The organism is Nitrobacter vulgaris, assembly GCF_031453995.1.
Classification (GTDB): Bacteria; Pseudomonadota; Alphaproteobacteria; order Rhizobiales; family Xanthobacteraceae; genus Nitrobacter; species Nitrobacter vulgaris.
In genome coordinates this window covers 1-113,733 of the sequence record NZ_JAVDPZ010000012.1, presented here as the reverse complement: position 1 = coordinate 113,733, position 113,733 = coordinate 1, and the positions used below count along the sequence as shown (strand labels likewise).

Annotated in this window: 107 protein-coding genes, 2 pseudogenes and 2 riboswitches (1 of these 111 only partly in view); of the genes and pseudogenes, 47 read left to right on the top strand and 62 right to left on the bottom strand. The window is 59.7% G+C overall.

Annotated features, from left to right (window positions below; translation table 11 throughout):
- The 6 genes from GGQ85_RS09845 to cysG all read right to left on the bottom strand — a co-directional run.
- Positions 1-269, bottom strand: the 5' portion of a protein-coding gene (locus GGQ85_RS09845) for a sulfate/molybdate ABC transporter ATP-binding protein (RefSeq protein ID WP_309774326.1). The gene continues 781 nt to the left of window position 1, outside the view; 269 of the gene's 1,050 nt are visible here — the first part of the coding sequence; its start codon is at positions 267-269; the stop codon falls past the left edge of the window.
- Positions 259-1,128 carry a sulfate ABC transporter permease subunit CysW gene (cysW, locus tag GGQ85_RS09840; RefSeq protein ID WP_079448130.1) on the bottom strand — a complete coding sequence of 290 codons (870 nt, stop codon included), beginning with the start codon at positions 1,126-1,128 and terminating at the stop codon, positions 259-261. The genes GGQ85_RS09845 and cysW overlap by 11 nt, the downstream gene beginning before the upstream one ends.
- Positions 1,129-1,139: 11 nt before the next feature.
- The gene (gene cysT / locus GGQ85_RS09835; RefSeq protein WP_079448030.1) at positions 1,140-1,976 is read right to left on the bottom strand and encodes a sulfate ABC transporter permease subunit CysT; all 837 of its coding nucleotides are present in this window, start codon (positions 1,974-1,976) and stop codon (positions 1,140-1,142) included.
- A gap of 24 nt (positions 1,977-2,000) precedes the next feature.
- On the bottom strand, positions 2,001-2,990 hold the full coding sequence (locus tag GGQ85_RS09830; protein ID WP_079448131.1) for a sulfate ABC transporter substrate-binding protein: 990 nt from the start codon (positions 2,988-2,990) through the stop codon (positions 2,001-2,003).
- Positions 2,991-3,118: 128 nt separating this feature from the next.
- The gene (locus tag GGQ85_RS09825) at positions 3,119-3,883 is read right to left on the bottom strand and encodes a phosphoadenylyl-sulfate reductase (RefSeq protein WP_079448031.1); all 765 of its coding nucleotides are present in this window, start codon (positions 3,881-3,883) and stop codon (positions 3,119-3,121) included.
- Positions 3,880-5,316, bottom strand: coding sequence for a siroheme synthase CysG (gene cysG, locus GGQ85_RS09820; RefSeq protein WP_309774323.1), 1,437 nt, complete (start codon positions 5,314-5,316; stop codon positions 3,880-3,882). The genes GGQ85_RS09825 and cysG overlap by 4 nt, the downstream gene beginning before the upstream one ends.
- Positions 5,317-5,569: 253 nt before the next feature.
- Between cysG and cysD the strand changes: the two genes are divergently transcribed.
- The 5 genes from cysD (at position 5,570) to GGQ85_RS09795 (ending at position 11,959) form a co-directional block, all read left to right on the top strand.
- On the top strand, positions 5,570-6,376 hold the full coding sequence (cysD, locus tag GGQ85_RS09815) for a sulfate adenylyltransferase subunit CysD (RefSeq protein WP_079448033.1): 807 nt from the start codon (positions 5,570-5,572) through the stop codon (positions 6,374-6,376).
- A 26-nt stretch (positions 6,377-6,402) separates the two neighbouring features.
- A complete protein-coding gene (gene cysC / locus GGQ85_RS09810) occupies positions 6,403-8,328 on the top strand; it encodes an adenylyl-sulfate kinase (RefSeq protein ID WP_309774322.1) in 1,926 nt (641 codons plus the stop codon).
- Positions 8,329-8,620: 292 nt separating this feature from the next.
- Positions 8,621-10,807, top strand: coding sequence for a malate synthase G (locus GGQ85_RS09805; RefSeq protein WP_309774321.1), 2,187 nt, complete (start codon positions 8,621-8,623; stop codon positions 10,805-10,807).
- A gap of 250 nt (positions 10,808-11,057) precedes the next feature.
- Complete coding sequence (locus GGQ85_RS09800) at positions 11,058-11,423, top strand: ElaB/YgaM/YqjD family protein (protein WP_079448036.1); 366 nt, start codon at positions 11,058-11,060, stop codon at positions 11,421-11,423.
- Positions 11,424-11,521: 98 nt separating this feature from the next.
- The gene (locus GGQ85_RS09795) at positions 11,522-11,959 is read left to right on the top strand and encodes a hypothetical protein (RefSeq protein WP_309774319.1); all 438 of its coding nucleotides are present in this window, start codon (positions 11,522-11,524) and stop codon (positions 11,957-11,959) included.
- Positions 11,960-11,996: 37 nt separating this feature from the next.
- Here the strand turns inward: GGQ85_RS09795 and GGQ85_RS09790 are convergent, their stop codons facing one another.
- Positions 11,997-12,383: a hypothetical protein gene (locus tag GGQ85_RS09790; RefSeq protein WP_079448132.1), complete on the bottom strand. Its 387-nt coding sequence runs from the start codon at positions 12,381-12,383 to the stop codon at positions 11,997-11,999.
- A 213-nt stretch (positions 12,384-12,596) separates the two neighbouring features.
- The gene (locus GGQ85_RS09785) at positions 12,597-13,403 is read right to left on the bottom strand and encodes a response regulator (RefSeq protein WP_309774318.1); all 807 of its coding nucleotides are present in this window, start codon (positions 13,401-13,403) and stop codon (positions 12,597-12,599) included.
- Positions 13,404-13,641: 238 nt separating this feature from the next.
- Here GGQ85_RS09785 and GGQ85_RS09780 point away from each other — a divergent pair, with 238 nt between their 5' ends.
- Both GGQ85_RS09780 and GGQ85_RS09775 read left to right on the top strand, forming a co-directional pair.
- Complete coding sequence (locus GGQ85_RS09780; protein ID WP_079448133.1) at positions 13,642-13,860, top strand: NepR family anti-sigma factor; 219 nt, start codon at positions 13,642-13,644, stop codon at positions 13,858-13,860.
- A complete protein-coding gene (locus tag GGQ85_RS09775; RefSeq protein ID WP_079448039.1) occupies positions 13,860-14,405 on the top strand; it encodes a sigma-70 family RNA polymerase sigma factor in 546 nt (181 codons plus the stop codon). Before GGQ85_RS09780 ends, GGQ85_RS09775 begins: the two co-directional genes overlap by 1 nt.
- A gap of 51 nt (positions 14,406-14,456) precedes the next feature.
- Here GGQ85_RS09775 and GGQ85_RS09770 read toward each other — a convergent pair whose 3' ends face one another.
- The 3 genes from GGQ85_RS09770 to dapF all read right to left on the bottom strand — a co-directional run bounded on the left by GGQ85_RS09770 (position 14,457) and on the right by dapF (position 18,542).
- Positions 14,457-16,121, bottom strand: coding sequence for a CHASE domain-containing protein (locus tag GGQ85_RS09770; RefSeq protein ID WP_309774317.1), 1,665 nt, complete (start codon positions 16,119-16,121; stop codon positions 14,457-14,459).
- Positions 16,122-16,401: 280 nt separating this feature from the next.
- Positions 16,402-17,670, bottom strand: coding sequence for a tRNA (N(6)-L-threonylcarbamoyladenosine(37)-C(2))-methylthiotransferase MtaB (mtaB, locus tag GGQ85_RS09765; protein WP_309774316.1), 1,269 nt, complete (start codon positions 17,668-17,670; stop codon positions 16,402-16,404).
- The gene (gene dapF, locus GGQ85_RS09760) at positions 17,670-18,542 is read right to left on the bottom strand and encodes a diaminopimelate epimerase (protein ID WP_079448042.1); all 873 of its coding nucleotides are present in this window, start codon (positions 18,540-18,542) and stop codon (positions 17,670-17,672) included. The genes mtaB and dapF overlap by 1 nt, the downstream gene beginning before the upstream one ends.
- 282 nt (positions 18,543-18,824) lie before the next feature.
- Here dapF and GGQ85_RS09755 point away from each other — a divergent pair, with 282 nt between their 5' ends.
- The 9 genes from GGQ85_RS09755 to leuC all read left to right on the top strand — a co-directional run bounded on the left by GGQ85_RS09755 (position 18,825) and on the right by leuC (position 26,275).
- Positions 18,825-19,553, top strand: coding sequence for a GyrI-like domain-containing protein (locus GGQ85_RS09755; protein WP_309774315.1), 729 nt, complete (start codon positions 18,825-18,827; stop codon positions 19,551-19,553).
- A gap of 8 nt (positions 19,554-19,561) precedes the next feature.
- Complete coding sequence (locus GGQ85_RS09750) at positions 19,562-20,266, top strand: SIMPL domain-containing protein (protein WP_079448134.1); 705 nt, start codon at positions 19,562-19,564, stop codon at positions 20,264-20,266.
- 336 nt (positions 20,267-20,602) lie between these two features.
- Positions 20,603-22,138, top strand: a complete 1,536-nt coding sequence (gene ffh, locus GGQ85_RS09745) for a signal recognition particle protein (protein WP_309774313.1) — start codon at positions 20,603-20,605, stop codon at positions 22,136-22,138.
- Positions 22,139-22,216: 78 nt separating this feature from the next.
- On the top strand, positions 22,217-22,549 hold the full coding sequence (gene rpsP / locus GGQ85_RS09740) for a 30S ribosomal protein S16 (protein WP_011315978.1): 333 nt from the start codon (positions 22,217-22,219) through the stop codon (positions 22,547-22,549).
- A 12-nt stretch (positions 22,550-22,561) separates the two neighbouring features.
- Positions 22,562-23,083: a ribosome maturation factor RimM gene (gene rimM / locus GGQ85_RS09735; RefSeq protein ID WP_309774312.1), complete on the top strand. Its 522-nt coding sequence runs from the start codon at positions 22,562-22,564 to the stop codon at positions 23,081-23,083.
- Positions 23,084-23,210: 127 nt separating this feature from the next.
- Complete coding sequence (trmD, locus tag GGQ85_RS09730) at positions 23,211-23,927, top strand: tRNA (guanosine(37)-N1)-methyltransferase TrmD (RefSeq protein WP_309774311.1); 717 nt, start codon at positions 23,211-23,213, stop codon at positions 23,925-23,927.
- 224 nt (positions 23,928-24,151) lie between these two features.
- Positions 24,152-24,532, top strand: a complete 381-nt coding sequence (rplS, locus tag GGQ85_RS09725; RefSeq protein ID WP_079448048.1) for a 50S ribosomal protein L19 — start codon at positions 24,152-24,154, stop codon at positions 24,530-24,532.
- A 125-nt stretch (positions 24,533-24,657) separates the two neighbouring features.
- Positions 24,658-24,789, top strand: coding sequence for a hypothetical protein (locus GGQ85_RS09720; protein ID WP_309774309.1), 132 nt, complete (start codon positions 24,658-24,660; stop codon positions 24,787-24,789).
- A 79-nt stretch (positions 24,790-24,868) separates the two neighbouring features.
- Complete coding sequence (gene leuC, locus GGQ85_RS09715) at positions 24,869-26,275, top strand: 3-isopropylmalate dehydratase large subunit (protein WP_309774308.1); 1,407 nt, start codon at positions 24,869-24,871, stop codon at positions 26,273-26,275.
- 238 nt (positions 26,276-26,513) lie between these two features.
- Here leuC and GGQ85_RS09710 read toward each other — a convergent pair whose 3' ends face one another.
- Complete coding sequence (locus GGQ85_RS09710; RefSeq protein WP_309774307.1) at positions 26,514-26,891, bottom strand: hypothetical protein; 378 nt, start codon at positions 26,889-26,891, stop codon at positions 26,514-26,516.
- A 4-nt stretch (positions 26,892-26,895) separates the two neighbouring features.
- On the opposite strand from GGQ85_RS09710, the gene GGQ85_RS09705 reads away from it, so the two are divergent.
- Positions 26,896-27,123: a hypothetical protein gene (locus GGQ85_RS09705; RefSeq protein WP_309774306.1), complete on the top strand. Its 228-nt coding sequence runs from the start codon at positions 26,896-26,898 to the stop codon at positions 27,121-27,123.
- 111 nt (positions 27,124-27,234) lie between these two features.
- Here GGQ85_RS09705 and GGQ85_RS09700 read toward each other — a convergent pair whose 3' ends face one another.
- The 3 genes from GGQ85_RS09700 to GGQ85_RS09690 all read right to left on the bottom strand — a co-directional run bounded on the left by GGQ85_RS09700 (position 27,235) and on the right by GGQ85_RS09690 (position 28,566).
- Positions 27,235-27,546, bottom strand: coding sequence for a hypothetical protein (locus tag GGQ85_RS09700; protein ID WP_079448052.1), 312 nt, complete (start codon positions 27,544-27,546; stop codon positions 27,235-27,237).
- Positions 27,547-27,686: 140 nt separating this feature from the next.
- Complete coding sequence (locus GGQ85_RS09695) at positions 27,687-28,019, bottom strand: hypothetical protein (RefSeq protein WP_309774304.1); 333 nt, start codon at positions 28,017-28,019, stop codon at positions 27,687-27,689.
- Positions 28,020-28,233: 214 nt separating this feature from the next.
- Complete coding sequence (locus GGQ85_RS09690; RefSeq protein WP_079448054.1) at positions 28,234-28,566, bottom strand: hypothetical protein; 333 nt, start codon at positions 28,564-28,566, stop codon at positions 28,234-28,236.
- A 127-nt stretch (positions 28,567-28,693) separates the two neighbouring features.
- On the opposite strand from GGQ85_RS09690, the gene GGQ85_RS09685 reads away from it, so the two are divergent.
- Positions 28,694-29,095 (top strand): metallopeptidase family protein, encoded by a 402-nt coding sequence (locus GGQ85_RS09685; protein ID WP_079448055.1) that lies wholly within the window; start codon positions 28,694-28,696, stop codon positions 29,093-29,095.
- Positions 29,096-29,287: 192 nt separating this feature from the next.
- Complete coding sequence (gene leuD / locus GGQ85_RS09680) at positions 29,288-29,893, top strand: 3-isopropylmalate dehydratase small subunit (RefSeq protein ID WP_079448056.1); 606 nt, start codon at positions 29,288-29,290, stop codon at positions 29,891-29,893.
- 128 nt (positions 29,894-30,021) lie between these two features.
- Here the strand turns inward: leuD and GGQ85_RS09675 are convergent, their stop codons facing one another.
- On the bottom strand, positions 30,022-31,056 hold the full coding sequence (locus GGQ85_RS09675) for an aspartate-semialdehyde dehydrogenase (protein WP_079448057.1): 1,035 nt from the start codon (positions 31,054-31,056) through the stop codon (positions 30,022-30,024).
- A gap of 501 nt (positions 31,057-31,557) precedes the next feature.
- On the opposite strand from GGQ85_RS09675, the gene GGQ85_RS09670 reads away from it, so the two are divergent.
- The gene (locus GGQ85_RS09670) at positions 31,558-31,938 is read left to right on the top strand and encodes a hypothetical protein (protein ID WP_079448135.1); all 381 of its coding nucleotides are present in this window, start codon (positions 31,558-31,560) and stop codon (positions 31,936-31,938) included.
- Between the two features lie 99 nt (positions 31,939-32,037).
- Here GGQ85_RS09670 and leuB read toward each other — a convergent pair whose 3' ends face one another.
- The 4 genes from leuB to GGQ85_RS09650 all read right to left on the bottom strand — a co-directional run bounded on the left by leuB (position 32,038) and on the right by GGQ85_RS09650 (position 35,590).
- Positions 32,038-33,150, bottom strand: coding sequence for a 3-isopropylmalate dehydrogenase (gene leuB, locus GGQ85_RS09665; RefSeq protein WP_309774302.1), 1,113 nt, complete (start codon positions 33,148-33,150; stop codon positions 32,038-32,040).
- Positions 33,151-33,449: 299 nt separating this feature from the next.
- On the bottom strand, positions 33,450-33,959 hold the full coding sequence (locus GGQ85_RS09660) for a superoxide dismutase family protein (protein WP_309774301.1): 510 nt from the start codon (positions 33,957-33,959) through the stop codon (positions 33,450-33,452).
- 90 nt (positions 33,960-34,049) lie between these two features.
- Positions 34,050-34,835: a molybdopterin-dependent oxidoreductase gene (locus GGQ85_RS09655; protein ID WP_309774300.1), complete on the bottom strand. Its 786-nt coding sequence runs from the start codon at positions 34,833-34,835 to the stop codon at positions 34,050-34,052.
- Positions 34,836-34,960: 125 nt separating this feature from the next.
- Positions 34,961-35,590, bottom strand: a complete 630-nt coding sequence (locus GGQ85_RS09650) for a cytochrome b/b6 domain-containing protein (RefSeq protein ID WP_309774299.1) — start codon at positions 35,588-35,590, stop codon at positions 34,961-34,963.
- 239 nt (positions 35,591-35,829) lie between these two features.
- Between GGQ85_RS09650 and GGQ85_RS09645 the strand changes: the two genes are divergently transcribed.
- From GGQ85_RS09645 to GGQ85_RS09610, 7 genes are all read left to right on the top strand, one after another.
- Positions 35,830-37,347, top strand: a complete 1,518-nt coding sequence (locus tag GGQ85_RS09645) for a malonate--CoA ligase (protein ID WP_309774298.1) — start codon at positions 35,830-35,832, stop codon at positions 37,345-37,347.
- A gap of 203 nt (positions 37,348-37,550) precedes the next feature.
- Positions 37,551-37,952: a succinate dehydrogenase, cytochrome b556 subunit gene (sdhC, locus tag GGQ85_RS09640; protein ID WP_079448063.1), complete on the top strand. Its 402-nt coding sequence runs from the start codon at positions 37,551-37,553 to the stop codon at positions 37,950-37,952.
- Between the two features lie 29 nt (positions 37,953-37,981).
- Positions 37,982-38,356 (top strand): succinate dehydrogenase, hydrophobic membrane anchor protein, encoded by a 375-nt coding sequence (sdhD, locus tag GGQ85_RS09635; RefSeq protein WP_173816044.1) that lies wholly within the window; start codon positions 37,982-37,984, stop codon positions 38,354-38,356.
- Between the two features lie 3 nt (positions 38,357-38,359).
- Positions 38,360-40,183: a succinate dehydrogenase flavoprotein subunit gene (gene sdhA, locus GGQ85_RS09630; protein ID WP_309774297.1), complete on the top strand. Its 1,824-nt coding sequence runs from the start codon at positions 38,360-38,362 to the stop codon at positions 40,181-40,183.
- Between the two features lie 107 nt (positions 40,184-40,290).
- Positions 40,291-41,073: a succinate dehydrogenase iron-sulfur subunit gene (locus GGQ85_RS09625; protein WP_309774296.1), complete on the top strand. Its 783-nt coding sequence runs from the start codon at positions 40,291-40,293 to the stop codon at positions 41,071-41,073.
- Positions 41,074-41,837: 764 nt separating this feature from the next.
- The gene (locus tag GGQ85_RS09615) at positions 41,838-42,533 is read left to right on the top strand and encodes a hypothetical protein (protein ID WP_309774295.1); all 696 of its coding nucleotides are present in this window, start codon (positions 41,838-41,840) and stop codon (positions 42,531-42,533) included.
- Between the two features lie 169 nt (positions 42,534-42,702).
- Positions 42,703-43,872: an OmpA family protein gene (locus GGQ85_RS09610; RefSeq protein WP_309774294.1), complete on the top strand. Its 1,170-nt coding sequence runs from the start codon at positions 42,703-42,705 to the stop codon at positions 43,870-43,872.
- 295 nt (positions 43,873-44,167) lie between these two features.
- On the opposite strand, the gene GGQ85_RS09605 is transcribed toward GGQ85_RS09610, so the two are convergent.
- The 7 genes from GGQ85_RS09605 to GGQ85_RS09575 all read right to left on the bottom strand — a co-directional run bounded on the left by GGQ85_RS09605 (position 44,168) and on the right by GGQ85_RS09575 (position 49,798).
- The gene (locus GGQ85_RS09605; protein WP_309774293.1) at positions 44,168-45,397 is read right to left on the bottom strand and encodes an argininosuccinate synthase; all 1,230 of its coding nucleotides are present in this window, start codon (positions 45,395-45,397) and stop codon (positions 44,168-44,170) included.
- A gap of 79 nt (positions 45,398-45,476) precedes the next feature.
- A complete protein-coding gene (locus GGQ85_RS09600) occupies positions 45,477-46,265 on the bottom strand; it encodes a phosphatase PAP2 family protein (protein ID WP_309774292.1) in 789 nt (262 codons plus the stop codon).
- A 47-nt stretch (positions 46,266-46,312) separates the two neighbouring features.
- Entirely contained in the window at positions 46,313-46,789 is a 477-nt protein-coding gene (locus GGQ85_RS09595) for a hypothetical protein (RefSeq protein ID WP_309774291.1), read from the bottom strand.
- 68 nt (positions 46,790-46,857) lie between these two features.
- The gene (gene rlmN / locus GGQ85_RS09590; protein ID WP_244553567.1) at positions 46,858-48,129 is read right to left on the bottom strand and encodes a dual-specificity RNA methyltransferase RlmN; all 1,272 of its coding nucleotides are present in this window, start codon (positions 48,127-48,129) and stop codon (positions 46,858-46,860) included.
- 63 nt (positions 48,130-48,192) lie between these two features.
- Positions 48,193-48,741 (bottom strand): invasion associated locus B family protein, encoded by a 549-nt coding sequence (locus GGQ85_RS09585; RefSeq protein ID WP_079448071.1) that lies wholly within the window; start codon positions 48,739-48,741, stop codon positions 48,193-48,195.
- A 259-nt stretch (positions 48,742-49,000) separates the two neighbouring features.
- Positions 49,001-49,378: a YkvA family protein gene (locus GGQ85_RS09580; protein WP_079448138.1), complete on the bottom strand. Its 378-nt coding sequence runs from the start codon at positions 49,376-49,378 to the stop codon at positions 49,001-49,003.
- 96 nt (positions 49,379-49,474) lie between these two features.
- The gene (locus tag GGQ85_RS09575; RefSeq protein ID WP_309774331.1) at positions 49,475-49,798 is read right to left on the bottom strand and encodes a 4a-hydroxytetrahydrobiopterin dehydratase; all 324 of its coding nucleotides are present in this window, start codon (positions 49,796-49,798) and stop codon (positions 49,475-49,477) included.
- Positions 49,799-50,189: 391 nt separating this feature from the next.
- Here GGQ85_RS09575 and fdxA point away from each other — a divergent pair, with 391 nt between their 5' ends.
- Both fdxA and GGQ85_RS09565 read left to right on the top strand, forming a co-directional pair.
- The gene (gene fdxA / locus GGQ85_RS09570; protein WP_079448139.1) at positions 50,190-50,528 is read left to right on the top strand and encodes a ferredoxin FdxA; all 339 of its coding nucleotides are present in this window, start codon (positions 50,190-50,192) and stop codon (positions 50,526-50,528) included.
- Positions 50,529-50,534: 6 nt separating this feature from the next.
- Positions 50,535-50,915, top strand: coding sequence for a DUF488 domain-containing protein (locus GGQ85_RS09565; protein WP_309774289.1), 381 nt, complete (start codon positions 50,535-50,537; stop codon positions 50,913-50,915).
- 134 nt (positions 50,916-51,049) lie between these two features.
- Here GGQ85_RS09565 and htpG read toward each other — a convergent pair whose 3' ends face one another.
- Positions 51,050-52,963 (bottom strand): molecular chaperone HtpG, encoded by a 1,914-nt coding sequence (gene htpG, locus GGQ85_RS09560; RefSeq protein WP_309774288.1) that lies wholly within the window; start codon positions 52,961-52,963, stop codon positions 51,050-51,052.
- A gap of 494 nt (positions 52,964-53,457) precedes the next feature.
- On the opposite strand from htpG, the gene GGQ85_RS09555 reads away from it, so the two are divergent.
- From GGQ85_RS09555 to GGQ85_RS09540, 4 genes are all read left to right on the top strand, one after another.
- Positions 53,458-54,120, top strand: coding sequence for a PepSY-associated TM helix domain-containing protein (locus GGQ85_RS09555; protein ID WP_309774287.1), 663 nt, complete (start codon positions 53,458-53,460; stop codon positions 54,118-54,120).
- Positions 54,121-54,130: 10 nt separating this feature from the next.
- Entirely contained in the window at positions 54,131-54,643 is a 513-nt protein-coding gene (locus GGQ85_RS09550; RefSeq protein ID WP_309774285.1) for a DUF2271 domain-containing protein, read from the top strand.
- Between the two features lie 164 nt (positions 54,644-54,807).
- On the top strand, positions 54,808-55,617 hold the full coding sequence (locus tag GGQ85_RS09545) for a DUF4198 domain-containing protein (RefSeq protein ID WP_079448077.1): 810 nt from the start codon (positions 54,808-54,810) through the stop codon (positions 55,615-55,617).
- Between the two features lie 8 nt (positions 55,618-55,625).
- Positions 55,626-56,642, top strand: a complete 1,017-nt coding sequence (locus tag GGQ85_RS09540; protein WP_309774284.1) for an FAD:protein FMN transferase — start codon at positions 55,626-55,628, stop codon at positions 56,640-56,642.
- 118 nt (positions 56,643-56,760) lie between these two features.
- Here GGQ85_RS09540 and dusA read toward each other — a convergent pair whose 3' ends face one another.
- Entirely contained in the window at positions 56,761-57,846 is a 1,086-nt protein-coding gene (gene dusA / locus GGQ85_RS09535; protein WP_309774283.1) for a tRNA dihydrouridine(20/20a) synthase DusA, read from the bottom strand.
- A gap of 796 nt (positions 57,847-58,642) precedes the next feature.
- On the opposite strand from dusA, the gene GGQ85_RS09530 reads away from it, so the two are divergent.
- On the top strand, positions 58,643-58,882 hold the full coding sequence (locus tag GGQ85_RS09530) for a hypothetical protein (RefSeq protein ID WP_079448080.1): 240 nt from the start codon (positions 58,643-58,645) through the stop codon (positions 58,880-58,882).
- 448 nt (positions 58,883-59,330) lie between these two features.
- On the opposite strand, the gene GGQ85_RS09525 is transcribed toward GGQ85_RS09530, so the two are convergent.
- Positions 59,331-59,600: a hypothetical protein gene (locus GGQ85_RS09525; protein ID WP_079448081.1), complete on the bottom strand. Its 270-nt coding sequence runs from the start codon at positions 59,598-59,600 to the stop codon at positions 59,331-59,333.
- Between the two features lie 303 nt (positions 59,601-59,903).
- Between GGQ85_RS09525 and GGQ85_RS09520 the strand changes: the two genes are divergently transcribed.
- On the top strand, positions 59,904-60,146 hold the full coding sequence (locus GGQ85_RS09520) for a hypothetical protein (RefSeq protein WP_309774281.1): 243 nt from the start codon (positions 59,904-59,906) through the stop codon (positions 60,144-60,146).
- Between the two features lie 241 nt (positions 60,147-60,387).
- Here GGQ85_RS09520 and GGQ85_RS09515 read toward each other — a convergent pair whose 3' ends face one another.
- The 4 genes from GGQ85_RS09515 to GGQ85_RS09500 form a co-directional block, all read right to left on the bottom strand.
- Complete coding sequence (locus tag GGQ85_RS09515; protein ID WP_309774330.1) at positions 60,388-60,774, bottom strand: autotransporter outer membrane beta-barrel domain-containing protein; 387 nt, start codon at positions 60,772-60,774, stop codon at positions 60,388-60,390.
- Positions 60,684-62,108 (bottom strand): autotransporter family protein, encoded by a 1,425-nt coding sequence (locus GGQ85_RS09510; protein WP_309774280.1) that lies wholly within the window; start codon positions 62,106-62,108, stop codon positions 60,684-60,686. The genes GGQ85_RS09515 and GGQ85_RS09510 overlap by 91 nt, the downstream gene beginning before the upstream one ends.
- A 238-nt stretch (positions 62,109-62,346) precedes the next feature.
- Positions 62,347-64,683, bottom strand: a complete 2,337-nt coding sequence (metE, locus tag GGQ85_RS09505; protein WP_309774279.1) for a 5-methyltetrahydropteroyltriglutamate--homocysteine S-methyltransferase — start codon at positions 64,681-64,683, stop codon at positions 62,347-62,349.
- Between the two features lie 105 nt (positions 64,684-64,788).
- Positions 64,789-65,021, bottom strand: a riboswitch (cobalamin riboswitch).
- A 37-nt stretch (positions 65,022-65,058) separates the two neighbouring features.
- Complete coding sequence (locus tag GGQ85_RS09500) at positions 65,059-65,727, bottom strand: epoxyqueuosine reductase QueH (RefSeq protein ID WP_079448140.1); 669 nt, start codon at positions 65,725-65,727, stop codon at positions 65,059-65,061.
- 187 nt (positions 65,728-65,914) lie between these two features.
- Positions 65,915-66,115, top strand: a riboswitch (cobalamin riboswitch).
- Between the two features lie 117 nt (positions 66,116-66,232).
- Here GGQ85_RS09500 and GGQ85_RS09495 point away from each other — a divergent pair.
- Positions 66,233-69,142 (top strand): ribonucleoside-diphosphate reductase subunit alpha, encoded by a 2,910-nt coding sequence (locus tag GGQ85_RS09495; protein WP_309774278.1) that lies wholly within the window; start codon positions 66,233-66,235, stop codon positions 69,140-69,142.
- Positions 69,143-69,198: 56 nt separating this feature from the next.
- On the top strand, positions 69,199-70,374 hold the full coding sequence (locus GGQ85_RS09490; RefSeq protein WP_079448085.1) for a ribonucleotide-diphosphate reductase subunit beta: 1,176 nt from the start codon (positions 69,199-69,201) through the stop codon (positions 70,372-70,374).
- A gap of 48 nt (positions 70,375-70,422) precedes the next feature.
- On the opposite strand, the gene GGQ85_RS09485 is transcribed toward GGQ85_RS09490, so the two are convergent.
- Both GGQ85_RS09485 and GGQ85_RS09480 read right to left on the bottom strand, forming a co-directional pair.
- Entirely contained in the window at positions 70,423-71,631 is a 1,209-nt protein-coding gene (locus GGQ85_RS09485; RefSeq protein ID WP_309774277.1) for an MFS transporter, read from the bottom strand.
- Positions 71,632-71,871: 240 nt separating this feature from the next.
- Entirely contained in the window at positions 71,872-72,318 is a 447-nt protein-coding gene (locus tag GGQ85_RS09480; RefSeq protein WP_309774276.1) for a VOC family protein, read from the bottom strand.
- Positions 72,319-72,453: 135 nt separating this feature from the next.
- On the opposite strand from GGQ85_RS09480, the gene GGQ85_RS09475 reads away from it, so the two are divergent.
- Positions 72,454-72,924 (top strand): MarR family winged helix-turn-helix transcriptional regulator, encoded by a 471-nt coding sequence (locus GGQ85_RS09475; protein WP_309774275.1) that lies wholly within the window; start codon positions 72,454-72,456, stop codon positions 72,922-72,924.
- Between the two features lie 213 nt (positions 72,925-73,137).
- Entirely contained in the window at positions 73,138-73,734 is a 597-nt protein-coding gene (locus GGQ85_RS09470) for a hypothetical protein (RefSeq protein WP_309774274.1), read from the top strand.
- Between the two features lie 109 nt (positions 73,735-73,843).
- Here the strand turns inward: GGQ85_RS09470 and GGQ85_RS09465 are convergent, their stop codons facing one another.
- Together GGQ85_RS09465 and GGQ85_RS09460 are read right to left on the bottom strand one after the other, a co-directional pair.
- Positions 73,844-74,884 (bottom strand): MBL fold metallo-hydrolase, encoded by a 1,041-nt coding sequence (locus tag GGQ85_RS09465; RefSeq protein WP_309774273.1) that lies wholly within the window; start codon positions 74,882-74,884, stop codon positions 73,844-73,846.
- Positions 74,885-75,152: 268 nt separating this feature from the next.
- The gene (locus GGQ85_RS09460) at positions 75,153-75,611 is read right to left on the bottom strand and encodes a DsrE family protein (protein WP_079448091.1); all 459 of its coding nucleotides are present in this window, start codon (positions 75,609-75,611) and stop codon (positions 75,153-75,155) included.
- Between the two features lie 547 nt (positions 75,612-76,158).
- Between GGQ85_RS09460 and GGQ85_RS09455 the strand changes: the two genes are divergently transcribed.
- Positions 76,159-76,830, top strand: coding sequence for a DUF938 domain-containing protein (locus GGQ85_RS09455; RefSeq protein WP_079448092.1), 672 nt, complete (start codon positions 76,159-76,161; stop codon positions 76,828-76,830).
- A 29-nt stretch (positions 76,831-76,859) separates the two neighbouring features.
- Here the strand turns inward: GGQ85_RS09455 and GGQ85_RS09450 are convergent, their stop codons facing one another.
- The 5 genes from GGQ85_RS09450 to GGQ85_RS09430 form a co-directional block, all read right to left on the bottom strand.
- Positions 76,860-77,897: an amino acid ABC transporter substrate-binding protein gene (locus GGQ85_RS09450; RefSeq protein ID WP_309774272.1), complete on the bottom strand. Its 1,038-nt coding sequence runs from the start codon at positions 77,895-77,897 to the stop codon at positions 76,860-76,862.
- Positions 77,898-77,951: 54 nt separating this feature from the next.
- Complete coding sequence (locus tag GGQ85_RS09445; RefSeq protein WP_079448094.1) at positions 77,952-78,554, bottom strand: L,D-transpeptidase; 603 nt, start codon at positions 78,552-78,554, stop codon at positions 77,952-77,954.
- Positions 78,555-78,866: 312 nt separating this feature from the next.
- On the bottom strand, positions 78,867-80,315 hold the full coding sequence (locus GGQ85_RS09440; RefSeq protein WP_309774329.1) for an efflux transporter outer membrane subunit: 1,449 nt from the start codon (positions 80,313-80,315) through the stop codon (positions 78,867-78,869).
- Positions 80,316-80,460: 145 nt separating this feature from the next.
- The gene (locus GGQ85_RS09435; protein ID WP_309774271.1) at positions 80,461-83,613 is read right to left on the bottom strand and encodes an efflux RND transporter permease subunit; all 3,153 of its coding nucleotides are present in this window, start codon (positions 83,611-83,613) and stop codon (positions 80,461-80,463) included.
- An 18-nt stretch (positions 83,614-83,631) separates the two neighbouring features.
- Positions 83,632-84,888 carry an efflux RND transporter periplasmic adaptor subunit gene (locus GGQ85_RS09430; RefSeq protein ID WP_079448097.1) on the bottom strand — a complete coding sequence of 419 codons (1,257 nt, stop codon included), beginning with the start codon at positions 84,886-84,888 and terminating at the stop codon, positions 83,632-83,634.
- 300 nt (positions 84,889-85,188) lie between these two features.
- On the opposite strand from GGQ85_RS09430, the gene GGQ85_RS09425 reads away from it, so the two are divergent.
- Together GGQ85_RS09425 and GGQ85_RS09420 are read left to right on the top strand one after the other, a co-directional pair.
- Positions 85,189-85,863 carry a response regulator gene (locus tag GGQ85_RS09425; protein WP_309774269.1) on the top strand — a complete coding sequence of 225 codons (675 nt, stop codon included), beginning with the start codon at positions 85,189-85,191 and terminating at the stop codon, positions 85,861-85,863.
- Between the two features lie 162 nt (positions 85,864-86,025).
- The gene (locus GGQ85_RS09420; protein ID WP_309774268.1) at positions 86,026-87,396 is read left to right on the top strand and encodes a sensor histidine kinase; all 1,371 of its coding nucleotides are present in this window, start codon (positions 86,026-86,028) and stop codon (positions 87,394-87,396) included.
- A 743-nt stretch (positions 87,397-88,139) separates the two neighbouring features.
- Here GGQ85_RS09420 and GGQ85_RS09415 read toward each other — a convergent pair.
- From GGQ85_RS09415 to GGQ85_RS09380, 8 genes and pseudogenes are all read right to left on the bottom strand, one after another.
- Positions 88,140-89,762, bottom strand: coding sequence for an ABC-F family ATP-binding cassette domain-containing protein (locus GGQ85_RS09415; RefSeq protein WP_309774266.1), 1,623 nt, complete (start codon positions 89,760-89,762; stop codon positions 88,140-88,142).
- Positions 89,763-90,103: 341 nt separating this feature from the next.
- Positions 90,104-91,252 carry a PepSY-associated TM helix domain-containing protein gene (locus tag GGQ85_RS09410; RefSeq protein ID WP_309774265.1) on the bottom strand — a complete coding sequence of 383 codons (1,149 nt, stop codon included), beginning with the start codon at positions 91,250-91,252 and terminating at the stop codon, positions 90,104-90,106.
- 17 nt (positions 91,253-91,269) lie between these two features.
- Entirely contained in the window at positions 91,270-91,860 is a 591-nt protein-coding gene (locus GGQ85_RS09405) for a TonB-dependent siderophore receptor (RefSeq protein ID WP_309774264.1), read from the bottom strand.
- A 127-nt stretch (positions 91,861-91,987) separates the two neighbouring features.
- Positions 91,988-92,455: pseudogene (locus tag GGQ85_RS09400) on the bottom strand (TonB-dependent receptor domain-containing protein); the annotation flags it as partial.
- Between the two features lie 32 nt (positions 92,456-92,487).
- Positions 92,488-92,775, bottom strand: a complete 288-nt coding sequence (locus GGQ85_RS09395) for a hypothetical protein (RefSeq protein WP_309774263.1) — start codon at positions 92,773-92,775, stop codon at positions 92,488-92,490.
- A gap of 52 nt (positions 92,776-92,827) precedes the next feature.
- Entirely contained in the window at positions 92,828-93,739 is a 912-nt protein-coding gene (locus GGQ85_RS09390; protein ID WP_374708870.1) for a DUF2950 domain-containing protein, read from the bottom strand.
- Between the two features lie 14 nt (positions 93,740-93,753).
- Positions 93,754-95,394: a DUF3300 domain-containing protein gene (locus tag GGQ85_RS09385; protein ID WP_309774262.1), complete on the bottom strand. Its 1,641-nt coding sequence runs from the start codon at positions 95,392-95,394 to the stop codon at positions 93,754-93,756.
- 122 nt (positions 95,395-95,516) lie between these two features.
- The gene (locus GGQ85_RS09380) at positions 95,517-97,214 is read right to left on the bottom strand and encodes a sensor histidine kinase (RefSeq protein ID WP_309774261.1); all 1,698 of its coding nucleotides are present in this window, start codon (positions 97,212-97,214) and stop codon (positions 95,517-95,519) included.
- 705 nt (positions 97,215-97,919) lie between these two features.
- Between GGQ85_RS09380 and GGQ85_RS09375 the strand changes: the two genes are divergently transcribed.
- Complete coding sequence (locus tag GGQ85_RS09375) at positions 97,920-98,375, top strand: hypothetical protein (protein WP_079448107.1); 456 nt, start codon at positions 97,920-97,922, stop codon at positions 98,373-98,375.
- A 69-nt stretch (positions 98,376-98,444) separates the two neighbouring features.
- Positions 98,445-99,218 carry a polyphosphate kinase 2 gene (gene ppk2 / locus GGQ85_RS09370; RefSeq protein ID WP_374708869.1) on the top strand — a complete coding sequence of 258 codons (774 nt, stop codon included), beginning with the start codon at positions 98,445-98,447 and terminating at the stop codon, positions 99,216-99,218.
- Positions 99,219-99,232: 14 nt separating this feature from the next.
- Here the strand turns inward: ppk2 and GGQ85_RS09365 are convergent, their stop codons facing one another.
- From GGQ85_RS09365 to GGQ85_RS09350, 4 genes are all read right to left on the bottom strand, one after another.
- Entirely contained in the window at positions 99,233-99,694 is a 462-nt protein-coding gene (locus tag GGQ85_RS09365; protein WP_309774260.1) for a hypothetical protein, read from the bottom strand.
- Between the two features lie 310 nt (positions 99,695-100,004).
- The gene (locus tag GGQ85_RS09360; protein ID WP_309774259.1) at positions 100,005-101,732 is read right to left on the bottom strand and encodes a SulP family inorganic anion transporter; all 1,728 of its coding nucleotides are present in this window, start codon (positions 101,730-101,732) and stop codon (positions 100,005-100,007) included.
- 348 nt (positions 101,733-102,080) lie between these two features.
- Complete coding sequence (locus GGQ85_RS09355; protein ID WP_309774258.1) at positions 102,081-102,458, bottom strand: response regulator; 378 nt, start codon at positions 102,456-102,458, stop codon at positions 102,081-102,083.
- A gap of 119 nt (positions 102,459-102,577) precedes the next feature.
- On the bottom strand, positions 102,578-103,210 hold the full coding sequence (locus GGQ85_RS09350; RefSeq protein ID WP_079448111.1) for a response regulator transcription factor: 633 nt from the start codon (positions 103,208-103,210) through the stop codon (positions 102,578-102,580).
- A 257-nt stretch (positions 103,211-103,467) separates the two neighbouring features.
- Here GGQ85_RS09350 and GGQ85_RS09345 point away from each other — a divergent pair, with 257 nt between their 5' ends.
- Positions 103,468-104,151 carry a helix-turn-helix domain-containing protein gene (locus GGQ85_RS09345; protein WP_309774257.1) on the top strand — a complete coding sequence of 228 codons (684 nt, stop codon included), beginning with the start codon at positions 103,468-103,470 and terminating at the stop codon, positions 104,149-104,151.
- Positions 104,152-104,414: 263 nt separating this feature from the next.
- On the opposite strand, the gene GGQ85_RS09340 is transcribed toward GGQ85_RS09345, so the two are convergent.
- The 4 genes from GGQ85_RS09340 to GGQ85_RS09325 form a co-directional block, all read right to left on the bottom strand.
- Positions 104,415-105,629, bottom strand: coding sequence for an acetate/propionate family kinase (locus GGQ85_RS09340; RefSeq protein ID WP_309774256.1), 1,215 nt, complete (start codon positions 105,627-105,629; stop codon positions 104,415-104,417).
- Between the two features lie 36 nt (positions 105,630-105,665).
- Positions 105,666-105,887: a DUF3141 domain-containing protein gene (locus tag GGQ85_RS09335; protein WP_374708871.1), complete on the bottom strand. Its 222-nt coding sequence runs from the start codon at positions 105,885-105,887 to the stop codon at positions 105,666-105,668.
- Positions 105,888-105,964: 77 nt separating this feature from the next.
- The gene (locus tag GGQ85_RS09330; protein ID WP_374708868.1) at positions 105,965-107,074 is read right to left on the bottom strand and encodes an AI-2E family transporter; all 1,110 of its coding nucleotides are present in this window, start codon (positions 107,072-107,074) and stop codon (positions 105,965-105,967) included.
- Between the two features lie 186 nt (positions 107,075-107,260).
- A complete protein-coding gene (locus GGQ85_RS09325; protein ID WP_309774255.1) occupies positions 107,261-107,857 on the bottom strand; it encodes a glycogen/starch/alpha-glucan phosphorylase in 597 nt (198 codons plus the stop codon).
- 260 nt (positions 107,858-108,117) lie between these two features.
- Between GGQ85_RS09325 and GGQ85_RS09320 the strand changes: the two genes are divergently transcribed.
- Positions 108,118-109,230: an efflux RND transporter periplasmic adaptor subunit gene (locus GGQ85_RS09320; protein ID WP_309774254.1), complete on the top strand. Its 1,113-nt coding sequence runs from the start codon at positions 108,118-108,120 to the stop codon at positions 109,228-109,230.
- A gap of 2 nt (positions 109,231-109,232) precedes the next feature.
- The gene (locus tag GGQ85_RS09315; protein ID WP_309774253.1) at positions 109,233-112,385 is read left to right on the top strand and encodes an efflux RND transporter permease subunit; all 3,153 of its coding nucleotides are present in this window, start codon (positions 109,233-109,235) and stop codon (positions 112,383-112,385) included.
- A 57-nt stretch (positions 112,386-112,442) separates the two neighbouring features.
- Here GGQ85_RS09315 and GGQ85_RS09310 read toward each other — a convergent pair whose 3' ends face one another.
- The 3 genes and pseudogenes from GGQ85_RS09310 to GGQ85_RS09300 form a co-directional block, all read right to left on the bottom strand.
- Complete coding sequence (locus GGQ85_RS09310; protein ID WP_158081555.1) at positions 112,443-112,613, bottom strand: hypothetical protein; 171 nt, start codon at positions 112,611-112,613, stop codon at positions 112,443-112,445.
- Positions 112,614-112,741: 128 nt separating this feature from the next.
- Entirely contained in the window at positions 112,742-113,536 is a 795-nt protein-coding gene (locus GGQ85_RS09305; RefSeq protein WP_079446309.1) for a TonB family protein, read from the bottom strand.
- A 2-nt stretch (positions 113,537-113,538) separates the two neighbouring features.
- Positions 113,539-113,733 (bottom strand): annotated as a pseudogene (locus GGQ85_RS09300) (biopolymer transporter ExbD); the annotation flags it as partial.

Below are 113,733 nucleotides of genomic sequence, written 5' to 3'. Positions count from 1 at the left end.
GTCATATGGCGGAACAAAGCGTAGTGTTGAAATACGAAGCCCACCTGCCGCTCACCCGCCCCGCGCGCCAGGGCGTTCTCGCCGTCGAATGACACCGAGCCACCGTCCGGCCAGTCGAGCCCGGCGATAATTCGCAGCAGCGTCGTCTTGCCCGAACCCGACGGGCCAAGCAGCGCCAGTAATTCCCCATCCGCGATCGTCAGGTCGACACCACCAAGCGCGGAAAATGCGCCAAATCTCTTGACGATATTTTTTAGCTCAATGCTCACGCGCCTGCCGTCCCTCGTCGAGTTGCCCTTCGAGAATCGTTTTGGCAACCAGCGTGATCAATGCGAGCAACGCCAATAACGATGCTACCGCGAACGCCGCCACGAATTGATACTCGTTATACAGGATTTCAACCAGCAGCGGCATCGTATTGGTTTCACCCCGGATGTGACCGGAAACCACCGAGACCGCACCGAACTCGCCCATGGCGCGCGCGTTGCAGAGCAACACGCCATAGAGCAAGCCCCATTTGATATTCGGAAGCGTAACGCGAAAGAAAGTCTGCAGTCCGGAGGCGCCGAGCGATAGCGCGGCTTCTTCTTCCGCCGTTCCCTGCTCCTGCATCAACGGAATTAGCGCCCGCGACACGAACGGAAAAGTCACGAACGTTGTCGCCAATGCGATGCCAGGCAACGAAAACAGAATCTCGATGTTGTTATCTTGTAGCCAAGGTCCGAGAAAACCCTGTCCGCCGAACAACAGCACGAACACCAGACCGGAAACGACCGGGCTGACCGAGAACGGCAGATCGATCAAAGTGATGAGCAGCGTCTTTCCGGGAAACTCGAACTTGGCGACGGCCCATGCGGCAATCAATCCGAACACCAGATTGAGACCCACCGAGATCGCCGCAACCGTCAACGTCAACCTGATCGCCGATAACGCTTCAGGCTCGACAAGCGCCGCGAGATACACCCGCCCGCCCCTGGATAACGCTTCGACGAACACGATCGTCAGCGGCAACACGATGAACAGCGTGAGAAACAGGATACAAAGGCCGATCAACAGTCCACGCACCCAGCGCGGCTCGGAGCGGGCATCGGTCTGGTCAAGCGGAATCGCGATCGCGGCTTCAGACATCAACGCCACCTCTAGTACGCCTGCTCTTGCGACCGAGCCCAGCGCTGCAAGCGATTGATGACGAAGATCACCAGGAAAGACACCACCAGCATGACCACGGCGATCGCGGTCGCGTCGGCGTAGCGGAATTCCGACAGGCGGATCACGATCAGAAGCGGCGCGATTTCCGACACGTTCGGCAGGTTACCGGCGATGAAAATCACTGAGCCGTATTCACCGACCGCGCGTGCGAATGCGAGCGCAAACCCCGTGAGCAGTGCCGGCACAAGGCTTGGAAGAACAACCCGCCACACTGTCTGCCATCGACTGGCGCCAAGACTGGCAGCGGCTTCCTCGATCTCAGGATCGAGATCGATCAGTACCGGCTGCACGGTGCGCACCACGAAAGGAATCCCGATAAACACCATCGCAACAAAAATACCGAGGGGTGTAAACGACACTTCGACGCCCAGCTCGGCCAGCGGTGCACCGAGCCAGCCATTCTGCGCGAACAGCGTCGTCAGCGCAATGCCGGCCACCGCGGTCGGCAACGCAAAGGGAATGTCGACGATCGCATCGAGAATGCGGCGACCCGGAAACCGGTAGCGCACCAGCGCCCAGACGATGACGCTGCCCATCACCAGATTGACCAGCGCGGCAAGGAACGCGAGTCCGAATGAAATCTTGAGCGCGTTCAATGTTCGCCGGCTGGTGATGATATCGAGAAACTGGGCAAAGTTCAGTTCAAATGACTTTAGAAACAATCCCGCAAGAGGGATCAGAACGATGATCGAAAGCCAGGTCAATGTCAGCCCCATGGTGAGGCCGAATCCCGGCAGCGTCCGACGTCGTCCCAATCCTCCTTTCACGTCGTCCCGCTCCGCCCCGTTGAATCAGTCCTGGTAGATCTGATCGAAGATGCCGCCTTCGCTGAAGTGCACCTTCTGCGCCTTGGCCCAACCGCCGAACACGTCGTCGATCTTGAACAGTTCAACCTTGGGGAATGCATCGGCATATTTCTGGATTATTTCCGGGTCAGTCGGACGGTAGTAGTTTCGCCCAGCGATATCCTGGGCGTCCTTCGTATACCAATATTTCAGATACGCCTCGGCAACGGCGCGCGTACCCTTCTTGTCTACCACTTTATCCACGACAGCAACCGGCGGTTCCGCCAGAATGGAGATCGACGGCACCACGATCTCGAATTTATCTTTTCCGAACTCCTTCAGCGCGAGAAAGGCTTCGTTCTCCCATGCCAGCAGCACGTCGCCGACGCCGCGCTCGACGAAGGTGACGGTAGAACCGCGCGCGCCGGTATCGAGCACCGGAACGTGTTTGTAAATGTCGGCCACAAACTGTTTAGCCTTATCTTCGCCGCCCAGCTTTTTCAGCGCAAAACCCCATGCTGCGAGATAATTCCAGCGCGCGCCGCCGGAGGTTTTGGGATTCGGCGTAATGACTTTGACACCGGGTTTGATCAGATCGCCCCAATCCTTGATGGCTTTGGGATTGCCGGTACGCACCAGAAAAACGATCGTTGACGTATAGGGAGATGAGTTCTCCGGCAACCGCTTCTGCCAGTCCTTTGCCAACAGACCGTGCTCCGCCGCCGCATCAATGTCATAGGCGAGCGCAAGGGTCACCACATCAGCCTGCAAACCATCGATCACCCCGCGCGCCTGCTTTCCGGAGCCGCCATGAGACTGCTTGATCTCGACGCTCTTGCCAGTTTCCTTCTGATAATGCGCCGCAAACGCCTTGTTGAAATCAGCATAAAGCTCTCGAGTCGGATCGTATGAGACATTCAGCAACGACACGTCGGCCGCGTAGGCAGAACCAGCCCATATCAATCCAGCCAAAACCATAAAGATTCGACGAAGCATTCCCATCTCCATAAGGCCCGCTCACGCGACGACCATTAGCGCCAGAACCCATGAAGAAACTCGTCAAAGGGCAGCTTCAAGTCAACGAAACGACATTTCAATGTTTGCGGCGGTGCAGAGTTATTCCTCTACGAAGTCTTCATCGTGTGGATGCCGCATTCCGTCTTGGCTCTGCCGCGCCAACGGCCGGCGCGTGCATCTTCATTCGCGGTCGCGCGCGAGGTGCATGGCATGCAGCCGACGGAGAGGAATCCCGACGCGATAAGCGGGTGCGGCGGCAGTTTCGCCGATGCATAGATCGCCTCGATGTCGGCGCGCGAGGCGTTCGCGAACGGATTGAACTTCAGCCGCGCGCCGTCGTCTTCCACGAATGGAATGTCGGCGCGAAGTCCACCCTGAAACCGCTTGCGACCGTTGATCCAGGCGTCGAACGGCTGAAGTGCGCGCGCAAGCGGCTCCACTTTCCGAATCCGGCAGCAGGCATCAGGATCTGAGTGCCATAACTCGCGATCAGGGTCCTCGCCTTTCAACGCATCCTCTGACGGCGGAATGGAGCGAACATCTGTCAGGCCGAGCGCCGCGATCAATGTGTCACGATATGTCAGCGTCTCTTCAAACAGCCATCCGGTATCGAGAAAGATGACCGGAATGGCAGGATCGACGTCAGCCATCACCTTGAGCAGCGCAGCGGACTCGGTGCCGAACGACGAGACCAGCGCCAGCCTGTCTCGACCAACCGTGCGAAGCGCCACACTGATCACATCCGCGGGGGAAGCGCTGCGCAAAGACTCGTTTAGCGCGGCCGCAGCAGGCAATGCGGGGATCTCTGCCGCTGGAGCAGATTGCGCTGTCGCACCCGTCGCGGCGCTCTTTCGTTCAAGCAGAGAAGTCATTCTGCGGCCATCTGAAATGTCTGGAGGGAGGAATTCTGGCTCGCATTGCGCCACGGCGCGGAGTGCGAAACGACGTCACCGATCACAAGGATAGCGGGGCCACCCTCGACATCGCGAACCAGCGCCGGAAGGTGATCCAGTATACCGATGACGGATTTGGCATCGGGACGGGTGGCGCGGGCGAACACGCCGACCGGCGTTTCGGGCGAACGCCCGGCCTCCAGCAGCCCGCTGCGGATCGCCGCCGCCGCCGTGATTCCCATATAGACCACGACGGTCATCTTGCGGTCGGTCAGTGCCGACCAGTCGACGTTCGAAGCGTCGTGAGCCTTATGCGCGGTAAGAAAGGTGATGCGCAGCGCCTCTCGGCGGTAGGTGAGCGGCACTTCGAATTCCGCAGCCGCGCCGAGCCCGGCCGTAATTCCAGGTATAACCGAACAGGCGACACCGGCCTCTCGTAGCGCCTCTACCTCTTCGCCGCCGCGGCCGAAAATGAAGGGATCGCCGCCCTTGAGGCGGACGGCCCGCTGACCGGATTTGGCGGCATCGATCAGCAGCCGGTTGATGGCGTCTTGCCCGATGCCGGGTTTGCCGACACGGCGACCCACCGGCACACGCACCGCGTCGCGGCGCGCGCGGTCGAGAATCTCTGGCGTGACCAGTTCGTCGTAGAATACGATGTCGGCATCCTGTAGCGCTCGCAGCGCCTTGATGGTGAGCAGATCCGGATCGCCCGGCCCAGCGCCGACCAGCGTGATGCGCCCTTCGATATCGCCCGGAACAGATGCACCCGCATAAATAGACGGATCGACAATCGCCTTCAGTGAGCCTTCGGCCTCATCGGAACGGCCGGCAAGAACCGCCTCGCCGATCGGGCCGTCGATCACGCGCTCCCAAAAGCGACGACGCAACGGGAGGTCGGGAATGTGGTCATGAATTAACCTGCGCCAACGCCCAATCATAGCCGCCAGGTCGCCTATACGCGCCGGCAAGGCTGCTTCGATACGTTCGCGCACACGCCGCGCCACCACGGGTGATGCGCCGCCGGTGCCGATCGCCGCCACCACGTCGCCGCGATCCACGATCGCAGGAACGATGAAACTCGAATGCGCAGGATCGTCCATCACATTGACGGGCACACCGGCCGACCGCGCACGCGCCGCCACGCGCTCGCCGATCTCCCCGGCGCTCGCGCAGAACACCGCGACGATGCCGCTAAGATCAACCACGCGCGGATCGGCTTCCCCTCTCTCGATCCGCGAAGCGGCAGCCGCGTCAAGACCGGGAACCGCGAAGTCACCGTCGGTGGCGTGCCAGCGCACATGCGCTCCCGCCGCAAGCAACAGGCGCAACCTGGCCCGAACCAGGTCGCCCGCTCCGACCAAAAGGATCGGACCGGCACTGGGATCGAGAAAGATCGGGAGGAACTTCATCTGGTGTTCTCTACTCCCTGGATAGGGTTGACTGAAATTATTTTCTATTTATGTATCTGACAAGATCACAAAACAGAAAATTATTTCTTCTATGCGAAGACCTAAGTATAGAATTTCCTACTTCAAAACACCACCCGGGCGAGATGCATCTTCTCAGCGTCCGGAATCCGCAATTCTGGCGACCGCTGACTTTGACGATCAGCGGCACAGCCGTCGACTGTGAACGACGAAAAAAGAAGTTAAGGAGCAGGCCATGCAGCCTGGAATGGACCATCTTGATGCGCTTGAAGCGCAGAGTATCTACATTTTCCGGGAAGCGTTTGCCCGGCTGAAAAAGCTCGCGCTGCTGTGGTCGCTGGGCAAGGATTCCAACGTGATGATCTGGCTGGCGCGCAAGGCCTTCTTCGGCCGGGTGCCGTTCCCGGCGTTGCACGTGGACACCGAGAAGAAATTCCCCGAAATGTACGCATTTCGTGATCGCTACTCGAAGGAGTGGGACCTCGACCTCAAGGTTGATTACTGCCCGCCGGTCGAAGCGATCGATCCGACCTTGCCGCCTGCCGCTCGCTCCGCGGCGCGCAAGACCGAGGGGCTGAAACTCGCGCTCAACAAATATGGCTTCGACGGACTGATCGCCGGCATCCGCCGCGATGAGGAAGCGACCCGCGCCAAGGAACGGGTGTTTTCGCCACGCGGCACCGAAGGCGGATGGGATGTGCGCGACCAACCGCCCGAATTCTGGGATCAGTTCAATGCCTCGCCGCCTCCCGGCGCGCATTTGCGGATCCATCCGATCCTGCACTGGACCGAGGCGGATATTTGGGCCTACACCAAACGCGAGAACATCCCGATCATTCCGCTCTATCTGGCGAAGGAGGGCAAACGCTATCGTTCGCTCGGCGACGCCGACATCACCTTTCCCGTCCCTTCGACCGCATCGAGCATCGACGAGATTCTGATCGAACTCGAGGGCACCAAGATTCCCGAACGCGCCGGGCGCGCGCTTGACCACGAGACCGAAGACGCTTTCGAACGGCTTCGTGTCGCCGGCTATCTCTGATCTGAATCGAATCGAGCGCTTTTCCAATGAACATGATCGCACCTAACCTCGCGTCGAACGCTGCCCTCTCGACGCCCAACGGCACGACCCGCCCCCAGGTCCGCATCGTCATTGTCGGCCACGTCGATCACGGCAAGTCAACGCTGGTCGGGCGGTTGCTGCACGAGACCGGCAGCCTGCCCGATGGCAAACTTGAGATGCTGAAAGCGGTCAGCGCCCGACGCGGCATGCCGTTCGAATGGTCGTTCCTGTTGGACGCCCTGCAAACCGAGCGGGATCAGGGCATCACCATCGATACCACGCAAATCCGTTTCCGTACGCGCTCGCGCGACGTGGTGCTGATCGATGCTCCCGGCCATGCCGAATTTTTGCGTAACATGATCACCGGCGCGGCACAGGCCGACGGCGCAGTGCTCATCATCGACGCGCTGGAAGGCGTGCGCGACCAAACGCGGCGGCACGGCTATTTGCTGCATCTACTCGGCGTCAAACAGGTCGCTGTCGTCGTCAATAAGATGGACCGCGTCGATTTCAGCGCGGAACGCTTTGGCGCCATTCGAGACGAAATTTCGGCACACCTGACCGGCCTCGGCCTCGCGCCGACGGCCGTGATTCCAATATCGGCCCGCGACGGCGACGGCGTGTCCGAGCGGACTGCGAAGATCGGCTGGTACAGCGGTCCCACCGTGGTCGAGGCCATCGATGCACTGCACCCGGCGCGACCGCTCGATGAACTGGCGCTACGCTTCCCCGTTCAGGCGATCTACAAATTCGATGATCGCCGCATCGTGGCCGGGCGTATCGAGTCGGGCGGCCTGACCGCGGGCGACGAGATCGTGATCATGCCGGCCGGAAAGATCGCAAAGATCCGCAGCGTCGAAGGCTGGCCCTCAAGTCCGAAGGGGGCACAGGGGGCCGGCCGCTCGGTCGGCATCACGCTCGACCGCGAATTGTTCGTCGAGCGCGGGGATGTCATTGCCCATGTGGGGTCGGCCCCGCGCGATACCCGAAGGATACGGGCGCGCATCTTCTGGCTGCACGAGCAACCGCTCGCAGCTGGCGCATCCATTCTACTGCGGCTCGGCAACAAGGAAACACGCGCCGTCGTCGTGGCCATCGAAAAAGCCGTCGATCCCGGCGAACTCTCGAGCGCCGAAACCAAGGCGATCGCGCGCAATCATGTCGGTGAAATCGACATTTCGTTATCGCAGCCTCTCGCCGCCGACCCGTATGTCGACAACCCCCGCACCGGCCGCCTCGTGATCGAGGTCAACGGCCGCATCGCCGGCGGCGGGCTGGTGCTCAGCGTCGACGCAGGACAGCGCGCGGCTCCGGTCGACATCGTGCCGGTGGAATCCGCGCTGCGGCCCGACGAGCGCTCCGCCCGCTATCGTCACAACGGCGCCGTCGTCTGGCTGACGGGATTGCCGGGCTCCGGTAAATCCACGCTGGCCCGCGCGCTGGAGCGAAAGCTATTCAGCGACGGCGGCTCGCCGATCCTGCTCGACGGCGACACGCTGCGCGCCGGACTGAACGGCGACCTCGGTTTCTCGCCGCAGGATCGCACTGAGAACATCCGCCGGCTCGCCGAAGTCGCCACGCATCTCGCGCGCAATGGTCACCTCGCGATCGTCGCTGCGGTCTCCCCATCGCGCGAGGATCGCGCCGCGGCGCGGCGCATCGCCGACAGCACCTTCCGCGAAGTCTATGTCGCAACGCCGGCTGACGTTTGCGAGCGCCGCGATCCCAAGGGGCACTATGCGAAGGCGCGCGCGGGTGTGCTGCATGGCTTCACCGGCATCGGAAACGACTATCAGCCCCCGGAGACGGTGGAACTGACGATCGATACCTCGTCCCGCACGGTAAGTGATGCCGCCGATGAGATCGAGCAGATGTTGATCAGAACCGGCGTTCTGTTCGACGAACTGACCGACGTCGCCGCCAACATCTGAGGCTGCGAATACTGGGCCATAGCCGCGGACCCTGCGCGGCTATGTATCGGCTTGTCTCGGTCTATAGCGTTTTCGAGCGATACCAGTTCGCGTGAAGAAAATGTGTCAGATCAAAATCGTAGAGTTCCGCTTCTGGCTCCATCAGAAGCGGAAAGGCCCTAAGACTATTCAACTCGTGTGAAGGGCTTCTCACGGCGCCGGCTTTGGCGCTAAATGACGGTCGAGCGCCCGTATTTGGGCGACCGACCGGCCTTGAAACAGCGCAGCCGTTTCTCGCGAGAAGCCCGCCGACATGACCAGAATTGACGCCCACGGACTGAAGATCGCGCCTGTCCTGTTCGATTTTGTCGCCGCGGAAGCGACGCCGCGGACCGGCATCGCCCCGGATGCGTTCTGGGCCGGGCTTGCCGCCATCGTCCGCGATCTCGGACCGAGAAACCGCGAGTTGCTCGCGGTGCGCGATTCACTACAGGCGAAGATCGACGGGTGGCATCGCGCCAGTAAAGGCACGCCGTTCGACATGGGCGCCTATACGGCGTTCCTGACGGAGATCGGCTATCTGCAACCAGAGCCGGAGACGCGGCGGGTCGAGACCGCTAATGTCGATGACGAGATCGGAAAAATCTGCGGCCCGCAACTGGTGGTGCCGCTGACCAATGCGCGCTACGCGCTAAACGCCGCAAATGCGCGCTGGGGCAGCCTCTACGATGCGCTGTATGGCACCGACGCCATTGCGCACGAGGCCGACGAGGCCGACGGCTATGACAGGACGCGCGGCAGCAAGGTGATTGCGAAGGCAAAGGCTTTCCTCGATTCGGTAGCACCGCTTTCGAATGGCGCTCATGCTGACGTCACAGGCTACAGCGTGTTCAACGGACAGCTGTCGGTCAAACTCAAAAACGGCGACACGACCGGTCTGATGAGGGAGTCGCAGTTTGCGGGCTACCAGGGCGATGCGCGTACTCCATCCGCGATCCTGCTCGTTAATCACGGTCTGCACATCGATATCCAGGTCGACCGCGCCCACCCCATCGGCAAGGATGATCCCGCTGGCGTCGCCGACGTGATCATCGAGGCTGCCATCAGCACCATTCTCGACATGGAGGATAGCGTCGCCGCTGTCGATGCCGACGACAAGGTTCAGGTGTATCGTAATACGCTCGGTCTGATGAACGGCACCCTCACTGATACTTTTGAAAAGGGCCGCAAGACCGTCACCCGCGCCCTCAACGCCGACCGCGTCTACACCGCGCCGGACGGCGGACAACTCACGCTGCACGGGCGCAGCCTGCTTTTGATCCGCAACGTCGGTCACCACATGTTCACCGACGCGGTGCTCGACCAGAGCGGCGAAGAGATTCCGGAAGGCCTGCTTGAGGCAGCGGTGTCAGGTCTGCTCGCAATTCACGATCTCAATGGAGTTTCGAAGACGCGGAACACCCGTAGCGGCTCGGTCTACCTGGTCAAGCCGAAGATGCACGGCCCCGACGAGGTCGCGCTGACCTGCGAATTGTTCGCCCGCGTCGAGACGATGCTCGGATTGCGGGAGAACACGCTCAAGATCGGCATTATGGACGAGGAACGCCGCACCACGGTCAACCTCAAAGCCTGCATCCAGGTCGCATCGAAACGCGTCTGCTTCATCAATACAGGTTTTCTCGACCGCACCGGGGACGAGATTCACACCTCGATGGAAGCGGGCCCGATGATCCGCAAAGGCGAGATGAAGGCGCAGCCATGGATCAAGGCCTATGAGGACTGGAATGTCGACATTGGCCTGATCGACGGCCTGCCCGGCCATGCTCAGATCGGCAAGGGCATGTGGGCCGCGCCCGATAGGATGGCGGACATGCTGGTGCAGAAAATCAGTCACCCGCAAGCGGGCGCCACCACCGCATGGGTACCGTCGCCGACCGCGGCGACGCTGCACGCCTTGCACTACCATCAGATTGACGTGCCAAGGCGCCAGCAGGAACTGGAGGCAATCGGGCGGCGCGTCACACTGTCCGATCTCCTCACTATCCCGGTATCTCATTCGAACTGGGCGCCCGAAGACGTGAAGCAGGAAATCGACAATAACTGTCAGGGCATTCTCGGCTATGTGGTGCGCTGGATCGATCAGGGCGTGGGCTGCTCGAAGGTACCGGACATCCACGACGTCGGCCTGATGGAAGATCGCGCCACGCTGCGGATTTCCAGTCAGCATTTGGCGAACTGGCTGCATCATGGCGTCGTCACCAGCGATCAGGTGATGGACTCGCTCAAGCGCATGGCCGTCATCGTTGACGAACAAAACGCAGGCGATCCTCTCTACAAGCCAATGGCTCCGAATTTCGACAGCGTGGCTTTCAAGGCGGCCTGCGATCTGGTGTTCAAGGGCCGCGAGCAGCCAAACGGATATACCGAATACATCCTGACCGAACGGCGGCGCGAGGCCAAGATGGAGCGCGTTGGATTGACTGTACGATCCTGCGAATGACCTAGCGGGTCTCCCGGGGCAGCTCACTCGTCGCGTCAGTTGCACGTCGATATTGGCAGGCCGATCCATACCTTTCAATCCGGTCGTCTGCTCCAACTAAACGAGTCGGCTGGAGTCGGAACGCCGTTAAGGTCAGACTTTCCTAACAAAACCTCGCCCGATCCGTTGCCCATGACCGCCAGCCTCGTCGCGGAACTTTAGCCGCAACAGCACGTTGGGGTTCATATTCCTCAGTTTTCAGGAGCGTTGGATGGCGAGCGATGGCGATGTGATAAAAAACCTGACCGACAAAGCGACCTACGACAGGCTCGAGAAAGACTTATCAGCCGTAAAGAACGAGATCACTGCATTGGCTGATCAAGTCTCGGACGCGCTCAATACGCTGACCGGCTCCGCCAAGAAGCAGGCCCGCCGTGGGTATAGGCAGGCGAGAGCGAATGTCGATTCCGTTCTCTCCGAAGTCTCCGATCGCGGCAATGCAGCCCTTGACGCTGCGCAAAGCGCCGTCACGACCATCGAGGACACCCTGGAAGAGGCCATCCAGCAGCGCCCCCTCGCGACAGTGGGCCTCGCAGTGGGTCTGGGATTTCTGATCGGCGTCACGTGGCGTCGATGACCGTCTAGACGTATCCATCAAATTCTGCCGATCGGCCCGCACCCGGCCGATCGCGCCAATGGTTTCAATAGATAATTTCGTTTCAGATGAGGCGTTGAATGTTTCAGCGGACAATCGATGACTTCAAGGAAAGCGCAGGCAGTGCTATGCGGCTGACGTGCCTGGCCCTGGTGGCTGCGTTTGCGGCCTTTGTCACGATCGTGTTCCTTTGCGCAGCCGCGTTTGTCTTTGTTTATCAAAACTACGGCTTGATCGAAGCGTGTCTGAGCGGGGCAGCGATTTTCTCGCTGATCACTTTGATCGCAGTCGTAACGTTAGTGATTCGACGAAAGGCCGCCAAGAAACGAGCGGCACAGCAAGCTAAAGCCGCGACGCAGAACTTTCTCGCCGACCCGATGGTCGTGGCGGCGGGACTCCAGCTGGCGCGCGCAGTCGGCGTGAAGAAGCTGATTCCGATCCTGGCCGTCGGCGGCCTGGCGCTCGGGCTGTTCGCTCGGGGACGTCACCGCGATGACGGGACTGATAACGGGGAGTAGTGTTCGCCCAGGAAACTGAGTTTCTGACGACTACCCCTCATGTCACGCAGCGACCCGGTTGAAGCTGTTTTGCCACGTCCGTCAGCATACTCACCACCGGTTCGCATGCGATCGTTCGCTTGACTTGCATCGCGGGCGCGTGATGCGAATCTTGCTTCGTGGTCGTGTGATCGTTCACTTCCCGACCAGGACTTCTCGGAATCCGGAATACGATTGACATACGCGGCAGGCTTTCCATCCTAATGGAAATGGTGCGGCCGATGGCGTGTGGAGATGGGACAATGCCGAGATCGGACTTGACGGCTCGATAGACCGCGGCATTCGCGTCGGGGCTGGCCGCCTGATGGCCTGACTCAAGATGCACCGCGCCCAATGACAGGGTCGCCGCCAGACCGGCGAGAAATCCTGCGGATGTCTGAAACATCGTTGTCGCCTCTTTCCTCAAGCTATCGCGCTCGCGGATCTGAACCGCCAGCAACAACGCCGGTCGGCAGACTTCGTTCACTGATGTTTTGAGAAAAAAGCAGGGGCGGAACGCTTGTCAGCACCCGCGTTGCCTTGACCGCCGGTTCTTCGGATCGACCGGCGATACGATGTCGTGATAAATCAGCCGCGTCCTTCCGTGGTTGTTACCACGTCACGACGCAGCGGCACGAGGCTCGCGATTGCGCGAATTCCGCTGGAAGAACAGCGCCTGACTGGCTACTGCCGAAACCATGGCAGGTTGGAACGGTTTCGAGATGAGGAACGCCGGTTCGGGCCGCTCTCCGGTCAGAAAGCGTTCGGGATAGGCTGTTATGAAGACAACGGGCACCTCGACCACGCGCAAAAGTTCGTTGACAGCGTCCAATCCCGAACTGCCGTCAGCGAGTTGAATATCGGCCAGAATGAGGCCCGGCTCCTTGGTCTTGGCGAGGGCGATCGCATCGGCGTGGGTACGTGCAACACCGATCACACGGTGTCCTAGATTTTTGACAAGACTTTCCAGATCCATCGCAATAAACGTCTCGTCCTCGATAATGAGGACGTCCGTTGCGATTTCCGCCGCCATTTCGCGGCCGGCGATACCACTCAGCTTGCGGACTTCAGCGACGTCGACCTCCAGAACAAACGCAGCCTCTTCCTCCGAAAAACCTTCCAGCGACAGCAGCAGGAAAGCCTGACGGGGAAGCGGGGTGATATTCGTCAACCGGCGCTCTGTCGGCGCGAGCGTCGGCACCTCGTCGGCGCCTCCGTTGATCGAGACTGAGTTCCAGATGCGTGTGAACAGTCGGAACAGGCCGGCGCGCGGCCCGTGCTGTTCGTTAAGCAGCGTCGGATCCTGAAGCAGCGCCTCTAACATGGCGCCGACATAGGCGTCGCCAGACGCCTGGCTTCCTGTCAGGGCGCGTGCATAACGGCGCAAAAGCGGCAAATGTTCAGCAACGACCTGTGATCGAAACATTCCCGTCCATCCTTCTCGAGATAACTCATGCTCGGGACCACAAACCGTCCGGCGTAAGCACTGCAAACGCCGCATCCCGGCCCCCCTCGCCTATTTACTCCCGAGCATCACAAAAGTTCCCCGGACCCGGAACTTTCGCATCATCATTGAATTAGGCTTTCATACGAGGTCCGTGGAAGCGGCGCGAAATACAGGAATTTCCAGTATTATCAATATCTTGAAACTCGGGCGCGAAGTCATGAAAGATTCAAAGCCATCACCCGCCAAAGACGGCCTCAACGCCGAGATTCAATCCCGAATCGGCCATCAGCTTCGCGCCATGTATGACGACGTCGTGAGGCAGGGTGTTCCCGACCGGTTTGCCGAATTAATTCGAAAGCTCGATGCATCTGAGCCCGGGAAACCACACATAACCCCAACGGGCGATCTCGATGCAAAAAATGACGGGAGGGACTAATGCCTCTCACAGATTCATTACGCGAGGAAATTCTGGCATCGGTGCCGAACTTACGCGCTTTTGCGATTTCGTTAAGCGGAAATGGCGATCGAGCCGACGACCTCGTGCAGGAAACGCTGCTCCGCGCACTTGCTAATATCGATTCATTTCAGCCAGGATCGAACCTTCCGGCATGGCTGTTCACGATCCTTCGCAACCTGTTCCGCTCCGACTATCGCAAGCGGCGGCGGGAGGTCGAGGATTCAGATGGCAACTATGCGAAAACGCTGAAATCGCAGCCAAGCCAGAATGCTCACCTGGAGTTCGAAGAATTTAGGGCGGCGCTAGATAAATTGCCGCAGGACCAGCGAGAGGCTTTGATCCTCGTGGGGGCTTCAGGATTTTCCTACGAGGATGCCGCGAAGATCTGCGGATGCGCAGTCGGCACCATCAAGAGTCGCGTCAACCGCGCGCGATCGAAGCTGAGCGCCCTGCTTTATGTCGAGGGCACGGAGGATTTTGGACCCGACGACACCGTCAGGGCCGTAATCGGCAACGGCCGATAATTCTCGCCGCGCATCCAAATGGCCGAGAGCGGTAGTGGCGGCGGTCGCCGCTCATTCGGAGCTTGTCGGACTTGCTGGGTTCGAAATCTGCATCGTACGATCTCGCTCGGTCAAATCGACGACGGTGTCCATGGGAGCGGCGAGTTCATAGACATAGCTCACCTCGGTAAAGTACCGCTTGGAGACGCCGCCCAGCGCCTCCGGCGCAACGCGATCCAGCAGAATGATGCCAAAATCGCTATCCTCGCGTCTTGTCGCCGCACTGGTGTTGAATTCTTCCCACCGAAAATGAAACAGCGCCTCGTCGGCCTCGCCCTCGATCCCCCAATGCACCACAATATTCGGATGCTTGCCGACCAGCGAGAGTCCCTCGTCGGAATGCGATGCCAGCTCGAAGAACAGCAATGAGAGACTCTGAGCCGCCCGCGCGCTGACCGTGATATCAGGACCATGGATCGCGATGCGGTCGACGTGAGGGATGGCGCGAGCCTCGAACAATCCCCTCAGTTTGACGCCCTGCCACTGGCTCTCGCTAAGCAGCGAAACCACATTGGACATGGCATGGATCCGGCCAATCAGCAATTCTCGGGCGACTTCGATGTCGGACCCGTGCCGCAGCGTACGCGTGACGATCGATTGAATCACTGCGAGAATGTTTTTGACACGGTGATTGAGTTCATCGATGACGGCAGTCAATCGCCGCTCGAAGCCGATCCGAACCTGAATCTCCCGGCTCAACCGCAAATTATTATAGGCGACATATCCGAACAGTCCGCAAATGATGCTTGTCAACGCAAGACCGATCGCGGCCACCACCGCGGCCAGTTTTTGCGCGCGGTGCATGGCATTCACTTTCGGGTAATAGCCAAGCGACCAGTCCCTGCCGCCGAAGGTCACCGTCCGGAGCACCATCGGAACGGGATTAGCCCCCCACCCGAGACGCGAGGTGACATTGCCGCTATCGTCGGCAATCAATTCCGAGCCCGGGTTGCGCGGATCTTTCAGGACGACGGAAAATAGCGACAGCTCATCATTCGTCAACATCAAGGATGCCAGTTTATAGGAGAACGTAACAAAGCCGGCGGCTGTCTCGCTTTCCTCCTGGAAAACCGGTGTTGCGATGACCAGCCCGATCGGCCCGTTCCGCCCCATCAGATTGAGCGGATCCGATACGACGGAAGTCTTGGTTTGCATTGCTCGGGCGAACATCGGCCCCAAGATCGGATGCTGATCGAGCGAGCGGCCTAAGAAGCCGGTGGTTTGCGCGTCTTGGGGTTCGACATCCATTATTACGTCGATCGGTTTGTCGAGCGACCGCAGATCGCGCGGGGTGTCGTCAAAACTCCGGATTTGGGAATCTGGAAATCCAGCCGCCGCCAGGACATCATGAGCCTGCGGAAATTCATTCGGCTCAAGACATGCGACCCACCAGGCAATGACAAAATCAGTCTTGAAGGCATAGATCGAAGCACGCAATGGGTGGAGCATGTTGGCCTGCACCGCGGATGGCGACCGGAACAGCCCCGAGGCGACACGCGCCAAAAGCTCTCGTTCGATGAGACGCTCCTGAACCAGACTGGCGTGGACATCGATCGCGCGCGACAGCGCAATGTTGTCGATCGCCAACTCCTGATCATGAGCCCGCCATGCCGCAAGACCGGAAAGAAAAATTCCGATGACGGCGACGAACCCAATGACGAAACCTAGCCGAACCACGCGCCTACCCGGAGATCAGGAAATAACCATTCGCAACATTGGCCGGTCTCACCATTAACAGCAGCGTCCCGCCCTGACGATGCATCACATCAATCGTGCCGCGCCAGCATGGTTCCGCCTCCAGTTGCAAAAGCCGGGAACGATCGTTAACGGAATCCGGCCAGCCGACCGTTCTACTCACTATGATGAAAGGTCCGTTCGCCCTCATTCGTCTGTGGCGATGCGCCTCTCCGGGAGGCGCGAGGCTCAGTGATCCAAATCGTTTTCGGGGGAAACAAGATCAAGGCAGCAGCCGAGTACCATCGTGCCCTGAAAATCTCATCATTTGCACGGTGCCGGGCTCGGCTCCCACAATTGCGACCGGCAGAAAATGCTCGGTACGGCCTTGGATGGCGCTTTCGATCAGCACTCGGCGCGTCGCGCCGACCTCCGCCGCGAGCCGCCGCCGCAGCGCCGCGCTCGCCGCCGCCCGCAACTGCCTGGCGCGATCCCTGATCACCTCGGCCGCGACCGGCGGCATCCGTGCCGCAGGCGTCCCCGGCCGCGACGAATATGGAAACACATGCAGGAAGGTGAGATCACATTCGGCAACGAGGTCCAGCGACCGCGCGAACATGTCGTCGGTCTCAGTCGGAAAGCCGGCGATGATGTCGGCACCGAAGGCGACTTCCGGCCTCAGCCGCCGCACCTGCGCGCAGAAATCGATGGCATCGCGGCGCGAATGCCGCCGCTTCATCCGCTTCAGGATCATGTCGTCTCCGGATTGCAGCGAGAGATGCAAATGCGGCATCAACCGCTCCTCGTTCGCGATGACATCCAGCAAATCGCGATCCGCCTCGATCGAATCGATCGACGAGATTCGGAGCCGCCTGATCTCCGGCACGTGTCGCAGGATCTGTTTTACCAGCCCGCCCAGCCGCGTTCCGCTCGGAAGATCGGCGCCATAACTTGTGAGGTCGACACCGGTCAACACGATCTCGGCGTGACCGGCCTCGACGAACGCGCGGACCTGATCGACGACCGCGTCCATCGGCACCGAGCGGGAATTGCCGCGTCCGAAGGGAATGATGCAGAAGGTGCAACGATGATCGCAGCCGTTCTGTACCTGCACAAAAGCGCGCGGCAGTCCGCCTTGAAAGCCATCGACGAGATGCGGCGCCATCTCGGTCACCGCCATGATATCGGCCACCGCGATTTTCTTCTCGGCCGTGATTTCCACATCAGGCGCGGCTAATGCGACCTGTGCGGCACGCCACGCCTCACTCCGCATTTTGTCATCGTTGCCAATCACGCGATCGACCTCGGCCATCTGCGCGAACATCGCCGGCTCTATCTGCGCGGCGCATCCGGTGACGACGATGCGCGCCGAAGGTCGCTCGCGCCTCAAGCGGCGGATAGATTGCCGTGTTTGCGCCACTGCCTCGTTGGTCACAGCGCAACTGTTGATGATGACGACCTCGTCAAGGCCAGCATCTTCCGCGTTGCGACGGATGACTTCGGATTCGAAGGCGTTGAGCCGGCAGCCGAAGGTAATGATGTCGACTGACATTAGGCCACCGACGCGAACAGCGCCGGATCGAAGGTACCTTCATATTCGAATACGGCCGGACCGGTCATCAGCACATGATCGTCGCGCTCGCGCCATTCGACGGTCAGGCTGCCGCCGGGAAGCGCGACATGGACGATGCGATTGGCCCGCTTGAGCCGCACCGCCGCCACCGCCGTTGCGCAGGCAGCCGAACCGCAAGCCTTCGTCAAGCCCGCGCCCCGCTCCCAGGTCCGCATCGTGATGTGATCGCGATCTACGATATGCGCCAGCGTGATGTTGGCGCGCTCGGGAAAGACCGGATGGTTTTCCAGCAGCGGCCCGAAACGGGCGAGATCGTAGACATCGATGTCGTCGACCCAGAAGATCGCGTGGGGATTACCCATGCTAACCACGGACGGCGAATGAAGCACCGGTGCGTCGATCGGCCCAATTTGTAACTCGATATAGCGGGTATCGCGGAATTCCTCGGCGAGCGGAATGTCCCTCCAGTCGAATTTTGGCGATCCCATGTCGACGGTGTAGAGACCAGGCGCGGAGTCTCGCCAGCAGTTCAAAAGACCGGCGCGCGTTTCGAAGGTCAGCGCGGCCTTACCTGTCGCCTCGAAGATCTGGCGCGCCACACAGCGCATGCCGTTGCCGCACGCATTGGCTTCCGAGCCATCATTATTGTAGATGCGAACGAAGGCCTCGGTGCCCGATGTCCGCGGGGGCTGCAGAACCATCAATTGATCATAGGGAACGCCCGCCGGTGATGCGACAGCACGCGCCTCCTCGGCCGAGACCGCGGCGGAGCTGTCGCGAAGATCGACAACGACGATCTCGTTGCCGATCCCATTCATCTTGCTGAAAGCATGATTTGCGAGCGCGCCCATTGGTTTTCCAGTTTCCGGCGTTCATTTTCCGGCATCCGCCTTCCGCGACTTTATATGGCGAATGCGCGCCGGTTGACCAGTGTCACTCACGACCGCCATCGCTAACGCAAATCCGTGTCGGCGCCCCACACCCGCCACGATGCGGCATGACATATCTGTTTTGTTCTGTCATGGGATGAACGTCAGCGTCGCGTGTTAAGCATCGTAATAAGTCAGCCCGTAACAGCGGCTAAGGACCGGGTCTCGCGGACATCGGCCAGCACGACCAGGGAGACCCTACCAATGAATCGCCCCCGCCCTTTTTGCCGATTCGCGATCGCAATGATCCCAGCGACCTTGATGTTCGGGCTCTCTGCCGTGATGGCCGAGACGCCGCCCGCGACACCTCCCGGCGCGACTGCGCCGGCCGCAGAGGCTCCACCAGCCACACCTACCCCACCCGGAACGACGACACCGGCCACGCCGGTCCCGCCCCCTGCCGAAGTGCAGACGCCGAAAAATCCGACCGCCGAAGCCCCGAAGCCGCCGGTGACCGCGCCCGTGCAGACGGCCGATCCTTTCGGCGAAGAACATACGCTGGCCCCGAAGACCGTCCTGACGTTGCGCAACAACGCCACCTGGGAAAACGCATTCGAGACGCTCATTGATTCGTTCAAGTCGCTGGCCGCCGTTCTCGACAAGCAGGGCATCAAGCCTGCCGGCAACATGATGATCGTCTATACCTCAACGGACGATAACGGCTTCTCGTTTCTGGCGGAAATCCCCGTCGATCAAGAGATCAGGGATCTGCCCAAGAACGTCAGCATGGGTAAATCACCGGAGGGCAAGGCGCTGAAGTTCGTACATCGCGGCTCCTACGACAACATGGACAACACCTATGAGGCGATTACGAATACCCTCGACGACAAGAAGCTTGAGGCCAAGGACACCTTCATCGAGGAGTACAAGACCGATCCATTGAAGACCGAGGAAGACAATCTGATCATTGATGTCTATGTCCCGCTGAAATGAGAACCGTCATGCAGAACCGGATCCAGCTCGCCATCGCCGCTGCTACTATCGCCGCTTTGATCTCGGTGCCCGCGCAAGCCGATGTGCCACCACCAGCAATCTCGGTAACCGGCGAGGCCACAATCTCCGCGCCGCCCGATCTTGCTCAGATCGAGGCAGGGGTCACGACCGACGCCAAGAATGCGCGCGACGCTTTCGAAGCCAACAATGCCGCCATGGGCAAGGTGCTCGCGGCGCTGAAAAGCGCGGGCATCGCCGAAAAAGACTATCAGACCTCGCAATTGTCGCTGCAGCCACAATTTACCAATCAAAATCGCTCGGGATCCAACGTCCTCTCCGGCTACCGCGCCACCAACCGCGTCACCGTCAAGCTGCGTGACATCAGCAAAATGGCCGGGGTGATCGATGCGGTCACTGCGGCCGGCGCCAACGACATCGGCAGTATCAATTTCATGGTCTCCAACGCATCGAAGCTGCTCGACGACGCGCGGGCCGAGGCGATCGTCGACGCCCGGCGCAAGGCGGAGATCTATGCCAAGGCTGCGGGCGTCTCGCTCGGCGGGCCGATCAGCATTGCGGAGCACGGGAGCGCGGTGCCGGTGATGTACCGCCGTGCTGCGGCGCCGATGGCCGCGGAGGCCGCCATCGCGCCCGGCGAAGAAACGCTCCGCGTGACGGTCGGCGTCTCCTGGGAGATCAAGGGGGCGCCATAAGGCGTGGCCCGCCCGATCAGCTTGACTCGGGCAGGCCGGTGCCTGTAAATCCGCCCGAATTCTCGAAAAGACTTCCTTTTCGACCCGCCGACCGGCCGCAGGGGCCGGAGGTCAACGCCCGACAGCGCTGTGCGCCCTCGGGCGTAGTTGTGTTTTGGAATGACTGTTGATTTTGGCGATCGCCAAAAATCAACACGCGATAGCTCTGGGGTGAGCGTTTTCTCCCGCGAATCCCGCGGACGAGTTGAGCGCGGTACCTGGGTCCCCTACCCGCCGCGAAGGCGCGGCGACCTCTCCCCGCAGAAGAGCAGGGCGAGGTAAAAAGGAAAAGCAGGCATGTTCGACAATCTGTCGGAACGGCTCGGCGGCATTCTCGATCGGCTGACGCGGCGCGGCGCGCTGACGGAAGCCGATGTCGATGCCGCCATGCGCGAGGTGCGCCGGGCCCTGCTGGAGGCCGACGTCTCGCTCGACGTGGTGCGCAGTTTTACCGACAGGGTCCGCGAACAGGCGGTCGGCGCCACCGTCGTTAAATCGGTGACGCCGGGCCAGATGGTGGTGAAGATCGTTCATGACGAACTGATCGCCACGCTCGGTTCCGATGGCCAGACCATCGATCTCAATGCCGTGCCGCCGATCATCATCATGATGGTCGGCCTGCAAGGCTCGGGCAAGACCACCACGACCGCTAAACTGGCGCGGCGGCTGACCGAGCGGGATAAACGCAAAGTCCTGATGGCCTCGCTCGACATCTATCGTCCGGCGGCGATGGAGCAGCTCGCGGTGCTCGGACGCGATCTCGATATCAAGACGCTACCAATCGTCGCGGGGCAAAAACCTGAGCAGATCGCTCGCCGCGCGCTGGAGGCCGGCAAGCTCGGCGGCTACGATGTGGTGCTGCTCGACACCGCCGGCCGCACCACGCTCGATGACGAGATGATGTCGGAGGCGGCGAACATCAAAACCGCCGCCCACCCCCACGAAGTGCTGCTGGTCGCGGATTCGCTGACCGGACAGGATGCGGTCAATCTCGCGCGGTCGTTCGATGAGCGCGTCGGCCTCACCGGCATCGTGCTGACCCGCGTCGACGGCGATGGCCGCGGCGGCGCCGCGCTGTCGATGCGTCAAGTCACCGGCAAGCCGATCAAGCTGATCGGCACCGGCGAAAAGACCGACGCGCTGGAGGATTTCCATCCCTCGCGTATCGCCGGCCGCATCCTCGGCATGGGCGACGTGGTCTCGCTGGTCGAAAAGGCTTCCGCCAACATCGATGCCGAAAAGGCCGCGCGCACCACCGAAAGGATGCGCAAGGGCCAGTTCGACCTCAACGACATGCGCGAGCAGTTGCTGCAGATGTCCAAAATGGGCGGCATCTCCGGCCTGATGGGCATGATGCCCGGCGTCTCAAAGATGAAAAACCAGATGGCCGCGGCCGGCCTCGACGACAGGATCATCAAGCGTCAGGTCGCCGTGATCGACTCGATGACACGGCAGGAACGCAAGCATCCCGAAATCCTCAAAGCCAGCCGCAAACGACGCATCGCCGCCGGCGCCGGCCAGAAGGTCGAGGAGATCAACAAGCTCCTCAAGATGCATCGCGGCATGGCCGACATGATGAAGATGATGGGGACCGGCAAGCGCGGCCCCCTCGCCGGCATCGCGCAGGCCATGGGCTTCGGCGGCGGCATGCCGAGTCCCGAGCAGATGAAAGCGCTTGCGGAGAAAATGCCAAAAGGCGCGGATGGCCTGCCGCAATTGCCGAAGGATCTGCCGGCCGGATTGCGCGGTGGCCTGCCAAATCTTCCCGGCCTCACCGGACTGACCGGCAAGCCGACGCTGCCCGGTCTCGGCTTCCCCCGGAAGAAGAAATGAGACGAACGGCTTCACACATTTCGCCAACGCTATAACGACACAACAAACTCACCAGACAGACTTCAAAAGGAGAACCTTATGCCCGTCGTGATCCGCCTCGCCCGTGCCGGCACCAAAAAGCGGCCGGTTTATCATGTCGTCGCCGCGGATTCGCGTTATCCGCGCGACGGCCGTTTCATCGAACGGCTCGGCCATTTCAATCCGTTGATGCCGAAGGACAATGCCGACCGGCTCAAGCTCGACCTCGACAAGGTCAAGGCCTGGCTCGCCAAGGGCGCGCAGCCGTCGGACCGCGTCGCCCGTTTCCTTGATGCCGCCGGCGTCAAGAAGCGCACGCCACGCAACAACCCCGTGAAGGCCGTGCCGCGCAAGGAGCGCAAGGCGCAGGCCGAAGCCGCCGCGAAGTCCTGAGGCTGAAGCGGCATGACGGCGCGCGTGTGCGTCGCCCGGATCGGCGCCGCGCATGGCCTGCGCGGCGAGGTGCGGCTGTGGACGTTCACGGAAGACCCGATGTCGGTGACGCAATACGGCCCGCTCTCGACGAAAGATGGCGCGCGGCAGCTTGAAGTAACGCACGCGCGCGCGGCCAAGGATCACCTCGTTGCAACGCTCACGGACGTGACCACGCGCGAGGAGGCCGAGCGGCTCAACGGCGTTGAACTCTACGTCGCACGCGACAAGCTGCCCGATACGGACGAAGGCGAATTTTACCACGCCGATCTCGTCGGTCTCGCCGCCTTTGATGCGGCGGGCACGAAGATCGGAACGGTCGCAGCCATTCACAATTTCGGCGCCGGCGACATCATCGAGATCGCGCTTGCGCACGGTCCGACCCTGATGCTGCCGTTCACTGATGCCGTGGTGCCGATCGTGGACATCGCCGGCGGGCGCGTGGTGATCGAGATGCCCGGCGAGATCGATGGCGAGGAGCCAGATCAGGCGTGACATACCCGGCGGGTGCTTCGTATTCTGCCGTCATCGCCGGACTTGATCCGGCGATCCATCGTTTGATGGATACGCGGGTCAAGCCCACGTATGACGCCGTTACGTGATTATCTCCTGGTGCTAGTCCATGTGGCGCGCGACCGTCCTGACCCTGTTTCCCGAGATGTTTCCGGGACCGCTCGGCATCAGCCTCGCCGGAAAAGCGCTGACGACCCGCTTATGGGCGCTCGACATCCACGACATCCGCAGTTCCGCCACCGACCGCCACCGCAGCGTCGATGATACCCCGGCCGGCGGCGGCCCGGGTATGGTGCTGCGTGCCGACGTGCTGGCCAAGGCCATCGACTCAGTGGAGACCTCGCCGGACCGACCGCGCCTTCTGATGAGTCCGCGCGGTCGGCCATTGACCCAGTCGTGGGTGATGGAACTCGCGGCCGGTCCCGGGCCGCTGATCGTCTGCGGACGCTTCGAAGGGGTGGACCAGCGGGTCATTGAAGCCCGCGGGCTCGAGGAGGTGTCGATCGGAGATTATGTGCTGTCGGGAGGGGAAATCGCGGCGATGGCGCTGATCGACGCTTGCGTCCGGCTTTTGCCGGGGGTGATGGGCAAGGCGGAATCGGGTGAGGATGAAAGTTTTTCGCACGGGCTTCTGGAATATCCCCAGTACACTCGCCCGCAGGACTTCGAGGGCCGGCCGATCCCGGACGTTCTGCTGTCCGGCGACCATGCCAAGGTGGCCGGTTGGCGAAGGGCTAAGGCCGAAGCTTTGACGGAGGCGCGCCGTCCGGACCTCTGGGCGGCAAGGAACAGGCAAAATCCGCCAAAAAGCAAGACAGACGGGTGACAACGCGCCCGCTTTGCCGTATAGGAGCCCAAATCCGCGCAGCGAGCATTTTCAGGCAAAGTGGAATCCGGTTTGCCTTTAGAAAATGCTCTAGCTCGTTGAGCTGTGCGTATTCTTTTCGCAAAACCGGGTATCCACTTTTGCGAAATGCGCGCCACTGGACAGACGAATTCCGCGCAGCCCCCTCAAACGGCCGGAGGGGCGCGCCGCCGATGGAGATTTCGATGAACATCATTCAGCAGCTCGAAAAAGAGCAGTTCGACAAGCTGTCGGCGACCAAGACCATTCCGGAGTTCGGCCCCGGCGACACCGTGATTGTCAACGTCAAGGTGGTGGAAGGCGAGCGGACCCGCGTGCAGGCCTATGAAGGCGTCTGCATCGGCCGCTCCGGCGGCGGACTCAATGAGAGCTTCACGGTCCGCAAGATTTCCTACGGCGAGGGCGTCGAGCGCGTGTTTCCGGTGATGTCGCCGATGATCGACTCCATCAAGGTGGTGCGCCGCGGCAAGGTGCGTCGCGCCAAGCTGTACTATCTGCGCAAACTGCGCGGCAAGTCGGCCCGCATTGTTGAGAAGAAGACGGACCGCGCGGCTGCGACGAGCTGAGCGCAGGCCGACTCGCTTCCAAAGGTTTCCGAAAGCGCGGCGCCGGCCGCGCTTTTTTATTGCCGCGAGCACGACTATCTATCCGGAACGCTGTCGGTCGTTTGATTGTCGCGGCGGCTACCGCCATGGTAAAAGACACAATGGTTACGGATCAGATCAGCAGCGACATCGGCCGGTTCACAGCCCGCATCGTGCTCGACGACCGCAGCCGTTTGCCCGGACGCTTCTTCGGACGGTTCGCGACTTCGGCGACCTGAGGCCGCTCACTCGCGTCGGTGATTGTCTCGCGCGTCTCCTCGCGCGACCTGCTCAAAGAATTCCAATAGGTTTACGTCCATGTCCAAACCGACAACCCTGTACGACAAGATCTGGAACGATCATCTGGTGCACGAGGCCGAGGACGGCACCTGTTTGATCTACATCGACCGTCATCTCGTCCATGAAGTGACGTCACCTCAGGCATTTGAAGGCCTGCGCGTAGCCGGACGCAAGGTTCATGCGCCGGAGAAGACGCTCGCGGTGGTTGATCACAACGTCCCGACCACCGATCGCTCAAAGCCAAATCCCGATCCTGAGAGCGCCGAACAGATCGCCACGCTGGCGCAGAACGCCAGGGATTTCGACATCGAGTACTACAACGAGTTCGACAAGCGACAGGGCATCGTTCACGTGATCGGCCCCGAGCAGGGCTTCACCCTGCCCGGCACCACCATCGTCTGCGGGGACAGCCACACTTCGACCCACGGCGCGTTCGGTGCGCTGGCGCACGGCATCGGTACTTCCGAGGTCGAACATGTGCTGGCGACCCAGACGCTGATCCAGAAAAAAGCGAAGAACATGCGCGCAGTGGTCGACGGCAAGCTGCCGGACGGCGTCACCGCCAAGGACATCATCCTCGCCATCATCGGCGAGATCGGCACCGCGGGCGGAACCGGCTACGTACTGGAGTATGCCGGCGAGGCGGTGCGCGCGCTGTCGATGGAAGGCCGCATGACGGTGTGCAACATGTCGATTGAGGGCGGTGCGCGCGCCGGCCTCATAGCGCCGGACGAGAAGGCATACGAATTCCTGAAAGGCCGGCCGAAAACGCCGAAGGGCGCCAATTGGGATGCGGCGATGCGATACTGGGAGACGCTGCGCAGCGACGACGGTGCGCATTTCGATCACGAGATACGGCTCGACGCCGCCAGGCTGCCGCCGATCGTGACCTGGGGCACCAGTCCTGAGGACGTGATCGCGGTAACCGGCAAGGTGCCGAACCCCGCCGACATCGCGGACGAGGCCAAGCGGCTTTCGAAGGAACGTGCGCTGCACTACATGGGCTTGAGCCCTGGCACGAGAATTACCGACATCAAGCTTGACCGCGTCTTCATCGGCTCCTGCACCAACGGTCGCATCGAAGACTTGCGCGCCGCTGCGAAGATCGCGGATGGCCGGACGGTCAACGGCAACGTCAATGCCATGGTCGTACCCGGTTCAGGATTGGTGAAGGAACAGGCGGAGGCAGAAGGCCTCGACAAGATCTTCATCAAGGCTGGTTTCGAATGGCGCGAACCTGGCTGCTCGATGTGCCTTGCAATGAATCCCGACAAACTGAAGCCGGATGAACGCTGCGCTTCGACCTCGAATCGCAATTTCGAGGGTCGGCAAGGTTTCAAGGGCCGCACACATCTCGTGTCGCCCTCAATGGCGGCAGCGGCTGCAATCGCAGGACATTTCGTCGATATCCGCGAATGGCATTGAGCGTTCTTTCGCTCAGTGGTGTTAAGCCGGCTCCGGACGACGGAGGGATCGATAACTCGAAAGAAAGTTATTGCCGCAGTTTGCGCGATGGTCTTGCACTCGACACCGCAATGAAGCACAACACAGCCGTGTGATCGAGGCGAGCGTGCCGCGTCGCTTTTTGTCGAACGAAACAGGTGTCCGGAAACCCCGTGCACATTCGTCTGGCAAGGCGGGCCTTCCGATCAGTTCCGCTCGATCACCGATCGAACAAGCTATCAACGAGGATGCGACGGCGAATCAAGCTTGCCTCAACTGGTGGGTTGCCTTCGCCGGAAAATTCCGTCAGTCGTAACGACGTCATGAAAACAGCCAAGACCAAAACCCCTGCCCGCAAGGCAGAAAAAATGTCGCGCCCATCCGGCAATACGAAGGCATCGGCAAAGACGCCCACAAGGACGCCTGCCAAGCTGGCGTCCGCAAAAGTCAAAGTCGCGAGGCCGGTGGAGGTCGTGAAGAGTAGCAGCAAGGCCGCGCCGCGTGCAGCTGAGAAGCCGATTGTGACCACGCCGCGCGATGCTCTGACCTTGCCGCTGAAACCGGCTCCCATAATCACCGCGCCGATTCCGGCGCCCACGGCTGTGCCGCCGACGCCTGCCGCTACGACGACCAAACCGGTATCCCGTCCGGTCCTGCGTGCCGACGTGCCGCCCGAAGCCGGCTTTACGCTGCAGGTGGATGGGCATTTCAAAAACCAGTTCGAGACGCTGGCCCAGGCGAAGCAGGCCGCGACCGACTTAAAGTCACGTTTTCCGATCCTGCGTATCGAAATCTACGATGCGGCGAAGAAAGCGCGGTTACCGATCTGATCGGCATTGACACCGACTCCGACTACCTGGCGTCGGATATTTCAGCTTTTTTCCAGCCTACAGAGAAAATATGCGATCCGATTTGGATGAGTTGCGACAGCAGCCCTCACCTCACCAGGACGGATCGAGGCCGTAGCCGAAGCCGAACGGAAAGAACGGAGCCGGTCCTCGCGGCGCGTAGTAATCTGGCCGTCCATAGTAAGGTCGATAAGGACCACGTACGTACACGCGCGCGCGATGATGCCTGTAGCGATTTTCATGGTGCGGACGATGGGTGCTCCGAGCCGAGCCAACCTCGGTCGGTGTCACCGGCTGCGTGGCGACAGCGCCCAAGCGAGGGGCGGCCTTCGCGCTTTTAACTAATGCGATGCCACACAACGCAACGATTGCTGCAGCGAGACTCACGCCCAGATATCTTTTCATGGCGATTTCTCCGTGGGTCGACGCGTACTGTCGTTATGACACTCTTTCTCAGGAGATCCACGCCGCTTCAAAAAGCAGGCCCGCATAGCGGGCCTGCTCGACCATTTACGGAGCTGGCTTTGCCATAAGCTCCGGTATCATCAGTACCGGTGACCGTTTAGAATGTTACGATCGTTATCATTGTGATGGTTATGGTGGTGATGGTTATGGTGGTTATGGTGATGATGGTGGTTATAGTGATGATGATGGTTCCGCCAATGCTGCTGACGATGGCGTAGGTTCCGCCCATGGTGGCTCTGATGGTGGGGCTGCCCGTTGATGTGGTGCACCTTGGTTGTCAGCTTGCCAGCGTCGCTTTGTCCGACGGCGATGCCTGGGCTGACCGGAGTCGCCGCCTGCGCCTGCTGCGCGGGACCCGCGACAATCAGAAGCGCGCCGAGAGCGGCCAATCCTAAAATTTTCTTCAAAAACATTTAGACCTCCGTGGGTGGAACAAGTAACCGCGACGTCAGCAGATCATTCCATCGCCGCCGCGACGCGCGAGCGAGACGCGAGTGACAGGCTATGAGCGGGGAAGTGAACGCGACGTGAATATACCCGCGGCAAACATGCATTGTATGTGCGGTTAGCGTTACCGAATTCCCGCGATTCACGGCCATCCGGCAAAACCGCGCTTGGATCGAAGAGTCAGCCGTGGCGCCAGTAACAGCTCATTCTCGGAACGATCACTGTCCCGCTCGGTCGGAATTCCTGCACGTAATGCGCGGTGCAGTCGCGTACCGCGTCGGAACCCGGATTATAGCTCGGATAAACCCCGCGCTCATCCTCGCGATAGATCCGCACGCGCGGTCGCCGTTTGCGGGCGTGGGCCGACGTGTCAGACGATACGGCACGATCCGTGCTCCGCGCGGTGGTTTGAGCCTGAGCGCTGTACATAAACAGCAACGTCCCCGGCACCAGCAGCAACAGCAGCGTCGCAGCTCCCGTCACAAGCCCCCCCGCTGTCATCCTGACATCCATGGCTGCGCCCCGATCACTCCTGCTCCCCGCGAACGGTCTCCGATTGCCGCGACCGCGTCAACCGCAAGACGGCCCGGACCGCAAAAAACCCTGCTCTCACGGTGAAACGCGAGTTAAACAAAGTGCCATGTGGACCTCCGCCAAAGCCCCCTCGCTGGCTGACATGGAAACCAGGGCGCACGAGGTGTTTGCGCGCCTGCCCGGGCGCTTCCGGCGCCTGTGCGAAGGCCTCATCATCCGCGTCGAGGATTTCCCGACCGACGAGTTGCTGGACGAGATGAAAGCCGACAGTGAATATGATCTGCTGGGATTGTTCCAGGGCACGGGTCTGCCGTTCCAGAGCCAGGATGACGTTGCCAGGCTGCCTAATCTGATCTGGCTCTACCGCCGTCCGATCATCGATTACTGGGCCGAGCACGATGAAACGCTCGACCATATCATCACTCATGTGCTGATTCACGAAATCGGCCATCACTTCGGGCTGTCCGATGCCGACATGGAAGCGATCGAGGCGGAGGCGGCAGGCTAGGATCTGCTCCAACTCCGTTGAGCAAGACTCTGGCCTCATCCTTTTAATTGAGGATGATCTTAACCGAAAACCGGTTTCCACTTTGCGCTGGCGCGGCCCTTCGGGTCGGGATCATGCTTTAGCCCTGCATGATTGGACCTTGGATCGAGGCCGGGATCGGGCTAGAACGGGCTGCTCACGAGGACTCCGGTCATGGACAAGTTCACAACGCTGGAAGGCGTCGCGGCGCCGCTGAAGATCATCAATGTCGATACCGACATGATCATTCCGAAACAGTACCTGAAGACCATCAAGCGTACCGGCCTTGGCAAAGGACTTTTCTCGGAACAGCGCTACAAAGAGAACGGCTCTGAGAATCCGGATTTCGTTCTCAACAAGGCAGCCTATCGCAACGCCAAAATCCTCGTCGCCGGCGACAATTTCGGCTGCGGCTCGTCGCGCGAGCACGCGCCATGGGCGCTGCTCGACTTCGGCATCCGCTGTGTGATCTCCACCTCGTTCGGCGACATCTTCTACAACAACTGCTTCAAGAACGGCATCCTGCCGATCCGTGTGACGCAAGCCGTCCTCGACAAGCTGTTCGATGACGCCGAACGCGGCGCCAACGCGACGCTGACCATCGATCTGGTCAGGCAGGAAATCCGGGGACCGGACGGCGGCACTGCGACATTCGAAATCGACCCGTTCCGCAAGCATTGCCTGCTGAACGGTCTCGACGACATCGGCCTGACGATGGAAAAAAAGCCGGCGATCGACGCCTACGAGAAGAAGGCGAAACGCGAGCGCGCCTGGGCCTGACCGCTTCCGCCGGCAACACGGAGTCGATCACCCGGTTCCACGACACAGCCTCGCTTCGGATTGAATCAGAAGCGAGGAACGTCCGTTCGACAGTCGAAACAACGCTTCGCCGAAAAGCGCCTTAGAAGTCAGGCGGCTTTCTGCTTGGCGCTGATCAGCTTGCGGTTGATCAGGCACTCGGCGATCTGGATGGCGTTGAGCGCCGCGCCCTTGCGCAGGTTGTCTGACACGACCCACATCGACAGACCGTTCTCCACCGTCGCATCCTCGCGGATGCGGCTGATGTAAGTGGCATCTTCTCCCGCCGATTCATACGGCGTGACGTAGCCACCGGGTTCATGCTTGTCGATGACAAGACAACCCGGCGCATTGCGCAGGATGCGGCGTGCCTCGTCCGCGGTGATCGGATTCTCGAACTCGATGCTGACCGCTTCCGAGTGGCCGATGAACACCGGCACGCGAACGCAGGTCGCGGTCAGCCTAATTTTGGGATCAAGAATCTTCTTGGTCTCCGCCATCATCTTCCACTCTTCCTTGGTGTAGCCGTCCTCCATGAACACGTCGATCTCAGGGATGACGTTGAAGGCGATACGCTTCGGGAATTTCTTGGCGACGAGCTCGCTCGCGGTGTAGACCGCCTTGGTCTGCGCGAACAGCTCGTCCATCCCGTCCTTCCCGGCGCCTGAAACCGACTGATAGGTCGCGACCACGACGCGCCTGATGACGGCCTTGTCGTGCAAAGGCTTCAGCGCCACTACAAGCTGCGCCGTCGAGCAGTTCGGATTGGCGATGATGTTTTTCTTGGCAAAGCTCGCGACCGCATCCGCGTTGACCTCGGGCACGATCAGCGGCACATCGGGGTCCATCCGCCACGTTGACGAGTTGTCGATCACGACCGCGCCGGCCGCCGCGATCTTGGGCGACCATTCCTTCGACACGGCGCCGCCAGCCGACATCAGGCAAATATCGGTGTCGCCGAAATCGTGATTTTCCAGCGCTTTGACTTTCAGGGTTTTGTCGCCGTAGGAGACTTCGGTGCCGACGCTGCGGCGCGAGGCCAGCGCCACCACCTCGTCCGCGGGGAATTTCCGCTCGTCCAGAATGTTGAGCATTTCACGCCCGACATTGCCGGTCGCTCCGACCAGCGCGACTTTGTAACCCATCGTTCACTCTCCGAAGAAAATCACCCCCTTGTCGCCTCGGCGCGAGACAAGGGAAGACGCTGCGCTTCTAAGCGAGAAACGTCATTAAGACAACGCCGGCCCTCGTTCCGACGTGACCGATTCAACCGCTCATCTGACAAAGTCCACCCGGCTAGCGCGGCTTCCCCGTCCGGGGCGCACGGTTCCGGGGCATCAGCTCACCAATACAGGACGCACCTTGTGGGCGATGGACGAGTGCACGGACACACGCCCGTGCCGAAGCTCGATAGTTCATTGAAAACAGGAATTTAAATCACATCGACCAATCGGGCGGCGATCCACTTCAAGGCAGCGGCGAGTTCTCAAGGCGGACTTCCGAAACTGTTGAACCAGGACCGCACCGGGTTCGAAGCAACATTTCGTCCTGATCGGCATTATTCTCGCAATGTGTGGCCCGATTGGGCTTGTGGCGCGAGGCCGCTGGACGGTAAAAAGGCGATCACACGGATTCATGAGGGCGTGATGACCTTGAAATACTCCACCGCGACCGGGGCTGCGAAAACCATCGCGCTGTTGCTTGCGGCGGCCGCCCTCGTTGGGTTCAGCGCCTTCGGCGCGAGTGCCCAGCCAAGGCACGACCGCGGCGACGCCTACGGCCCGAGCGGCCCCAACGTGTCGTACCAGTCCGGCCCTCGCACTCGTATCTACATTTCCAAACGCTCATGGCTGGATGCGGGCACCGAGGTGTTGCCGGGCGAGCGCAAATACACCGACTATGCCTTTCCGCCTGCCGTCGGCTATCCCTCGTTCGCCCGCGAGAACCTGAACCGGCCGATCGACCGGCAGCCACTCAGTTCGCCGGCCGATCTCGGCGGATATCCGACCAGATTCCCGCTCTACTGATCGTTCTACGCCGCGTGCGGGAGCCATCCCGGCGGCAACGACATGCAAAAATGCCCGGGATAGCCCGGGCGTTTCTTTGTTTAGACATAGCAGCAAGGCTCAGGCATGCAGCGCCTGAAGCTCCTTCACAACCGCTTCCCCCATCTGGGATGTGCTGACCACGGTCAAACCTTCGGACTTCAAATCGGCCGTGCGCAGGCCCTTGGCCAGCACCGCAGCAATCGCGGCGTCGAGCTTGTCAGCCAGTTCCCCCATGTCGAAGGAATAACGCAGCGCCATGCCGAACGAGGCCAGCATCGCAATCGGATTCGCGGCACCCTGACCGGCGATATCGGGCGCGGAACCGTGCACCGGCTCATAGAGTGCGCGGCGCTTTTTGGTTGTCGGGTCGATGTCGCCGAGCGACGCGGACGGCAACATGCCGAGCGAGCCGGTGAGCATCGCCGCGATGTCCGAGAGCATATCGCCGAACAGGTTGTCGGTGACGATCACGTCGAACTGCTTCGGCCAACGCACGAGTTGCATACCACCAGAATCCGCGAGCTGATGCTCCAGCGCGACGTCCTTGTATTCGCGCTGGTGAACCTGCGTCACGACCTCGTGCCATAGCACGCCGGATTTCATGACGTTGCGCTTTTCCATCGAGGTCAGCTTATTGCGGCGCTTGCGCGCGAGATCGAAGGCAACGCGCGCGATACGTTCGATTTCATAGGTGTCGTAGACTTGCGTATCAACGGCACGCTTCTGGCCGTTGCCGAGATCGGTAATGGTCTTCGGCTCGCCAAAATAGACGCCGCCGGTCAGTTCGCGCACGATCATGATGTCGAGACCTTCGACCACCTCGGGCTTCAGGTTCGAAGACTCCGCGAGCGCCGGATAGCAGATCGCCGGACGAAGATTGGCATAGAGCGCGAGGTCCTTGCGCAGCCGCAACAGGCCGGCCTCCGGGCGCACCTCGTAGGGCACCGAATCCCACTTCGGGCCGCCGACCGCGCCGAACAACACGGCGTCGGCGGCGAGCGCCTTCGCCATGGTGGCGTCGGTGATGCTGACCTTGTCGGCATCGTAGGATGCGCCGCCCACCAACCCTTCCTCGGTCTCGAACCTGGCAATCCCCTGCGCGTCAAGCCAGCCGATCAGCCGTTTCACCTCCCCCATGACCTCGGGGCCGATGCCGTCGCCGGCCAGGAGAAGCAGCTTGTAGGTCGCCATCACAAATCCTCAGAACTTCGTCATGACCGGGAAAGCGAGCGTGTATTGCCGCCGAACCCAGGCTAACCACCTGCCTGCAAGGCAGGACGGCCTGGATGCCCGACGCAAGACCGATGATGACATCGCATGTTGAGCCGATTGCTAGGACGGTGTTGCGCTGTTGGCAAGACGCCTTTGCACCGTATTGTTCTGCCGTGAGGAGCCGTCACAGTGCGCGCAACATCGCTATGGCCGGCAAGAATCGGAGCCGTCGCGGCGAAACGCCCACGGCCAACAGCGAGTCGCAATCTTTGGCAGTTCTACTCGATGACGCCGCAGGCGATGCGGCCCCCGGCCTCGCCGGTCGGATCGGTCTTGTAGTCGTCGGGTGCCGCGTGAACGACGATGGCCGTGCCGTCCGGCTTCAGAACCGAATTCGGCTTATCCTTGTCCAGTGTGATGGCGGTACTGACCACTTCGAGCTTTAATTCGCCGGAGGCAGGTATGACGATGTTCGGCAGGTCTCCGGCGTGATGGCCATCCGCCGCCATCATGCCGTGCTTCTTGCTATCCGGATTGAAGTGCCCCCCTGCCGACGTGAATGGCGCCTCGCATTTGCCGGCCGCGTGAATGTGGAATGCGTGATCGCCGGGCGGCAGGCCTTTCAGAGTGACCTTGAGCAGAACACCGTCATTGACCTGCATCAGTTCAACCTTCCCGACGTCAGCGCCTTCGGCGTTTTTCAGCAGAGCCTTGGCCGAATTGGCAGAAACCGCGGTCACGCTCAAGGCAAGAAAAGCCGTCGTCGCGAACAGGGCACGAGCGATCATGGGGAATCTCCGCTGCGGAATCAGGATTTCGGGAAAACGTCGATGCTGTCGCCCTTATATAGCAGCAGCTACCGACGGCGGCCAGTCACATCAAAGACCGCTGAAGGAATTGTAACCCTGATCCTCCCAATAGCCGCCCTTGTAGTCGTTGGTGACTTCCATCGCGATCACATACTTCGGATTCTTAAATCCGAGCTTGGTCGGGACCCTGATCTTCATCGGATAGCCGTACTTGCGCGGCAGGATTTCTCCGTCGAACTTGAAGGCCATTTGGGTCTGCGGATGCAAGGCTGTCGCCATGTCCAGCGGGCTGTTATAGCCGTCGACGTCGGCGCACTGAAACCAGCAATATTTCGCGCTCGTATCAGCGCCGATCAATTTGAGGAAATCGCGCAGCGGCGTCCCGCTCCAGCTTCCGATCGCGCTCCAGCCCTCGACGCAGACGTGCCGCGTAATCTGGGTGGCTTCCGGCAGCTGATAAAGTTCATCGAGCGCCCATGATTTCTTGTTGTCGACAAGGCCACGCACCTCGAATTTGTAGTCCTCGCCGTCGATATCAGGCGCCTCTGCCTCGGGATAGTAGCCGTTGAACGGAAACGGCCGCGTGATGTCGGCCTTCGTATAGGTCGGCGCCAGTGTGTTCGGGTTGAAAATCGCGGCTTGCACCTTGTCGTTGAACTTCGAAATCTGAATCAGCAGGCGTTCCGCCGAGAAACTGTCGGATACCTCACATCCGGTCAGGAACGTCAGTGCACCGAGGCTCGCCCCGCCCGAGATGAAGCGGCGGCGTGCCGGATCTGGCAGCAATTTCGCGGCGTCCTGGACCAGAAGCTGCTTGTCGACGCCCGGGATCAGAAGCGAACGGAAACGGCGCATGGCTCAAATTCTCCTAGAGCATTTTCCGGCTAACGGGACTCCGGGTAGCCGCAAGAAATGCTCTTATTCAATAACTTGCGCGTATTCTGATCGCAAAACCGGGATCCAAGTTTGCAGAACACACGCTAACGCCCGATGATCATGGCGCGCAGGCTCTTTGGCACCAGCAGCGCGAGCGCGACATGTACGACTAGAAAGGCCACAATCAGCTCCATGCAGATGAAATGCACATAGCGCGCGAGGTCATAATCGCCGAACAACGCCGTCAGCCATTGAAACTGGACCGGCTTCCAAATCGCAAGACCCGACAGCACCACCACGATCCCGACGACGATGACGAGCACGTACAGGAGCTTCTGCACCTGGTTATACCGCGATAGATCGTCGTGCCGCAGCTTGCCGGTCAGCGCAGCCCTGGCATCCGCGGCCACGCCCGAGGGCGTAATCGGCAGCAGCTTGCGACGAAAGCGTCCGGTGGCAAAACCCAGCACGAGGTAGATGAGGCCGTTGACCATTAACAGCCACATCGCCGCAAAGTGCCACAGCAGTCCGCCCGCGAGCCATCCGCCAAGCGTGACAAAAGGCGAGAAGGTGAAATCGAATAGCGGCGAGGCATTGTAGATCTGCCAGCCCGACAGGATCATCACGATCATCGCCGCGGCATTGATCCAGTGAAAAATACGTACCCACGCCGGCTGGATCGCCTTGGCGGGTTGAGATACGGCCAGGCGATCATCGGCTGAAATTCTCGTCATGGCTCCATCCAGATATTCACTTGCCCCGTCAGGTAAGGAAGCCTGTAGATATTCTACGATAGAACTCGACAGCATTCCCGCACATCATCTCCGGCGTGCGAGATATCCGCTTCACAAAAACGGGAGCCGGGCCGCCTGCCCGCTCATCGGCTGCCTTGCAAAGAGCAACCTTGTTATCCAAACCTGCCGCCGCCACCGTAATCGCGCTGCGGATATATGATCGCTAACGGGAAACCGTCATGAACGCCAACCTGTTTTCGCGCCTGTTCGACGATCTCGACGACGCGGACCGACTCGCGATCGAAACCCCGGAAGGACGCCGCATTAGCTATGGTGATCTGATCGCATTCTCGGGACAGCTGGCTAACGTCCTGGTGGCCCGTGGCGTCAGGCCGGGTGATCGCGTGGCGGTACAGGTCGAAAAGTCGGTGCCAAATCTCGCGCTCTATCTCGCGACCGTTCGTGCCGGCGCGATCTATCTGCCGCTCAATCCGGGCTATACGCTCAACGAACTCGACTTCTTCATCATCGACGCCGAGCCGGCGCTGGTGGTCTGCGACCCCTCGAAGGCGGAGGGCATCCAGGTGATCGCATCGAAGGTGAACGCCACGGTCGAGACGCTGGACGCCAAGGGCAAGGGATCACTGACCGACGCCACCACGGCGACAAAGCCGGACTTCATCACGATTGTGCGCGGGGGCGACGACCTTGCAGCGATCCTCTATACGTCAGGCACAACCGGGCGATCCAAAGGGGCGATGCTGACGCACGATAATCTGACATCGAACGCTTTAAGCTTGGCAGATGCGTGGCGCTTCACCGAGAAGGACGTGCTGATCCACGCGCTGTCGATCTATCACACTCACGGATTGTTCGTTGCCAGCAACGTCACGCTGTTTGCACGCGCTTCGATGATTTTTCTTCCGAAGTTCGATCCGGATACTGTCATCAGGATGATGACCAAAGCCACCGTACTGATGGGCGTTCCAACTTTCTACACTCGCCTGCTGCAATATCCGGCAGTGACGAAAGATTCCACTCGGCACATGCGACTGTTTATTTCCGGCTCGGCTCCGCTACTCGCCGACACTCACCGCGAGTGGTCGGCCCGCACCCGTCATGCCGTGCTCGAACGTTACGGCATGACGGAGACCGGCATGAACACATCGAACCCCTATGACGGCGAACGCGTTCCCGGTGCTGTCGGCCCTGCGCTGCGAGGAGTTTCAGTCCGCGTCACCGATCGGGAGACCGGAAAGGAACTGCCGCGCGAGAGCGTCGGCATGATCGAGGTCAAGGGTCCGAACGTGTTCAAGGGCTACTGGCGGATGCCGGAGAAGACCAGGACCGAATTCCGCGACGATGGCTTCTTCATAACGGGCGACATCGGCAAAATCGATCAGAGGGATTATGTGCACATCCTCGGCCGCGGCACGGACCTCGTGATCACCGGAGGCCTCAATGTCTATCCGAAGGAAATCGAAAGCGAAATCGATGCGCTGGCGGGCGTGATCGAGAGCGCCGTCATCGGCGTACCTCACCCGGATTTCGGGGAGGGCGTTACGGCGGTCGTAGTTCGCAGCAAGGACGGAGGTCTCGCGGAGGGACAGGTACTGGAAGCTCTGAATGGGCGACTGGCGAAGTTTAAGATGCCGAAACGCGTGATCTTTGTCGATGAACTGCCGCGCAACGCCATGGGGAAGGTGCAGAAGAACATCCTGCGTGACGCCTATGCCGGTCTATACAAGCAAAGCTAGGCCGTCACGAGCCAAAGGCCCCTGGCAGCTTTCGGCCGCATGATGTTAATGAAATGTGAAGGCATAGTTCTGAACAGCTATTCGCAAATGGCGATTTTGAGCGTTGCACAGGCTGGCTTAACTCCATAAATATATGAACAGAATTGCTTGTCGCGGATCCCAACCGGGCTTGCGCCGCTTGCCCGCAACCAGCGAAGCCATCGATGACCGTTAGGATCGAACGCCCGCTTTCACCGCACCTTCAGATTTACCGCTGGACCCTGACGATGGCATTGTCCATCGTTCATCGCGCCACCGGTGTGGCGCTCTATTTCGGAACGTTGCTGCTGGTCTGGTGGTTGATGGCCGTGTCATCCGGGCCGGGCGCGTATGCCGCGGTCCAGTCCTTTACGTCGAGTTGGGCGGGACGTCTGATTGCATTCGGGTACACATGGGCGCTGATGCATCACATGCTGAGCGGCGTTCGTCACCTCGTTTGGGATCTCGGTTACGGATTCAAGCCGACCGAACGTGAGTGGCTGACCCGGGCAGCGTTGATCGGCGGCATTCTACTCACGGTACTGCTCTGGATCGCCGCTTATGCGATCGGAGGCGGAGGACGATGACCGTACAGCCGCCACCCGGCGCGAAGTCCATGCGGACGCCGCTGGGGCGGGTTCGTAACCTCGGCTCCGCCCATTCCGGTACAACGGATTTTTGGCGCCAGAGGCTCACTTCGGTCGCCATGATCTTGCTCATCGTACCGATGGTCGTGGTCATGATGATATTGCTCGGCCGCAACCAGGCAGGCGCAGCGCAGATTCTTGGCTCGCCGCCGATTGCCATCATCATGCTGCTATTCGCAGTCGCCAGCATCTGGCATATGAAGATCGGGATGCAGGTGATTATCGAGGACTACGTGCACGACGAGAAGCTGAAACTGGCGTCGATCATGGCGAACAACTTTTTCTCCGCCACCCTGGCGCTGACCGCCGCTTATGCCATCTTCAAACTGTCATCCGGAGTTTAGTTCATGGCCGGAAACGGCAACGCGGCGGCGGCCGTCAACGGCAAGGCCTACCCCATCGAAGACCATACTTATGATGTCGTCGTCGTCGGGGCCGGCGGGGCCGGCCTGCGGGCCGTTGTGGGTTGCGGTCAGGCCGGCCTGCGCACCGCCTGCATCACCAAGGTCTTTCCCACCCGTTCACACACGGTAGCGGCACAGGGCGGTATTTCCGCCTCGCTCGGCAACATGCACAAGGATGACTGGCGCTGGCACATGTACGATACCGTAAAGGGATCGGACTGGCTCGGCGATCAGGATAGTATCGAGTACATGGTGCGTAACGCTCCGGAGGCGGTCTACGAACTCGAGCATTGGGGTGTTCCGTTCTCCCGCACCGAAGACGGCAAGATCTACCAGCGCCCATTCGGCGGCATGACCATCGATTACGGCAAGAGCCAGGCCCAGCGCACCTGCGCCGCCGCCGACCGTACCGGCCACGCTATGCTGCACACAATGTATGGCCAGGCGCTGCGCCGCGATGCCGAATTTTTCATCGAGTTCTTCGCCATCGACCTGATGATGGACGATCAGGGCGCCTGTCGCGGCGTGATCGCGCTGAAGCTCGACGATGGCACGCTACATCGCTTCCGCGCCCAGACCACCATTCTCGCAACCGGCGGCTATGGACGCGCCTATGCTTCCTGCACTTCGGCGCACATCTGCACCGGCGACGGCGGCGGCATGGCGCTGCGCGCCGGCCTGCCGTTGCAGGACATGGAATTCGTCCAGTTCCACCCGACCGGCATCTACGGTTCGGGCTGTCTCGTCACCGAGGGTGCGCGCGGCGAAGGCGGCTACCTTGTCAACGCCGAGGGCGAACGCTTCATGGAGCGCTATGCGCCCTCCGCCAAGGACCTCGCCTCGCGTGACGTCGTCTCGCGCGCGATGACGATCGAAATCCGCGAAGGCCGCGGCGTCGGCAAGAAAAAAGACCACATCTTCCTGCACCTCGATCATCTCGACCCGAAAGTGCTGCACGAGCGGCTGCCGGGCATCTCAGAGTCGGTGAAGATCTTCGCCGGCGTCGACGTTACCCGCGAGCCGATACCGATTCTGCCGACCGTTCACTACAACATGGGCGGCATCCCAACCAACTTCCACGGTGAAGTGGTCACCAAGAAGAACGGCGACGACAATGCAGTCGTGCCGGGCCTGATGGCGGTGGGCGAAGCCGCCTGCGTCTCCGTGCACGGCGCTAACCGCCTCGGCTCCAACTCGCTGATCGATCTCGTGGTGTTCGGCCGCGCCGCCGCCCAGCGCTGCGCCGAAAAGCTCACGGCCAAGGACAAGCAACCCGATCTGCCTGCGAATTCCAGCGAGATGGCGCTCGGCCGCCTCGACAAATTTCGTTACGCCAAGGGCGGCACGCCGACCGCCAGGCTGCGCGAGAATATGCAGCGCGTGATGCAGGCCAACTGCGCAGTCTTCCGCACCCGGGATATCCTGACGGAAGGCCAGAAGCTGATTCACGAAGTGTACGAGGGAAGTACCGACATCGCCGTGTTCGATCGCTCGCTGGTATGGAACACGGACCTGATGGAGACGATGGAATACGACAACCTGATCTCTCAAGCGGTGGTGACGATGGATTCCGCCGCTAACCGGACCGAAAGCCGCGGCGCCCACGCGCGGGAAGACTACCCGGATCGCGATGACCAGAACTGGATGAAACATACGCTGGTCCGGCTCAGCGATCACGGCCTTACCACGATCGACTACCGACCGGTACACGACTACACGATGAGCAACGACGTTCAATACATTCCGCCGAAGGCGCGGGTGTATTGATCCGAAACCAAATGTCATCCGCGCTGACCCGCGCATCTATGACCTTCGCGAGCAGAGGGATTGCCGGATCAAGTTAGCAATGACGGACAGACAGCAAGGACGCACCGATGGTTAAATTCGCGCTTCCGAGAAATTCAAAGCCCACCAGCGGCAAGACCTGGCCGAAGCCGGAAGGCGCGACCGAAACGCGCGAATTCAGGGTCTATCGCTGGAACCCGGACGACGACGAAAATCCAAGAGTCGATATCTTCCATATCGATGTCCATGAGTGCGGCCCGAGGGTGCTCGACGGTCTGATTTGGATCAAGGACCACATCGACCCGACATTGACCTTTCGCCGTTCCTGCCGCGAAGGCGTGTGCGGTTCCTGCGCCATGAACATCAACGGCCAGAATACGCTGGCATGCACCAAGTCAATCCACGACATTTCCGGCGACGCGGTGAAAATCAATCCGCTGCCACATCAGCCGGTTGTGAAGGACCTCGTCCCCGACCTGACAAATTTTTACGCGCAGTATGCCTCGATCGAGCCGTGGCTGAAGACCGCGACGCCAACCCCGCAGAAGGAATGGCGGCAGAGCCGCGAGGACCGCGAAAAGCTCGACGGTCTTTACGAATGTATTCTGTGCGCCTGCTGCTCGACATCATGTCCGAGTTATTGGTGGAATAGTGATCGCTTTCTCGGTCCCGCCGCGCTGCTGCAGGCGGCACGATGGATCACCGATTCGCGCGACGAGGCCACCGGCCAGCGGCTGGACTATCTTGAGGATCCGTTCCGGCTCTATCGTTGCCACACCATTCTGAACTGCACCAAGGCGTGTCCGAAGAATCTGAATCCGTCGGAAGCCATCGCCACGCTGAAGTTGAAGCTGGTCGAGCGCCAAGTTTGATTCCCGCGCGATGCGGTCCCCGCGGGCAGCGCTCTCCATGAGCCAAAAGTGCTCATAGCACGATAACGGATTCGCCGCCGGGCGACGCCCGCACACGTTGTCTGGACCGTTTCAGTGCAGGTCAGAAAATCCGCGGTCGGCCGCACGAACGCGGGCGATCCGAATGAAAGCATCGCCATTCACCCTGTGACTGCCAGCCCCGCGCTAATCGCCGTGGCCTGCTGCTGTCGCGCGATCCTCATCAAGCACGACTGACAGCCCACGCGTGCAGCGGTAAAGCGCCTGATCTCAACCTTAAGTCGATAGCATGTTCGCAATCCTTCATACCAACGCTCCCTGTAAGTTTCATGACCAGCACTTGCGACTGCAATACGCGGCCTCGGAACATCACACCGCGGAAGTTGTTAGCTACTTGGACAATGAGCGCGAATGGAGAGCTTGATGGGTGATGAACCGACGGAAGTGCCGCACCCGAAACCGGGCCGTCCGACGGAGCCGCCTCGCGAAGACCCGCCCGGAAGTCCCCAGCCAGGTCCAGACATTCCGCCGCCGAGGCAAGAACCGGACACTCCCGCGCCTCCGCAGGAATTACCCGGTCAGCAGCCGGACGAATTACCGCCGCGGAGTCCTCCGACGCCGCCAGCGCAACCTCCCGCCACGATGTAGTCGCCGAACAAACGTGAATGCGATGGAGATTCGATCCATATGGGCCGATGATGTCGCGTGCACTTGATCCGTAGGCATGAATAAATCGAGCGTTGCTCATGATGGCTGCCACATTGCAGCCTTATCGCTATCGGTTGATCGCGTTCCTGCCACTGGCAGCAGGCTTGAGTCTGTTGCCAAAATTTCTCTTGGAAAAAAGTTGTCATGACGAATTTTCGCTTGGTCCTGCTCGCCACGTCGGCTCTCACTGTCTCCTCGCTGATGACGACGCCTTCACAGGCGCAATCCGGACCGGTCCAGTTTGCGCAGGCGGCGCCATCGGCCGAGAGTGGAGACAAGGAAAAGCGGAAAGAGCCGCCGAAAGCTGCACCTGCTCGTCCGATCCCGCCGCCCGGCGCACCTGCGCGACCCGCGGCTCCCCCGCCCCATGCAGCGCCGCCCCCAGCGCCACCACCGCCAGCTACCGTACGGCCGACCGCGCCGCCGCCACCGCATGTGACGCCGCCGACGGCTGCGCCGTCGCGGCCGGCGACACCACCTCAACACGCAACGCCTCCCGCTCCTCCGCCCGCGCCGAAAGCTGCGCCGACGGCGCAGCCGGCTACACCTCCGGCAGCTCCGAAGCCACCGGCGCCCCCAGCCGCCGCACCGCCATCTCAGTCAAAGAGCGCGCCGCCTCCGGCCGCGACAAAATCCGCACCGACGCCCCCTGCTTCGACCGCGCAGCCCTCGATGCCGCCTGCCGGCGCGGAGCCGAATACGATGCGTCGCGACGAACGAGGCCGTGGTGGTAGGTCCGGCCGCGATCCAGGCGGACCTGGAGCTTCCGGTGACCGCCAAAAGGGCGTAGCGCCCGCGCAGACAACCTCGACACCCGGCACGACTCCCGTAGCGCCAAGCGCTGCCCCAACGTCGCCTCGCGCGGCACCGGCTTCGCCGCCATCCGCACCGGCGACTCCACCCGTGGCCGCTCCGGCAGTCCCTGCCACCACCACCAGCCCGAACGGGACCAAGGCCGGATCCGAGCCTTCCACCCCCGGCAGCCGGACCGCAAGGCCTACAGGCGTGCCCGACTCCCGTCAGGCACCGCCAACCGTCGCGGCGCCTTTGCCGCCGCCGCCGCCGGTCGCCGACAAGGTCGTTGCGCCCGGAGCGTCGTCACAGGGGCCACGCCGCATCGAGGATTTCCGCTCTGCGCGGCGGGAGACCCAGCAGGATGGCCGCACCATCATCACCGAGCCAGGCCGCGTCATCGTGCGCGATCCGAGCGGGCGTTCGTTCATCCAGCACAACGAAAGTGATCGTTTCCGTCGCGGCGCGCGGGATTTCCGGCAGGAGCGTATCGGCAACGACACTCGCAACATTGTGGTGCGACCAGACGGCACGCAGATCATCACCGTCAACGATCGCGATGGACGGATGCTGCGACGAATCCGCCGTGACCAGCGCGGCCAGGAAGTGGTTATCATCGACAATGGACGTCGCGGCTACGGCGGCGGAGGCGGTTCACTCGCTGCAGGCGTCGCCGCCGGCATGGTGGCAGGTGCGATCGGCGGCTACTTCGTATCGTTGCCTCCGCCTCAAATAGGAATTCCGCAGGATCGTTACATTGTCGAGGCGGAAGGTGCGCCACCCGAGTTGATCTACGACACCTTGATGGCGCCGCCCGTGGAGTCGATCGAGCGTCCTTATACGCTCGACGAAGTCCGCTACAGCCCGATGGTGCGCGCGCGAATGCCGAGCATCGATCTCGACACCATCAATTTCGAGACCGGATCGTGGGATATCCCGGACGATCAGGCCGCGAAACTGCAAGTGATTGCCGACGGCATCAACCGTGCGATCGCGCGCAATCCGAGCGAAGTGTTCCTGATCGAAGGCCACACCGATGCGGTGGGCAACGACGTGGACAACCTGTCGCTATCGGATCGCCGGGCGCAATCGGCTGCGGAATTGTTGACGCAGCAATTCCAGGTGCCGGCTGAGAACCTGGTAACGCAGGGCTATGGCGAGCAGAACCTGAAGGTGCAGACTGACGGTCCCTCTCGGGAGAACCGGCGCGTTACGGCGCGGCGCATCACGCCGCTGTTGAACGGCGGGCAGGCCTCGGCGTCCCCGCCGCCGCACGACTGATCGATGACAATATTAAAATGAAAATGGCCGGGAACAGTCCCGGCCATTTTACTATGAACGACGAATTTTTGAAGGAGAGATTAGATTGACTTTCCCACTATCACATCCTCTCATTCTCAATGAGAACCCACGATGTAAATAGTTTTCAATTTCATCGGATCGGACAACAATTTGGTTTCGGCTATGATGCTTCGCTCCTCCAAGTTTGGGATCGGCCATCCGGTAGAAGCCATCCTCATACTTGTGCGGGACGAATTTCTCACCTTTCAATGAAAAAGCGTTCCCATGCCATTGACTACAGGCCCAGCTTCTTCCGGCGCTGGCCGAGCGTGCGCAGCCGCAGTGCATTGAGCTTGATGAAACCGGCCGCGTCGCGATGATCGTAAGCCACAGCTCCTTCCTCGAAGGTGACGAGGTCCTGATCGTACAGTGAATATTCGCTGTCGCGGCCGACAAGAATGACGTTGCCCTTGTAGAGTTTCAGCCGCACCTGACCGGTGACGTATCGCTGACTCTGGTCGATCGCGGCCTGCAGCATCTCGCGCTCCGGCGAGAACCAGAAGCCGTTGTAGATCAGCTCGGCGTATTTCGGCATCAATTCGTCCTTCAAATGCGCCGCGCCACGATCCAGCGTGATCTGCTCGATGCCGCGATGGGCGACGAGAAGGATGGTTCCGCCCGGCGTCTCGTACATGCCGCGCGATTTCATTCCGACGAAACGGTTCTCGACCAGATCGAGCCGGCCAATGCCGTTGGCGCGACCGAGTTCGTTCAGCTTCGCGAGCAAGGTGGCGGGAGACATCTTCATGCCGTCGATGGCAACAGCATCCCCCTTCTCGAAATCGATCGTGATGTAGGTCGGCTGATTCGGCGCTGCCTCCGGGTCGACGGTGCGTGAATACACATAGTCCGGCACCTCCTGCGCCGGATCTTCCAGCACCTTGCCCTCGCTGGAAGCGTGCAGAAGATTGGCATCAACGGAAAAAGGCGCTTCGCCGCGCTTGTCCTTGGCGATCGGAATTTGATGCTGTTCAGCGAATGCGATCAGTTGCTCGCGCGAGCGCAAGTCCCACTCGCGCCACGGCGCGATGATGGTGATGTCAGGCTTCAGCGCATAATAGCCGAGTTCGAATCGGACCTGATCGTTGCCCTTCCCGGTCGCGCCATGAGACACTGCGTCAGCGTCGACCTTCTCGGCGATTTCGATCTGCTTCTTCGCAATCAGTGGCCGCGCGATCGAGGTGCCGAGCAGATATTGGCCCTCATAGACCGCATTGGCGCGGAACATCGGGAATACATAATCGCGAACGAATTCCTCACGCAGATCCTCAATGAAGATGTTCTCGTCCTTGATTCCGAGCAACTGCGCCTTCTTGCGCGCGGGCTCCAGTTCCTCGCCCTGACCGAGATCGGCAGTGAAGGTCACAACCTCGGCGCCGTAGGTGGTCTGCAACCATTTCAGGATAATCGAGGTGTCGAGCCCGCCCGAATAGGCGAGCACCACCTTCTTCACATTCTTATTCATGAAAACCCTATGGATTTCTGTAACTACAAAATTCGGCGGGACTATAGGCGGAACCGGACCCCGTGCAAGGTCCGAACGCTCATACCGGCTTCTCCGGCGCGGGTACGGGGCCGACATCACGGCCTCGCCATCGCTGCCGCGCCCGATAGCCGGGCCAGGCGAAGCGGGTCAACGCGGCATCGATCTCTGCGTCGCTCTTGCGAGTCGATGGCCAGCGGTAGATGTAGCCGTGAACCAGCCAGATCACCAGAAATGCCACCAGACCCGCCGTCGCCACGTCGGTGAAGAAATGACCGCCGAAGGCCATCCGCAGCACACTGGTAACTGCGCCGAACGTGACCGCACCCGCATAGGCCAGCGGTCGCCAGACGGGTGGCGTCAGCGCCGCCGGCGCCAAGGTCCAGAACGCGGTCGCACCCTCGCCGGAAAAGAAGGAACAGTTTCTGCCGCATTCGCCGCGTGGGTCCCACCATGGCATGAATTTCCAGGGGCCATTGAATTCCGTCACCATCACCGGCCGCGGCCGACCCCAGTAGCTCTTGAACGTCAGGTTGGTCAGGATTCCTGCGCTGAGCAGCATCGTGATGAGTAGAAATGCAACGGCCCGACCAGACATCATCAGCGGACGATCCGGGCGGAACATCTTGACGACCAGCGCGATGATCGCAGGGACCGCGAACCCCCACGCCACCCACATCGCGGCATTGCGCGCGAACGAGGCGAGCGCATCTGACTTGAGCGGAAAAGTCTTGGTCGCGGAATCATAAAACAGCGCCGCTAGGCGGAGGTCGTATTCGGGATGGATCCCGAACGCGACCCCGATCACGAGCGCAAGTCCAAGCGCAATGATTAATCCGGCGCGGTTCATGAGCGCGGTTTAGCCGACGGCAACAGGCATGAAAAGGCCAAGGCGGCTCAGGTCCGCAACGGCAAATCCGGAGGCCGCGGATCGCGTGGAGCTTTCCGCCACGCGCCGGCATTCCGCCCCGCGATCAGCCAATAAATGAAGCCGGCGACGACCCCGGCCCCGGTCATGATTTCGAGATGGCGGCGCACAATGCCTTCAAAATGCATGGTCCCAGGATCGAACGGAATCAGGCCAAGGTAACAGGCCGCACCACAAATCGCACCACCAACGGCGTAGGCCAGTATGCCCCGGATAGAGAAGGCTTCGGTGAGGAGGACCACGATCATCGCCGGCAGCAACGCAAAGCCGCTGGCGAAGATGAATCCGAATCCGAGAACGATGTCCAGCGTATCCGGGTTGGGCGGTGCGACATCGAGATTGCTGAACTCGGGATACAGCAACGCCACCACAATGATGGTGCCCGCAACGAGGCACGTCGCGAGGAGTCCGAACAGAATCGCGAACAGCCGGCCTATCAGGGACAAGAGAAACTCAATCGGTTTTTGGGCATGATCTTATCCGAAAACCGGTTCCCACTTTTCGGGATCATGCCTCAATCCGTCATCGCCATGGCACGAAGCGCCTGACGCTCACGAGCCGACAGCTTCTCGGTTTCGGACTTGAGTTGCCCGCAGGCGGCCAGAATGTCGCGGCCACGCGGCGTACGCACCGGGGAGGAATACCCGGCATTGAACACGTATTCGGAAAATTTCTCGATCTGATCCCAGTCCGAGCATTCGTAACGCGTGCCCGGCCACGGATTGAAGGGAATCAGGTTGATCTTGGCGTGGATACCCTTGAGCAGCTTCACCAGCCGCTTGGCGTCATCGAGCGAATCGTTGACACCCTTCAGCATCACATATTCGAACGTGATCCGCTTGGCGTTGGAGGCCGCCGGATAATCACGGCACGCCTGCATCAGTTCGGCGATCGGATATTTGCGGTTCAACGGCACCAGTTCGTTGCGCAGCTCGTCGCGCACCGCATGCAGCGAGATCGCCAGCATGACGCCGATCTCCTCGCCGGCGCGAACGATGTTCGGCACCACACCGGACGTCGACAAAGTGATACGACGCTTCGAGATGCCAATGCCTTCATTGTCGGCGACAATCAAAAGCCCATCGCGAACCGCGTCGAAATTATAAAGCGGTTCGCCCATTCCCATCATCACGATGTTGGTGACAAGACGATTGCCGTGCGGCGTCTCGCGGTCGGCCCAGTCGTTCAAACGATCGCGTGCAACCATGATCTGGCCAACGATCTCGCCCGCCGTCAGATTGCGCACCAGGCGCTGGGTTCCGGTGTGGCAAAAGGAACAGTTCAGCGTGCAGCCGACCTGCGACGATACGCACAGCGTGCCGCGGTCGGTCTCAGGAATGTAGACGCATTCGACTTCATGCGGCTTCTCCAGATCATGACCGCTCGGCAGCCGCAGCAGCCATTTGCGTGTTCCATCGCTCGAAATCTGTTCGGCAACCACTTCGGGCCGATCGACCGTGACGTGTTTTTCAAGTTCGGCGCGCAGGTCTTTCGACACACTGGTCATTTCGGCGAAAGTTTGGACGCCGCGGACATACATCCAGTGCCAGAGCTGCTGCACCCGCATCCTTTGTTGCTCCCGCGGGATGCCGATGGTGGCGAGCCGTTCGGAAATCTCCGCGCGCGTAAGGCCGATCAGTGACGGCTTCGCGGGCGGAACGTAGGTTTCAAGTGCGACTTTCTCCAAAGGAGCGCCACCGGTCGCCGTTTCGGGCGCAACCGGTTTGCTCGCGGCGATGGCGATCTCAGTCGACACAGTGCTCAGGTTGCCGGGCGTCTCATTCATGTGCATGACATAAGCTTTCCAGGCCCCGCTGAAAAGCCGACAAATGCTGCAATGGTAACGGCGCTAGTGCTTGCAATCCTGCACGATTTTGTCCAGCGCCTGAGACAGCCCCTTGAGGGAAAAGACGTCCGTGGTTTGCGTTCCCTTGGAAGACACGCCCTTGACGGTCGCGTCCGTGCCCTTGCGCATGGCATCGATCAGCCGGTCTTCATCGGCGGCGTTCTTGATCCAAATGCCGTCGCCCTGGGCGTACATTGCGTAGCTCGCACCGGCGACCTCGAGCGTGGCTTCCGAACCCGGTTTGAGTGTATAGCCCATCGTGACCGACACTTCGTTCGTCACTTTCTCGGCCGGCCGGGTCGAAACGAAGGCGTAGGCCGGATCGCGCGGCCGATTGGGCGGATTGGTCTTTGAGGATGTCGGTTTGGCGAGAGCGAAGCACACCTTCTTGCCACTAGACGACGCGGTATACGCACCCCACGCGCCGAACTGTCCGAGCAGCGTTGGCTCCGAACTGCCGGCTGTCGGTGCGCTGAATGCGGGAGCAAGGCCGAGCCCACCTGCGAGCAGACTTCCCACCAGAACTGTCAGCAATTGCCGCATAGACATCATCAAATCTCGTCCTTCATCATTTGTGACTGGAAGATGGCTTGACGTGCGCGGTTCACACATCATCGGGAATAACTGGAAACGCCTGATCTGTGAAGGCGGTCCATCCTTGCGGCTTGCGTCACGATTCGCAAGCTCTCCGCATCGCCTCGTTGGGCTGCAACAATAAAGTCGCGCACGGTCGCGTGAGGGAATCACGCATCCATAGCGACCGCGACGAAAGCGTCGCCGTCGCAATGAAGCGCAGCATTGTTCAAGGCGGTTACGCCACTTCGTTCTTTATTCCGCGCTTCAATGCCGCGCGCGCGGCCTCACGATGCTCTGGCGTGATATGCGCAGCCACAATCCTGATCGCCGTCGCAAGCACCGCGGCATCGTCGGTGAAGCCGAGCACCGGCAACATGTCGGGAACAAAATCAAGCGGCAGGACGAAGTAAGCGATGGCGCCGAGCAGGGACGCCTGCACATGACGCGGCGTCTGCTTGTCGAACGCGCAATAGTAGGCGGCCAACAGGTCTTCGGCGAACGGCACATGAGCCACGACGCGCTTCAGCTTGCTCCAGAACCGCCGGCGCACGCTGTCGCGATCCTGCGCCAGCCGATCGGCTGGCTCAAATCCCACACTGTGTTTCGATGCCATCATCCGGGTTCCTGAAACATCATGGCGCGGTTCGCCAAAATCGTCTTTACCACGTGGGAACTCTGTTTCTCCGTTGCAAGATCGGCATTGGCCCGTTCACGTCCCCTGGGGCTGTTTTGCGATCGCGTTCATCGCCTCGGCGAGCTTGATGTCGCGCTCGGTGACGCCGCCGGCGTCGTGGGTCGCGAGCACGACCTCCACCGTCTTGTAGACATTACGCCACTCCGGATGGTGATCGCTCTTTTCGGCAACCAGCGCGACACGCGTCATGAAGCCGAAAGCCTCGTTGAAATCCCGGAACGTGAAAGTACGCGTAATGGCCTCGCGGCCCGCGACCCGCGACCAACCCGACAGCTCATTGAGTGCTGCTCTTTGTTCTTCCTCCGACAGTCGCTTGGCCATTTTTGTCTCCTTCTTGATTGGAACATTCGCTCGCTTCGTATTGACCCGTTTTTCGGGCGAAGCGGTACCCGCCACGCGCAAAAACTACATGAAATGTTGCTTCCTGGCTGAATCGAGCATATAAGAGCTATTCACAATGTATCTTATAAGAAGCGCGTGCTGGATTTCGGCCTCGCCGGGAAATCTCGCCCTGGAACGACCGGAAGGCATAGGATCCGGTCCTATATCGTCGTAGTCCCGCACCGGGTCGGCCAGCGTTCCTGCTGGCAGGGTGACATGATCATCTTGGCTGCGGTCTTTGTTTAGGTATACGACCTATATCAGGCATGGGTATTCGCGGAATCGCGCTTACGTCAGGTTTCCGCCGATGCCCGTCGCGCTTCTATCCTGCCTTCGCGGAGTCTTGGAGATGACCTTCGTTGTCACCGAAAATTGTATCAAATGCAAATACATGGATTGTGTAGAGGTATGTCCGGTCGACTGCTTCTACGAAGGCGACAATATGCTCGTCATCAATCCTGATGAGTGCATCGACTGCGGCGTGTGCGAGCCTGAATGTCCGGCCGAAGCCATCAAGCCTGACTCCGAGCCGGACCTTGAAAACTGGCTCAAGCTGAACGCCGAATATGCCGCGGTCTGGCCGAACATTACGATCAAGCGCGATGCTCCCGCCGACGCGAAATCTTTCGACGGCGTTGCGGACAAGCTGGAACAATATTTTTCGGCAAATCCCGGTCAGGGCGACTGAGCGAAGGTGCTTGCGGTCAAGAACATCAACGTGAAGCGAGCCTATGAGGCTCCCGATACGGATGATGGCACGCGGATACTGGTTGATCGCTTATGGCCCAGGGGTCTCCGAAAGACGGACGCCGCTATCGATCGGTGGATAAAAGGCATCGCGCCCAGCACCGATCTGCGCAAATGGTTCGGGCATGATCCCGCCCGCTGGCAGGAATTTCGGCAGCGATACGCGGATGAGATACAGGAACACCCGGAAGAGCTCGACGAACTGCGCGCCTGCGCACGAGCCGGCCGGATAACGCTTGTCTTTGCGGCCCACGACGAAACACGCAACAATGCGGTGGTCTTGAGAGACGTTCTTCTCGGCCGTATCAGTTCGAGCCCTTCCTCTTGATGGAATCTGACGCGTTTTTTCACGCGAACCGTTCCATCCTCGGGTCAGCCTAAGGACATGCTTCGCTCGAAAACGCCATAGCCATGCCCGCCGCACAATCATTTACAGGTTTGATCGCTCACATCGAGCATCCATCAATCGCTACCCTCCGCGGTCGAACGACGCAGTCCCCGCTCGACAATGCGGGCAAGGCGCTTGGAAAACTCAAGTGCATCACTGGGGCGATCGCCGTCGAGAACGCGCGCGTCGTCGAGCAGCATTCGCGCGGTGTCCTCCTTGAACTCGCTATCACTTTCCCCGAGCGCTGCCAGCGAAGCGATCAGCGGATGACGCGGATTCACCTCGAGCACCGGCTTGGATACGCCGGCCAATTGTCCAACACCGACGAGAATTTTTTCCAGTTGCCGATCATAACCTGACTCGGACGCGACAAGGCAGACCGGGCTGTCGGTGAGACGCTCGGACGAGCGAACGTCCGAAACCAGGTCCGCGAGTGTCGTCTTGAGGAAGGCAAGGAACTCCGCGACACCCGCGCTGACGTCCTGCGAAGGCTCGGGGCTCGCGTCGAGGCGCGAAATTGCCGCCAGATCCGCCGCTCCCTGCGTCACGGATTTGAACGGCTTTCCCTCGAAGCTCGGTCCAGACGTGACCCAAAAGCTGTCGACCGGATCGGACAGCAGCAGGACCTCCACGCCGCGGGCGCGAAAGCCCTCCAGATGGGGCGAGGCTTCGAGACGCGCGGCATCCTGCCCGGCGAGATAGTAGATCGAGGTCTGATTTTCCTTCAGCGCGCCGACATAGTCCTTGAGGCTTCGCAGCGATCCGGCCGTGGTCTTGAAGCGTGAGAGCCCCAGGATGGTGTCGCGCCGGTCGGCGGCATCGTAGATGCCCTCCTTGAACATCGGACCGAAGGCCTCCCAGATTTTCCCGTAAGCCTCCGCGTCTTTGTCGGCAAGCTTCTCCAGTTCGCTGAGGATACGGCCGGTCATGCTTTTCTTGATTGCGGCCAGGATCGGGCTTTCCTGAATCATTTCGCGCGAGATATTGAGCGGAAGGTCCGCCGAGTCGACGACACCGCGCACGAATCGCAGATAGCGGGGCAGTAGATCGGCATCGTCAGTGATAAAAACGCGCCTCACGTAAAGTTTGAGCTGCTGCTTCTTGTCCGGCTCGAACAGATCGAAAGGCCGGTTTTGCGGTACGAACAGGAGCGCCGTGAACTCCTGTCGTCCCTCGGCGCGGAAATGCACCGTCAGCGCGGGTTCGTCGAATTGGCCTGCGACGCTGCGGTAGAAATCGGCGTATTCGGAAGCGTTAATCTCGCCGCGCGGCTTGGTCCAAAGCGCCGCGCCATCGGCAATCTCGGTCGGAGCGGCGCCGGGCTTCTCGACGAGTGCGATCGGGACCGGCACATGACCCGATTGCTCCCTGATCATTTGTTCAAGCTTCAACCGATCAGTATATCCCGTGGCGTCTTCGGTAAGATGAAGCGTCACACGGGTTCCTCTCGCAGGGGCTTCGCTTTCATCCACAGGCGTAACCGTGAATGTGCCCTTCCCATCCGATGACCAGCGCCATGCCTCTTTGGCGTCCGCACGCCGTGAGATCACATCGACCTGATCCGCCACCATGAAGGCCGAATAGAAGCCGACCCCGAACTGACCGATCAGAGCGACGCCGTCGCCCGACTCTGCGGCCTGAGCCTGCTCAATGAAAGCCTTAGTGCCTGACCGGGCGATCGTTCCGAGGGCGTCGACCATCTCGTCCCGGCTCATGCCGATACCGTTGTCCTCGACCGTCAGTTGCCGCCGTTCCGCATCAATGGTTATGCAAATCTGCGGCCTGGTCTCGTCTGCCAGCAATGTGGGATCGCTGATCGCTTCATAACGCAGACGCTCGCAAGCGTCGGCCGCGTTCGAAATCAACTCCCGCAAGAACACGTCTTTGTCGGAATAAACCGAGTGCACCATCATCTGGAGCAGCTTGGCCACATCCGCTTCAAACACCCGGCTTTCGGCCGCACCATCCTTGTCGATTGTCGAAGTCATATTGTTTACCCTCGATCAACTTGACGCAAAAATCAGCGTGATTCAGAAACTTGAAATTGTTGTTTCCGCGGATCCGGTCAAGCGAAGTTCTGAACCACTCACACGATAAGATGCTGGTGTCTCTTTGAGACTGAAGTTCACATCATAGGTTTGCAAAGAATACGCGAATTCTGGAACCGGAACCGGGGATGATATAGAAAAAATGCGGGCGTCATTCCAGTGCGTCGCGCCTTGCGCTTAGCCTCGGCCTGTCAGCCGGACGGGAAGGGTGAGGGCTCGATCGAACCCCTCTTCGATCGTCAAACCGCAACAAAACTATGCCAGCCAATGTCCGGGGAAACTCATGCGCCTCGGAACGGGGCACTCAGTTTAGAACAAACCTAATTTTGTGCTGTAGTAAAGCCAGGTCGGCTTCGCTAAACAATTTTCGCCTACCTGAGGGGTGCCGCCCGCGCCTCTTGAATTTGCGGAATTCTGGCCCGGCGACGAGATAAATGGACAATCCGGATCGATTGACTGTCGAGGGCAACGAACTCTGGCAGCGAAAGAAGCGTCGCGCTTTCTTTATTAATCAGCTCTATCAGTGGCATTGGATCAGCTCAGGCCTCTGTTTGATCGGTATGTTGCTGTTCGCCCTGACCGGAATTACGCTGAACAATGCCGGTCAAATCGAATCCAAGCCCGCGGTTGCGATGCGTCAGGCACAACTGCCACAGGCGCTGATCGCCGACCTGACGTCTGATCCAGGCGAAACCAAGGCGGCTCTGCCGCCGAGTATCAGCGAGTGGTTGCGGCGCGAGGTCAACGTCAACACCGCCGGACGCGACACTGAATGGTCGCCCGATGAGGTTTATGTCGCCCTGCCTCAGCCTGGCGGCGACGCATGGCTCAGCATCCAGCGCGACAGTGGTGCGGTGTCGTATGAGATCACCAGCCGCGGCTGGATCGCCTATCTCAATGATTTGCACAAGGGTCGCCACACCGGCAAGGCGTGGAGCTGGTTCATCGACGTGTTTGCCGCCGCCGCAATCATTTTCTGCCTCACCGGCCTGTTGCTTCTGCAGCTTCATGCCAAACGGCGCCCGGCCACCTGGCCCGTCGTGACCATGGGACTGATTATTCCGACCCTGCTCGTTGTTTTTCTCATTCATGGCTAGAAGGTAAACAATGCGTCTCCTGATTTCCGCCGCACTCTCGACCCTTGCCGCAGGCTCGTCGCTGGCCTCCGAGGCGACGATCAGCATAGATATTCCCCAGCTCGCCGTCGCCGAGTACCACAAGCCTTACGTCGCCATGTGGGTGGAACAGGCAGACGGCGGCAAGATCACCAACCTCGCCGTGTGGTACGACGTCAACCACAAGAAAAACGAGGGTACGAAGTGGCTCAAGGACATGCGGCAGTGGTGGCGCCGCTCGGGCCGCGAACTGACGATGCCCGTCGATGGATTGTCCAGTCCAACCCGCGCGCCCGGTACCCATCAGATCAAGTTTGATAGCGCCGGCAAGCCGCTCGAAGGACTGCCCCCCGGCAAATACCAGCTCGTCATCGAGGCCGCTCGCGAAGTCGGCGGCCGTGAGCTGCTGAAAATCCCATTCGAATGGCCGCCGAAAGCCCCGGCAACCAGCGAAGCCAAGGGTGAACGTGAGCTTGGCACAGTCACATTGAAATTGAATCCATAGAGCTTTCGCTTCTGATGAAATCAGAAGCGGAATTCTCAATTCGATCTGACGCGTTTTCTTCACGAGAGCCGGTATTCACGTCGTTCGAAAACGCTCTGATCCGCGCGCCTACGAAGACGCCGTGCATTTATCGCTTTCACAGCTTTCATGGAAAGGATTTCGCCATGACCAACCACCTCAAGTTCGCATTGATCGCTGCGGCGGTCTCGCTGCTTGCCCTGCCCGCGCAGGCTCACCGCCCCTGGCTGCTGCCATCGGCAACCGTGCTGTCCGGCCCTGACCTCTGGGTCACGGTCGATGGCGCCATCTCCAACGACCTCTTCTATTTTGAACATAACCCGTTGCCACTCGACAACCTCACGATCGAGGGCCCCGACGGCAAAGCCGTCGCGCCGGAGAATCTGACTAAAGGCCACTTCCGCAACACCTTCGATTTCAAACTGGCGCAACCCGGCACCTACAAATTGATGTTGACCCAGCAGGGTCTGTTCGCCAGCTATAAACTGGACGGAGAGAACAAGCGCTGGCGCGGCAAGCCTGACGAACTAGCCAAGGCCATTCCCGCCAAGGCGACCGACGTAAAGGTCACGGAAAACCGCAGCCGAATCGAATCCTTCGTTACATCGGGGAAGCCCTCAGTTGACACACTGAAACCAACCGGCGTCGGACTCGAGATGATCCCGGTGACGCATCCGAACAGTCTGATGGTTGGAGAGAAGGCGACGTTCCGTCTCGTAATGGACGGCCAGCCCGCCACTGGTGTCGCGGTGGAAATTGTTCCCGGCGGAATCCGCTATCGCGATACACTGAACGAGAGCAAGGCAACGACCGACGAGACCGGCACCTTCAGCATCACCTTCCCGGATCCCGGTTTCTACTGGATGAAAGCATCAGTGCAAGACGACAAGAGCAAGATCAAGGACGCCCAGCGCCGCAGCACTTACATCACCACGGTCGAAGTGCTGCCGCAGTAACCACGCCCATGACGGCGTCGATCACGCGGCGTGTGGCTATCCCGACAATCCCGGAGATGCCGCACGCTGCACCTGCGGGCGAGCGCATCCGAGAGCTGGCCGGCTCGACCATGGGCACCACCTGGTCGGTCAAGTTTGTTGGCTCGTCGACAAGCGTGCAAACGGTGAATCGGATGATTCCGCTGGCCCTCGAGCGCGTGACCGCGCAGATGAGCCCGTGGGAAAGCCAGTCCGACATCAGCCGGTTTAACCGCTTGGCGCTGAACCAATGGCAGGATCTGCCACGGGAATTCGGCCGCGTCATGGCGAGCGCGCTGCGCATCGCGGCGGAATCCGGCGGCGCTTACGATCCCACCATGGGAGCGCTGGTCGATCTCTGGGGTTTTGGCCCGAGCGGCTCGCGCGGCTCGCCGCCACCGTCTGATGAGGTTGCTCGACGCCACAGAGAATGCGGATGGCAACAGCTTGACCTCGATACCAGCGCCCGACGCCTGCGGCGATCCAATTGCGGACCGCTTGATCTCTGTGGCATCGCCAAAGGATTTGCGGTCGATCTGGTGGCGGAAACGTTGGGCGAGCTTGGGATTCACAACGCGTTGGTGGAGATCGGCGGCGAATTGCGAGGCCACGGCGTGAAACCGGACGGCAGCCCGTGGTGGGTCGAGATCGACCGACCGGAGCGGTCGACGACCGATGTCGCCGCCGAATCGATTCTGGTCGCATTGCACCAGCTTGCGATCGCGACGTCCGGATGCGAACGCGGTTTCACACGCGGCGCGGACCACTTCTCCCACACCCTGGATCCGCGAACCGGATGGCCGATCGCTAACGGCATGATGACTGCGACGGTCCTGCATCGCTCGTGCATGGAAGCGGATGGCTACGCCACGGCGCTGATGGTGCTGGGACCGGACGCCGGTGTCGATTTCGCCGTCAAGCACGAGCTTGCGGCGCTTGTCCTCTTTAGGCACGGCGATGCCGTCACTGAACTGACCACACCGGCTCTCGATGCCATGCTGGCGTAATCGTCAGATCGCCGCCTTTGTTGACGAACCTGGAATATAAACGTGGTCATACTTCACGAACGCGACGTAGCGGCATGTCGCGCGGATAAGGATTCCGATTTTGAATTTCGTTCGGCCACTATGCCGACGTGGCGAGCTTCGCCGTACTGGTCCTGATCGTGCGTGCGCTATGAGCAGCGCGTTCCGACCCCGAGCTATCCACGTTTACGGAATACGCCGGAAGCTCATCCACCAGCGCAATCGCCTCCCGCAGAATATCGACACCGGCATCGGCCTTCACAGCGTTCTCGGCAAGATAGCGCCGAAACGCCCGTCCCCCCGGCACGCCATGAAACGCGCCGACAAGATGCCGGGTGATGGAATGCAACCGCGCGCCGCCTGCCAGTTGATCTTCGATGTAGGGTATCATGGCCTCCAGCGCACGCTTCATCGTCGCGTACGGAGCTGCCTCGCCGAAGAGCTCGGTATCGACTTTCAGCAGAAGCCGCGGCTCGTGATAGGCAGCGCGACCCAGCATGACGCCATCGGCATGCGCCAGATGTTGTTTCGCTTCCGAGATCCCGCCGATGCCACCGTTGACAATGATAGGCAGGTCGGGAAGCGAGGCTTTCAACCGGTAAACCCTGTCATAATCCAGCGGCGGGATATCGCGATTTTCCTTCGGAGATAGTCCCTGGAGCCAGGCTTTCCGCGCGTGGACGATCAGCGCATCGACGCCGGCGTCGTTGACCTTGCGCGCGAATGTGTCAAGGCCTGTTTCCGGATCCTGGTTGTCGATTCCGATTCTGCACTTCACGGTGACCGGAATAGACACTGCGCGTTTCATGGCGTTGACAGTCTCGGCAACGACGTCCGGCTCAGCCATCAAACAAGCTCCGAACCGGCCGTCCTTCACCCGGTCTGACGGGCAGCCGACATTCAGATTGATTTCGTCGTAACCGAAATCCTCGCCGATCTTTGCTGAAGTAGCGAGATCAACTGGATTCGATCCACCAAGCTGGAGCGCGACCGGGTGTTCGACGTCGCTGAACCCAAGCAACCGATCGCGCGCGCCATGAATCACCGCGCCGGTCGTGAGCATTTCGGTATAGAGCCGCGCCTTGCGCGCGAGCAGGCGATGGAACACGCGGCAATGCCGATCGGTCCACTCCATCATCGGGGCGACGCTAAATATGGATTCATATTTCTTTGCAGATTTTTTCATTCTAACCAATATCTTACAGGCGCGGATGACGAAGCGCTGTGGGCTTGAACTCCACGCTGGGCGATGCGATCGACAAGTACATCGCCATGCCGCGGAAGGAAATCGGTAAAACGAAAGCTCAGGTGCTGCGGTCGATCAGACCTGCCGCATTGCGAACATGGATTGCACCGACATCAAAAGCACCGACATCATCGCAACATCTCTATCGATGCATCGCGGGGCCATCGTGACACTGACAGGTCGCCGCAGACATCGCCTTGAAGCATGCAGCGCCGCGCAGTTGCGCGGCCGTCATCACGAACCATCGCCGCCAAGATGACGGATCGTCGCATGGATTCCCTGGTGATCTTTCGAATATGATCGGAGAGCCGGGAGGCGTCCGGCTAGGGGCTGCCGGTCCATCCCCCCAGTGTTGGTACCGGGCCGGCAGTCCCGATCAGGCAGGCTCTCTCTCAGAGCAACGATCCAACAGACGCCAAACGCCATCTGAACGACGAAGGCGGCGAAACGAGCGCTCACCGCCACAACGTTCCCGGCACAGGTTTTCTATTTCTTCGTCGGCTTGCGCTGAACAGGAGGAAGCGCATAGTTCGCGACTAGGAGCATTGTGTTTGAAACGCTAAAGAGATTCCAGATCCAGATGGAACGAGCACTTAACCAAATCGTTGCACAACTCTGCTACATAAAAAGGATACTCGGGTAATATTTCGTGAGTCATTCATCGACTTCATCGCTATTGTTCTGCCACGTTTGCCTTTTGAAGTAACAATCGAGTCGACCCAAAAGGAAGAATGCTATGCGGAACTCAGATATCGTTTGGAACTCAGAGATCGTTGAAGATCAAACGAAGCTATTTCTGAGCAAGTTGCAGAGCTTCGAGAAGTTCTCGGACCACGAAGTTTCATTCGGTGTGATGTGCGCCGTTGAAGATTGGTTGACCACTTTGCAAGGTGTGGAACGTAGCCACGCGGTGGAATGCCTGCACGAACTTGCCGAACGCATCCATAGCCCGAGTCAGTCATCTGAGATCGGATGAAGCGGGCCGCGAACATGTTCGCGAGTTGCCAGCACGGACGAACCAGGGCACCAAAGAGTGAATAGGTTAACTGCCATATCGGCCTCACCGTGTTCACGGTAGTCGCCCTTCAACGAAGTTGGGACGCTGGCAAGCAGATTACGTTGTGAGGCGCTGCGATATAGGTAGGGTGATTCACGGCGTCTACCCTGATAGCACGTGAACGGCGCGAGCGGAGAGCAGGACGTCGCGCGCCGTTTAAAGTGCCGATGATCCCTTGGCGGTTCACCATACTTTTAGCAAGACCGCACTCGCGAACTCACCGCTGTCAGCGTCGTCGGTACTGCTTCCACTGCATCGATATGCCCCTTAGCTCACGCCATTGCTCGGCATCTCATCTCGTAGCATTTGCGCCGGCGCAATCGACCGCTTCGCGCGAAATGGCGCACTTTCGAATTTGTCCCGAGACTTATTTGTACACGGGAACTTCTCCCTTGATCGCCTCTTCCATGTGCGCGACCGCTTCGCGCCAATACGATACAACAGCGCTCCAATCCACATCCCTGCGAAGTTCTGCAAAATCCTTCTCGTCATAGGTCACGTATTTATCGACGATTTCGCGAAGTCTGTTACGGCTAATGGACGTTCCGCCGCCGTTTGCGTAGGCATGCAGGTCATGAATTGCAGCGAGTATGTCGTCAGTGAGCAATGCGGCTGCGAAAACCATTTCAAAGTCCATTTCTCAATCTCCACGGGAAAATGCCAACGAATGACGCTACCAAAAATTCACGAGCTGCAATATTTGTATCAGAACCTAAGTTTTTCATGCAATTGGCAGGCGAGCACAAGGCGACGGATCGTGGCGCGTCTGTGGACTCGCACCGCCAGACACGATTCAGTTTTTGGGACCGTTTCGACGGGCGGTGGCTCGCAGCGAAAGTCTATCTATCAAGAATCGGCCGAAGGCTTGCCGGCGCTTCGTGGGCCGATTGATATAGATCGATTTGGACGACGCCTGATGAAGAGATAAGTTAGTTTGTGAATGAGCGAACGATCACGCCAGTGTCGTGATTTGCTTGTAGGCATGATTGCTGGCATCGCAATGGGGATCCAGCAGAACTTCGTCCTTGCGCCGGCTCATACCCACCTCAACCTAGTCGGCGGCGTCCTGCTGTTTCTGTTCGGCCTTTACTACAGGATGATCCGGCCGCAGACAGAACAACGCTGGCCCGGATTCAGGGCTGGCTTCACATTTTCGGCGGCATTCTGCTTCCAGCCGGAATAGCCCTCGTGATTGTGGGGGGCACAGCCTATCAAGCGGCACCCATCGTTGGTTCGCTTACCATGGTGTTGGCTATGGCGCTGCTTGTGGTTGTCGTATTCCGCAACCGGACGGCCTGATCGATCATCGTTCCCATGAGCCGATTGCTTCTGGCCACCCTGGCCTTGGCGCGATCGAAAGCCGAGTTCGAGGGTGTTTAGAAAGCGCCCCCCCTCTTCAGATACGGCTTCTGAAACGATGCCGCTTACCAAGAGTACCTTAGCACCGCTTTGCCGGCATAACTCTCGACCGTGTTGGCGAGCTCGCCTTCAAAGGTGCCCGCGACCGCGAAGCCGTTGGCCCAGCTCATTTCAACGGCAGCCGTGACCAGTGCAACGTTGGCGGGTTGCGCCGCGCCGTTGACGACAAACGACGCGCCGGGCAGCGACTGGAACGTCGCTGAGATCGAGCGATTGGTGCCGAAATTATGAGCCCAGGCCGCGCGGCCACGCAATGTGAAGATAGCATCGGTGAGCGCGAACGACCGGTCGGTGCGCAAGCCTAGTTCGGAGCGTGATGCGGTAACATTTTTTGACGCGTAGTTGAGCGCGAACAGATTGCCGCCGCCGCCCTGCTCGGCATAGGCCGGCAGATCGTAGCTGGTGAATTGCCCCGCGGCATAGGGCGTGATGCCCGCCAATGGGGTGGCAATGCGTAGCCGCCTTCGAGGCGCCCTGAGAAAGCATTGGCGTTAAAATTCGCACGCAGCCGCTCGATGCCATTCGCCATCACGATGCGATCCGTGGTGACGTTCTGCCAACCATAGGCCAGCGCGCCGCTGAAATAGGCATTTCCAATACGGTGACGCGCATCGACACCGACCTGGAACAGATCGGAGCGCCCCGTGCCGAACCCGTTGTCGACGCGGAATTGGGTTCCACCGCCGGCCGTTGCAAAGCCGAACAACGTATCCGGCGATACCCGGTAATCGGCGCCGACGGCGCCACCATAAACACTGCTGGTCGCGGTGTTAGAGCCGACAACGCTGTTGCCGTCGGTGGTCTGCGAACCTCCGAAGCCCGCCGCCCAAACGCTCCAGCGTTGACCGAAGGTCGGCGCCAACGGAGGCGCCTTGCGGTAAATCGCGGCATAGGCATCGCGCTCCGAGGCGCTGCGCGCCTTCCCGTTGGCGGCATAGCCGAGTGCGGTGGTATCGTCCGCATAGGCCGTCGGAATGAATGATGCGCCATCGCCGCCACGTCCGGCCATGAACGGGTCGGTCATCACGCCCATGAACAGGTTCATCGCGTTGAATGTCGCCTGCTGAGTGCCGGTACCCAGTTCGCCGGAAACCTGCGTCAACCCCTGCGGCGACAGCGCGCCGAACGCCAACGGAGTCTCGCCGGTGCTGTTGAAGAAGTTGGTCAGCGTGGTCGCAACCGCTTGTTGATTGCGATTGAGACCGCTGAGCAGGACAAAATCCAAAGTCAGATCGAGATAGGCATTGTTGCCGTCATGAGCCAGCGAGCTCTTGAAGTTGGTCGGCAGGTTGGTGTTCACCGGGCCTGAAAACGTGCCGCTGACGCCGCCATCGGCGGTGAGAATGGTGTAGCGTTTCGCGACGTATGCGCCGGGAGCGAACTGCGCCGCCACGGTCGCTCCACCCAGCGTCGCCGAACCGGTCACATGAGTGAAGTCTGACGCGGTTGGCGACACTTCGACCATGTAGGTCGACGCCGCAGTCAGCACGAGATTACCAGCTACCGTCAGCGTGCCGATCGAATTGCCCGGCGACAGCGTGCCGCCATTGATTGTGGTGTTGCCGACGATGCCGTTGCCGCCCAGCGTGCCGCCTGCATTCACCATCGTCAGCGACGACGATACGATCGAACCGTTCACCGAGAGTGTGCCGGCGTTCACTGTCGTCGTGCCGGTATAGGTGTTACTCCCCGACAGGGTTAGCGTATCGGCGTTGTTTTGGATCAATCCGCCATTACTCGTGATAGCATTCGCGACCGTTGTGCCTGCATTGTCTTGTGCATTCAGATCGTCAGGTCTCGCCGAGTACGCTCAATTCTTCGTCTTCATACGAGGTTTCCCGCATTTTCGATCGCTCACTGCACACGGAGCGCACACGTCGTAACCGCCGGGAGAGAGACGGCCGGGCACATCTCTCTCCCTATATATGCCCGTTCGGCGCAGCCGATCGTCCGCGGCCCGCGCGTTAACGCATCAGCCTCGCCGCCTCCACCATGTTGACAAGCGCCGGCCTGACCTCTTCCCACTTGCGGGTCTTCAACCCGCAATCCGGATTGATCCAGATCTGCCTGTCGGAAAGGCGCTGGCGTGCAAGTTTGAGCAGGCCGGTCATCTCATCAACCGCAGGCACCCGCGGTGAGTGAATGTCGTAGACGCCGGGACCGATCTCGTTCGGGTATTTGTAGGTCTTGAAGGCGTCGAGCAGCTCCATCTTGGAGCGCGACGTCTCGATCGAGATGACATCAGCATCCATCGCCGCGATCGCGTCGATGATGTCGTTGAACTCCGAGTAGCACATGTGCGTGTGAACCTGCGTTGCGTCGGCGACGCCGCTCGCACACAGACGGAAACATTCGACAGCCCAGTCGAGATATATCTTCCATTCGGACCGGCGCAGCGGCAGCCCTTCGCGCAGCGCGGCCTCGTCGATCTGGATCATCGACGCTCCGGCTGCCTCCAGGTCCGCGACCTCGTCGCGGATAGCAAGTGCAATCTGCCGGCAGGCGAGACGACGCGGCACGTCATCGCGTACGAACGACCAGTTGAGAATAGTGACGGGACCGGTGAGCATGCCCTTCATCGGCTTCGGCGTCAGGGATTGCGCGTATTTCCACCAGCCGACGGTCATCGGTTTGGGCCGGGACACGTCGCCGAACAGGATCGGCGGACGAACGCAGCGCGAGCCGTAGCTCTGCACCCAGCCATACCTGGTGAAAGCGAATCCGGACAGCTGCTCGCCGAAATACTGCACCATGTCGTTGCGTTCGAACTCGCCGTGCACGAGCACGTCGAGACCGATGTCTTCCTGCCAGCGGATGGTTCGTGCCGTCTCCTCCCGCAGGAACGTCTCGTAGTCGGCGTCGCTCAATGCCCCCTTGGCGTGCGCCGAACGCGCCTTTCGAACCTCGGCGGTCTGCGGGAACGAACCGATCGTGGTGGTCGGGAACGACGGCAGGCCGAAGCGTTCGCGCTGCAATTTCGCGCGATCTGCAAACACGCGCTTGCGCCGTGCCATGTCCGAGGTGACGGCTGCGATCCGCGCCGCAACTTTCGCGTCGTGAACCTTCGGCGACATTTTGCGGGCCATCGCGGCCTTCGCGGATGCATCCACCGCATCGGCAACCGACGCGCGGCCGCTGGCCAGGGCTTCACCCAGCGTCGCCAGTTCATCCATCTTTTGCACCGAAAACGCGAGCCAGCTCTTCAACTCGGCATCGAGATCGGCTTCCAGCGCCACGTCGATCGGCACATGCAGGAGCGAGCAGGACGGCGCGATCTGTACGCAATCGATGCCACGTTTAGCGACCACGGATTCCAGACGATCGAGCAATACGGGGAGATTAGCACGCCAGATATTGCGGCCGTCGATCACGCCTAGGGACAAGACCAGATCCTGCCTCGCCTTTGCCACCACGGTGTCGAGTTGTTCCGGAGCGCGAACGAGGTCAATGTGAAGGCCAGCGACCGGCAGCGACAATGCGGTATCGAGGTTATCGCCGAGACCGCCAAAATAGGTCGTCAGCATGATCTTCAGCTTCGGCAGCGCGCTCGCGAGCTGTTCGTATGTCGCGCGCAATGCCTTGCGGGTCGCATCGTCGAGATCGAGAATAAGACAGGGTTCGTCGAGTTGCACCCATGCGGCGCCCTCCGCAGCAAGGCGCTTGAGCAGATCGATATAGACCGGCAGCAGGCCGGAGAGCAGCGACAGCGGATCGAAATTCGCGTCCTTGCTCTTGCCGAGCTTCAAATAGGTGACGGGACCGAGCAGCACCGGCCTTGTCTGATAGCCGAGTGCCTTGGCCTCGCGATATTCGTCGACGGCCTTGAGCGACGAGAGTTCAAACCGTTGGCCGCTGGTGAATTCAGGGACCATGTAGTGGTAATTGGTGTCGAACCACTTGGTCATCTCCTGCGCCGGCGCACCATGCGCGTGACCGTCGCCATGATGACCATGCGTGCAGCTCGAATCGTGATCTTCGCCTTGCGCGCCCCGCGCCATCGCGAAGTAGGTTGCAAGCGGCACCGGCCCGCTTTTCCATCCGTAGATGTCCGGGATCGCGCCAACCATCACGCTGGTGTCGAGCACATGATCGTAGAGCGTGAAATCGTTCGACGGGATGACAGTGACGCCGAGCGACTTCTGTCGCGCCCAGTTCGCGGCCCGCAATCCGGCTGCCGCTTCAAGTAACGCGGATTCGTCGGACTTGCCCGACCAGTAGCTTTCAAGCGCGATCTTCAGTTCACGGCGCGGACCGATGCGCGGCGTGCCGAGCGTAGCAACAGGAAGAGAGGAAACTGACACGGCTTACCCCATATGTTGGGGGCTGGGCCTTAGCGACGCGGCATGGGATTCATGGCGGGCTCGCCATGAAAACCGCAAGCGCACCACCGGGACACCCCGCCCGAGGACGACTATGTTGTCGGGGCAGGTCTCCTGGCTCGCGGGTCTCAGCTTTGGTCCGGCCTTCCCGGGATTACTCCCAGTGACACTGATGGACCACGGCTCACCGCTTACAGTTGCGGGGGCAGCGCCGGCATTACCCAGATCCATGGACGAAGACCCATGGACCAGAGCGCACCGGCTTCCCTCTTAGCTCCGGGCTTGAATTGTCCCGGAGAACCTCGACGCCAACCCTATGGGCCACCGTCCACGGGCCGTCAACCGGCACCGCGCATCTTATGTCGGGTCCGAATCCTCGCCGTGCCGGTAGAATTGCGTCCCGATCACGATCGGCGGACGACCCTGATCCCGGCGGTGCTGATTGGTATCGCGCAGCGAATAGACGCAGCCGCAATACTCCTGTTGATAGAATTGCTCGCGCTTGCTGATATCGATCATTCGCTGCGAGCCGCCGCCCTTGCGCCAGTTGAAATCCCAATACGAGAGACCGTCATAACGTCCGGCCGCGCGATGGCCGCAGTCGTTGATCTGCGCCATGTTCTTCCAGCGGGAGATGCCGAGCGACGACGTCATCACCGGGAAACCATGCTCATGTGCATGGAGCGCGGTGCGCTCGAAGCGCATGTCGAAGCACATGGTGCAGCGCGCCCCGCGTTCAGGTTCCCACTCCATCCCTTTGGCACGGGCAAACCAGTTATCCTTGTCGTAATCAGCATCAACGAACGGCACGCCGTGCTTCTCCGCGAAGCGGACGTTTTCGTCCTTGCGCAGCAGGTATTCCTTCAGGGGATGGATGTTCGGATTGTAAAAAAAGATCGTGTAATCGATCCCCGATGCGAGCATCGCTTCCATCACTTCGCCTGAGCAGGGCGCGCAACAGGAATGCAGCAACACCTTTTTTTGCCCGTTCGGGGGCGTCAGGTTCGGTCGGACGAATTCGGTCACGGCGGACTCGGCGGTTGAGCGGCGAAACAAACGCCGCGGCAAATCTGCGCAGATAATGGTCTGTATGATCGAAGCGTCAAGAGTTGGACAGAGCGATGGTTGCACAGCGTTTTTCGCCGAACTGTGAATTACGAGAATTGTGAAGCCGGAGTCGAAACGATCTGTTGACTCGGAATTTGGTGCGGCTACTAGATATGGTGGTCACGGTCTCTCGAGTCGCAACACCGAGAGCTAAAGAGGGAAGCCGGTAGTGCCGGCGCTGCCCCCGCAACTGTTAAGCGGCGAGCCGAAGTCCATTGAGTGTCACTGGGATCGCAAGGCCCTGGGAAGACCGGACGGACGCTGAGACCCCGCAAGCCAGGAAACCTGCCGTGACAGCCGAAACGTTCCCTGGGCGGGGTGTCCCAGCGGGCCGCTTGACGGGAATCGCGGCGTCCGCCGTGGGATTTCCTGCGCGCGTCTCCCGCCTGACCCCGGCTCGCAACAAAACTGGGGTCTTGAGCCGATGTCTCTCGCAACCGAAGCTGCGCGTGCTGTGCGTCCGTCTTTGCCTGCTGCGGCTGCGATGCCGCCCAGCGAACCCGCGTACCAGGTCATTCGGCGCAACGGTTCGGTCTCGCCGTTCGATTCATCGAAGATCGCCGTCGCGCTGACCAAGGCGTTTCTTGCGGTCGAGGGAACCAGCGCCGCCGCCTCGCGCAGGGTCCATGACATCGTCACTGAGTTGACCGGCCAGATCGTCGCCAGCCTGTCGCGGCGGTCCGACGCCGGCCGCACCTTCCACATCGAGGACATCCAGGATCAGGTCGAACTCGCGCTGATGCGGAGCGAGCATCACAAGGTCGCGCGCGCCTATGTGCTCTATCGCGAGGAGCGCGCGCGCGAACGGGCGAAGGCGCAAGGGTCGAAGGCAAAGAAGGGCATCCAGGCAGTGGTGACGCCAGTGCTGCGGATGAAGTTGGCCGACGGATCGATGGTACCTATCGATACCAAACGCCTCGCCGCCGTGGTGGAGGAGGCCTGCGCAGGACTCGAGGATGTCTCCTCCTCCGCGATTCTGACTGAAACCCATCGCAACCTTTATGACGGCATCAGCGTGGACGAACTGGCGCTGGCGACGATCCTTGCCGCCCGCACGCTGGTCGAAACCGATCCCGATTACGCCAAGGCCAGCGCCCGGCTGCTGCTCGACAAACTGCGCCGCGAGGCTTTGAGCTTTGTCTCGGGACGGTCCGAGCAGGCTACGCAAGCCGAGATGGCAGAGCGCTACGCGGATTACTTCCGCGCTTATGTGAGAACGGGCATCGACAACGAACTGCTCGATCCGGAGATCGGCCGTTTCGACCTCGACCGGCTTGCGGCTGCGATGAAGCCGGAACGCGATCTGCGATTCGACTATCTCGGACTCCAGACGCTCTACGATCGCTACTTCCTGCACGTCCGCGGTGTGCGTTTCGAGCTGCCGCAGGCGTTCTTCATGCGCGTCGCCTGCGGCCTCGCGCTGCGCGAGATCGATCGTGAGGAGAAGGCGATCGCGTTCTACGACCTGCTCTCATCGTTCGACTTCATGGCCTCGACGCCGACGCTGTTCAACGCCGGCACGCTGCGCCCGCAGCTCTCGTCCTGCTTTCTCACGACTGTCGCCGACGACCTCGACGGCATCTTCAAGGCGATCAAGGACAATGCGTTGCTTTCCAAGTATGCGGGCGGGCTCGGCAACGACTGGACGCGCGTGCGTGGGCTCGGCGCACATATCAAGGGCACCAACGGCGAAAGCCAGGGCGTGGTGCCGTTCCTGAAAGTCGCGAACGATACCGCGATCGCCGTCAACCAGGGCGGCAAGCGCAAGGGCGCGGTGTGCGCCTATCTCGAAACCTGGCACATCGACATCGAGGAATTTCTCGACCTGCGAAAGAACACCGGCGACGACCGTCGCCGCACCCATGACATGAATACGGCGAACTGGGTGCCGGACCTCTTCATGCAGCGCGTCGAAGAAGATGGCGTCTGGACGCTGTTCTCACCCGACGAGACGCCGGACCTGCACGATCTCGCCGGCAAGGCCTTCGCTGAACGCTACGCTCACTATGAAAAGAAGGCTGCGGGCGGCGAGCTGCGGGTGACGAAGCAGGTCCGAGCTGTCGACCTGTGGCGGCGCATGCTGACCATGCTGTTCGAGACCGGGCATCCCTGGATCACATTCAAGGACCCCTGCAACCTGCGCTCACCTCAGCAGCATTGCGGCGTCGTGCATTCCTCAAACCTCTGCACCGAGATCACGCTCAACACCTCAAAAACGGAGATCGCGGTCTGCAATCTCGGCTCCGTCAACCTGATGAACCACCTCAAGGACGGTAAGCTCGACCACGAGCACCTCGCGCGCACGGTCACGATTGCGATGCGCATGCTCGACAACGTGCTGGACGTGAATTTCTACACCATTCCGGAGGCGCGGACCTCGAACCTGCGGCACAGGCCGGTCGGGCTCGGCGTCATGGGCTTTCAGGATACGCTCAACATCCTGCGCCTGCCTTATGCGTCGGACGACGCCGTGGCCTTCGCAGACGAGAGCATGGAAGCGATCGCCTATTACGCGATCTCCGGGTCGGTCGATCTCGCGGCGGAGCGCGGCCGCTATCCCTCCTATCAAGGATCGCTGTGGTCGAAGGGTATCCTGCCGCTCGATTCCCTCACGCTGGTCGATGAAGCGCGCGGCGCGGCGGTCGAGATCGACCGTTCCAGCCGTCTCGACTGGGCCTCGCTGCGCGAGAGCGTCATGACCATCGGGATGCGCAATTCGAACTGCATGGCGATCGCGCCGACCGCGACGATCTCCAACATCTGCGGCGTGTCGCAGTCGATCGAGCCCGCCTATCAGAATCTCTACGTCAAATCCAACATGTCCGGCGACTTCACGGTGGTGAACGCACATCTCGTGCGTGATCTTAAGGCACGCGGCCTATGGGACGAGGTGATGATCTCGGATCTCAAGTATTTCGACGGCAGCGTCGGTCAGATCGACCGCGTTCCCGATGATCTCAAGGCACTCTATGCCACCGCCTTCGAGATTGACTCAGGCTGGCTGATCGACGCCGCGTCGCGCCGGCAGAAGTGGATCGACCAGGCGCAGTCGCTCAATCTCTACATTGCCAATCCGAGCGGCAAAAAACTCGACGCGCTCTATCGCCATGCCTGGAAACGCGGCCTGAAGACGACCTATTACCTGCGCTCGCGGTCGGCGACGCATGTCGAGAAATCCACGCTCAAAGGCACCGACGGCAAGCTCAACGCCGTGTCCGCGGCCGTTTCCGCCGCAGCGCAGGACGGCCATGCGAATGGACACAATCGCTCCGACAACACTGAAGGCTGGAAAGCCTGCCGCATCGAGGATCCCACCTGCGAGGCGTGTCAGTAGCCTCATTTCGTGCTCGCGCGTCGCTTGCACAAAGAAGAAACAATCAGGAACACCCCATGCTCGATTGGTCCGACACCTCTTCTCCCGCACTGGCACGATCCGCTCCGCCGCAGACGCTCGCGCATAACGACGTGACGTCTGATCCATCGCCTTGCGTGACAATGACCGACACCTCTGTCGATGCCACCGGCCTCGGCGAAATCGATCGCGGCGCTGCACGGGTGCGCGTCGATGACAAGCGGATGATCAACGCCCGCGCCGACGTCAACCAGCTCCTGCCGCTCAAGTACCGATGGGCCTGGGAGAAGTATCTCTCCGGCTGCAATAATCACTGGATGCCGACCGAAGTGTCGATGCAGGCCGACATCGCATTGTGGAAATCGAAGGACGGCCTCACCGATGACGAGCGGCGCATGATCAAGCGCAATCTCGGCTTCTTCGCGGCGTCTGAGTCGCTGGTCGCCAATAACATCGTTCTGGCGATCTACCGTCACCTCACCAATCCCGAATGCCGGCAATATCTGCTTCGCCAGGCCTTCGAGGAAGCCGTCCACACTCACACTTTCCAGTACATCGTCGAAAGCCTTGGTCTCGACGAGGGCGAATTGTTCAACATGTATCGCGAGGTGCCCTCTATCACCGACAAGGCGGCCTGGGCGCTCAAACACACGCAGCATCTCGACGACCCTGGCTTCAAGACCGGCACGCCGGAAGCGGATCAGGCGTTCCTGCGCGACCTCGTCGCGTTCTACGTCGTGTTCGAAGGGATGTGGTTCTATACGGGCTTCGTGCAGATCCTCTCGCTCGGCCGACGCAACAAGATGGTGGGCATCGCCGAGCAGTATCAATACATCCTGCGCGACGAGTCGATCCACCTGAACTTCGGCATCGACATCATCAACCAGATCAAAATCGAGAACCCGCATCTCTGGAGCAAGCATTTCCAGGAAGAGGTGCGCGCCATGTTGAAGAATGCCGCCGAGCTCGAGGCCGCGTATGGGCGGGACACCATGCCACGCGGGTTCCTTGGCCTGAATGCCGCGCTGTGCGAGACCTACATGCACGTCATCGCCAACCGGCGATGCGCTCAGCTCGGGCTCGCGCCGGTGTTTCCCGAGGCCGACAATCCCTTTCCATGGATGAGCGAGGCGATGGATCTCAAGAAGGAGAAAAACTTTTTTGAGACCCGCGTCATCGAATACCAGAATGGCGGCGCACTTGCGTGGGATTAACCGGACCGCAAAATGCCGACCGGATAAACCGGAAGCACCGCGCCTGGTTTAAGCCGCCGCCATAGCCTCCCTCCTAGGGAAGAACGGCCGAAAGCTCATCAGGATCAGCATAGCCATCAGGCCCATGCCCCACGAACCGACATACATCAGCGCGTAGCTGCCGAAATGGTCGTAGATCAGCCCGCCCAGCAGCGGGCCGGTCGACATGCCAAGGCTGCCGGCCATCGCGGTGCCGCCGATGATCGTGCCCATCATCTTCAACGGGAAATTCTCCCGGATGATCACGGCATAGAGCGGCATCGTTCCGGCGTAAAGGAAGCCGACGACCACTGCCACGGCGTAGAAACCGCCGAGCTGGTTGACGAAAGCATAGGCGAGTACGCCGAAGGCCTGCGCCATCAGTCCGATCACCAGAACGCGTTGCGCACCGAACCGGTCTCCCGCAAGGCCGAACCCGATGCGACCGAACATGCCGGCCAACCCCTCGATGCTGTAGATCGACACCGCAGCAATCATCGGTATGCCGCACGTCACCGCATAGCTCACCGTATGAAAGATCGGGCCTGAGTGAGTGGCGCAGCAAAAGAAGTTCGCCAGCATCAAAATGATGAACTGCGGTGAACTCACCGCTTGCCGAACGGTCATGTTCGATTGCGACTCACTCATCGTCATCCCGGTCGGTCCGCCCTCCAACGCCGGCGGCCGACGCACGAGCAGTGCGGCGGGAATCATCAGAACCGCGGTAAGAGCAGCGATGATCAGCATCGATGTCCGCCAGTCATGGATCGTGACCAGCCAGGCTGCAAGCGGCGCCATGGTCATCGGCGCCATGCCCATGCCTGCGGAGACCAGCGAGACGGCAAGACCGCGCTGCGTATCGAACCAACCGGTCACGCAAGCCATCATCGGCGCAAGGATGGCGGCGGTTGACGCACCGATCAAAAGACCAAATTGAAATTGAAACGCGATTAGCGATTCCGCCCGGCTGGCGAGCGCCAAGCTCGCCGCCAGCGCGACCGACCCCGTGAGCACCACCGGGCGTGGGCCGAACCGGTCGGAGAGGTTGCCCCACACCATGCTGGCCGCCGCCATGGCGAGGAAACCGATCGTCATCGCCGTGGATATGCCGGTGACGGACCAGCCGGTGTCCTGCGACATCGGCCGCAGGAAGACAGGCAACGAAAACATGGCGCCGATCGCGACGCAGCCCAAGAGGCCGCCTGCCGCAACGATCGCCCAGCGATAGTAATGATTCATGGTCCTTGCCCGACGCCCCTGCTCCATCGGGCGGCCTCCCCGCCCGATGTCCCAAGGACGCATCAGCACGGTCGGTGCCGACAGCCGCCTGCTTTTTATTCCTGGTGCTTAGAACCCCGCTCCTGATGGAATCGGACGCGGGGTTCCATAATTGTTTGACGCGTTTCTTTACGCGAACCGTTACCTGTCCTCGGGTCAAGCCCGAGAGCATGCTTCGCTCGAAACGCTATAGGCATGCGATCAGCCTTGCGGCGGTTTCCAGTCAGCCGATGGAATGACGTTGATCATCCAGGGGATACCGAACTTGTCGGTCAGCGTCCCGAAGCCGGGCGACCAGAAGGTTTCGGCGAACGGCATGCCTGCTTTGCCGCCTTGAGAGAGTTGATCGAACCAGCGCCGGGCCTCGGCCATGTCATTTGTGTGCAGGGTCACGTCGAAGCCGTTCTTGGGTTTGTCGATGTTAGACGCCCATCCGACGTCCATGTCGGCGCCCATCAGCGCCTGATCGCCGACATCGAGCCAGCAATGCATCAGCCAGGTTTTGTACTTCTCGTCTGTGATCGGCATGCCCGGAGGCGCATCGCCGTAGGGCATGGCCGCCTTGATCGTCCCGCCGAGGACTTTGGCGTAGAACTCGAATGCCTCGCGGCACTGGCCCCGGAAGCTAAGGCTGGTCACGATCTTCATGTTGGCTCCTTTCTCACAGGGGTGTTGACTCGCATTATGAAAGATTGAGCTGCCAGGACACGCCGCCGACGCCGATTGACGACCTCCTACATAAGTTGATATCAACGTAATGTTGCCGCGGAGTCAAGCTCCCTGATGCGTACGCTTCCGGATCCTGCTTTTGAAACCACGATTCTGGTGCGCGACACCTGCTTGTGCCTCCATGCCCAGAGGGCAGCGCGAGCGATCGCACGCCGCTTCGATATCGTGTTGAAGCCGGTTGGCCTCACCAGCGGACAGTTCTCCCTGCTCATGTCGCTCAACCGGCCGCAGCCACCGAACCTCAGCAGCGTAGCGGCGCTGCTGGCGATGGACAGGACAACCTTGACTGCCAATCTCAAGCCGCTGGAGCGTCGGCGTCTTGTCAAAACAATGGCCGACCCAAAGGACGGGCGTGCCCGACTGTTGCAGCTGACGCCTCATGGCCGGGCCGTTCTGGCCGTGGCGGTGCCGATCTGGCGACATCTTCATGCGGAAATCGAAAAAGAGCTCTCAGACCCGGATCGTCTGCGCACCGAACTCAACACTTTGTCGACATTTGACAATCGCGGCAGTGTCGCCGGCTGACGCAAAAGACATTCTAGCTGGAGCCACTTTCTATTAGGGCTTTCGCTCTGACGGAATCAAAAGCGGGGCTCCACGATTTTGATCTGACGCGTTTGCTTCACGCGAACCGATTCGCTCGAAGCGCTATAAATAACGGCTGTCCCGCTAACTTCTCTTCGTTATATTCCGTCCCCTGAATGGAGTTTGTAAGCAGGGATGAAAATGCAGACGAGCATGGAGAAACAAGCACTTTTCGTTTTAATCGCCATTTTGGTTGCGGCCTCTGACGTCCACGCCGCGCCCGATCTTATTGACGACGCAGCCGGCTCTCAGGCCTGCTTCACCCGCAGTTACGATGCTGCTCATCTGGCAAAAAACCCGACTCAGAAGACGACTTCCATGCGGTTCGCGCTGCGGCGCGAAACTTATCCCGACAGTGTTGACACTCCGCTCCAAACATTCGCCCGGCTGGAAATCATGCGGCGTAACGACGCCCGTCCGTGGCGGGCTATCGGGCAATGCGCGTTTGACCAGCAAGCGAACCGCGCCGACGAGCACGCCATCGTCTCAGGCTATCTGCATGCGGACGGCATCGCTTGCCACATAACTGGAGAGAATCTCGATGCGGAAGGCGGCATCTTCATAATTGAAACCATCGACAACGGACTGAAGGTCTACATCGATGACGACATCAACATGCGGACAGAGGCGCGGGTAACGGAGGGACCGGGCGAGTACATTGCTTTCGGACCGGCAGACAGCCTCTTCATTCTCAATCGCGCCGCGGACGACGCCTGCTCGGACCTTCAGAAAGCAATAGAGGCCGAATGAACGCTGTGACAGTCGTCGACTGTTCGACACGGGCGATGACCTTCCTTTCTGAGGAATTTTGACGGTCAACGGCCGTCATGGCCCCGGTGCACACGCCCACTGTGACCTGTCAGCCCGCGACCACTGGTCCGCCGGCTTTCTTCCAGGCATCGATCCCGCCCTCGATATGCACCGCGTTGGTCAAGCCAGCGTCCTTCGCCGCGGTAACAGCCATGGCCGAACGCTCGCCGAAGGCGCAGAAGAACACGATGCGGCGCCCGGTCGCGGCGGCTACCTCACGCAGCATTCCGCCTGGTTTCAGACCGTCGGCGATATCAGGATAGGGCGCATGCAGCGCACCTGTCAGCGTACCGTGTTTGGCGCGCTCATGGGCTTCGCGAAGATCGACCAGCAGGATATCGGGCTGACCGAGTCGGGCGATCGCCTCGCGCGGCGTCAGCGCCAGTCCCCGCTTCGCCAGATCGTCCTGCCTGAGACCGACATGCATGTTGGCAGGAATCACCACATCCATCAGCTTCGGATTCGGCAATTTCAGATTGTTCATCAGTTCAATGTATTCGTCTATCGAGCGCACCTGAAGCCGCGGATTGTAGCGCCTCTCTTCTCCGATAGTGGAGACCGTATCGCCCTTGTAGTCGTGCGCGGGAAACACCATGGTTTCGTCGGGCAGCTTCAGGAGCCGGTTAAAGATCGAATCGTACTGCGCACGCGCACTGCCGTTCTGGAAATCGGTGCGGCCGGTGCCTCGGATCAGCAACGTGTCGCCGGTGAAGACACGATCGCCCATCAGGTAACTGTAGGAATCGTCGGTGTGGCCCGGCGTGTACATCACGTCGAGGCCAATGCCCTCGATCTTGATCTTATCGCCGTCGCTGACCCGCATCGAAACCACGTCGGCTTTGGTCTGCTCGCCCATCACGGTGACGCATTGGGTGCGATCACGCAGCTCACCTAGTCCGGTGACATGATCGGCATGAAGATGCGTGTCGATGGCCTTCACAAGCTTGAGGTCGAGCTCACGCAGCAACTGGCAGTAACGGCCGACCTTTTCCAGCACCGGATCGAGAATCAACGCCTCGCCGCCAGCACGGCTCGCCATCAGGTAGCTGTAGGTGCCGGAAACGCTGTCGAACAACTGGCGAAAGATCATAATCGTACGACCCTCCTCCTGTGCAGATTTGCTTACCGTGAGGTATTCCAGCAAATTTATGCTGCTGGCGGGCGATTGCAACCGGTCACAAGTCCAGATCGCTGATCACTCGACCGCCGCTCTGGCGGCTGGCCTCTATCGCCACGGAGTCAACTGGTCTCGATCACAGCGCGGCGGCGAGCATAACGGTTACGCAGCAACCCCAGCAGGCCGAAGCGATCAACAACAGCCGCGAATGCGGTGCTTCAGAGCGTTGGTCAACCGTTGATCACGGCCGCACATAGCTCCAGCCCTGTTCCTGCAACTCCAATAGCCGCACCACGCCCAAGGGCACAATCGTTGTTCCGGGCAGCATCTCAAGCAGATGGCCTTCCTTCTTCTCCATACTCTGCTTGGTGTTGTTGCAGGCCGAGAACTGGATCTTACTGGGGGATGCCGTTTCCCGTATCTGCTTGATGCGCTCCTTCACAGGCGACGAATCTATGCGCAGCATGTGGATACCCGGGCCGCACGCCATGATTTCGACGGCCACCGTCTGGTCCAGTCCGCGATAGTGCTCGATCACGTCTGTGGCGTTGTTCAGCGCGAAGTCCATGGTGCGCCGATCGTTCTGGTCGACCTGGATCACAAGGCGATGCTGCGGCTGCGGCTCGGCGGCGAAACCATGCGAGGTGAATGCGATCAACAGCCCTGCTGCGGCGATGATAGGACGCATAAATCGGCGCATAGATACCTCCTGTAGCCGTCGCGATCTTCTGGGCACGGTCGCTGTGTCGGCGCCTGCGTGTTCTCGAACAAATCCTCTCGCGGGATCAGGCTCGGGCAGCACGGAGAACACCGGTAACAGTAGCGTACGTCGCGCACATTGCCTTTGGCAAGCTCAAGGTTGAACACCCGAGCAATTTATCCAATCGACCCGGCATCGATGACGGCGTCGCGCCACTCTGAGCCAACCCCAAGCTTGAGAGCGGCATCTATGCCGCCGCGCGCGAGTGATGGCATCGGCCCTGCCGGCATCTCGCGCAGTCATCGACCAGCCTTAAAACCAGCTTGCGCGAACCGCCGTGCAGAACCCTGCCAAATTACAGCGGAACGGGGCCGAGTAGCTTCGGCATAATCCCCGACTTGATCTCCGTCTTCACGGCCCGCATGTTAGATCGGATCGCTCAGTACATCCACGATTCCGTCGGCGTTATACTGGATGTCTGGCAAGCTGGAATGATGCCCGGACCAGCGATCCTGCAGGATTCCCTCGGAATGAAAGGTATCCGCCCATGCCCGACTACGGTGAATTTCGCAACGACAGCCGGCGTGGAGCTTCCGATGAACGGCTCGACGCGGCTGCGTTTCACCGCAACCATGTCGCGATCTGGACGGTTCTCGAAAAATTCCTGCGCGGCAAGACAGGTAACGTGCTCGAGGCCGGCAGCGGCACCGGACAGCATGTCGTTTTCTTCGCGCGGCAGTCGCCCGGCATTACCTGGTGGCCGACCGATCTTAACGACCATCATCTCCGGAGCATCGCAGCGTGGACCGCTCACGAGAACCTAGCCAACGTCCGGCAGCCCCAGCGGATCGACCTATCGAATCCATGCCAATTGGCGGAAATGAACGATGGCCACGGCGCGTTGCTCGCGGTGTTCTGCGCCAATGTGATCCATATCGCGCCGTGGCGCGTCGCCGAGGGCCTGATCGCGGGCGCCTCACACTGTCTGCGTCCTGATGGGCGGCTGTTTCTCTATGGACCGTTCAAGCGAAACGGGCGACACACCGCGCCAAGCAACGAGGCGTTCGATGCCAGCCTTCGCAATAACAATCCAGAGTGGGGCGTACGCGACGTTGACGAGGTGGCGACGCTGGCGCAGCAAAACGGCCTGACGCTGACGGACATCACTGAAATGCCCGCCAATAATCTGATCCTTGCGTTCGAACGAAATCAGGGATGAGCGTCGCAGCCGCCTCCCAGCCTGCGGGATTACCGCAGCGGCGGAGCATACATGATGCCGCCCGCGTTCCAGAGTTGGTTCAAGCCGCGTGGAATCTTCAGCTTTGAATCACTGCCGATATTGCGGTCGTAGATTTCGCCGTAGTTGCCGACGCGGCGGATGATGCGTGCCGCCCAGTCCTTCGTCAATCCGAGACCCTCACCATACTGACCATCGGTACCGACCAGCCGCATCACATCTGGCTTCTTCGACTTCATCGCCTCGTCGATGTTCTTCGAAGTGATGCCGAGTTCTTCGGCATTGATCATCGCATAGAGCGTCCATTTGATGATCATCATCCAGTCGTCGTCGCGCTGGCGAACAACAGGCGCCAACGGCTCCTTCGAGATCACATCGGGCAGGATGAAGCTCTCGTTCGGCTTGGTCAGCCGCAGCCGCAACGCATAGAGATGAGAAACATCGGCGGTCAGAACATCGCACTTGGCCTCGTCATAGGCCCTTAGCATGTCCTCCAGCTTACCAAACTTGATCTCCTCGTACTTCAGGTTGTTGCTCTTGAAAAAGTCCGCGAGGTTGAGCTGCGTCGTTGTGCCATCCTGTACACAAATTTTGGTACTATCGAGATCGAGCGCCGAGTCCGCCTTGCGCGAGGTACGGACCATGAAACCCTCGCCGTCATAATATGCGACCGCCGGGAAGTAGAGGTTGTAGTTGGTTTCCCGCGACATGCTCCAGGTCGAGTTGCGCGCGAGGATGTCGACCTTGCGGCTTTGCAATTCCTTGAAACGTTCGTCGGCCTCAAGCGCAACCAACTTCACCTTCGCCGGATCGTCGAAGATAGCGGCTGCCACGGCGCGGCAGAAATCCACGTCGAAGCCTGACCAGTCGCCCTTCTCGTCCGAATTCGAAAACCCGGGCAGGCCGGTGTTGACGCCGCACAGCACGGCGTCGCGCCGGAGCGTTCGTTTCAGGGTCTTGGTATCGTAGCGCTCATAGGTGATCGCCATCACCGCGATAGCGGTGGCGATGGCGAGGCCTATCAGGAGGCCGCCTCGAAATGTTCGCATGGATAGCCCCTTTCGCAATATCGAAAAGTATCGGCGCAAATAACGTAATGATGATTAGAGACTGGGTTTCTGCCGCACGATCACACGCGTGCCGACCGGAATGCGACCATAGAGATCGACAACGTCGGCGTTGACCAGACGGAAGCAGCCCGAGGAGATCGCAGTTCCGATGGTATCGGGCCGGTTGGTGCCATGGATGCGATATACTGTCGTGCCGAGATACATCGCGCGTGCTCCGAGCGGATTGCCGGGGCCGCCCGCCATGAAGCGCGGCAGGTAAGGCTGGCGCGCGATCATTTCCGGAGGCGGGGTCCAATCCGGCCATTCCGCCTTTCGCGAAATATTGAGAATCCCCTGCCACTGAAAACCCGCGCGGCCAACGCCGATGCCGTAGCGAATCGCGCGGCCATTGCCCTGAATGAGATAAAGGTGACGTTCTGCGGTCTGGATAATGATGGTGCCAGGCGGCTCGGTCGTGCGATAGAGCACCACCTGCTTGCGAAATTCCGGGTCGAGTTGGAACGAATCATCGGCAACGAGACCGGGCTGATCGCCGTCGACCTGCTGCGTAACCTGCTGCGCAAAACCGAGCGTGGCCGAGAGCATCAGGCTGCCCATAGCAGCAACCGCCAGGGTCAGGTGCCGAAACGCGGTCATCGCTTGTCTCCTTTATTGCACGGCAATAATTTCCGCCTGCGTTCCCGTCAATCACATATGGCATAAAATCCGAGCGGCGGCGCGATGGCAAGCGATCGCGCGGCGCCCCACCGGAAAGCGTAAGATTTTACAGGAAACGCCCCGGCACCGGCTTCAATTTTCGAACCACCTCGGACCCAGTCAGATTCGAATCGAAAGGCGCGGCAAACTGCCCGCTTGGTATGCGCAGGACACGCGACCTCGTCGACGGGAAAAATCGTGTCCGCACGGGATGGTAAGGCGTTTACGAGCGTATAGCCCCCTGCAATGACTTCAAACGGAATCCCGTTTTACAGGTCCATGACCCAGGTCTGCCTGCTTATGACCGTCGCGGTTCCACCACCCACCGCCAAGCGCTTGAAACAGCGCGACCGTATTTGCCAGTTGCGCGGCCTGCGCATCGAGACGCGCAAGGGAGGTCTGCAGATACGCCTGCTGCGTGGCTAGTAGGAGCGGCACGCTGATTTGCCCTTGATCGACCTGTTTACGCACTAACGTGATGCTCTCTGTCGCCGATCGTTCCGCGTCCGTCGCCGCACTGATCGCACGCGTGCCCGCCTGAAGGGCTCGCAAGACATCCGCAACGTTCTGAAAAGCCGCGAGAACAACGCTGCGATATTGAGCGAGTGACTGATTCGTTTCTTCTTCCGCCGCACGCTGCTTGTTTGCCAACGTCCCTGCGTCAAAAATGGTCTGCGCAGCATTGCCAGCGATCATCCCGAGGGCCGCTCCTGGAGTGGCCAATTGCGAAAATTTGGCAGCCGCGGCACCGCCACTTGCCATCAAGGTTATCTGCGGAAGGCGATTGGCGATCGCCACTCCGACCATTGCATTGGTCGAATGAAGGTTCGCTTCGGCAGCCTGAATATCAGGGCGCTGTCTTACGAGATCGGCCGGAAGACTGAGTGGCAGACGGCGGGGCATTCGAAATGACCCGAGATCGAATGTTTCCTTTGGAGCGTCACTCGCCAAACGACCGGTCAGGAATGACAACAAATGACGCTGTTGCGCGAGCTGTTTCTCGAGATTCGGCAACAACAGCCGGGTCTGCGCAACCGAAGTCTCTTGCGCTGCGACATCAGTCTGGGCAATCTGCCCCTGCTCCTGTTGCCGTCGCAGCAACTTCAAAACCTCGGTCTGCAAACCAAGGACGCGACGGGTCGCCGCGATCTGTCCCCGAACCCGGCCTTCCTCGATCGCCGCAAGTGCGATGTTGCTGGCCAATGTCAGGTAGACTCCTTCGCGCTGGAATGCACGCATCTCGGCCTGCGAATCCGTTGACTCGACCAAACGCCGCGTCCCCCCCCACACATCGGCAAGGTACGACACGGTCACTTGGCCAGTGTGCAGACTCAAAAGGTGGGCGTTGGACTCAAGGGGCGACTGCAGATCGACCGGCACCTGCTGGCGCGACGAATTGAAGCCTCCCGTCACATTGGGAAACAGCAAACCGCGCTGGGCGAGCGCGTTGGCTTCCGCCATCCTGACCGCAGCCTCCGCAGCGGCGAGGTCCGCATTGTGCGTGATACCATCCTCCACCAGTTGGTTCAGCGCAGGCGAACGAAACAACTCCCACCATTGGGGAGGAACCTCTGCGGTGCGCACGATCGGATGTCCAGGCACACGATCTCCGGCGGGATCGGACAAGTACCTGGAAGTTTCCGGAGGCGCCTGAGGTTTGTAGTCAGGTCCAACCGCACAGCCTGACAGCGCAGGCGACACGGCAGTCAAAAACGCCACGATGCAACATCGCACACGGGAAAACGCCAACCCCCATCCTGTTTTCGGTGAATGAACCACCGATCCATTCTGTTGGCTTGACCGCACGAGATGCCCCTTCAACCACGGTTTCACACGAACCGACTTTCTATTCTGCCGGATCGAACGCCGATTCGGGAGCAGCCGCCACCGTTTTTCGTTGGAAAAACAGCGCGATGAGAGCTGGCAGCGCGACGAGGATCACAAGTGGAGCCACCATCATTCCGCCGACCACGACGACAGCCAGCGGCTTCTGCACCTGCGATCCGATTCCGGTCGACATGGCGGCAGGCAGCAAGCCGATTCCCGCAATGACGCACGTCATCAGGACAGGGCGCATTTGAGCCTCTCCGGCTCTTATGATCGCATCGATCCGCTGCAGGCCCGACTCGATGAGCTGATTGTATTGCGACAGGATCAGAATCCCGTTCATCACCGAGATGCCGAACAGCGCGATAAAGCCGATGGCGGCCGAGACGCTGAAAGGAATGCCCGTCGCGAACAACGCAAAGACACCACCGATCACCGCCATCGGAATGACGCTCAACGCCAGCAACGTGTCCCGTATAGATGTGAAATTGATCCATAGCAGCAGCCCGATAACGGCAAGGCTGAGCGGCACGACAATCTCCAGACGCGCGATCGCTTCCTGCAGATTGCGGAATTCGCCGACCCATTGAAGCTGGTTTCCGGCAGGCAATTGCACGTCCTGCGCAATTCGCTGTTCGGCTTCCTTGATGGTGCTACCGAGATCGCGGTCACGAACACTGAACTTAATCGGCAGGTAACGCTGCTGTTGTTCCCGGTAAATATATGAAGCTCCGGTGACGAGTCGGATGTGCGCGACCTCGCCCAACGGGATCTGGGTTATTCCTTTAGCCCCTGATACGCCGATCGTCAGCTTGCTGATAGCTTCCGCGCTCTGACGATACTCGGGAGCCAACCGCACGACGATCGGAAAATGGCGATCACTTCCGTGCTCGTAAACGTCGCCCGCTGACTCTCCGCCGACAGCCGTCCGGATCATCGAATTGATATCACCCGGCGAGAGTCCATAGCGTGCGGCACGCTCACGATCGATATCGATCTGTATCGTCGGCTGGCCAAGCGACGTGAAAACGCCAAGGTCTGTCACACCCGGAACCTTCTCGAGCACGGCCTTGATCTTGTCGGCTGTGTCCGTCAGCTCCTGCAAATCATTGCCGAACACCTTGATCGAGTTCTCGCCCTTAACACCCGATACCTGCTCGGCCACATTGTCCTGCAGATACTGCGAGAAATTGAACTCGACTCCCGGAAATTCTATCTTAAGCCGTCCCTGGATTTCTTCGGTCAGCTTTTCCTTATCCACGCCATGGCGCCACTGACTGATCGGCTTTAGCGGAGTGAAGAACTCGACATTAAAAAAACCGGCGGCGTCCGTGCCGTCGTCGGGACGGCCATGCTGCGTCACGACTGTCTCTACCTCGGGAAAGCTGCGGATCAGCTTGCGCATCCGGTTGGCATAGCCGTTCCCCTCCTGAAGGGAAATCGTTGCCGGCATGGTGGCGCGTATCCACAGATTGCCCTCCTCCAGCTTGGGAAGAAATTCCAACCCCAGAAATCGTATCGCGATCCCCGCCAGAATGAACACCGCCAACGTCACAGCGACCGTCAACCTTCTGTTCGCGACAGTGACTCGCAAAGCCGGACTGTAGAAGCGGTGAAGGGTGCGCACCAGCCATGTTTCCGTCTCCCGAACATGCTCCGGCAGCAGAAGTGCGCTGAGCGCCGGTGTCACCGTAAAGGTTGCGAGCAGGCCTCCCGCAAGGGCGTAGGCGTAAGTCTTGGCCATGGGGCCAAAGATGTGCCCTTCAACGCCGCTCATGGTGAAAAGCGGAATGAACCCCGCAATGATAATGCCGGTCGCAAACAGGATTGAGCGGTTGACGCTGATGCCCGCAATATAAATCGCGAGAAGCTTTCCGCGCAATCCGGACGCGTTGTCGTCCTCAGGCAAAGTCTTTTCGCCGCTATGCCCAAGTTCCCGGAATATTCGTTCGACCATGATTACAGTGGCATCGACGATCAAACCGAAATCGATTGCACCGACCGATAGCAGGTTGGCGGATTCGCCGCGCAGAATCATGATCCCGATGGCGAAGCACAACGCGAAGGGAATCGTCGCGCCCACGATCAACGCGCTGCGAAGATTCCCGAGAAACACCCACTGCAATACAAAGATCAGCAGAATGCCGACTGTCATGTTGTGCAAGACAGTGTGCGTCGTGGTGTCGATCAGATCCTGACGATCATAAATGCGCTCAATTCGTACGCCGGGCGGCAAAATCCCGGAAATATTGATACGCTCGACTTCGGCCTTCAACCGCTCGATGGTCGGAGTGCTCTGCTGGCCGCGGCGCATCAGGACGATGCCTTCGACGATATCGTCGTCGTTGTCCTGGCCGGCAATGCCGAGGCGGGGCTGATGCCCGATGATAACCGTCGCAACGTCTCGAACCAGAACAGGATTGCCTTCGGCTTGCGTCAACATGGTATTGTTGATGTCATCGCTCGAGCGTATCAGCCCAACACCCCGCACAACTGCCGACTGCGTGCCCAGATTGACGATATTTCCGCCGACATTCAGGTTGCTTCCGCGCAGCGTCTGCAGCAATTGCGGCAGGGTCAGCCTGTAGGCGACGAGCTTATCGAGGTCGACCTGCAGTTCAAATGTCTTGGTTTTCCCACCCCAGCCAATGACGTCCACGATCCCGGGCACGGCGCGAAAGCGGCGTTGCAGAACCCAATCCTGAAGAGTCTTCAGATCGAGCACGCTATAGCCGGGCGGGCCGACTAGTCTGTAACGATAAATTTCGCCGACGGGACTGACGGGACTGATGGTGGGCTGAGCGCCATCCGGCAATCCGTTGAGCTGCGCCAAACGGTTGAGAACCTGCTGGAGCGCCTCATCGTAGGTATAGGCATAGGTGAACTGCAGTTTGACGTCCGACAGTCCGTAAAGAGAAATGGTTCTCATTACCCGGAGGTTCGGCACGCCGGACAGCTGCGTCTCGATCGGAATCGTGATGTAACGTTCGATCTCTTCGGCCGAAAGTCCGGCGCTCTGAGTGATGACGTCCACCATAGGCGGAACGGGATCGGGATAGGCTTCGATATTCAGGACCCTGAACGCGGCGATCCCGCCGGCCAAGGTCATAATGAAGAGAACCAGGATCAGAACGCGCTGCTTCAATGCAAACGCGATGATCGGATTGATCATGACGAGCTACCGTGTTCGTCAGGTCTGTTTGGCGACTGCCATCCGGTCGATGAACAGACTGCCGCGGGTGACGATTTTTTCGCCCGGACGGAGCCCATCCAGCACCTGGATCAGCCGAGCGCTTGATTGACCTAACTTGATCTGACGCAATTCGACGCCTTGATCGTCACCAACGACCCAGACATGCGCATTGCTTCCTTCATAGATCACTGACTCAAGAGGCACCGCCGGCATTAGCTCTCCGTCGCTGTCAACGATCGTAACGCTCGCAAACATCTCGGGTTTGAGCAGTCCGTCCGCGTTATCGACGGTGGCGCGGACCAGAAGCCGCCTATTGTCCGGGTCGATTCCCGGTGCGACGTAGTCGATCCGGGTCTCAAACATACGGTCGGGCTGCGTCAAGACCTTGAACATCAGGCGTTCGCCGATCTGCACCTTGGCAACATCGGTCTCGCGAACATAGGCCACGATCCAGACTTTCGACGTGTCTCCGATCAGGAACACCGGATCGCTCTCGCTTGCCCCGGCATTGACATACTGTCCCATCCCGACCTTGCGTTGCAGAACGGTTCCGGCCAGCGGCGCGTAGACGGGAGCGTCGGGCGTGAGCGCGCCCGTCTTCTCGAACGCTTCAATCTCCGCGTCGGTTTTCCCAACGAGCCGCAACCGGTTGCGCGCGGCCTCAAGCGCAACTTCTGCTGATCGGGAATCGTTCTCCGAAGAAGTGAGATTGGCCTGAGCTTCCTGCCATTCTCTCTGCGACGCGGCCCTATCCTTCGCCAGGCTCGACATTCTTCGCTCGACGATCTGCGCGAGGTTGACCTGGGAAACCGCCTTGTTCCGGGTGGTCAGGGCGACGACGAAATCTTTCTGGGCATCCACGGAATCGGCCGCCGCGATCACAAAAAGAAGCTGGCCTTTCTCGACGTGATCGCCGGACGCGACCATCAATTCTGTCACCCGGCCCGCATAGGGTGCGAAGATGCGGGTCGACAGGTTCTGATCGAGCGCGATCTTCCCCTCGGTACGGAATTCGGAACGGAACACGTGTTCCTCAACCGGCTGCACCGACACGGTGTCCCATTGCGATGCCGTCAAACGCAGCTTTCCGTCAGACCCTTTGATTTCGCTGTCCAGCACTGAATTGCGGGCGGCGCTGCCGCGATCGACTCTCAGGACGGTTGCAGCCGTCCCGACAAGGGCCAATGCGATCGTGAGACCGATGACAATCCGAGGGATTGTCATCGCACGCCAGAGTGACGTCAGATTACGCATGATCCCGTATCCCCTTGCCCCGCCGATTGGTGAGGCAAGCCTGTCCCCTCAAAAACCAATGATTTTTATGCTGGCTCAAGGCCTTGCCTGTCCAGCGCTTGTCGCCGATGAGGGCGATGAATCCTCATCACGCGACCGTATATAATATAGATTTAACATCTTACGGCAGCCTTACAACGGCAATATGATGACGCTTACACAGAGCTTACAGTCGGGCTTCGGCGCGGCCGGAAAGACACCAGTACCCGCTCGCCCCCTGCAAGTCACGGCCGCAGAAGGGGGAAGGGAGCGTTCGCGCCCATGAGAATCTTGGTCGTCGAGGACAGCGAAGAACTGGCCGACCTTCTGGCGAAGGGAATGCAAGCGGCCGGGTACGGGGTCGATCTTCTCACCAATGTCGCCGATGCCTCCAGCGCACTGGAAACCAATCGTTACGCGGCATTGATCCTGGATCTCGGCCTGCCCGATGGCGATGGACTTTCGATCCTGCGTGAACTGCGGCGCCGCAAGGATCCGATCCCTGTCCTTATACTCACGGCACGTGGGGGCGTGGAGGATCGAGTCAGCGGGCTCCGAAGCGGAGCAGACGACTATCTTGTCAAACCTTTTTCCTTTGACGAGCTGGTGGCGCGGCTCGAAGCGCTGCTCAGGCGGCCGGGGCAGTTGCTCGGCAGCTCATTGCGGCTTGCTAACGTGACCTTCGACAGCGAAGGCCGGCAAGCTTTTGTCGACATGAAGCCTCAGAACCTATCCGCCCGAGAGATCGCGGTGCTTGAGTTGCTTTTGCGCCGCAAGGGCAACGTCGTCTCCAAGAAGCTTCTCGAAGATCAGATCTTCGGCCTGACCGGAGATGTCGCCTCCAATGCCGTCGAGGTTTATGTCCATCGTCTGCGCAAACAGCTCCTGGACATTGGTGCAAAGGTCAAGATCAGCACTATTCGCGGCGTCGGCTATGTGATGATGGAGAGCGACTAGTGTGGTGGTTCAGAAGTTCGCTTTCAGCGTCCAACGAGTCTGCCAGGCGAACTTCTGAGCCTAAACCACACTAGAATTATAAGGTTGCTAGTGTCCCTTTGATTCCGAAGTTCGCATCAAAGGTTGCTGCAAGGGTATGCGAACTTCGGAATCGGGACCTAGATGCCGCGGCGAAGATCAATCCTGTCCCGCATTGTCGTCCTTCATGTTGTCGCGATCATCATTGCGGCGCTTGTATTGCGGTCCATCTTGCACTGGTCGCTGGCAACGGACGTCGCCAAATTCCAGCTGAACAAGATGACGGCCCAAATCGAGGTGTTTGCCCGAAATCTAAAGCCTTCGTCGGCGGGCGGATGGTCGCTTAGCCTTCCTGATGGCGCACGCGATCAGTATTCGGAAGCCTATGGCCGCTACAAATATGCAATCATTGACGATACGGGTTCGGTGATCTTCTCGTCGAGTCCCAGCAAGAAGCCGTTGTTTACCGTCGATTTGAACGCGAGCGGCATTGTTCCGCACAACGCCCTGACCCGGGGCGAAGCCAAAACGATCGCCGGTGCCAGCGCGCGCAAGGATATTGGCGACCATCCAGTCTGGATACAAGTTGCAGAAGAGCTGTCGCATAGCGACGTGGTCGTCGACGATATCCTGGTCAACTTCCTCCGGCAGGTTGTCTGGATCATCGTTCCAGTTCTTCTTCTCCTGCTTGCTGCTGACATCATCATCTTCCGTCTGGCGATTAGACCGCTACATCGCGCGTCCAGCCGAGCGAGACATATCAGTCCCACACGTCTGGACGTCCGTTTACCAACCGACGACATGCCTCCCGAAATTCTGCCGCTCGTGGAAGCCGTCAATCAGGCCCTCGATCGGCTTGAGCATGGCTTCCTCGCTCAGCGCGAGTTTGCCGCCAATGCAGCACATGAGATACGAACGCCACTTGCCATCCTTCGCACGAGGATCGAGACCCTACCGCATGGAGAGGCAAGCCATGCCTTAGGACGGGACGTTGACAACATGAGCCGTGTTGTTGGCCAGTTGCTCGACGCGACGGAGCTCGAGACAGCCGTGGTCGATCCGGATGCGGTCGCGGATATTCACGAGGTTTGCGTCGAAGTTGCGGAATTCATCGCGCCATTGGCTCTGAAGCAAGGAAAGAGCATTGAATTGATGTGCGCCGATGAGCCCGTTCTCGTCAAAGGAAACGCGGAGATGATCCGGCGCGCAACACGAAATCTCGTTGAGAACGCTCTTCATCACACTCCCCAGGGTACGATCATCGAGATCATCGTTACCGCGGATGGCTCGATCAGCGTGATCGACAATGGCGATGGCGTGCCGTTGGCGGACCGCGAATCGATTTTCCAGCGATTCTGGCGGCGATCCCCGCGCACTGCCGGAGGCGCGGGTCTGGGATTATCGATCGTCGAAAAAATTGTAAAAGCGCACCAGGGGAGTGTCTCTGTCGAGGACGCGCCCGGCGGTGGCGCCAAATTCACGATGCACTTCCGGCCGGATGGAAGGACGCTGTAACGGCACTATGCGACCCTCGATTGCCTTTTCAAAAGTCATGGCTGCGCTCCCGTAGCTATTGTCCAATGACAACTTTCCCGAAACCCGCGACTGGGGTGTCAAAATTCCGGTTTTCCCCGCCGGGGCGGTACTGCCGTCATTGCCAAATGATACCATAGGCATATGCTCGCCGGATTGGAGGCAGTGCTCGGCAAGGAGATCGAGGATGAAGATACTGACCGTCGCGTTCGCTCTCGTATCGGCTTTGTTGCTGTGTTGCTCGGGAGCATTCATTACCGCAGCCGATGCGAAGCCCAGGCGGGTTATCATCGTCACGCCTCCAACTCCGCAACCCTATTGGGACTCCTATATCGTTCCGCGATATCGATATCGACCCGAGGACGATCGAGTAGATCCGTGTGGCGGACCGGTCGTGCCGGTCATGCGATATGGGGCTCAAGAGACAACGATTCCCGTATGGCTGGCGAATGATTTGGGTCTTGGCCGTGTGCATGGTCGAGACTGGCCGTGCCGGGGTCGAGGCTACCGTTAGGCAAAAGCAAGCTCGAGAATGAAGCGTGTCTCTCCGCTCCAGGGTGAAGAAACCAAGCCGCGTGGCCTTTTGTCGGATCGAGACCGTCCAGCACTTGCTCGGCGCCGCAGGAAACGGAGGCCGTTGCAAAACACGCCTCGGTGTTGGCTGAAGGAGAGTCCGCGCCCTGCTGTTGAGCGGCAGATTTGCGTCAAGAAGCGGGCCGCCGCGTTTAGCTGCGCAGCCCCGGCGCTTCCTGGCCGGTGCGTGCGACGTATTCGGTGTAGCCGCCGCCATACTGGTGGATGCCCTCGGCCGTCAGCTCCAGCACGCGATTGGAAAGGACGCTGAGGAAATGTCGATCGTGCGAGACGAACAGCATCGTGCCCTCGAAATCCGACAGTGCCGTGATCAGCATCTCCTTGGTCGCAAGATCGAGATGGTTGGTCGGTTCGTCCAGCACCAGGAAATTCGGCGGATCGAACAGCATCTTCGCCATCCCCAGCCGCGCCTTCTCTCCACCCGACAACACCCGGCATCGCTTCTCAACGTCGTCGCCGGAAAAGCCAAAACAGCCGGCGAGTGCGCGCAGGCTACCCTGCCCCGCGGTCGGAAACGCATCTTCCAGTGACTGGAATACCGTGCGGTCGCCATCGAGCAGATCCATGGCGTGCTGGGCAAAATAGCCCATCTTGACACTGCTCCCGACGGCTACCGTGCCGGCGTCGGGCTCGCTGGCGCGGGCTACCAACTTGAGCAGCGTCGACTTTCCGGCTCCGTTGACGCCCATCACGCACCAGCGCTCGCGCCGGCGGATCATGAAATCGAACCCACCATAGATCCGCTTGCCGCCATACCCCTTGTGGATGTTCTTCAAGGCGACGACATCCTCGCCGGAGCGCGGCGGTGGCGGAAAATCGAATGCGATCGTCTGACGGCGCCGGGGCGGCTCCACCCGCTCGATCTTGTCGAGCTTCTTCACCCGGCTCTGGACTTGCGCCGCGTGCGAAGCACGCGCCTTGAAGCGCTCGATGAACTTAATCTCCTTGGCGAGCATCGCCTGCTGGCGCTCGAACTGGGCCTGCTGTTGCTTCTGGTTCAGTGCACGCTGCTGCTCGTAGAATTCGTAGTTGCCGGAATAGGTCGTCAGCGAGCCAGAGTCGATCTCGACGACCTTGCCGATCACGCGGTTGATGAACTCGCGATCGTGCGAAGTCATCAACAGCGTGCCTTCATAATCTCGGAGGAAGTGTTCGAGCCAGATCAGGCTTTCGAGATCGAGATGGTTGCTCGGCTCGTCCAGCAGCATGACATCGGGGCGCATCAGGAGGATACGCGCCAGCGCCACGCGCATTTTCCAGCCTCCGGAGAGCGCGCCGACATCGCCCTCCATCATCTCCTGGCTAAACCCCAGGCCTGAGAGCGCCTCGCGCGCCCGGCCATCAAGTGCATAACCGTCGAGCTCCTCGAAACGATGCTGCACCTCTCCATAGCGCGCGATGATCTTCTCCATCTCGTCGGCGCTATCCGGGTCGGCCATCGCGGCTTCGAGTTTGCGGAGTTCGGCGGCGACCACGCTGACGGGTCCCGCTCCATCCATCACCTCCGTTACGGCGCTGCGGCCGGACATCTCGCCGACGTCCTGGCTGAAATAACCGATGCTGATGCCACGATCGATCGAGACCTGCCCTTCGTCGGGCAGTTCCTGGCCTGTGATCATCCGGAACAGCGTGGTCTTGCCGGCCCCGTTCGGACCGACGAGGCCGATTTTCTCGCCCTTGTTGAGCGCCGCCGAGGCTTCGATGAAAAGGATCTGGTGGCCAGCTTGCTTGCTGACGTTGTCGAGACGGATCATGCGATCTTTTTGCGCGAAAGAAGTATCGCGGTCTCTTAGTCCATGTGGGCAGTAAGTGGAAGCCCGGCCGCAGTCGAGGCGTGAAGCCGAGCGCCAAGCGCGGCCGGCCGAAGATGCGCCTGGGCCGTCCTCCTATTACACACGCCGCGCGACCGCCTACGTTCCGCGCTGGAAGAAGCCGCAATACAGCGCCACAGGAACGGCCAGAACGATCCACGAAACGCCGTCCCAGATGCCATCGCCGAGTAACGCTGACATCAATCCAATCGTGCTCAGGACAGCGATGATGGCCGGCCATGCAAAAATCTCGCGAAGGGTCCGATGTCGGGTACGTGCTGGCATCATGGCGACAACATCGGCCGGGCGGCGCCTGCGGGTTCGCGCACGCTGCTCTCGCCAGGCTTGCGCCGCCGCAGCCAGAGATAGACGCCCGTTCCGAGGACGATAATGGTCATGACATCCAGCAGCGCCCAGATGATCTTTAGCGGCATCCCGCCATAGTCGCCGAAATGCAGCGGCTGCGAGATGAACAGTGCAGTGACGTACCAGGGCATATCGCGGCTGTCGGTGAGCTTGCCGGTCTCTGCATCGATCAGCGCCGGTTTAAGCAGCCGTGAGGTCAGCGGCGTATCGCCGCGCATGAATACCGTATAGTGGCTCTTGCTTGAGAAGATCGTGCCGGGAAACGCGATGAACGACGGCATCATGCCAGGCACGGCCTTCGCGGCCACATCCGTCGCCGCCTGAACCGGGGTCGGGTGCGCGGGCAAAGTGCGGTCGCTATATTGTGCCGTCATCTCGGCGAGCTGGCCATACTGCCACATCTTGAGCACGAGGTCGGCCCAGGTGTTGATGACGCCGGTGAATCCCACAACTAGCGTCCACATCACCAGCAAGATGCCGGCGAGGTTATGCAGATCGAGCCAGCGTACCACGCGCGGACGCTCAGAACGATAGACCCCGAAGCTCTGCTTGCGCATCGACGGCGCGTAGACGACGACACCTGATATGATTGCAACGCAGAACAGAATGCCCATTAGCCCGAGAAACAGCTTCCCGGGCAGGCCGGCGAACATATCGGTGTGCAGCTTGAGCATGATGAACGTAAAGCGCCCGGTGACGTCAGGCGCGTCGAGATAGGCGCCGGTGTGGGCATCGACCCGGACGATACGGTTGTCGGCCGGATCGGCATCGATGCTCTTGCCGACACTGACCAGCATCGCGTTCGGGTCGTCGTGATCCCAGATCAGGAAATGCGGCACCTGCCCGGGCATCGCCGCCACGGCGCTCGCCACCACGCGATCGAGACTCGCCGGCGGCGTGCCTTGGGGGACGACGGCGGCCTCGACCTGGCCATGCAGCAGCTCGTCAATCTGTTCGTGGAAGATCAACGGCAGGCCGGTGATGCACAGCATCAGCATGAACAAGGTGCAGATGATGCTGGACCACTTGTGGGTCCAGCTCCATTTGCGCAAGGCTTTTGGTGTCATCCTTTTAGCTCACTAACTCACTTCGAGATCAGCGCAGGATGCGGGTCATCCGCATTCCAGCTATATCTCAGGGTGCCGAGCACGGTGCGGCTCGTGCCCATCGCGCAGTATGCCAATCCAGTCAGGCAGGACTGGACATAGAAACGATCCGCGAGATTGGTTGCGTTGACCTGCATTTTCCAGCCCTTCAAATCCGGTCGCAGATAAGCGAGATCGTAGCTCACGGTTGCATCGAACAGGGTGTAGGGCGGAATCACGAAGGTGTTCCTGGCATCGCCATAGCTGTCGCCAACATAGCGCACGCCCGCGCCGACGCCAAATCCGGCCAGCGGCCCGTTGTACCAAGTGTATTTGGCCCAGAGCGAGGCCTGATCGAGCGCCGGGCCCTGCAAATACTTGCCGGTATTGCCTGCAAGGCTTTTGGTCACCCGAGGATCGATGTGGCTGTACCCCGCGATCACCTCAAACTCCCGGGTCACGTTGCCCCGCGCCTCGAACTCGAATCCGCGCACCCGCGCCGCATCGGTCTGGATGCTGAAAAAGGGATAGACGGGGTCGCCGGTTAGGATGTTGTTCTCGTTGATATCGAACAGGACAGCTGTCAGCATGAGGTTCGTATCGTTCGGCTTGAACTTGACGCCGATCTCTTTGCCCCTCGCCCGTGGTCGGCCTGAATACATTGCCGAAGCGATCCGCGCCGAGGTTCAGCGTGAACGAGGTCGAATAGCTGACGTAGGGGGCCAGCCCGACATCGAACAGATAGTTCAGGCCGACGCGGCCGGTCTGCGCGGAATTGAAAGACGTGTAGGTCCCCGCCGGCGGAAAGAACGCTTTGCTGGTGAAGCCGGTACTAACCCAGTCCTGACGACCGCTGAGCGCGAGGGTCCAGCGATCCCACTTGATCTGGTCCTGCAAATAGAGACCGGCCTGACTCTGGCTGTCCGAACGCAGGATGAATGGCGATAGTGAGGCAAACGACGGAACTGCCGCACCATAGACCGGGGCATAGGCGTCGATCGGCGCGATCCCAGCGCTACGGTAGTCGGTGTTTGCCGACAGATTGAAGTCGTCGAACCCGGCCAGAACCTTGTGTACCAGGTCGCCGGTTCTGAAATCCGCCTGCAACTGGTTGTCGAGTGTGTAATTGCTCGTACTAGCTAAGACGTAGTTATAGGTGCGCGCGACAAGTCGATCGCTCAGCATTCCTTCGCTGCGGGTCGAGGTCTATTTTCTGATCAAATTTTAAAGATGGAGACATTCGTGACTTCATCGATCAGAGCCTGTCTCAAATTGGCTGTTGTTGGATTTTCAATCTCAACATCAATTCCGGGGCGTCTCCTGCAATCACATCGTGATCCAGCGCCCTCGATCTTCGTCACAGGATTATCCAGTATCCGCTCGACTTTTCGCGGCAGGAGAGCGGCAAGGGACCAACTTTTAAGGAGCCCGATGGAAGCGGCAGCATCGAACCGGCAATCAAACTCATTGCCGAGATTCATGCCGCTGGAATGAAGCGGCACCAATTGCCAAGACCGCCAAGGCCTGTGTTGCGCTGGGTATCGTTGTTACCCACCTTCAAGGCTTCGCCGAATCCACCCTCTTCCAGGTCTGATCGGGATCGAACAAACTGATGCGACTGGCGAGTACTTCCGTGTTTTTACCAAGATCCTTTTGATAGACAGTGCCGGCATGATTGACCATGAAGGTCATGACACCAGAGTTTCCGTATTCGGCAGGATAGGCAATCAGCGCGAAACCACCGATCATCTTGCGCTTGACGATGTAGTCAAGTGCGCCTCCCGGTGCATCTGGCCCCTGCCCCCTCAATATTCGAAAGACGTAACCGTGATACGGGGCGCCTTGCCCATCAACCTTATAGCCCTCTGATGATGCTCGCGCCGCCAACTCACCAAGCGGGCTCGGATCGCCATCGTCGCGCCAGAAAAGGCCATCCTTCTTGCCTGGGGTACTGACAATGCGTTGCGCGTAAACGCCAGCACCTTCGCCTGTACGATCCTTCTCGGCATATTCGTTCTGGGCATCCACAAAGGCGAGAGAGGCCTGAATCGCATCCAACTCATTGCGCCCAATGCGGCGATAAAGAATCTCAAGACGTCCAGCGGAGGTGTCGAATTCCCAGCCGCTCTTGCTGTTGACAAGTGGAATTGGGAACGGAAATTCATCGGCGCCCAAAATGAGCGTGGCTTTCTTGTTTCCCTCAGCCTTGATCGAGTGCTTGGCATCGTAAGCGGAAAGAAAACGCTCACGAGTCTCTTTGTCAGCAACGCTATCACCGGATTCGACCACGTCTTCGGCACGGTTGCCAAGGACTTTCAGAATGGAGCTTGTCGTGCCGGTCTTGACCGCCGCCGCCAATCCCGCCGCCGCATCTTCCGGCGAAGAAAAAGCCTGCTGAGCCTGACTCACGCCGATCGACAGCGCGACCGCTACGATTGCCACCGCGCTCGTCGAGGCGGCGCGGAACATCCACATTGATGCGATCATGGCGACACCTCCCGCAGCGCAGGAATTTTTGCGCCCCCAGCAAGCCAGTCGCTGTAGGTCCGCAGCTTCAATCCAAGCTTCTCATAGTAGACTCTGAGGTAACCGTCGTTACCACGGGTCACGGCTTGCGGCATCAGATTCTGCACTTCCTGCGCGATCACGCCAACATATGACTTGCTGCTACCGAGATAGCTGAAGCGGTAGTAACCAAGGCCGTTGGTAAGATAACCCAGCAGCACGAGGTGGTGTTTCAGTTGGACATCGGACCGCCGTCCACCGCCGCCACGGAAGCCGCCACCGCCGCCACGGAAACCGCCACCACCGCCACGGAAGCCGCCGCCACCGCCGCGAAAACCCCCGCCGCCATGAAAGCCGCCGCCGCCACGTCCGGCGAAGCTGGCAGCACCTCCTCCTCGTCCGCCCAGGCTTGCATGACCGCGAGCCGAAGCCGCGGAAGCAGCCCTGCCCGACGATATGTTCATGGCACCGCCACGATTGCCGCCACCGCGCGCCGCGCCGCCAGCTCGGTTGGCAGCCCTGTTACCTGCTTTGGCACGGTCGCCACCGCCCCTGGCGCGATCGGCTGCGCCCGGTCGATTTCCACGATCGCCGCCCGGCCGATCGCGTGAGGCCGCACGGTCGCCTGCGCGATCTCCGCCGCCAGGTCGATCCTGCCCTGGACGAAGCACCTGCTGCCCACCGCGGCCCCGAAAATCCATGCGGTTCGATGCGCCAGCCCTCAGATTGTTGTTGCCGAAGCGCTGCTGAACATTCGCGTTATTGTACCGCACACCCTGACGATGCGCCGAATTGTGCTGCCAGCTGTTTCCGACGTTATTTATCCGATTGTAGTGGTTGACGTAGAGATTGCGGTTACCCCAATTGAATCCGCCACCCCAGTAGTTACCCCAGCGTCCGATAGCCCAGCCTGCACCGAACGCGAGCCCCGTCGCGATCACTCCCGCACCGATGTAGGACGGATACCCGAAGTAATAGGGTGGATACGCTGCATAAGGCCAGGTTCCGTAAACCGCGGCGGGATCGTAGTACGGCACGTACATCGTATCGGGGCTGGTCGACTCGATGACAATCGCCTGCTTGCTTTCCTGCGCTTGAACGCTCACCTTTTGCTGCTTGTTGGTAACCAGCTTCTTGTTGTCATAGGCTTTGGAACGAAGGCGCTGGATTGCATCCATGACATCGGCTTGCTGCGCGAGAACGGCATCGCCGAGACTCTTGGTCCAGTCGATCTTGTCGCTCATCATTGAAATGACATCTGGAGTGCTTGAAAGCGCTTTGACGCTGTTGTCCCACGATTGCTTTTCAACCTCCTTCTTCAACGCATCACCTTTCAGGGTTTTGCGTTCCTTGAGCCAGCGATCGGCCTGCACGACCTCCAGCGGATAGGTCGATGCCGCCAGTACATTCGCCAGCAGTTCATCGGGATAGAGCGCAATCGGGGCAGCCAGCGCCTCGAGTTGCTCAGGTTTCAACAGCTCTGCATCGGGCGCAGATTTGGTGGCTTGCTGTGGCGTACCGTTTGGATCCGGCGGATTATCGGCCGTTTGTGCCGCGATGGCGATAGGATCCGCCATTAGCAATGCGAGCGCGATCAGGGCCTTGCCGCAGCGAAACATCACACCTCTCCTCGGGTTCATCGCTACAAAAATGGAGCAAAGCCGAGCTCGTTCTTTGATAAAGATCAACGAAACGAACGGCACCGTTCTTCTGCGGGGCGAGAGTTGTCTGACTGCAAGTCTCAGACCGAAGTAGCTTGATCCCGAAGAATCGGAAGCCTAAGCGTGAAAAGTGCGCCGCCGGTTGACTGATTTGCCGCAGAAATCTGTCCGTGGTGCGCTTCGACAATAGAACGGACGATTGCAAGTCCCATACCCATGCCCTGCGGTTTCGTCGTGAAAAACGGATCGAAAACCTTTGCAAGATCGGCGATCGTGATACCGGGGCCGGTGTCGCTGATACTGACTTCCGCCCAGGCGCCCGAGCGCCTTGTGGTTACGCTGACTTCTCGCTCTATTGCCTCCGCTTCGGATATTGCATCCATCGCGTTGATCATCAAGTTCAGAAAGACTTGTTGTAAATGAACAACGTCTCCCATGATCTTCAGGTCGATCGATTCCGTACTACATTTCAATGCGATATTCCGCTCGCTGCCGACGGTCGCGATAAACCCCATCACTTGCCGTACCGTCTCGTTCAAGTCGATACAGGTAATCTCAAATGGTGTTTTCTTCAGCACGCTGCGTAGCCGACGTATCACCTCGCTGGCGCGCTGATCGTCACGCCTGATGTCAGCAAGAATTTCCTTCACCTCATCGAGATTCGGTGAGGGACTCTTCAGCATGAGTTCGGCTGTCTCGGTGTTGGTGAGAATCGAACCAAGCGGCTGGTTCAACTCATGCGCGATAGAAATCGTCAGCTCTCCGACAGTCGAACTGCGGTTGATATGGGCAAGATCAGTCAAGCGTTGGCGCGATTCGACTTCGGCAAGACGGCGGCGACGACGCTCATGCAGCAGTCCGCTGATCAACGCTCCCTGAATCAGGATTACGGTCGCAATCAACAACAACTGCCAATGATTGACCTCCCATATGCGGGGCTCGCGAAACAAGACTTCGCTTCCTGGAGGCAGGTTTCTCTCGCTGATATCCCAGCGCTGCATTTCGCGCCAATCGAACTTCGGATTGGAATATTTGATCGCAACCAGCCTTATATCGCGAGGTTTTTCTCCGTTCAGAATACGGATCGCCACAGCGGCTGTGAGCCTGCTAATTTCGAGAACGGAATACATCGGCCCGTCGACAGTCTCATTGCCAAAAAAGCCATCGTCGTAAGAAAAAAGCGGAGCATTGGACACTGCGTGAAGTTGCTGAAGCGCGGTATTCCCCTCGTAGGAGACTACAATTGCGTCGACGTTCATCAGATGCCAGAAAATAGCTGTTTTCGGCGGCAACGTTTCGCTTTTCTTCAGAAAATCCTGGAACGAAATATCATTGGGCCGGATGAACTCAACCTTCTTCTGGACAGATGCCGCGTCCTTGCGGAGTTCGCCGAGCCAGAATTTCTCGTTGGGCGACGTTCCGTTCAAAGCGACAATTCGCTCCGTGCCGGGAAGAACACGAAGGATCGTCTCGAAAGAAAGGCGAAAATCGTGAGAAACAGCAATGACGGTGTCACTATCCGGCAAATCCGAGAACTGGATACGACGCTGCTCGACCGCTGTCAGTATCAGGGGAATTTGAGTGAACAAATGTCGGCGGTGTTGCTGAACAAAATTCGAGGCAGGAGCGCCGATGGCAATGACAATATCCGGAGGGCGTTCGGAATAGAGCGCATTCAGGTAGGCAATAAACGGTGGCCCAGGATTTTCATCGCCAGAGCGTGCGGAAACCATCGAGTGGTCCTGAATATCAATCTGCCACGGCGACAACTGCTCCAAATTCTCCCGAATGGCTTTTGCATACGTCCCCCATGGTCTGAAATCTCGTCCAAAGGAATGCAGGATCAATACCCGTTTGATCTCGCGAGTCTGACCGCTGCGCGCAAACTCGGACGGGATGATCGTCCAAACCAGCAGACAGACACATAGACGGGTAACAAGACCCAGCCAGGATGGGTTAGTCGCTGCCATCGGGGCGCGTCCATTCATCCTCGTACCCGGCGGCCCGAACGACTGTCTTGCAGCACGTTTCAGTGCGGGCGCACGACCTTCAACGGTCTCAGCCGAGCCGGACGAGACCGTCAACCAAGCGTCGCGACCCGACCGTGGGCTTCCACGACCTTTACGCAAGTGGCATCATAATATGCGCCTGTAGCACTGACCGCAACGGTCCAGGGACATTGCCATCGTTGCAGAGTAGCTTTGCAGCGAACGTTACGGTGACGGCCGGCTCATTCTTTGCCTGATACAATTGCCTATCACCGCTAACAAACACCGGTTGCGCTCGCGGTGGCAAGATAGAAAAGCACATGGTGCGGCGCCATGGAATGTATCGCCTCGTTCAACTCCTCCTCTCCCCGACTTTGGCCTCAGACTTTAGCGTGCCCGGTAACCATGGATGCGAATTTGTTGATTTGAATCAAGGTAACGACGTCGACCCGACCTAGCCTTGTCATGATAATATATTCGTCAGGAGTTCTCGTCATGCCAGGCAGCATCGATGACCTCATCCCCAGCGCGCAACAGATCCGGAAAGAAGCGGCCCTCAAGGAAGCCGAAAAGGCGGATCAATATGCCCGCCTGGCAGCGGCCGCCCAAGCCGAGAAACATGCACTGATCGAGCGGCTCAGTCGTTCATCCGGCAAGTCCGAGGAGGAAAAAATCCAGCTCGCCTCGACCGTCATCCAGCGAGCAGTCCGAAACGGGCTAACCGAAGTGCAGGTGTATCGGTTCCCCAACTCGCTATGCACGGATAAAGGCCGAGCCATCAATCAGCAGGAGGCCGGCTGGGAGAACACACTGACGGGGATTCCGAAAGAAATATTCGAGCTCTGGCGCGACTATCTGAAACCGCGGGGTTATCGCATCAGTTACCAGATTATTGATTACCCCGGAGGTGTCCCTGGCGACATCGCCGTCACTATCTCCTGGGGAGATTAGGAACGGTTGGTGGAGTCTGGTCTGAAGCAGCGGAAGGTAGACATGTCAGCCGACGCGGACACGCCACGGATGAAGCGCAAGGTCTATGAGAAAGAGCTGGAAAAGCTCCAGGTCGAGCTTTGCTATCTTCAGGAATGGGTGAAGGCGAACAAGATTCGAGTCATCGTCCTGTTCGAGGGCCGGGATGCCGCCGGGAAGGGCGGCACGATCAAGGCGATTACGGAGAAGGTCAGTCCGCGCGTGTTTCGCGTTGCCGCCTTGCCAGCTCCGTCCGACCGGGAGAAGACGCAATTATTTCTTCAACGTTACATGCAGAATTTTCCGGCTGCAGGTGAAATTGTGATCTTCGACCGGAGTTGGTACAATCGCGCCGGCGTGGAATATGTGATGGGCTTTTGTACGCCCGCCGAGCACAAACGATTCCTTTCTCTCTGCCCCCAGATGGAGAAATATATCATCGAAGGGGGCATCATCCTGATCAAACTCTGGCTTGAGGTCGGGATGGACGAGCAGGAGCGTCGCTTCAAGGCGAGAATCGACGATCCGCTGCGGCAGTGGAAGTTGAGTCCGATGGATACTGCATCTTACCAACGATGGTACGACTACTCAGAAGCTCGGGACCTGATGCTGAAGGCAACCAGCACGAAGCAATCGCCATGGTACATCGTTCGCTCCGACGACAAGCGTCGAGCTCGACTGAACTGCATCGCGCATCTGCTGGAGTTGATTCCGTATAAACGGATACATAAAAACAAGGTCAAGCTGCCAAAGCGCTCCGCGAAGGAGCGCTTTGACGACCAGGCGGGCCTGCGTGGGATGACGTTCGTGGCTGAACGTTACTGAGTGGACCAGGTCGCCTACTGCACGGTCCGACTGGTTCGCATCTGTTTCAAGCTTATCGATACCCCACCGACAGCGACCGACATTTCGGCGCCTACCCTCGGGCCACTCAGTTGCAAGATCACGCCGTTGGCGTTTTGCAGTTGAACTCCGCCGGCTCCAGCCACGACAGCGCCGCCGGCTCCGACAGCGGTGTACCTGCCTTCGATCGAAGCCGGCCCTTTTAGATTAAGGGCTCGTCCAACAAGCTTGGTCGTCGAGGCTCCGATCGTGAAGCCGACACTCATGCCCGAGACAGTGAATGGATAGTGAGTGCCCCGGAGCGTCAGTACGCCCTCGCCGCCACCGACTCCTACAACAAATCCGCCTTTGGTGAAGATCACCGCGACGCGCCCTGTTTCAGCGCGAGCGGGCGTACTGATGGCAGCCGCGCCCACGAGGAAGACTAACAAGGCAGAGCTCACGCTAAATTCTTTCATGATATCTTTTTCCTTTTCCCTCTGATGACTCACACTCTGATGAACCAGCAGCTTCGAACCAAACCGGGAGAAAATTGATCGACACATTTTGTGCGGGCTGGTGTCGTTGGAGATTTTACTTTTTGCCTTCCGCCACCTTGATCCAAGTCAATATCTTAATCTCGTGACACGACTGGCCAAGCTGCGGCAAATACCAAACTGCATCATGCAACTTGGTGTCAGACACATCCAGCCGGAGATCCTTGGCTGCAGGAGTCACCCGGTGCTGGAGTCATCGGGTTCGACCACCGTCAAACTCGGGAGGAGCTTACTATCCAGGCGGCCGTTCGTCCCGGAGACCGGATCGTTCGCTAACATTGTCCTCGCTCAACACGCTGTCGAGCGTACGGAGCCATTCGCTACTGTCCGTCTTCTCCGCCAACCCTTCTGCTCGCAGCAACTCACGCAACTGCGCGTGAGCGCCGACAATGCAGAACGTTATTTGACGCGACGCCAGCTCATCATAAAGATCAAGTAACATCCGCGCACCCGCCAGATCGATGTAGGGAGATGCGGATAGATCGCAGGCAACCAGCCTGACGTCAGAGACCATTCGCAGTTTTTCCAAAACGGCCTCCAGAATCGTCTCGGCATTGATGTAGAGCAACGAGGCTTCAGGGCGGAACGCAACAACGCCAACCAGCGGCATCACTCCCTCATGCCTGATGCTGTCGGAATAGCGGCCCGATTCAGGAAGCCGTCCGAGAAACGCTATGTTGGGCCGTGACGCCCGGATAAGCAGCAGGAGGATGGATGCGAGAGCTGCAAGCAGGACACCCTGGAGAATCCCAAGCAGCAACACGGATATGAGGGCAATGGCCGCGGCATAAAAGTCGATACGACTCACTTCCCACATGCGAAGCAGCGCGCGGACGTCGACCAGTCTGTAAACTGCAGTAATGACAACTCCAGCCAATACTGCCCGCGGAAGGTTGGTCAGCAACTCCGTAAAGAAAAGCAGGCAGAGCGCGAGGGTTAGCGAGCAAAATAACAATGCCAGGGGCGTTCGCGCACCAGCCGTGTCATTGACGGCGGACTGCGACAATCCGCCTGCGACGGGATAGCCGTGACCGAATGCAACTGCGAGGTTGGCAGCCCCAAATCCCAGAAATTCTTGTCGGACGTCAATACTATATCCATGCTTCGCCGCAAAACTCCGCGCCGCCGAAACGCCTTCTATATAGGCCAGCAGCAGACACCCGGCTGCTATTGGAAATAAGTCCTGGAAATCCAGCATTCCGAAAGTTGGCACCTCGAAGGCAGGCAATCCGGGCGGTATCTTCCCGGTGACAGGGACACCCATTGCCGGAAGCCCTAACAAAGTTGCCATAAGAATCGACAATGCCAACACCATGAGTCCGACGGGCCTGCCCGTCAGGAATCGCTCGCCAAGGAGCAGGAGCACGACCGCCGCAATTCCTATTGCCAATACAAGTGGATTGATGTTGCCAATCTGACCTGCAAGCCGAATTGCACGGTCAACGAAGTTGTGCCCGCCACCAGCTACGCCGAACAGGTTCGGTAACTGACTCATTATAATTGTAAGCCCCGCCCCCGCCTTGAAGCCGACAAGAATGCTGTCGCTAACCAGGCGCACAAGAACGCTCAGCTTGAAAAGCCAGGCAATCAGGCAAAGCAACGCCACAGCGAATGCCGCAAGACTCGCGATCTGAGCGAAACGCATCGCGTCTCCCCCTGCCAGGGCCCCGACACTGCTGGCGATCATGAGCGAGATTGCGGAGGTCGGGCCGACAGCAAGCTGGCGGGATGACCCCATGAGAGCATAACCTAAACCGCCAAGCAGATAGCCATAGATGCCCACCTGCGGCGGCAACCCGGCAAGGCCCGCATAGGCCAGTGACACCGGGATCGCGTAGGCGGCGAGGGTCACTCCGGCGATGGCATCATAACGCAACCAGGACAATCTGTATTCGGCAAGCCACGTCAACGGCGGGAAAACCCCTATCCAACCCGCTCGCTGAAACGCGCGCAACGTCATAGGTGTTCCTTGTTGGGATGTATCTCGCAGCGAAACAAGACGATCAGCAAGGCACCCGCCGGGAGACCAGGAACGAGATTGGGTACGCCCTTCGTTGCACAGACGTCCACGGCCGCCCTACACGAGTTGCAGCAGATCCTGACGGCATAGGCGGCGCGTCGAGCCCGACGCGGATTGATCTGGATCAAGCTCTCGACGAATTTCCTGAATACCCGCGATGATCAAGGAAATGGCTCCTGGAAGGAGCTGTGGCTGGAATTACGACGTCGCTGCCACTCGATCGTTTCGCTTCCATCGATAAGGGCGCGGCGAGCAGGCATTCGAGCAGGACGCCAACAACCGATCGCGCTAGAATGACGCTTCCCGCACTTTTTCGACCGGCTCGGTTAGCGATCTTGCCGAAAATGGCTTGGTTGGGTACGCGATACATCCCGATTCGATTGCGGCTGAGCGTTTTGCGTCACTGTCGTTTCCGGTAATGAAGATCACTGGCAGCTCGACACCTCTGCCGGCGAGTTGGCGACGCAAGTCTATGCCTGATTCTTTGTACAGATCGATGTCAAGGATCACGCAAAAGGCGTCGTCGAAATCCGCATGACGCAGCAGCGCAGCGCCGGATCCGAACAGTGTTACGTTAAAACCATGCTCTCTCAACAACCGCTTCATGCCTTTGAGCATTGACGGATTATCGTCGACGACAAGAATTGACTTGGATTTCGGTATCATCGGCCTCCCAGAAACCTGATGAAGGCCCATCGCGCGTTCATTCAGATGCCTTGTCTGCTAATATTTATATTGTCCTTTCGTACATGGTACGCGACGTAAATGTTTTCTGCGAACAAAGGCTATCTGCCTGAATTTTCGTTCGGATCGATCAACCCAAGCCGCTCCGCGATCAAAACCAGTTCTGCGAGCGAGTGCACTCGCATCTTTTCCATCACTTCATGGCGATGCGCTTTCACGGTGCGTTCAGTTGTTCCAAGTTCTCTGGCAACTTGCTTGTTGATCTTTCCGCGCACGATCAAATCGAAGACCTGTCGTTCGCGGGGCGTCAATCTCGCAAGAAGTGCGAGACTCGCATCAAGCTTGCTTCGTTGGCTGCGGACCGACTCATGGCGCGCCAAGGCGCGCTCGATCGCCCCTATCAGCTGCTCTGATGATACCGGCTTGATCAGGAGATCTTCGGCACCTGCCCTGATCGCTCGTACGGTCGTCGGAATGTCCGCATAGCCGGTGACGAAGATGACAGGCAACATCGAATGAAGCTCGATGAGGCGGCTTTGCAATTCCAGCCCGTTCAGTCCGGGCATTCGAACGTCGAGCAAGACGCAACCAGGTCCTTCAGAGCCCTGCAGACGATCCAGCAGTGTCTGAGCCGACGAATGCTTCTCAACTTCATAGCCAGCAAGCTTCAGGCGGCGTTCGACTGCTGTACGAAACGAAGCATCGTCGTCCACAATGTAAACAAGGCTAGACAAGTCCGCCTCCCAGCCGCCACCCTGGCCGATATCGGGCTTCCAGAATCACCCAGGGCATTTGCGGCCAAGGGGGTCCGGTTTTCATTTTTTCGGACATCCTATTGCAGACCTGTCCCTAGGTACAATGTCCCTTCAGACAATGGTCAAGAAACATGTCTTAGCGGAAGCTCCACGGCCACGGCAACGAGCCTTCCTCCCACGGAAACATATTCTTAGAGGCAGACCATATCCAACAACCAGTTACACAGGAGTTGGCCATGTTTGTCCGCATCACCAACGATTTGGCGTATCGTGCCATCTCTTTCGGCGAGCTCGGAATAGCGGGTGATTCAAATCAAAAAGTAAGTTTAAACGAATTTACCTACAAGAAAGGCTCTGAAATCTATGGGGAAAAGGAGCCTGCGGACTATGTCTATCAGGTTAAGGCGGGCTCGGTGCGAAGCTACAAATTGCTTCCAGACGGGCGCCGCCAGATCGGTGCGTTTCACCTCGTCGGCGACATCTTCGGACTGGAAAACGGAAGCGAGCATCGGTTTACGGCAGAGGCGATCGTGAACACCACGGTTCGCTTGATCAAACGGCGGAGCCTTGAGATGATGGCAGAGAGCGATGCCATGGTCTCGCGGAATCTCCTCGGCATGACCACGGAAAATCTGGAGCATGCCGAAAATCACATGCTCCTGCTCGGCCGAAAGACCTCTCTGGAGCGGGTCGCGGCCTTCCTGGTCGAGATGGATCGGCGACTTGCAGCAGCCGGCGTCATGCCACTGCCGATGTCGCGGCGTGACATTGCCGACTACCTCGGGCTGACGCTGGAAACGGTATCGCGTGCCCTATCGCGACTGCATGAACTCGGCGTCATCGGTTTCATAGGCACCAATCGACGTCAGATCACCCTTCTGAACCGAAGGCAGCTCGCTACCCTCGATCTGCAAAACTGACTCCTTGAGCGCCGATCGACGCGAGGTAGTCGAGGATCTTGCGATATACCGGAAATGGGCGGGACGATGGACGAAGCGCGTTATCGTCGCCATGCAGCACGCCGCGAAGGGTCATTCGACGATCGTCAACGGATGCATCCTGCCGCGACTTCACCCCGTGAGTTGGCACCGTCGGGTTCCAGAAATGCTTGCGTTCCGCCGTCCCCGATGCTGACGAGATTGCGCGCGGTACTTCGATTGCCTGGCATCCGAAAATTCAGAAATCATGATGCTCTCTCATGCCTAACACCCGGCGACGGCCTCTCCAGCAACAGCGACAACGTGTGCTGCGCAATCATCAACTCTTCGTCGGTCGGTATGACGTAAACCGGGATGCAGCTGTCGGAACCGGATATCAGACGCATGTGACGGGAATTCCCGATGGGATCAAGCGTAGCGCCAAGCCACCTCAATTGATCGACGATGCGCGCCCGTATCCGGATCGAGTTTTCGCCGATACCGGCGGTAAAGACGAAGGCGTCGAGACCCTGCAGCGCGGCTGCGAGCATGCCAGCATGGAGGCCGACCCGATAAACGAAATAATCAATCGCGAGTTTCACCTTAGGGTCTTCGCTCGCCTCCAGTTCGCGCATGTCGTTGCTGACGCCCGAGAGTCCTTTCAATCCGCAATCCCGGTAAAGGAAGTCTTGTACTTTAGCAGGCGACATTCCCTTCTCCGAGATCAGATAGAGCACGACACCGGGATCGATTTGGCCTGGACGCGTTCCCATAGGTAGCCCGTCGAGCGCCGTGAATCCCATCGTGCTCTCGATGCTGCGTCCCCCCTTCAACGCGCACATCGAGGCTCCGCTACCGAGATGCGCGACAATCACCCGCCCCTTGGCGATTTCGGGCGCGACGTGCGGCAAAGTCTTCGCGACATATTCATATGAGAGACCGTGGAATCCGTAACGCCGCACACCCTCGGCATATAATTGGTGAGGAATTGCATAGTGGTCAGAGACAGCGTCACGCGTGCGGTGAAACGCAGTATCGAAACAAGCCACCTGTGGGAGTGTTGGAAAATTAGCGAGAAGTGACCGGACGAGAGCCAAATTATGCGGCTGATGAAGCGGGGCCAGCGCTACAAACCGCTCCAGCTGGGCTACGATGCCATGATCGATCAGCACCGGCCCGACGAAGTCCGGACCGCCGTGGACCACGCGATGGCCGACTGCCATCGGGCTAATGCGGAGTTCATCCCGCAGCCATCCGCCGGCAACGCCCATCGCGGCTGAGACGTCCGAAACCGATTCGATCGGATAGGCGCGGTGGGCCAGTGGTACGCCACGCACGCCGCTCGCCCGCAGGCGAGGACGACTGCCAATGCCATCGATCTGGCCCTTGATCTGGCGTCGCAGATCTCCCTCACCCTCGACCGAAAAGATCTGGAACTTGACGCTTGAGGAGCCTGCATTGACGACGAGGATAGTATCCATAGCGATCACGCGGCAACTGTTGAGGTTTTCTAACGTCTAGCACTCGCACCGAGAGCCGCAGCGAGTCGGCCTGGTAGCTTCGATCACACATGGCTTGCCGGCGGCTTGCGGGTAACGGCTGATGACACTCTCGATCAACATGCTTCGGCGCGCGGTACGCCTGATCGTTTGTCCAAGTATCAGCTCGGGCAGGAAGCCGATCAGATAGCCGGGATGACCTACTTTCATCGCAACGCCAATTTCGTTGTCTGCCCTGATGTCTCGACCTCGCTATCGTGCAATTCATTCAAGGAGCATCGAGGTATCGAGCGTTGATTTAGGTCAACGTTCGATATTCAGCCCGACAATGGCGCTGTGTCGGCGCGATCGCTACGTATCCAGGCCACCGTCAATTCCCAGGCCAGAGAAAGAATGATCGGTCCGACAAAGAGGCCGACAATTCCATGCGCGAGCGTTCCTCCGATCACCCCGACAAAGATGACGAGTGTCGGGGTGGTCAGGCCACGCTTCATTACCAGCGGTTTCAAGATGTTGTCGATTACGCCGACGAGACCCAGGAATACCGTCAGCAGAAGCGCTGTGGTCAAATCCTTGTCCGTCCATATCCAAATGACTACCGGAACCAGGACGATTGCCGCGCCGACTTGAATGATCGACAGGATCATAACTGCGAAGGCCAATAAACCGGCGCTTGGAATACCTGCCAGCTTGAAGCCAATGCCGGCCAATAAGGACTGGATGATTGCGACGCCGATGACACCCTGGGATACCGCGCGGATGGTCGCACCCGCTAGTTCGAGGAAATGTTCGCTCTGCTCAGGCACGATGCGATAGAGGAAGCTCTTGCCTGCCTCTACAAGCTGCGAGCCATAAGGGAAGAGAAACCCGGCCAGCGCTACAGACAGAATAAATTTCAGCAAGCCCACGCCGGCATTGCCGGCAAGAGCTAATAAAACGCCTGCCAGTGGCTTCAGATAAGGAGCCACCTCACGCAAAGCAGCTCGAATGTTGCTGGATGCCTGATTCCAGAACTCGTAAAGACTCGGGCCGATGAGCGGCCAGTTATTAATGCTTTCCGGCGGTGATGGAATCACGAGGTTACCAGCACCCAGATTTCCAGCGAACTCCTTCACTCCGTCCAAGGCACTCAAGCCAAGCCAGGTTGCTGGTCCGATGACAATTCCGAGATTGATGAGGGTGAGAATTGCCGCTGCGAGCTTTGGACGACCGCCAAGAAGCTTGGAAAGAAAATTGAAGACAGGATAGAGCGCAACAGCAAGCACGATGCTCCAGGCCAAGACGGGCACAAAAGGCCGGATCAGAAGGATCGTCCAGTAGATCAGGAAAGCAAGCAACCCGAGGCGGATCACAAGCTGAATGACGTCGTCTCCGGGCAAGTACTGGCGAAGGGTTTTCAAAGACAACCTCTTTTTGAGGGCGGACATACCGTCGCCAAGCTATCGGCCGCAGGTCAGCCTGGCGTCGGCAATCGCGACCTTGCAGGTCAAGCCGCGCAGCACGTGGTTTGCATCTGTCCCTGCCTGCAAGCGGGCCGCGATGGGCGCGGTGGCCGGCTGCGCCGTTGTCGCAACGGTACATGTTAGGGAAGGAATCGCATCGTCGACTTTGATCTATATCAACTGTCTGTCGACGGCCGTTCTCAAGCGTACCCACCGCCCTGCTGCACTCTGGATTGGCCTAACGTTCCAGATGTCGCGGCAGTACTCCCGGATCGAGCGGTCGGATGAGAAGCGACCGACTCGCGCGCAGTTCAGAATGGACATGCGCGTCCATGCGCTCTGATCGGAGTAGGCTCGACTGACGCTTTGTTGGCATTCCACGTAGGCCTGATAGTCGGCTAGCAGCATGTAGTCGTCGCGGGTGATCAGCGATTCGACGAGGGGCTGGAAGAGTGCGCGATCACCGTTCGAAAAGAACCCCGAACTGATGAGATCGATCGCTTCGCGCAGCTCCGGATTTGACTCGTAGAATTCGCGCGGCGCGTAGCCCCCAGCCTTCAATCGCTCGACCTCTGCGGCCGTCAGACCGAACAGGAAGAAATTCTCGGGACCCACGGCGTCGCGGATCTCGACGTTGGCGCCGTCCAGGGTGCCAATTGTCAATGCCCCGTTCATGGCGAATTTCATATTGCCTGTGCCAGACGCTTCCTTGCCTGCAACGTGGCTACAGCTAGTCCAGCACCGCCTCCCTGCAGTCGCTTTCTGCAATCGCTTATCGACGTGACGTTCGATTTCGCTGCAGCCCCGACTGGACTGCCCAGCCTGATGACGGCAGCCGACGTGTGCTTTTCGATGTCCTTCGCGCGCTCGGGCGCCGAGACTTCTTTGGTTTCTACCTGAGGTTTGAAAGCTGCCCCACTTGCCAACCTGAGTCAGTTGGCAGATTGTGGATATCTGGTCAGCCGTAGATCAAGGTCTGTCGGATTCGAATAAAAAGACGCGATCCGATCGGCAGCCGGGGGGTTCATATGGCGGCTCGCGCGAAGATCTGGTTTTCCTGCCTGTTTCTCATTTCATCCGCCGCTCTGGCGCAGCAGCCACCCACTATTCAAGTAAGCGTCGTGCCGGCGGAAAAGACCGCATTGGCCGACACAACCCGCTTCGTGGGCAGGATTGAAGCCATTGAGCGCGTCGACGTGCGTGCGCGCATCACCGGCTTTCTAGAGAAGGTCGAGTTCAAGGACGGCGACCGGGTGAAACAGGGCGCACCTCTCTATCAAATCGAGAAGGGGCCGTTCGAGGCCGCGGTCCAACAGGCAAGGGCGGCCGTCGAGAAAATGCGGGCTCTTCTGGAAAATGCAAACATCCAGAAGCGACGTGCTGATGAATTGATAAAGACCAGCGCGATTTCCCAGGCCACGCGCGACGACCGCACTGCATCCGCGCGGGAAGCCGAAGGGAATTTTGCTGCCGCCGAAGCCGATCTCAAGACGGCAGAGATCAACCTCGCCTACACCGACATTACGTCGCCGATCGATGGACGGATCGGCCGAACTGCTGTCACGCGCGGCAATGTCGTCGGGCCAAACTCGGGCGTGCTGACCACAATCGTCAGCTCTGATCCGATGTATGTCGTCTTTCCGGTCAGCCAGCGCGAATTTCTGCGGCTAAAAGAGGAAGGTCGCGGCACCAGGAAGCAATCGGCGAAGGACTTCAACGTCAACATTCAGTTTTCAAACGGCGCGGCCTATGGCGAGAAAGGGCAGATCGATTTCGTCGACGTCAAGGTCGACCGCGCGACCGACGCGGTGACGGTGCGCGCCAAGATCGCTAACCCGAATGACGAACTTGTCGATGGCCAACTCGTTCACGTCGCCGTCGAGAGCGGCAAACCCGAGGAGCGTGTTGTTGTCCCACAGGCCGCCCTGATCGCCGATCAGCTTGGTACCTATGTATTCGCCATCGAGGATGGCAAGGCCGTGGTCAAACGGCTCAGGCTCGGACCTACGAAGGGTGGCTCGGTCGTCGTCCTCGAAGGATTGACCGGTGGCGAGATGGTCGTCGTTCAGGGCGTGCAGGGCCTGAGACAGGGCGCCGCCGTCATCGCTTCGCCGGCCCAGCCCCCTGTTCGCGGGCTCTAGCCATGCTGTCATCCATCTTCGTCGAGCGTCCGCGTCTGGCCGTTGTCATTGCCGTTGTCACCGCCATCGCCGGGCTGGTGTCGCTGCTTGTGATTCCGATCGCGCAGCTTCCAAACATCGTTCCGCCGCAAGTCTCGGTGACCACCGTCTACCCAGGCGCATCCTCGCTGGTCGTCGATTCCACGGTCGCCCAGGTGATCGAATCCCAGGTCGTCGGCGTCGACAAGATGATCTATATGAAGAGCATCTCCGGCAACGATGGCAGCTATTCGTTGTTGGCTTCGTTCGAACTCGGCACCGATCCCGATATCAACACGGTCAATGTCAATAACCGTGTTCAGATCGCACTCGCCAAGATGCCGGAAGAAGTCAAGCGATCGGGCATCACGGTGAAGAAGAAGTCATCCGCGCTTCTCGCCGTTGTCGCGGTGTATTCGCCGACGCAGGCCTACGACGAACTGTTCCTGTCCAACTACGTCACGATCAATCTGCTGGACCAGATCCGGAGCACACCCGGTGTCGGCGATGCCCAATTGTTCGGTCCGCAGGACTATTCGATGCGGATCTGGCTCAAGACGGATCAATTGACCGGCCTTGGGCTGACCGCCGGCGACGTGATCTCGGCCATCCAAACGCAGAATGTGCAGGCGGCCGTCGGACGAATCGGTGCGCGTCCGGTGTCCGACGACCAGCAGCTCCAGCTCAACATCCAGACCAAGGGAAGGCTCTCCTCGACGAAGGAGTTCGAAAGAGTCATCATCCGGAGCAATCCCGACGGATCGGTCCTGCGCCTCGGCGATATCGCCCGCCTGGAACTCGGCGCCGCAAATCTGGACAGGTCGACGCGCCTGAACGGCGCTGCGGCGACGCTGATCGGAATCTATCAGACTCCCGGCGCGAACGCCCTCCGGAGCGTCGACGCGCTCAACAAGCTATTGGCGGACAATGCCAAGTCGTTTCCGGAAGGCGTGGCTTGGAAGGTCACCTATGATCCAACTGTCTTCGTCAGGGCGACGATCGAGAAGGTAAAACACACCCTCCTCGAAGCCGCCCTGCTGGTGCTGCTCGTGGTCTTCATCTTCCTGGGGAACATCCGCGCCACCTTGATTCCAATGATCGCCGTTCCCGTCAGCCTGATTGGCACCTTCATCGTGCTCAACGCCATCGGGTACTCCGCCAATACCGTGTCGCTTCTCGCGATGATCCTGGCGATCGGCATCGTGGTGGACGATGCCATCGTGGTGGTCGAGGCCGTCGAACAAACGATGGAGGCGCATCCCGAGCTGTCGGCAGGAGAAGCAACCAAACTCGCGATGCAGAGTATCTTCGCGCCCATCATCGCAATCACACTGGTGCTACTCGCGGTGTTCGTGCCGGTTGCCTTCATTTCCGGGATTTCCGGCGAATTGTTCCGGCAGTTTGCCGTCACGGTCGCGGTCTCCATGTTCCTGTCGGCTATCAACGCGCTGACGCTATCGCCGGCTCTCTGCGCAGTCCTGCTGAAGCCTCATCACGGACCGAAACGCGGCTTGATGGGGAGGTTGAGCCGGGGAATCGACGTCGTCCGCGATGGCTACGGTTTGGCCGTTGCGCGGCTGGTTCGGCTTGCAGTTGTGGGGATCGTCGTCGTTGTGGCAGCGTTTGCCGGCATTGGGCTGCTTGCGAGGGTAACCCCGACCGGCTTCATCCCGTCCGATGATCAGGGCGCATTCTTCGTTGTCGTCCAATTGCCCGACGGCGCCTCGATCGGGCGCACATCGGAGGTGGTGCGGCAAGCCGAGGACATCCTCAAGAAGGAAAGCTCGATCGCCGATGTAAACTCTATCATCGGATTGAACTTCGTCGACAATTACTCCCAGCCCAACTCCGGCTTCATGGTCGTCACGCTCAAGGATTTTGAGGAGCGTACAGGAGCTACCGAAACGTCAGATGCAATCATCGCACGGCTCGCATCCGCGCTGCGCAGCGTAAGGGGAGGCAGCGCCGTTCCATTGGCGCCGCCGCCGATCATCGGCCTCGGTACCGGCGGCGGTTTCAGCTACGTGCTGCAGGATTTGCAGGGCGGCGAACCTGCCAACATGGCTCAGGCGCTGCGTGGGCTGGTGATCGCGGCGAACCAGGACCCGCAGCTCTCGCGGGTGTTCACGACCTTCTCTGCGACCAATCCATCGGTGTTCCTGGAGATCGATCGCGACAAGGCGCGCATCCTCGGGATTGAAATCAACTCGATATTCCAGGCGCTGCAGACCTCGCTCGGAGGCTTCTACGTCAATGACATCAACCTGTTCGGGCGTACCTGGCAGGTCCAGGTGCAGGCGGAAAGCGAGGACCGTTCCTCCGTTGAGGATATCTATCGCATCAATGTACGCAGCAAGGACGGACAAATGGTTTCACTGCGCAGCCTCGTTGAGGTGCGCATCGCGCTCGGCCCGCAGGGGCTGATCCGCTACAATAATACACGTGCCGCGACCGTTCTGGGCGGGCCGGCTCCGGGCGTGTCCTCGGGGCAAGCGCTCGCCGCGATGGACGCTGTGGCGGCGAAGACATTGCCATCCGGATATCGGGGGTCGTGGACCGACATCTCGTTCCAGGAAAAGCGGGCGGAGGGGCAGACTCCGGTCATCCTCGCGTTCGCGTTGTTGTTTGCATATCTCTTCCTTGTCGGGCTCTATGAGAGTTGGACCATACCGGTACCGGTTTTGCTGTCGGTCTCGGTCGGAGTGGCGGGTGCCTATCTTTCCATCGTACTCGCGGGGCTGACGCTCGATCTCTACGCGCAGATCGGAATGATCGTTCTGATCGGCTTGGCAGCGAAGAACGGCATTCTGATCGTTGAATTCGCCAAGGCGCGGCGCGAGCAAGGTCACCCCCTGCATGAGGCGGCGGTCGAAGGTGCACGGTTACGATTTCGGCCGGTCATGATGACGTCGTTTGCCTTCATTCTAGGACTCGTTCCCCTCGTCATCGCGTCCGGCGCCTCCAAACTTGCGTTTCGCAACGTCGCCACTCCCGTCTTCGGCGGTATGCTGGCGGCATCGTTGATCGGCGTCTTCGCTATCCCTCCGCTGTACGTTCTCTTCCAGGACCTTCGCGAACGGATCAAGGCGAGGTTTGGGACCAAGCCAGGTTCTCACACAACCGCCGCAGACCATTGAGTCTTGTCGTTGTCGTTGAGTTTCGAAGAAGGGCGCGCCATGAGCGACCTAGGCGCATTAGCGCTTTTCTGCTCCATGGAGCCTCATCTCAATGACGTTGACAGAAAGCCGATCAATATAATGGCGTTCGGCCGCTTCAATAAATTGCGCGGCAAAAGAGACGCCTTCAACTTTCGAGACAGCTTGGGTGGCTTGTTTCTTTTCAGCATGACACGCTAAAGCCGCCAAACGCGCGACCCCCTGAGCACTTTCGCTACTCTCCGTCCCCAATTCACGGCGAGATCCCCGCCGCGCATTAACATGCTACGGTCGCTTCCAGGCTGAGTGTCTCAATGCGCGTGGTTTCTGCCCCCGCCTTATCCTTTGCCTTTGACGCGGAAGACGACGGGCAGGGTGAAGCTCAATCCCTCGTCCGCTATCAGCGGTGGGGGTGGCGGCACCGGATCGGACCGGTGCATCATGGCGAGTGCGGCGTTGTCGAAGACCGGATCCCCCGATCCCTTCACAATGGTGGCCGACACGACATGGCCGAGGCGATCGAGCACGAAGTTGACGAGGATCTCGACGTTTTTCTGGATGTGTTCAGGCGGATAGCGCTTGTGCTTGTCGAGATGAGCGACCAATTCCTTCTGCCAGGTGGCCAGGATTCGGCGCGCGCTTGCGCCGGTGCCTTGCTGCGGCGCGACCGAACGCTCCGATTCCTGGGCATTCTCAACGCTCGGCATCGCGGTCGCTTCAGAGGCCGCCGATTCCTGCGAGGCCGTCGTCGGCTTCGCCGCCTTTTCGGGGTCGTCATCGACCGGCTTTTTTGAGTCGGCCTCGGTGACGATCCGATCCGGCTCGGTGGTCTCCGTCGGCGTGTCCTTGGGCAGATCGGTTTCCTTCTCGACCGCCTTCTGCTCGGCAAGCGCGGGCGAGGCGACGGATGCGTCGGTGTCCGGCCCGGGCGGAAGGTCGGTCGCCTCGCGATGCGGCGAGGACAGATCGAGTCCGATCTCGATCGCCGGCGCGCCGAGATCATCGGCCGACTCATCGGTTTGCATGTGAGCCACCGCCAGCGCCACACACCCGAGATGGATCGCGAGCGCAGCGGCCGCTGACAAAGCCCAAAGACGGCGGGACGGCGGTGGCTCTGCGATGATCTCAGACATGGTCAGGGCTTTGCTGCGTTAGCCGCGGCCGGAACGGACTGGGCGTCCGGAACACCCTCGAGCGCAACCAGCTTGATTTTCGTGAAGCCGCCCACGCGCAGAATCTCCAGCACGTCCATCAGGTCGCCGTAAGGCACCGCGCGGTCCGCCCGCAGAAAGATGAAACTGTCCTTGGTTATGTTCGGCGTGCTGTCCAG

What these genes read in the sequence shown, in the direction of transcription:
- GGQ85_RS09410 (WP_309774265.1), bottom strand. Translation starts at nt 91,252, where the DNA reads ATGACACCAAAAGCCTTGCGCAAATGGAGCTGGACCCACAAGTGGTCC.
- sdhC (WP_079448063.1), top strand. Translation starts at nt 37,551, where the DNA reads ATGACCGTTAGGATCGAACGCCCGCTTTCACCGCACCTTCAGATTTAC.
- ffh (WP_309774313.1), top strand. Translation starts at nt 20,603, where the DNA reads ATGTTCGACAATCTGTCGGAACGGCTCGGCGGCATTCTCGATCGGCTG.
- dapF (WP_079448042.1), bottom strand. Translation starts at nt 18,542, where the DNA reads ATGGGCGCGCTCGCAAATCATGCTTTCAGCAAGATGAATGGGATCGGC.
- GGQ85_RS09385 (WP_309774262.1), bottom strand. Translation starts at nt 95,394, where the DNA reads ATGTTTCGCTGCGGCAAGGCCCTGATCGCGCTCGCATTGCTAATGGCG.
- GGQ85_RS09545 (WP_079448077.1), top strand. Translation starts at nt 54,808, where the DNA reads ATGACCAACCACCTCAAGTTCGCATTGATCGCTGCGGCGGTCTCGCTG.
- GGQ85_RS09520 (WP_309774281.1), top strand. Translation starts at nt 59,904, where the DNA reads ATGAGCGAACGATCACGCCAGTGTCGTGATTTGCTTGTAGGCATGATT.
- ppk2 (WP_374708869.1), top strand. Translation starts at nt 98,445, where the DNA reads ATGAAGCGCAAGGTCTATGAGAAAGAGCTGGAAAAGCTCCAGGTCGAG.
- GGQ85_RS09580 (WP_079448138.1), bottom strand. Translation starts at nt 49,378, where the DNA reads ATGGCATCGAAACACAGTGTGGGATTTGAGCCAGCCGATCGGCTGGCG.
- GGQ85_RS09800 (WP_079448036.1), top strand. Translation starts at nt 11,058, where the DNA reads ATGGCGAGCGATGGCGATGTGATAAAAAACCTGACCGACAAAGCGACC.
- GGQ85_RS09690 (WP_079448054.1), bottom strand. Translation starts at nt 28,566, where the DNA reads ATGGATGTCAGGATGACAGCGGGGGGGCTTGTGACGGGAGCTGCGACG.
- GGQ85_RS09615 (WP_309774295.1), top strand. Translation starts at nt 41,838, where the DNA reads ATGATGGCTGCCACATTGCAGCCTTATCGCTATCGGTTGATCGCGTTC.
- GGQ85_RS09475 (WP_309774275.1), top strand. Translation starts at nt 72,454, where the DNA reads ATGCGTACGCTTCCGGATCCTGCTTTTGAAACCACGATTCTGGTGCGC.
- GGQ85_RS09600 (WP_309774292.1), bottom strand. Translation starts at nt 46,265, where the DNA reads ATGAACCGCGCCGGATTAATCATTGCGCTTGGACTTGCGCTCGTGATC.
- leuC (WP_309774308.1), top strand. Translation starts at nt 24,869, where the DNA reads ATGTCCAAACCGACAACCCTGTACGACAAGATCTGGAACGATCATCTG.
- htpG (WP_309774288.1), bottom strand. Translation starts at nt 52,963, where the DNA reads ATGACTTCGACAATCGACAAGGATGGTGCGGCCGAAAGCCGGGTGTTT.
- cysW (WP_079448130.1), bottom strand. Translation starts at nt 1,128, where the DNA reads ATGTCTGAAGCCGCGATCGCGATTCCGCTTGACCAGACCGATGCCCGC.
- GGQ85_RS09430 (WP_079448097.1), bottom strand. Translation starts at nt 84,888, where the DNA reads ATGCGTAATCTGACGTCACTCTGGCGTGCGATGACAATCCCTCGGATT.
- GGQ85_RS09465 (WP_309774273.1), bottom strand. Translation starts at nt 74,884, where the DNA reads ATGATCTTTCGCCAGTTGTTCGACAGCGTTTCCGGCACCTACAGCTAC.
- GGQ85_RS09480 (WP_309774276.1), bottom strand. Translation starts at nt 72,318, where the DNA reads ATGAAGATCGTGACCAGCCTTAGCTTCCGGGGCCAGTGCCGCGAGGCA.
- GGQ85_RS09530 (WP_079448080.1), top strand. Translation starts at nt 58,643, where the DNA reads ATGCGGAACTCAGATATCGTTTGGAACTCAGAGATCGTTGAAGATCAA.
- GGQ85_RS09550 (WP_309774285.1), top strand. Translation starts at nt 54,131, where the DNA reads ATGCGTCTCCTGATTTCCGCCGCACTCTCGACCCTTGCCGCAGGCTCG.
- GGQ85_RS09330 (WP_374708868.1), bottom strand. Translation starts at nt 107,074, where the DNA reads ATGTCCGCCCTCAAAAAGAGGTTGTCTTTGAAAACCCTTCGCCAGTAC.
- GGQ85_RS09490 (WP_079448085.1), top strand. Translation starts at nt 69,199, where the DNA reads ATGCTCGATTGGTCCGACACCTCTTCTCCCGCACTGGCACGATCCGCT.
- GGQ85_RS09775 (WP_079448039.1), top strand. Translation starts at nt 13,860, where the DNA reads ATGCCTCTCACAGATTCATTACGCGAGGAAATTCTGGCATCGGTGCCG.
- GGQ85_RS09470 (WP_309774274.1), top strand. Translation starts at nt 73,138, where the DNA reads ATGGAGAAACAAGCACTTTTCGTTTTAATCGCCATTTTGGTTGCGGCC.
- rpsP (WP_011315978.1), top strand. Translation starts at nt 22,217, where the DNA reads ATGCCCGTCGTGATCCGCCTCGCCCGTGCCGGCACCAAAAAGCGGCCG.
- cysC (WP_309774322.1), top strand. Translation starts at nt 6,403, where the DNA reads ATGAACATGATCGCACCTAACCTCGCGTCGAACGCTGCCCTCTCGACG.
- GGQ85_RS09540 (WP_309774284.1), top strand. Translation starts at nt 55,626, where the DNA reads ATGACGGCGTCGATCACGCGGCGTGTGGCTATCCCGACAATCCCGGAG.
- GGQ85_RS09450 (WP_309774272.1), bottom strand. Translation starts at nt 77,897, where the DNA reads ATGCGAACATTTCGAGGCGGCCTCCTGATAGGCCTCGCCATCGCCACC.
- GGQ85_RS09825 (WP_079448031.1), bottom strand. Translation starts at nt 3,883, where the DNA reads ATGACTTCTCTGCTTGAACGAAAGAGCGCCGCGACGGGTGCGACAGCG.
- GGQ85_RS09495 (WP_309774278.1), top strand. Translation starts at nt 66,233, where the DNA reads ATGTCTCTCGCAACCGAAGCTGCGCGTGCTGTGCGTCCGTCTTTGCCT.
- rlmN (WP_244553567.1), bottom strand. Translation starts at nt 48,129, where the DNA reads ATGAATGAGACGCCCGGCAACCTGAGCACTGTGTCGACTGAGATCGCC.
- leuB (WP_309774302.1), bottom strand. Translation starts at nt 33,150, where the DNA reads ATGGCGACCTACAAGCTGCTTCTCCTGGCCGGCGACGGCATCGGCCCC.
- GGQ85_RS09365 (WP_309774260.1), bottom strand. Translation starts at nt 99,694, where the DNA reads ATGAAAGAATTTAGCGTGAGCTCTGCCTTGTTAGTCTTCCTCGTGGGC.
- GGQ85_RS09675 (WP_079448057.1), bottom strand. Translation starts at nt 31,056, where the DNA reads ATGGGTTACAAAGTCGCGCTGGTCGGAGCGACCGGCAATGTCGGGCGT.
- GGQ85_RS09785 (WP_309774318.1), bottom strand. Translation starts at nt 13,403, where the DNA reads ATGTTTCGATCACAGGTCGTTGCTGAACATTTGCCGCTTTTGCGCCGT.
- GGQ85_RS09795 (WP_309774319.1), top strand. Translation starts at nt 11,522, where the DNA reads ATGTTTCAGCGGACAATCGATGACTTCAAGGAAAGCGCAGGCAGTGCT.
- GGQ85_RS09750 (WP_079448134.1), top strand. Translation starts at nt 19,562, where the DNA reads ATGCAGAACCGGATCCAGCTCGCCATCGCCGCTGCTACTATCGCCGCT.
- GGQ85_RS09670 (WP_079448135.1), top strand. Translation starts at nt 31,558, where the DNA reads ATGACCTTGAAATACTCCACCGCGACCGGGGCTGCGAAAACCATCGCG.
- GGQ85_RS09455 (WP_079448092.1), top strand. Translation starts at nt 76,159, where the DNA reads ATGCCCGACTACGGTGAATTTCGCAACGACAGCCGGCGTGGAGCTTCC.
- GGQ85_RS09650 (WP_309774299.1), bottom strand. Translation starts at nt 35,590, where the DNA reads ATGACGAGAATTTCAGCCGATGATCGCCTGGCCGTATCTCAACCCGCC.
- sdhA (WP_309774297.1), top strand. Translation starts at nt 38,360, where the DNA reads ATGGCCGGAAACGGCAACGCGGCGGCGGCCGTCAACGGCAAGGCCTAC.
- leuD (WP_079448056.1), top strand. Translation starts at nt 29,288, where the DNA reads ATGGACAAGTTCACAACGCTGGAAGGCGTCGCGGCGCCGCTGAAGATC.
- GGQ85_RS09605 (WP_309774293.1), bottom strand. Translation starts at nt 45,397, where the DNA reads ATGAATAAGAATGTGAAGAAGGTGGTGCTCGCCTATTCGGGCGGGCTC.
- GGQ85_RS09320 (WP_309774254.1), top strand. Translation starts at nt 108,118, where the DNA reads ATGGCGGCTCGCGCGAAGATCTGGTTTTCCTGCCTGTTTCTCATTTCA.
- GGQ85_RS09435 (WP_309774271.1), bottom strand. Translation starts at nt 83,613, where the DNA reads ATGATCAATCCGATCATCGCGTTTGCATTGAAGCAGCGCGTTCTGATC.
- GGQ85_RS09420 (WP_309774268.1), top strand. Translation starts at nt 86,026, where the DNA reads ATGCCGCGGCGAAGATCAATCCTGTCCCGCATTGTCGTCCTTCATGTT.
- GGQ85_RS09315 (WP_309774253.1), top strand. Translation starts at nt 109,233, where the DNA reads ATGCTGTCATCCATCTTCGTCGAGCGTCCGCGTCTGGCCGTTGTCATT.
- rimM (WP_309774312.1), top strand. Translation starts at nt 22,562, where the DNA reads ATGACGGCGCGCGTGTGCGTCGCCCGGATCGGCGCCGCGCATGGCCTG.
- GGQ85_RS09460 (WP_079448091.1), bottom strand. Translation starts at nt 75,611, where the DNA reads ATGCGCCGATTTATGCGTCCTATCATCGCCGCAGCAGGGCTGTTGATC.
- GGQ85_RS09685 (WP_079448055.1), top strand. Translation starts at nt 28,694, where the DNA reads ATGTGGACCTCCGCCAAAGCCCCCTCGCTGGCTGACATGGAAACCAGG.
- sdhD (WP_173816044.1), top strand. Translation starts at nt 37,982, where the DNA reads ATGCGGACGCCGCTGGGGCGGGTTCGTAACCTCGGCTCCGCCCATTCC.
- GGQ85_RS09555 (WP_309774287.1), top strand. Translation starts at nt 53,458, where the DNA reads ATGGACAATCCGGATCGATTGACTGTCGAGGGCAACGAACTCTGGCAG.
- cysG (WP_309774323.1), bottom strand. Translation starts at nt 5,316, where the DNA reads ATGAAGTTCCTCCCGATCTTTCTCGATCCCAGTGCCGGTCCGATCCTT.
- trmD (WP_309774311.1), top strand. Translation starts at nt 23,211, where the DNA reads ATGTGGCGCGCGACCGTCCTGACCCTGTTTCCCGAGATGTTTCCGGGA.
- fdxA (WP_079448139.1), top strand. Translation starts at nt 50,190, where the DNA reads ATGACCTTCGTTGTCACCGAAAATTGTATCAAATGCAAATACATGGAT.
- cysD (WP_079448033.1), top strand. Translation starts at nt 5,570, where the DNA reads ATGCAGCCTGGAATGGACCATCTTGATGCGCTTGAAGCGCAGAGTATC.
- GGQ85_RS09445 (WP_079448094.1), bottom strand. Translation starts at nt 78,554, where the DNA reads ATGACCGCGTTTCGGCACCTGACCCTGGCGGTTGCTGCTATGGGCAGC.
- GGQ85_RS09405 (WP_309774264.1), bottom strand. Translation starts at nt 91,860, where the DNA reads ATGCTGACAGCTGTCCTGTTCGATATCAACGAGAACAACATCCTAACC.
- GGQ85_RS09660 (WP_309774301.1), bottom strand. Translation starts at nt 33,959, where the DNA reads ATGATCGCTCGTGCCCTGTTCGCGACGACGGCTTTTCTTGCCTTGAGC.
- GGQ85_RS09305 (WP_079446309.1), bottom strand. Translation starts at nt 113,536, where the DNA reads ATGTCTGAGATCATCGCAGAGCCACCGCCGTCCCGCCGTCTTTGGGCT.
- mtaB (WP_309774316.1), bottom strand. Translation starts at nt 17,670, where the DNA reads ATGTCAGTCGACATCATTACCTTCGGCTGCCGGCTCAACGCCTTCGAA.
- GGQ85_RS09375 (WP_079448107.1), top strand. Translation starts at nt 97,920, where the DNA reads ATGCCAGGCAGCATCGATGACCTCATCCCCAGCGCGCAACAGATCCGG.
- GGQ85_RS09805 (WP_309774321.1), top strand. Translation starts at nt 8,621, where the DNA reads ATGACCAGAATTGACGCCCACGGACTGAAGATCGCGCCTGTCCTGTTC.
- GGQ85_RS09755 (WP_309774315.1), top strand. Translation starts at nt 18,825, where the DNA reads ATGAATCGCCCCCGCCCTTTTTGCCGATTCGCGATCGCAATGATCCCA.
- GGQ85_RS09790 (WP_079448132.1), bottom strand. Translation starts at nt 12,383, where the DNA reads ATGTTTCAGACATCCGCAGGATTTCTCGCCGGTCTGGCGGCGACCCTG.
- GGQ85_RS09780 (WP_079448133.1), top strand. Translation starts at nt 13,642, where the DNA reads ATGAAAGATTCAAAGCCATCACCCGCCAAAGACGGCCTCAACGCCGAG.
- GGQ85_RS09720 (WP_309774309.1), top strand. Translation starts at nt 24,658, where the DNA reads ATGGTAAAAGACACAATGGTTACGGATCAGATCAGCAGCGACATCGGC.
- GGQ85_RS09655 (WP_309774300.1), bottom strand. Translation starts at nt 34,835, where the DNA reads ATGCGCCGTTTCCGTTCGCTTCTGATCCCGGGCGTCGACAAGCAGCTT.
- GGQ85_RS09340 (WP_309774256.1), bottom strand. Translation starts at nt 105,629, where the DNA reads ATGGATACTATCCTCGTCGTCAATGCAGGCTCCTCAAGCGTCAAGTTC.
- rplS (WP_079448048.1), top strand. Translation starts at nt 24,152, where the DNA reads ATGAACATCATTCAGCAGCTCGAAAAAGAGCAGTTCGACAAGCTGTCG.
- GGQ85_RS09345 (WP_309774257.1), top strand. Translation starts at nt 103,468, where the DNA reads ATGTTTGTCCGCATCACCAACGATTTGGCGTATCGTGCCATCTCTTTC.
- GGQ85_RS09415 (WP_309774266.1), bottom strand. Translation starts at nt 89,762, where the DNA reads ATGATCCGTCTCGACAACGTCAGCAAGCAAGCTGGCCACCAGATCCTT.
- GGQ85_RS09695 (WP_309774304.1), bottom strand. Translation starts at nt 28,019, where the DNA reads ATGTTTTTGAAGAAAATTTTAGGATTGGCCGCTCTCGGCGCGCTTCTG.
- GGQ85_RS09355 (WP_309774258.1), bottom strand. Translation starts at nt 102,458, where the DNA reads ATGATACCGAAATCCAAGTCAATTCTTGTCGTCGACGATAATCCGTCA.
- GGQ85_RS09700 (WP_079448052.1), bottom strand. Translation starts at nt 27,546, where the DNA reads ATGAAAAGATATCTGGGCGTGAGTCTCGCTGCAGCAATCGTTGCGTTG.
- dusA (WP_309774283.1), bottom strand. Translation starts at nt 57,846, where the DNA reads ATGAAAAAATCTGCAAAGAAATATGAATCCATATTTAGCGTCGCCCCG.
- GGQ85_RS09525 (WP_079448081.1), bottom strand. Translation starts at nt 59,600, where the DNA reads ATGGACTTTGAAATGGTTTTCGCAGCCGCATTGCTCACTGACGACATA.
- GGQ85_RS09830 (WP_079448131.1), bottom strand. Translation starts at nt 2,990, where the DNA reads ATGCTTCGTCGAATCTTTATGGTTTTGGCTGGATTGATATGGGCTGGT.
- GGQ85_RS09425 (WP_309774269.1), top strand. Translation starts at nt 85,189, where the DNA reads ATGAGAATCTTGGTCGTCGAGGACAGCGAAGAACTGGCCGACCTTCTG.
- GGQ85_RS09390 (WP_374708870.1), bottom strand. Translation starts at nt 93,739, where the DNA reads ATGTTCCGCGCCGCCTCGACGAGCGCGGTGGCAATCGTAGCGGTCGCG.
- GGQ85_RS09360 (WP_309774259.1), bottom strand. Translation starts at nt 101,732, where the DNA reads ATGACGTTGCGCGCGTTTCAGCGAGCGGGTTGGATAGGGGTTTTCCCG.
- GGQ85_RS09645 (WP_309774298.1), top strand. Translation starts at nt 35,830, where the DNA reads ATGAACGCCAACCTGTTTTCGCGCCTGTTCGACGATCTCGACGACGCG.
- GGQ85_RS09585 (WP_079448071.1), bottom strand. Translation starts at nt 48,741, where the DNA reads ATGATGTCTATGCGGCAATTGCTGACAGTTCTGGTGGGAAGTCTGCTC.
- GGQ85_RS09625 (WP_309774296.1), top strand. Translation starts at nt 40,291, where the DNA reads ATGGTTAAATTCGCGCTTCCGAGAAATTCAAAGCCCACCAGCGGCAAG.
- GGQ85_RS09485 (WP_309774277.1), bottom strand. Translation starts at nt 71,631, where the DNA reads ATGAATCATTACTATCGCTGGGCGATCGTTGCGGCAGGCGGCCTCTTG.